The sequence below is a fragment of the Pseudomonas artemisiae genome (genome assembly GCF_057128685.1).
This window is the reverse complement of sequence record NZ_JBSKHS010000007.1, coordinates 55377-165921: the sequence shown is the minus strand read 5'-3', so window position 1 is coordinate 165921 and position 110545 is coordinate 55377. Positions and strand designations below refer to the sequence as shown.

The window sequence follows — 110545 nt, the reverse complement described above, 5'->3', positions numbered from 1 at the left end:
GACATGACCCGTATCGGAACCCCGCTGTCGCCGACGGCCACCCGTGTATTGCTCTGCGGCTCGGGAGAGCTGGGCAAAGAGGTGGCGATCGAGTTGCAGCGCCTGGGCGTGGAGGTGATCGCCGTGGATCGCTACCCCAATGCCCCGGCCATGCAGGTCGCGCACCGCAGCCATGTGATCAACATGCTGGACGGTGCCGCGCTGCGGGCGGTGATCGAAACTGAGAAGCCGCACTACATCGTGCCGGAAATCGAGGCCATCGCCACCGCTACCCTGGTAGAGCTGGAAAACGAAGGTTTCACGGTCATCCCCACCGCGCGTGCCGCCCAATTGACCATGAACCGCGAGGGCATTCGCCGCCTGGCCGCCGAAGAGCTGGGCCTGCCCACCTCGCCCTATCGCTTCGCCGACACCGAGCAGGACTACCGCGCGGCGGTGCAGGTGCTGGGCTTCCCTTGCGTGGTCAAGCCGGTGATGAGTTCGTCGGGTAAAGGCCAAAGCTTGCTCAAGAGCGAAGCCGATGTGCAACGGGCATGGGAGTACGCCCAGGAAGGCGGTCGGGCGGGCAAAGGCCGCGTGATCGTCGAAGGCTTTATTGATTTCGACTACGAAATCACCCTGCTTACCGTGCGCCACGCCGATGGCACCACCTTCTGTGAACCGGTCGGTCATCGTCAGGAAAAGGGCGATTACCAAGAATCCTGGCAACCTCAGGCCATGAGCCAGAAGGCGCTAGAGGCCTCCCAGGCCGTAGCCCACGCGGTAACCGAAGCCTTGGGTGGCCGTGGCATGTTCGGGGTTGAGCTGTTTATCAAGGGTGATCAGGTGTGGTTCAGCGAAGTGTCGCCGCGCCCCCATGACACTGGCCTGGTGACGCTGATCTCCCAGGACCTTTCCCAGTTCGCACTGCACGCCCGCGCCATCCTTGGCTTGCCAGTACCTGTTATTCGCCAGTTTGGCCCTTCGGCTTCGGCGGTGGTATTGGTAGAGGGTGCCTCCGAGCACACCGCGTTCGCCAACCTGGGCGCCGCGCTTAGCGAGACGGATACTGCCTTACGGCTATTTGGCAAGCCAGAGGTCAACGGTCAGCGGCGCATGGGCGTAGCCTTGGCGCGGAGTGAGTCCATCGAAGCCGCCCGTGCCAAGGCCACCCGCGCTGCCCAGGCGATCACGGTAGAGCTGTAGCTAAATACTTAGTAACTTCAGGCTTGGGCCGGGCACTGCTCGGCCCCACTGCGTGGTGATTTAAAGGGTGCTGTTGCGGGTTTCCTTCAGGCACAGCACCGCTGCCAGGCTGATCAGCGCAGCCCCCGACACATACCCCCCGACCCAGCTCAGCCCACCCATGGCAACCAGTTTCTGGGCGAAGAAGGGCGCCGCCGACGCGCCTACGATGCCGCCGATGTTGTACGCGGCAGATGCTCCGGTGTAGCGCACGCGGGTAGGGAACAGCTCAGGGAGCAGGGCACCCATGGGCGCGAAGGTCGCCCCCATCAGCAGTAGCTCCAGGCTCAGGAATACCACCACGCCCGTGGTGGAGCCCTGGGTAAGCAGTGGCTCCATGGCAAACCCGGAAAGCAGCGCCAATACCCCACTGGTCAACAGCACAGGCTTGCGCCCGTAGCGGTCACTGAGCCAGGCCGACACCGGGGTAGCCGCGGCCATGAACAACACTGCAAAGCACAGCATGGCCAAAAAGCCTTGGCGGCTGTAGCCCAGGGTGGATACCCCGTAGCTCAAGGAAAACACAGTGGAGATATAAAACAGTGCGTAGCACACCACCATGGCCGCCGCGCCCAGCAGCATCGGCCGCCAGTGGTGGCCGAACACCTCCACCACCGGTGCCCGGGCGGTCTCATGGCGCGCCAGGGCTGCGGCGAACACGGGCGTTTCCACCAGTTTCAGGCGCACGTACAGGCCGATCACCACCAAGCCTGCGCTGAGCAGGAAGGGCAGCCGCCACCCCCAGCTACGAAATTGCTGGTCGTCCAGGCCCAGGGCCAAGCCCAGGAACAGCCCGTTGGCGACTAGAAAGCCAATGGACGGGCCCAGTTGAGGGAACATGCCGAACCAGCCTCGCTTGCTGTTGGGGGCGTTTTCCGTCGCCAGCAAGGCCGCGCCACCCCACTCACCGCCCAGCCCCAGGCCCTGACCAAAGCGCAACAGGCACAGCAAGGCCGGTGCCCATAGGCCAATCTGGTCATGGCCCGGCAATACGCCGATCAGTGTGGTGCACACGCCCATCAGTAACAGCGAAGCGACCAAGGTGGCCTTACGCCCCACTCGATCGCCGAAGTGCCCGAACAGGGCCGACCCTAACGGCCGCGCTAAAAAGGCAATGCCGAAGGTCAGGAACGCCGACAGCATCTGCGCCGTGCCGGAGCTTTGGGGAAAGAACACCGGACCGATCACCAAGGCCGCAGCCGTGGCGTACACATAGAAGTCATAGAACTCGATCGCGGTGCCGATAAAGCTGGCCGTGGCTACGCGGGCGGGGGAGTTGGCCGGGGGCGCCAGCGGCGACACGTCGGCCGCGAGTGGAATAGAGGTCATGGTGGTCTCGACAGTCATGGGCCATGGGCGGCAGGGCCGCGCTGGCGGATTATTGTAGTACGTGCGAAAGACTGCCCTGGGTGGGGGCGGAGCCGGTGAACCGGGGGTGTGGATTCACAGGCTGGTGGCGGGCCGGGTAGGGCGGAGCGGGTGGCACCGGCTTCGGCAGGCTGGGTAAGCCAGCGTCAGTATAGGAAGCGTTGGCGGTGTTGGGCAATGCGCGGCTTAAGCGGCTGGCTCGACTGGCACATGCTGCCAAGCCAATAGGCGCTTCACACGGTTTTCCTCGGTTTCGAGAATTTCCAGGCGATAGCGGCCGATTTTCAAGCACACCGCCCGGGCCGGAATGGACTCTAGCGCTTCGGTTACCAGGCCGTTGAGGGTTTTGGGGCCGTCGCTGGGCAAGTGCCAGCCCAGCACTTTATTTAAGTCGCGCAGGCTGGCCGCGCCGTCGAGGATGTAGCGGCCATCGGCTTGAGGGAATACATGGGGGTGACTATGGGTGTTCTCGCTTTCGAACTCACCCACGATTTCTTCGAGGATGTCTTCGAGCGTAACCAGGCCAAGCACCTCGCCGTACTCGTCCACCACCATGCCCAAGCGGCGCTGCTGCTTATGAAAGTTCAGCAGTTGCGTGTGCAAAGGCGTGCTTTCTGGAATGAAATACGCCTCGTAACAGGCGGCCATAAGCGCGTCCAGGGTCAGGCCGCGGCTGGGCAGCAAATGGCTGATTTGCCGAGTGTTGACCACGTTGTCCACTTGGTTGATATCGCCACGGAACACCGGCAAGCGGGTATGGCGGCTGACCATGAGTTGGTCGATGATCATCTCGATAGGGTCGTTCAGGTCCAGCCCGTCCACTTCGTGGCGCGGAACCAGAATATCGTTCACGGTCATCCGTTCCAGCCCCAGGATGCCGGTGGCTACCCCTTGCTTGGCGGCTCGCGCATCGCCGCTTTCACCCTCGCGCTCAAGGTGGAGTGGCATCTGAGCCTGACGCCCTGCGGTGCTGGGGGCTGCTATGCCCAGGCTCGAAGGCCGATTGAACAGCTTTTGTTGTAGCCGGGCCGTAGGCGCCGCTAGCCGCGTGGGTAGCCATAGCAGGGCGCCGCTGTTCTGGAAGCGAGCAGGTTGGCGCTGGGCCAGTAGCTTTGGCAGGGCGCTCGTTAGCAGCCCAATTGCCAGCCCCGCTAGTACCGCCGCCATGGCTGCGCCTGCCGCGCCGTAGGCCTGCACGCCCAACAGCACTGCCAGGCTCACGATCACTACATGAAAGCCCAAACGAGCCTGGGCCAGGGCGGACTGTTGCGCATCGGTACCACGTCGGCCTCGGCCCTGCTGGGCCAGGCGAGCATGGTCGTAGGCGGTAAGCGCGCCGCACCATAACAGTGCCAAGCCGATGACGCCGACCGCGGGTGCCACGGAGATTGCCATGATGGCGCCTTAAATATGCAGGATGTATTCGCGGACCAGCTTACTGCCAAAGTAAGCCAGCATCAGCAGCACGAAGCCCGAAAGCGTCCAGCGTATGGCCACATGGCCGCGCCAGCCGAGGCGGTTACGCCCTATCAGCAACACGCTGAACACTATCCACGCCAGGCAACTGAGCAGCGTCTTGTGCACCAGGTGTTGGGCGAACATATTCTCTAGAAACACCCAGCCGGAGATCAACGACAGCGACAACAGCACCCAGCCCGCCCAGAGGAAGCCGAACAGAAGGCTTTCCATGGTTTGCAGGGGCGGGAAGGCGCGGATTGGCCCTAAAGGATGCTTGTGCTTGAGCTGGTAGTCTTGCAGCAGCACCAGCAGGGCCTGGAAAGCGGCAATGGTAAACACGCCGTAGGCCAGGATGGACAACAGAATGTGGATCAGTATGCCGGGCTCGTCATCGATGCGTGGCACGGTGCCAGAGGGTACGAACTGCGCCACCAGGGTGGTGATGACGCCCAAGGGGTAGAGCAGCACCAGCAAGTTCTCGACCGGCAGCGACGCGCAGGCCAATAGCGTAAGGGCAATGACCGCGGCGGCGACCAAGCTGGCGGCTGTAATGAAGTCCAGGTTAAGCCCGGTAAGCGCAAGCATCTGCGACGAAAGCGCCAGGGCATGCAGCAGCACGGCTGCCACGCCCCCGCCGCACAGGATGCGTTTGTCGGCGGTGGCCCCGCGTGCCAGCCGGGTGCCGTGGTACACCGTTACGCCTGCGTAGATCAGGGCCGAGGCGATGCTTGGAAGCAAACTGGAGGGCAAGGGGAACATAGGTCCTGATTAACGGCTATTAAAGGGGCGAGTGTGGCATAGAACGTTTGCCGGGATAAAGCAGCTACGCGTGGCCTGTGTCGGCGCGGCCAACTTCTCGCTATAATCGCCGGTCTTCCCTTGCCCGTGGCCAGAACACAGCGGCAGGCCGCACGCCACTTCGGTTCGAACGAGCCTGTAAGGAACGCCCATGTTTGAAAATCTTTCCGATCGTCTTTCCCAGACCCTACGCCATGTCACCGGCAAGGCCAAGCTGACCGAAGACAACATCAAAGACACCCTGCGCGAAGTGCGCATGGCCCTGCTCGAGGCCGACGTGGCCCTTCCAGTGGTCAAGGATTTCGTCAACGCCATCAAAGAGCGCGCGGTGGGCACCGAGGTGTCGCGCAGCCTTACCCCAGGCCAGGCGTTCGTGAAAATCGTGCGCGCCGAGCTCGAAAGTGTAATGGGCGCGGCCAACGAAGACCTGATGCTCAACGTGGCGCCCCCCGCCGTGGTGCTGATGGCCGGCCTGCAGGGCGCGGGCAAAACCACCACTGCCGCCAAGCTGGCGCGCTTTCTCAAGGAGCGTAAAAAGAAGTCGGTGATGGTGGTGTCCGCGGACGTGTACCGCCCCGCGGCCATCAAGCAACTTGAAACCCTGGCCCACGAAGTGGGCGTGACCTTCTTCCCCTCCGATATCAGCCAGAAGCCGGTCGCCATCGCCGAGGCCGCCATCCGTGAGGCCAAGCTCAAGTTCATTGATGTGGTCATCCTCGACACCGCCGGCCGCTTGCACATCGACGCCGACATGATGGGCGAGATCCAGGCGCTGCACGCGGCGGTCAAGCCAGTTGAAACCCTGTTCGTGGTCGACGCCATGACCGGCCAGGACGCGGCCAATACCGCCAAGGCCTTTGGCGACGCCCTACCGTTGACCGGTGTGGTGCTCACCAAGGTGGACGGTGACGCCCGTGGCGGTGCCGCGCTGTCGGTGCGCTCTATCACTGGCAAGCCGATCAAGTTCATCGGTATGGGGGAAAAGACCGAAGCGCTGGAGCCCTTCCACCCAGACCGCATCGCGTCTCGCATTCTGGGCATGGGCGACGTGCTCAGCCTGATCGAGCAGGCCGAGCAAAACCTGGACCGCGACAAGGCCGACAAGCTCGCCAAGAAGCTCAAAAAGGGCAAGGGCTTCGACCTGGAAGACTTCCGCGACCAGTTGCTGCAAATGAAAACCATGGGTGGCTTGGGCAGCCTGATGGAAAAGCTTCCCAATATCGGCGGGGTGAACCTGTCACAGATGGGCAATGCCCAAGGCGCGGCCGAGAAGCAGTTCAAGCAGATGGAGGCGATCATCAACTCCATGACCCCCGGCGAGCGCCGTGACCCTGACCTGATCAGCGGTTCGCGCAAGCGCCGTATCGCGCTGGGTTCCGGCACTCAGGTGCAAGACGTGGGGCGCTTGATCAAGCAGCACAAGCAAATGCAGAAAATGATGAAGAAATTCTCCGCCAAGGGCGGCATGGCCAAGATGATGCGCGGGCTGGGGGGGATGATGCCGGGTGGCATGCCTCGCCTGTAAAAGGCGTTGAAAACTACCTGCGTTGCCGATACTTCGTTAAAAACAGGCGAAAAATGCTCATTTACAACACGTAAACTGCGCTTTTTCGCCTGTTTTTGCCTCGCCTCGCCTGCCTCGCCTACGTTTTCAATCGCCTTTTATGCCCACTTAAAAAAAGCCAGACCTCGTGCTGAAATGACCTTCGTGGCGCTTGGGAAAAAGAGGTTTGCAAAAAACCCTGCATTCCTTGAGAATATGCGGCCTTTCGGGCACCCGTGCCCGCTGTGCCTTACAGATTTGCAGCACCGACAACAGGAACGATGTTCATATGGTAACCATCCGTCTTGCCCGTGGCGGCTCTAAAAAGCGCCCGTTTTACCACCTCACCGTGACCGACAGCCGCAATGCGCGCGACGGTCGTTTCAACGAGCGTGTTGGCTTCTTCAACCCGATCGCTAGCGGTGGCGAAGTTCGCCTGTCCGTCAACCAGGAGCGCGTAAGCTACTGGCTGTCCCAGGGCGCACAGCCGTCTGAGCGCGTTGCTCAGTTGCTGAAGGACGCTGCCAAGGCTGCGGTAGCCGCCTGAGCAGTATGAACGCAACGCCAAACTCCGCGGATGACCTCATTGTCATCGGCAAGATTGTTTCGGTACACGGCGTTCGTGGTGAAGTGAAGGTGTATTCCTTTACCGATCCGATTGAAAACCTGCTGCAGTACACAACCTGGTTGCTTCGGCACGACGGTAAAACCCGGCAGGTAGAGATGATCAGTGGCCGTTCTCAGAACAAGGTACTGGTCGCGAAGTTGAAAGGTCTTGATGATCGCGAAGAGGCTCGCCTCTTGGCCGGTTACGAGATTTGCATCGCGCGCAGCCTGCTGCCCGACCTTACCGACGGCGATTACTACTGGTATCAGCTGGAGGGTTTACAGGTCACCAATGGCGAAGGGCAACTGTTGGGCAAGGTTGATCACCTGCTCGAAACCGGCGCTAACGATGTGATGGTGGTAAAACCCTGCGCGGGTAGCCTGGATGATCGCGAGCGGCTGTTGCCCTATACGGACGACTGCGTGCAAGCCATCGACCTGGAAGCCGGCACCATGCAGGTTGAATGGGACGCGGACTTCTAGGCCATGGCGAGCCTGCGCATAGACGTCATCACGCTGTTCCCCGAGATGTTTTCGGCCATCAGTGAATACGGCATTACCAGCCGCGCGGTAAAGCAGGGGTTGCTTAGCCTCACCTGTTGGAACCCGCGGGCCTACACTTCGGACCGTCACCACACAGTGGATGATCGCCCGTTTGGCGGTGGGCCAGGAATGGTAATGAAGATCAAGCCACTGGAAGATGCCCTGGCTGATGCCAGGCAGGCAACCGGAGGCACGGCGAAGGTGATTTATCTTTCGCCACAAGGCCGACGCCTGGATCAGGCGGCGGTGAAAGTACTGGCGGAGGAAGAGTCCTTGATTCTCATCGCCGGGCGTTATGAAGGCATCGATGAGCGCTTTATTGAAGCGCATGTGGATGAAGAGTGGTCGGTTGGCGATTACGTGTTGTCCGGTGGCGAGTTGCCGGCCATGGTGCTGATCGATGCGGTTACCCGTTTGCTGCCTGGAGCTTTAGGGCATGCGGGCTCGGCGGAGGAAGATTCCTTCACCGATGGCTTGCTGGATTGCCCGCACTACACCCGACCTGAGGTGTATGCGGAACGGCGTGTACCCGACGTGTTGCTTAGCGGCAACCACGCACACATCCGGCGCTGGCGTTTGCAGCAGTCCCTTGGTCGGACCTACGAACGACGTGCCGATCTTCTGGAAAGTCGCTCACTTTCTGGAGAAGAGCAAAAGCTGCTGGCGGAATACCTCCGTGAGCGGAACGATAGTTAACGTATCGATGGCAAACCAACCCTTTGCCTTAGGAGCACAGCATGACCAACAAGATCATCCTTCAGCTCGAAGCCGAGCAGATGACCAAGGAAATCCCAACCTTCGCGCCTGGCGACACCGTTGTCGTTCAAGTGAAGGTAAAGGAAGGCGAGCGTACCCGCTTGCAGGCCTTCGAGGGTGTTGTCATCGGCAAGCGTAACCGTGGCATCAACAGCGCATTCACCGTTCGTAAAATCTCTAACGGTGTTGGCGTTGAGCGTACCTTCCAGACCTACAGCCCTCAGATCGACAGCCTGGCCGTGAAACGTCGTGGTGACGTGCGTAAAGCCAAGCTGTACTACCTGCGCGAGCTGTCCGGCAAGGCCGCCCGCATCAAGGAAAAACTGTCCTGATAGCGGCTTGAGCTTAAGCTCCCCGAAAACCCCGGCCCTCGTGCCGGGGTTTTCTGTTTCTGGGGCAGGATGATATTCGCACCGTAGATCCCGTCTTGATGCTCATCGAAGACGCGGAATTTGCTGTAGGTAGGCGCCAGCAAAGCGGCCGAACAGTAAGCCATTGGTTGCCTGTGTTGTAATCTTCGCGAGCTTGCACTCGCTCCCATCAAACAAAATCTAAGCCATTTATTTTAAAGGTTTAGAAATCACGCCGCTTTAACCTGCTCTATGCCCAGTTGCCGAGCCTTGCGAGCAAGGCGCGGACGTGTCGGACCTATTCGCCAGCTTCGCTGGCCACAGCCTGACCTGCGCGCTTGTCCAACCTTCGGGCGCGGTTCAGGGTGTAGGAGCGAGCGATAGCTCGCGAAGGCTGCACCGCGAGGGTAGCTATCAGGCGTCATACACCCCAGTTTGCTGTGTGATAGCGCAGCGTCTTAGCGGCGGGACGGCTTCTACAGGCCATAGGTGCCGCCATAGCGGCAGGCGCGCGCCACGGTGGCGTGACCAGACTCAATACGGTGGTGCGACCGGTCTCCAGCAAGCTAGGCTCCTACGAGAAAGAGTGGCACCTGTATATACCGTTTTGCCCGTCTCTCACGAAAGCCCCGTGTTTAAAGCTATACGTCTTGTAGCAGCCGGCCTTAGCCGCTACCACGCCTTGATCGACCAATTCCTCGACGCCCTTTGGCTTGAAAAAGGTCTGTCTAAAAATAGCCGCAGCGCCTACTGCAGCGACTTAGCGTATTTCAATGGGTGGCTGGAGGAGGTCGTAAGTCTTATTCACTGTAGGTCATCTGGCGTGTTTACCTGCTGTAGAACAGGTGCTCTAGGAGCGTGCCAGCTATGGAAGCATCCTGGACGAACTCAAGCTCATGCGCTAATTCCCTTGTCTAACGTTTGCCGCGTAAAACCCTGGACGCTTTTGATGAGTCGAGAATCAACAGTCTTATGGTTTTCGATGCATGGTGGCTTCAAAAAGCAAAATTGGTGAGCGACTGCCCAAGGAAATATTTCGGCCATAGAAAAATAATTAATTAAGTTAAATCAATAATCTGACTGATGAAAAATATCTGTGCACTTTCTTATGAGGAATGTATATGGACGAGTATACCGTGTTTGGTGGTTCAGGCGGCCCAATATTACCAGCTATGAACAGGATGTCTGTTGGGCAATATCTACAGTCACCATCCGGGCAATACCAGCTTTTGCTTCAAGAAGATTCAAATTTTGTCCTGCGGGATAATGGTAATGTGATATGGATAGCTAATGATAGTCAGCGCTATAGTCGCTATTATAAAATAAAAAGATATGACCACCCTGCAGTAATTATGCGAGAGTACTTAGAGGTGCATCAGCCTCATCAGAAGCGATACTGGAGCGCTGTTGGTTATAGTACGCACGGAAATAATCACAAGGCGGGCGCGCAGCGAGTTTTTGCTGTATTACAAGATGACGGAAATCTAGTCTTGGTTGATAGAATTCCTTTGTGGAGTTTTAATAAATCAATTTGGGAATTCTCTGCGGTGAAAGTAGGATATCGCTTCGATTCGGGGGAATTGCTTGAGATTGGTAAGGAATACGTCACAGATGGGGCAAAGCTAGTATTTCAGTCAGATGGAGAACTCGTAGCTTTCAGCTCGAGTGGAAATCGGCTTTGGGGAAGCGGAACTCAAGGAAAGGGAGCCAATGCAGCTGCAATGCAACCGGATGGTAATTTTGTGATTAGCGCCAATGGCAATGTCTTATGGACAACCAATACCGCAGGAAATCCTGGAGCTTATGCCCAGTTTCAAAGCAACGGAAATTTTTCAGTGGCTATTGAGCGGCCTGTCTGGGCCAGATTTGGGCTCCGACAAGCACCCAAGCGAAAAGTAAAAGTATGGGGTCCATGGAGTTATACCGTATTTAAGTTCAATTAATTTCTAGAAGGGCATCCTGGGAGGATGCCCCTTTTTTATTTTGACTTATCTAGTTCGTTAGCTCCAATATTGATTTGAAGGATTGCTGTGTAAGGAATTATAATGGTGTCTGCTATTGCGGAAAAAGCCATATCTAGTATCGTAGACTCTAGGGTTGGATTCCACCCGGCCAGATTGGTCGGGCTGGCATTAAGTACGCACCAGTTATAGGTGATGCCGCTATATATGCGAGGGATCCTATTGCATTTTGTTTTTCTAAGTGTCAGGGTGCTAGATATCTTTGCATCATCTTCGAAGTTAGTTTTAATTGTGCCGCAGCCTTGCAATATAAAAATCATAAGGGGTATTAGTATTTTTTTCATTTTAGCCTCCTATAAAGCAGGAGATTATCCTAAAATTATTCCGTCGTTAGTTGTCAGAAATTGCAACAAGCTGCTTCTGATGACGAAGGGGTTCCATGATTTCAAAGACGATGCTAAGGTTATTTTTTGTGTACTGTTGCCATGCCCGCTATCGACCACGCCTTGATCGACCAATTCCTCGACGCCCTTTGGCTTGAAAAAGGCCTGTCTGAAAACAGCCGCAGTGCGTACCGCAGCGACTTGGCGCATTTCAATGGCTGGTTGGTGGAGCGGGCGGTAGAGTTGCCAGCGGCGGGGCGGGACGTGTTGCTCGATTACCTGGCCTGGCGGGTGGATAACCAGTACAAGCCACGCTCCACGGCGCGTTTTCTGTCTGGCGCTCGCGGGTTTTACCGTTACCTGCTGCGTGAGGGGATTATCCCGGTAGACCCTACGCTGCTGGTAGAGCTGCCTAACCTGGGCAAACCCTTGCCCAAAAGTTTGTCTGAAACGGACGTGGACGCCTTGCTAGCCGCGCCCGACCTGAGCGAAGCCTTGGGCCAGCGAGACCGTGCCATGTTGGAGGTGCTGTACGCCTGCGGCCTGCGGGTCACCGAGTTGGTAAGCCTGACCCTGGACCAGCTCAACCTGCGCCAAGGGGTGGTGCGGGTGATGGGTAAAGGCAGCAAGGAGCGTTTGGTGCCCATGGGGGAGGTGGCGATCAACTGGCTGGAACGTTACCTGCGCGATGGCCGCGCCGAGCTATTGAATGGCCGCCCAAGTGATGTAGTGTTCCCTAGCCAACGGGGCGATATGATGACCCGGCAGACCTTCTGGCATCGGATCAAGCAACACGCACTGCGCGCCGGCATCAATAAGGCACTGTCGCCCCATACGCTACGCCATGCCTTCGCCACCCATCTGCTCAACCACGGCGCGGACCTGCGCTCCGTGCAATTACTGCTAGGCCACGCGGACCTGTCCACCACTCAGATCTACACCCATGTGGCCAAGGCGCGGCTACAGGAACTGCATGCTCGCCATCATCCAAGGGGTTGAGTGCTTTCGTACAGTTAGTGGCCGCTCGCGCAGTCGGCCCCGCGTGCCTTATGTGGTAGGCTTGCGCGTTAGTTGTGCCCAACCAGGGCGCCTGTAACCGTCAGGCGCCTGTGGGCCGTTCGTCCGTCGCCCCAGGAGTTTTCATGCGCGTGACACGCCTTTTTGCCGCCGCCGCGTTGGCGCTGGCCAGTACCTTCGCTATGGCCGATGACGCCGAGCAAGCCATTCGCAAAACCCTCGATAGCTTGCAGTTGGACGTGCCCATCGAGGCGGTGTCCAGCAGCCCCCTCAACGGCCTGTATGAAGTACGTCTCAAGGGTGGCCGCGTGCTGTACGCCAGCGCCGATGGTCAGTTCGTGATGCAGGGCTACCTGTACCAGATGCAAGGTGGCAAGCCGGTCAACCTTACGGAAAAAACCGAGCGCGCAGCCATCGCCAAAACCGTCAATGCCATCCCTGCTGGCGAGATGGTGGTGTTCCCGGCCCAAGGCCAGGCCAAGGCGCATATCACCGTCTTTACCGACACCACCTGCCCTTATTGCCAGAAGCTTCATGCCGAGGTGCCTGAGCTCAACCGCCAGGGCATCGAAGTGCGTTACCTGGCCTTCCCGCGTCAGGGCCTGGGCTCCGAAGGCGACCAGCAATTGCAGGCTGCCTGGTGTGCCTCTGATCGCCGCGCGGCGCTGAACAAGCTGATCGAGGGCAAGTCCGTGGACGCCGCCAAGTGCGCCAATCCGGTGAGCAAGCAATTCGCCTTGGGCCAGAGCATCGGCGTTAGCGGCACCCCTGCCATCGTGCTGCAAGACGGCCAGGTGATCCCCGGTTACCAGCCCGCGGCCCAGGTCGCCAAGGTAGCCCTGGCGGCGCAGTGACAGGTTGTAAAACACACAGGCCGCGGTAATCGCGGTGCTATTTGCGGCTGGCGGCAACGCCTGCCGTTTCATGGGGAGTCAAGAGTGAAACCGGTCAAAGTAGGCATCTGTGGGTTAGGTACCGTCGGTGGCGGCACCTTCAATGTACTTCAGCGCAACGCCGAGGAGATTGCCCGCCGTGCCGGGCGCGGAATCGAAGTTGCGCAGATTGCGATGCGTTCGCCAAACCCTCAGTGCCAGATTACCGGTACCTCCATTACCCAAGACGTGTTCGAGGTTGCCACCAACCCGGACATCGACATCGTTATCGAATTGATCGGTGGCTACACCGTGGCCCGCGAACTGGTGCTCAAGGCCATCGACAATGGCAAGCACGTGGTGACCGCCAACAAGGCGTTGATCGCCGTGCATGGCAACGAAATTTTTGCCAAGGCGCGAGAAAAGGGCGTGATCGTGGCCTTCGAGGCGGCGGTAGCCGGTGGCATTCCGGTGATCAAGGCCATTCGCGAAGGGCTGTCGGCCAACCGTATCAACTGGGTCGCCGGTATCATAAACGGCACCGGCAACTTCATTCTTACTGAAATGCGCGAGAAGGGCAGGGCGTTCCCCGATGTGCTGGCCGAGGCCCAGGCACTGGGGTATGCCGAGGCAGACCCAACCTTCGACGTGGAAGGCATAGACGCGGCCCATAAGCTGACCATCCTGGCGTCCATCGCCTTTGGCATCCCCTTGCAGTTCGACAAGGCCTATACCGAAGGGATCTCCAAGCTCACCACCGCTGACGTGAATTATGCCGAAGCCCTGGGCTACCGCATCAAGCACTTGGGCGTTGCGCGCAGTACCGCCAGTGGTATCGAGTTGCGGGTGCACCCCACCCTGATCCCGGCGGACCGTTTGATCGCCAATGTGAACGGCGTGATGAACGCGGTAATGGTCAACGGCGATGCGGTTGGGTCTACCCTGTTCTATGGCGCGGGCGCGGGCATGGAGCCCACGGCCTCTTCGGTGGTGGCAGATGTAGTGGACGTGGTCCGCGCCATGACCTCCGACCCGGAGAACCGCGTGCCTCATCTGGCGTTCCAGCCCGATTCGCTATCGGCGCACCCTATCTTGCCAATCGATGCCTGCGAAAGCGCCTACTACCTGCGCATCCAGGCCAAGGATCACCCAGGCGTATTGGCCCAGGTGGCAAGCATTCTGTCGGCCCGAGGTATCAACATCGAGTCGATCATGCAAAAAGAAGCCGAAGAACACGACGGCCTGGTGCCGATGATTCTGCTCACCCACAAGGTGGTGGAAAAACGCATCGATGATGCCATTACAGCCCTGGAAGCCCTTGAAGATGTAGTGGGTAGCGTGGTCCGTATCCGCGTTGAACACCTGGCTTGAAGCGACGCAGCTTCAAGCCACAAGCCTCAAACGGCAAGTAGAAGCAGCCTGTGCAGGCCCCTCGCTTGCCGTTCTGACATAAACCCAGCGGCATAGGCACGCCGCAAGTTACTAGACAGCGCCGACCGCTTTCTCTTATAGCTTGCCGCGTGCAGCCTGCCGCTCAAACCCAAAGGTTTGCCCAAATGCGCTACATCAGTACTCGCGGCCAGGCCCCCGCGCTCGATTTTGAAGACGTGTTGCTCACCGGCCTTGCCAGCGACGGCGGCCTGTACGTGCCCGAGAACCTGCCACGCTTTACCCAAGAAGAAATCGCTTCCTGGGTGGGGCTGCCGTATCACGAGTTGGCCTTCCGGGTGATGCGCCCATTCGTGGCGGGCTCGATCGCAGACGCGGACTTCAAGCAAATTTTGCAAGATACCTACGCCACCTTCGCCCATTCGGCAGTCGCGCCGCTGCGCCAATTGAAGGGTAATGAGTGGGTGCTGGAGCTGTTCCACGGCCCCACCCTGGCGTTCAAGGACTTCGCCCTGCAACTGCTCGGCCGTCTGCTTGATCACGTGCTAGCCAAGCGTGGCGAGCGTGTGGTGATCATGGGGGCAACCAGCGGCGACACCGGCTCGGCGGCCATCGAAGGCTGCAAGCATTGCGAGAACGTGGACATTTTCATTCTGCACCCCCACCAGCGGGTGTCAGAGGTGCAGCGCCGGCAGATGACCACGCTGTTCGGCGATAACATCCATAACCTGGCAGTGGAAGGCAACTTCGATGACTGTCAGGAAATGGTCAAAGAGAGCTTCGCTGACCAGGCGTTCCTCAAAGGCACTCGACTGGTTGCGGTGAACTCCATCAACTGGGCGCGGATCATGGCCCAGATCGTTTACTACTTCCATGCCTCGCTGCAGCTGGGCGGCCCGCTGCGCTCGGTTGCCTTCTCGGTGCCTACCGGCAACTTCGGCGATATTTTCGCGGGTTACCTGGCGCGCAACATGGGCTTGCCCATCAGCCAATTGATCGTGGCCACCAACCGTAACGACATTCTTCACCGCTTTATGAGCGGCAACCAATACGTGAAAGAAGCGCTGCACGCGACCTTGTCGCCGTCCATGGATATCATGGTGTCGTCCAATTTCGAGCGGCTGCTGTTCGACCTTCACGGCCGCAACGGCACCGCCATTGCGCAGTTGATGTCCAGCTTTAAGCTAGGTGGCGGCTTCAGCGTCGAAGAAGAACGTTGGACCGAGGCGCGCCGCTTGTTCGATTCCCTGGCGGTCAGTGACGAGCAAACCTGCGAAACCATCGCCGAGGTGTTCGCCAGCACCGGTGAAGTGCTGGACCCTCACACTGCCATTGGCGTGCGGGCCGCACGGGAATGTCGCCGCAGCCTAGACATTCCCATGGTGATCCTGGGAACCGCTCACCCGGTGAAGTTCCCTGACGCCGTGGAGAAGGCCGGCGTAGGCAAAGCCTTGTATTTGCCCATGCACCTGGAAAACCTCTTCCAGCGCGAAGAGCGTTGCACCGTATTGCCCAATGACATTGCCGCGGTGCAGGCCTTCGTTAGCGCTCATGGGAACCGTGGCAAACCTTTGTAATACGCGGCAGTTCTTGTTCGCGAGCTGATGCTCGCGCCTACAAAGGCGGGTTTGTAGGAAAATTCTCGTAAGCCCTTACGGAGTGCGGCGAATTTTCCTGCAGAACTTTCAGACTTATCTCATTCACCTTTGGGTATGCCTTCCTTAAGGTGGCGGTCCTTTTCTCTATAACCGGAGGCCGCCATGCGTTCGCTTAAGGTTCTTGTGGTCGAGCAGCATCCCGCCAGGCTCCTCCAGCTGCACCAGATGCTCAATGCCTGTGGTGTTTACGGTGTTCGAGTGGCCGAGGATTGTCAGGCGGCGCGTTTAAGTCTTGGGCAGCAGGGGCGTGCGGATATCGTCATCTTTGGCAGCCAATCCACATCCGCCCTGGTATTTCTCGACAGCCTGGCTGAAACCACCACCACGGCCCTTATCATCCAACAGTGCACCGAGTCCGCGGAAACTGCGGCAGCCCTGCGCCGCGCGCGCCAAGCAGGGCTTGTGGTGCTGGGCGTGCTGCCCTTGGGCGAGGCCACTTGCCCGTTGCACAGCATGCTAAAACGCTTCATCAGCTTGTGCGCCGAGCCGCTTATCGCCTGAAGCGCTTTGAAGCGTTCCGTTACGTTTGCCTGACCTATGTACTGCGAACTTTTGTCGCAGCACATAGGTCAGTTATTGGCACTGAACTGAATTATTGGGTCAATAAGGGTGATCGAGATGGAAAACATCAGCTTGTTGCTAAGTGATGCGCTGGCGCCGTACGACGTTAGCCTAGCTCCGTCGGATCTCCATGGGCGGTTGCGTTTGACAGTGACCAGCCAGGCGGGCGCGGTAATCCTGAAACGTGACGTGAACCCGTCGCAGTTGGCGGATAAGCGTGCGCTTACCGACGTGGTCGACGGCCTGCACCGCGATCTGCTGATCGCCGAAGGGCGCTTGGAGCCTAGCATGATCGCCGCCCTGCGCGTCGCCAGCGCCGGTAACCAATTTGCGATTGAGATGCGTTAAATCGGGAACCTTCCCTAGACCCTGTCCTCTTATTTTACAAGGACGCTTGAATGGCATTGTGCTCCGGTGCCATTCAGTCGTTCGGTGGCCCTGAGGGGTCATGTTTGCCCCGGCCGGCCTCCCCACCGGCCGGGGTTTCTTTTGCCTGCATGGTTACCAGCAGCGCGCATCGGGTAAACTGGCGCTCCCTCGTTACTTGAGCTCGTCATGGCCCAGCCGTCCACCACTTATAAGTTCGAACTCAACCTGACCGACCTGGATCGGGGTGTTTACGAAAACATCAAGCAAACCATTGCCCGTCACCCGTCCGAAACCGAAGAGCGCATGGCCGTGCGCCTGCTGGCCTATGCCCTTTGGTACAACGAACAGCTAAGTTTCGGCCGAGGGCTGTCCGATGTAGACGAGCCGGCCTTGTGGGAAAAAAGCCTGGATGACCGGGTACTGCACTGGATCGAAGTTGGCCAGCCTGACCTGGAGCGCCTGACCTGGTGCTCGCGCCGTACCGAACGCACCAGCCTACTGGCCTATGGCAGCCTGCGGGTGTGGCAGGGCAAGGTAGTGGATGCCGCTAAACCCCTGCGCAACGTAAATATTGCCGCGGTACCCCAGGAGGTATTGGATGTGATCGCCACCGACATGCCACGGGTGATCAAATGGGATGTGATGATCAGCGAAGGCACGCTGTTCGTAACCGATGATCGGGGCCAGCATGAAGTGCAACTGGAATGGTTGCTGGGTGACCGCGGGTAGGGCAAGGTGGCCCACCTGTAACCTGCCGTGCCCCGCCGACTGATGTGAGACTGCCGCCGTACATGCGTATCGAGCCCCGCCCGTTGCCCCCCGAACTTCCCTTTTTAGGGGACCTTCCACCCCTGTTGACGCGTCTGTATGCCGCCCGGGGCGTGCAAAGCCCTGCTGAGCTGGATAAAGGTCTGGCGCGGCTGATTCCGTACCAGCGGCTAAAGGGTATAGACGCGGCGGTGGGCCTGTTGGTAAGTGCCATCGACGGGGGGCAGCGTATTTTGGTGGTCGGGGACTTCGACGCCGATGGCGCCACTGCCAGTACGGTGGCGGTGCTGGGGTTGCGCTTGCTGGGCGCGGCCCATGTGGATTACTTGGTACCTAACCGGTTCACCTACGGTTACGGCCTGACGCCAGAGATCGTTGCCGTGGCGCTGGAACGCCAGCCCGACCTACTGGTAACGGTAGACAACGGTATTTCCAGCGTGGAAGGGGTAGAGGCGGCACGCCGCGCGGGGCTTAAGGTGTTGATCACCGACCACCACCTGCCCGGCGCGCAATTGCCCGAGGCCGAGGCTATCGTCAATCCCAACCAGCCGGGTTGCGAGTTCCCCAGCAAGGCCCTGGCGGGAGTAGGGGTGATTTTCTATGTGCTGATGGCCCTGCGTGCCCGGCTGCGCGCCCTTGGTCGTTACGCCCAGGTCCCTCAGCCTAATATTGGCGAACTGCTGGACCTGGTGGCGTTGGGCAGCGTTGCGGACGTAGTCCCGCTGGACGCCAATAACCGGATCCTCGTGCATCAAGGGCTGGAGCGTATCCGCGCTGGCCGCGCCAGGCCTGGCATCATGGCCTTGCTGGAGGTAGCTCGGCGGGACCATAAGCGCCTGACCTCCACCGATCTGGGGTTCATTCTCGGGCCACGGTTGAACGCGGCTGGGCGCATGGACGATATGAGCCTGGGCATCGAATGCCTGCTTAGCGATGACCTGGCACTGGCGCGGGATATCGCCGCCGAACTCGACGGCCTCAACCAGGACCGTAAATCGGTGGAGCAGGGTATGCAGCGCGAAGCCCTGGCCCAACTCAAGGACCTGCCTGCCGATGCCATGCCCTTTGGTCTATGTGTGTTCGAGCCTGACTGGCATCAAGGGGTGATTGGGATTCTCGCGTCGCGCCTCAAGGAACGTTATCACCGCCCCACCATTGCTTTTGCCGATGCGGGCGAGGGGCTGCTCAAAGGTTCGGCGCGCTCGGTGCCAGGCTTTCATATCCGCGATGCGCTGGACGCTGTCGCCGCGCGTCACCCACACTTGATCACCAAGTTTGGCGGTCATGCCATGGCCGCTGGGCTTTCACTACCGGCGGAGCACTTCCCGGCGTTCGCTGAAGCCTTCGATGCCCAAGTGCGTGAACAGCTATGCGAGGACGACCTGACCGGGCGTTTGCTGTCCGATGGCGGCCTTGCGGTAGAAGAGTTTCACCTGGAACTGGCCCGTGCCTTGCGCAACGCTGGCCCTTGGGGCCAGCATTTCCCCGAGCCGCTGTTCCATGGCGTGTTCGAGCTGGTGGAGCAGCGTGTGGTAGGTGAGCGGCATCTGAAGGTGGTGCTTAAAAGCGAATGCGGCAGCCTGCGGCTGGACGGTATTGCGTTCGGGATAGACCGGGAGCTATGGCCCAACCCCGAGGTTCGTTGGGTGGAGTTGGCTTATAAGCTGGATGTAAACGAATACCGGGGAATAGAAAGCGTTCAGCTGATGATTGCGCATATGAATCCGCGATAGGCGGAATCTGCCGCACCCTTGAGGGGTCTACCGCTTACTGTAAATGACTGTCCTTACTCAAGAGGTGCTGCATGAGCCTGCTGTTGGAACCCTACACCCTGCGGGAATTGACCCTGCGCAACCGCATCGTGGTGTCCCCCATGTGCCAGTATTCGTCCGAAGATGGCCTGGCCAACGATTGGCACTTGGTACACCTGGGCAGCCGTGCCTCAGGTGGCGCGGGGCTAGTGATCTTTGAAGCCACCGCGGTCACCGCTGACGGGCGCATCACCCCTGAAGACCTGGGCTTGTGGAAAGATGAGCATATTCCCCACCTGCAACGCATCACCCGCTTTATCAAATCACAAGGCGCGGTGTCCGGTGTTCAGTTATCCCATGCGGGGCGCAAGGCGAGCACTTGGCGGCCATGGCTGGGCAAGCATGGCAGTATCACCCTGGAGGAGGGCGGCTGGACGCCGGTCGCGCCTTCGCCTGTTCCTTTCGACCCTGAGCACACTCGCCCTACCGAACTCACCCTAGAGGCTATTGTCGAGATCCGCGAGGCGTTCGTTGCCGCCGCCAAGCGCGCGCTGACGGCCAATTTCGAGGTCGTAGAGCTGCACGCGGCCCATGGCTACCTGCTGCATCAATTTATGTCACCGGTGAGCAATAGGCGTACCGACCACTACGGTGGCAGCTTCGACAATCGCGTGCGCCTAGTGCTGGAAGTGACGCAGGCAATACGTGACCTATGGCCCGCGGACCGTCCGGTTTTCGTGCGGGTGTCTGCGACGGATTGGGTCGAGGGCGGTTGGAGCCCGGACGAAACCGTGGAACTGTCTCGGCGCTTGAAGGCCATAGGCGTGGACCTGGTAGACGTGTCTACGGGCGGCACCGCTGCCAAGGCGGACATCCCCACCGGCCCTGGTTATCAGACCCGCTTTGCCGAGCGCGTGCGTAAGGAGGCTGAGATTGCCACGGGTACCGTTGGTATGATCACCGACCCCGCCCAAGCCGAGCATATCCTGCGCACTGGCCAGGCAGATTTGATTCTGCTGGCCCGCGAGTTGCTGCGTGACCCTTACTGGCCACTGCGTGCCGACGAGGATTTAGGTGGCCGCCAAGCCGTATGGCCAGCCCAATACCAACGCGCGACCCACCGCGACCAGCCAATCCATGAGTCTGATTTGCGCGATTGATGGAGGGGTTTTTGCCAGCTCGTGTGGGAGCTGGCAAAGCCAGCGAACAGACCGCTGTAAAGCGGCGATCCGGGACTAGGATTACACGTACTTACGCAACTCAGGCGCAGGCGGGAAATACTGGTACAGCCAGGTTTCGCTTAGGGTGCGGTCGTTGGTACGGATGAACAGGCGCATGTCCACCGGCGTCACGCTGTCGCTAGTAGGGTACCAGTCGAAGATCACCCGGTAGCCTTTGTTATCGGGCAATACCAGCACATGGAAGTCCTGCACCTTGCCTTCGCTGACCGTCACCATCGGCTCGATGCCCGTGCCGGCGGGTAGGCGCTCCAGGCCGCCGCCGCTGAAATCCACAGCAAAACGCCGTGCCCACTTCTCTGGGTAGTGTTCCCCCGGTGCCCAGCCTTCCAGAAAACCGCCCATGCCTGAACGGGTCGCCGCCACCTGCGCCAATGGCGTACGCACCGGCGGGAGCGCGCTCCAATGCAGCTTGTAGCCGAAGCTCAGGGTATCGCCCGCGGCCACAGGCTTCTTGGGTGACCAGAAGGCTACGATGTTATCCAGGGTTTCACCGGTGGTAGGGATTTCCAGCAGGTCGATGCTGCCTTCGCCCCAAGGCGTGGTGGGCTCTACCCACAGGCTTGGGCGCTTGCTGTACCAGTCTACGGTGTCCTGATAGCTCTCGAAGTCATGGTCGGTCTGCACCATGCCAAAGCCTTTGGGATCGGTATCGGCGAACGCATTGAATTGCAGCTTGGCCGGGTTGTTCAGCGGGCGGCAAATCCACTCACCATTGCCACGCCACATCGCCAGGCGGTCGGAATCATGAATCTGGGGATGGATGGTGTCGCACATGCGACGTTCATGGGTGCCACAACTGAACATGGTGGTCATGGGCGCGATGCCCAGCTGTTCAATGGCGGTACGCGCGGTGACCTGCATGTCCACGGCCATGACCACGCGCTCGGCACGGCAGTCGATATCGAACCGGTAAGCGCCTGTAGCGCTGGGCGATTCCAGCAAGGCATAGACCACGAAGCGGGTGGCGTCCTTGCCCGGTGTTTCGAACCAGAACTTGGTGAAGTCCGGGAATTCTTCCTGGCGCTTGGCATAGGTATCCACCGCCAGGCCTCGGGCGGATAAACCGTATTGCTTGGTGGCGTCTACAGCGCGGAAATAGCTGGCACCCAGGAAGGACAGGATATCGTGGCTGGCGATCTCTGGTGCCTTGAACAGCTTGAAGCCCGAGAAGCCCAAATCCCCCTTAAGCTGCTTCTGGTCTACCTTGCTGTCGTTATAGTTGAACAGTTCCGGGCGGAAATGCACTTCCCGCGCTTGGTGGCTGGTCGGGTCTACGCTATACATGCGCACGGGCGTACGAAAGCCCATGCCCACATGGAAGAACTGCACGTCCAGCTGGCCCTTTACGTCTTTCCACAGTGAGTGATTGGCATCGTATTGAATGGCGTTGAACTGCTGAGGCGTCATGTTGGCCAGGGTAGGCGGCAGTTGCTGCTTGCGGTCGGTATAAGGCTTGGCCGCCAGCGCCTTGGCCTGGGCTTTGAGGCCTTCGAAGTCGAAATACTCTGCGTCGCCGTTGGCCGTAGCGGCCAGGGCAGTGGCGGAGAACAGCGTGCTGGAGGACAGGCCAGTGTAGGCCGCCAGGGCCATGGAGGCTTTCAACAGACTTCTGCGGTGCATAGGCAACCCTTATTGGAAATGACAAACGTTAGCCAAGGCAGGTACCGGACGCAATCGCAAAGGGTTCGAATGTGTCGCGGCGCTCCCTTGCTTCACGGCCTGAATAGAACAGCGAAACCGCCGATGGTTCACGGCCCGTCTATTTCTGAGGTGAACGAGGGGGTACTCCCCTTACACTGCGGCGCGTTTTTTCAGGAGGCCGGGCCAGTTGCCTCCCAAAGCCCCCACCACCCCATGCTATACTCCCCGGCTTTTGAACTGAGTGTGCCGTTGCCATGGAAATCAATCCGATCCTGAACACCATCAAGGACCTGAAAGAGCGCTCTGAAACCATTCGGGGGTATCTTTGACTACGATCAAAAGCATGAGCGTCTGACCGAAGTCAATCGTGAGCTTGAAGATCCGAACGTCTGGAACAACCCTGAGTACGCTCAGAACCTGGGGCGTGAGCGCTCCACCCTGGCAACCATCGTCGATACCCTGGACGAAATGGCCACCGGCCTGGCCGATGCCCGCGAATTGCTGGACATGGCGGTGGACGAAGACGACGAAGGCGCCGTGGGTGACATCGTCAGCGAGCTTGATCGCTTGCAAGGCATTCTGGAAAAGCTCGAATTCCGCCGTATGTTCAGCGGTGAAATGGACGCCAACAACGCGTACCTGGACATCCAGGCAGGCTCCGGGGGCACCGAAGCCCAGGACTGGGCCAACATGCTGCTACGCATGTACTTGCGCTGGGCGGACAAACGCGGTTTTGACACCACCATCATGGAGTTGTCCGAAGGCGAGGTAGCCGGTATCAAGGGCGCCACCCTGCATATCAAGGGCGAGTACGCCTTCGGTTGGTTGCGCACCGAGATCGGCGTGCACCGGTTGGTGCGCAAAAGCCCGTTCGACTCCGGCAACCGTCGGCACACGTCCTTCACCGCGGTGTTCGTGTCGCCGGAAATTGACGACAACATCGAAATCGACATCAACCCGGCGGACCTGCGCATCGACACCTACCGCTCCTCCGGCGCGGGCGGTCAGCACGTGAACACCACCGACTCAGCGGTGCGTATCACCCACGTGCCTACCAACACCGTGGTCAGCTGCCAGAACGAGCGTTCCCAGCACGCCAACAAGGATACCGCCATGAAAATGCTGCGGGCCCGGTTGTACGAGCAGGAAGTGCAAAAGCGCAATGCGGCGTCTCAGGCATTGGAAGACAGCAAGTCTGATATCGGTTGGGGTCACCAGATCCGGTCCTATGTACTGGATGCGTCCCGTATCAAAGACCTGCGTACCGGCGTAGAGCGTAGCGATTGCGACAAGGTGCTCGACGGCGACCTGGATGAATACCTTCAGGCCAGCCTAAAGCAGGGCCTTTAACAGGGCCCTGTGAGGCCCTGAGCGGCAAGCTTCAAGCGGCAAGCTGCAAGCCAGAAGCGACTGGCATTACGCCGGCTTCTGCCTTTCAGCCCTTGATCTTGCTTTTACTTGCAGCTTGAAGCTTGAAGCTTGAAGCCCCAGAAAGACTTTATGGATTTGACATGAGCGACCAACTACTCGACCCGCAAGACCTCCAACAGGAAGAAAACACCCTGATCGCCCTGCGCAAGGAGAAACTTGCCACGGTGCGGGCCAAGGGCCAGGCCTTCCCCAATGACTTCCGTCGGGACAGCTACGCAGGTGACCTGCAGAAGCAGTACGCCGACAGTACCAAGGAAGCCCTGGCGGCCGCCGCCATTCCGGTCAAGGTTGCCGGTCGCATCATGCTTAATCGTGGTTCGTTCATGGTCATTCAGGACATGTCCGGCCGCATCCAGGTGTATGTAAACCGTAAAACCTTGTCTGAAGACACGCTAGCCCAGGTTAAAACCTGGGACCTGGGCGATATCATCGCCGCCGAAGGGACCCTGGCGCGTTCAGGCAAGGGCGACCTGTATGTGGAAATGACCCAGGTACGGCTGCTAACCAAATCGCTGCGTCCGCTGCCGGACAAACACCACGGCTTGACCGATACCGAGCAGCGCTATCGCCAGCGCTATGTGGATTTGATGGTCAACGAAGAGGTGCGCGACACCTTCCGCGTACGTTCCCAGGTCATCGCCCATATTCGCCGTTTCCTGGGGGAGCGTAACTTCCTCGAAGTTGAAACGCCCATGTTGCAGACCATTCCAGGCGGCGCCGCGGCCAAGCCGTTCGAAACCCACCACAACGCCCTGGACCTGGACATGTACCTGCGCATCGCGCCGGAACTGTACCTCAAGCGTCTGGTGGTCGGTGGCTTCGAGCGTGTGTTCGAGATCAACCGCAACTTCCGTAACGAAGGTGTTTCCACCCGGCATAACCCTGAGTTCACCATGCTGGAGTTCTATCAGGCCTACGCGGACTACCGCGACAACATGGACCTGACCGAGGAGCTGTTCCGGGAACTGGCCGTGGCAGTGCTGGGCACTACCGACGTGCCTTATGGCGACAAGGTGTTCCACTTCGGTGAGCCCTTCGCCCGCCTGTCGGTGTTCGATTCGATCCTTAAGTACAACCCGCAGATCACCGCCGCTGACCTGCAGAACCTGGATACCGCCCGCGCCATCGCCAAGAAGGCCGGGGCTAAGGTGCTGGGCTTCGAAGGCCTGGGTAAGTTGCAGGTAATGATTTTCGAAGAGCTGGTGGAGCACAAGCTTGAGCAGCCACACTTCATTACCCAGTACCCCTTCGAGGTGTCGCCGCTTGCGCGCCGCAATGACGACAACCTGAACGTGACCGACCGCTTCGAGCTGTTCATCGGTGGTCGTGAACTGGCCAATGCCTACTCGGAACTTAACGACGCCGAAGACCAGGCCGAACGCTTCATGCGCCAAGTGGCGGATAAGGACGCCGGTGACGACGAGGCCATGCATTACGACGCAGACTTCGTGCGCGCGCTGGAATACGGCATGCCCCCCACCGCCGGCGAAGGCATCGGTATCGACCGCTTGGTGATGCTGCTGACCAACTCCCCGTCTATTCGCGACGTGATCCTCTTCCCACACATGCGCCCGCAGGCGTAACCGTTATCCGCCGTCCTTCGGGGCGGCTTTTTTTTACCTGGGCCCCACGGCCCGGGATAGGGCAGCCCAAGGGGCAGGTGCCGATAGGGCATCAATGGATGCGACAACCAAAAGGATCTGCAGTGGAATACGCAACTCTTACAGCAGGTGCGGCCGGCGTGGCCAGCGCCGTGGCCCGCAGCGTTCGCTATGAAGGCCGTAAACCCGCCCGCGAGGGCAGTGAGCAGCGCCGTCAGGCCATTCTCGATGCCGCCATGCGCATCGTTATACGCGATGGGGTAAGGGGTGTTCGCCATCGCGCCGTGGCGGCTGAAGCGGGGGTCCCGCTGTCAGCGACTACCTATTACTTCAAGGATATCGAAGACCTGCTTGCCGACAGCTTTGCTCGCTACGTAGAGCGCAGTGCCGCTCATATGGCCAAGTTGTGGGCCAATAGTGAAGAGATGCTTCGCCAATTGCTGGCCGCAACCAGCGATACACCTGAAGCCCGAGGCCGATTGGCCGATGCGATCGCGCGGATGACCGCCGATTACGTGTATCGGCAGCTCGATACCCGCCGGGACTACCTGATGGCCGAGCAAGCGTTCCGCCAGGAAGCGCTGCTCACGCCGCGCCTGGCCGGGCTGGTGCTGTCCCATCAACGCATTCTTCACCAGGGCGCCTGCCATATGTTGTGTGTGCTGGGCTCGCGCTGCCCTGAGCAAGATGCACAGATGTTGACGGCGCTGATTGGGCAGATGGAATATCAAGCGTTACTAGCCCCGGCACTGCCCGCCGAAGACAGCGGCATGCTCGAGATACTGACCCGCTATATGCACCTGGTGCTGGCAGCGGGCTGAAGGAGAACCCTAAATGAACGCCTGGCTCAAGTTACTGGCTGTGGCCCTGATCGGCGCTGTATTGGCAGGCTGCCTGGCCACCTTCGATGAGCCTTTTGCCCCTGGCGAAAAGGCGCCGGCGGCCTTGCTGGGGCGTTGGCAGGCCCGCGACGCCTGGGGTGAGCACCTGAAACTCACTATTGAGCCCGCCACAAATGGGCGTTATACCGCCACGAGTTATCAGAAAGGGGCGCTCGCGCCCCGAGACCAGCTTATCTTCACCGTCAGCCGCCACGGCGGCCGCTGGTACGCCAGCGCGCCCATGTCCAAAGCCTATGGTGGCCGCTTCGCCATCGTGGGGTTCGAACTGAGCGAAGCCGGCGAATTGGTGGTCTATAACCTGGACCTGGAGCAGCTACAGCAGGCCATCGCCCAAGGCGGGCTGGCAGGGGAGCGCTTCGACACCCAGGATGGCCAGGGCGTGGCCGTGCAGTCGACGCCAGCCCAGGTTTTCGCCTGGCTGGACAACCCGGCTAACTCAGACGTATTCGTGGAAATAGCCCGGTATAAGAAAGTCGCAAAACGTTAGTTTCCATTCATTGCAACGGAGGGCCGATGGACGATTATCAGCAGAGCGTGCGTAGGTTGTCCGACCGCATTGTCGCTGCGCAAACGCCTATTCGCATCCTGGATGCGGTGAAGTGGGACGACAGCATTCGCCAAGCCTTTCTCAAGGCCAAAGGCACCGAGCTGCCGCAGGTAGACCGCGCGTGGTACCAAGGTCGGCCCTTGGGGTTCGATGCCGCCTCGGTAAAACTGGAGTTTCAGAACATTGAGCGGGACGTCACCCGCCAGTTAGGGCAGTTCAACCCGGTGGGGCAGATCATGCGCCGCATGTGCCGGGAGTACCGCATGGTGGTGCGTATGCTCGAAGCCCGCGGCACCGAGGACTTTGGCCTGATCTCCCAAGAGCTGTATGGCGCTGCGTCAGATGCCTTCCACGCTGGGGACCCCACCCTGTCTGACCTGGGCCTGATGCTTTCGGGCTACCTCGATAAAATCGACAACCGGGGCGACCTAAAAGACGAAGCCAAGGACCTTAACGCCAAACAGGCGGTAGCCCTGCTTCAAGGCCGGCTGAACAAGGTGTTCGGTGAGGCCGAAGAAACCATCCGGGTATTTGAATCCGACGGGATCGTCGCCGATGCAGCCGCTGGCGCGGACTATATCAAGCTGCGCGCCGATGCCATGTTCAACGAGCGGGACGTGCGCGCGCTCGAAGTACACGAAGGCTTGGTGCATGTGGGAACAACCCTGAACGGCCAGAACCAGCCGATTTGCACGTTCCTGTCCAAAGGGCCGCCCTCATCCACCGTGACTCAGGAAGGCCTGGCCATTTTGATGGAAGTGATAGCCTTCGCGTCTTACCCCAGCCGCCTGCGCAAGTTGACCAATCGCACCCGGGCCATTCATATGGTGGAAGAGGGCGCGGATTTTCTTCAAGTGTTCACGTTCTTCCGCGAACAGGGCTTTAGCATGGAAGACAGCTACGGCAACGCCAGCCGTGTGTTCCGGGGCTCGACGCCTACGGGCCTGCCCTTTACCAAGGACCTGTCGTACCTGAAAGGTTTCATCATGGTCTACAACTACATTCAACTGGCCGTGCGAAAGGGCAAGCTGGAACAGGTGCCACTGCTATTTTGCGGCAAGACTACCCTGGAGGACATGCGTATCTTGCGCCAACTGGTGGACCAAGGGCTGGTGGAGCCGCCCAAATACCTGCCTGAGCAATTCCGTGACATGAACGCGCTATCGGCATGGATGTGTTTCTCTAACTTCCTCAATCACCTGAGCCTCGACCGCATTGAAGCGGATTACTCCAACATTCTATAAGCGCCTGGCACGCTGCCTGAGCCTGGTTGCCTGGCTCAGCCTTGGCGGTTGCGGTAGCCTGCTGTTTTACCCTGAACCTGGCGAACCCTTCACGCCCCAGGTAGCGGGCCTGGCCTATAAAGACGTTGCACTACAAACCGCTGACGGCATACGTTTGCATGGCTGGTGGCTGCCGGCCAGGCCGGGGGTAGAAGTCAAAGGCACAGTACTGCACCTGCATGGCAATGGCGGCAACCTCTCGCGCCACCTGGGGGGCAGTTGGTGGCTGCCGGCGGCAGGGTATCAGGTGCTGCTGCTCGACTACCGTGGTTATGGCCGTTCCCAAGGCCAGCCTGGCCTACCTGGGGTGTACCGGGATATTCAGGCTGCGCTGGATTGGCTCGCTGCCGCGCCTGAAGTTAAAGGCAAGCCGCTGGTATTGCTGGGGCAAAGCCTGGGTGGCGCCCTGGCTATCCGCTACCTGGCTGAGCACCCCGCCGAAGTCGCGAGGTTCTCGGCCATGGTATTCGATGGCGCACCGGCCAGTTACCGCAAAGTGGGGCAGTTCGCCTTGAGCATGTCTTGGCTGACCTGGCCGCTGCAAGTGCCGCTATCGTGGCTGGTGCCGGATGCCGACAGCGCCTTGAACGCCGCGCCACAACTGGCCAATGTACCCAAGCTGTTGTTCCAAAGCCTGGACGACAGCGTGGTCCCACTGGATAACGGCTTGAGCCTCTACAAAGCGCTGCCGCCGCCCCGCGTGCTGCAACTGACCCGTGGGCCCCACGTGCAAACCTTCGCCGACCCTACCTATCGTCAGGTGATGCTGAAATTCCTCGAAGACCCTGGCCATTTCAATGGCCTGCGGCGGTTAGGGGAAATTCCGAATTACCCGTGACGAGGACGAGCGCCTATCGATGGGTTGAAGCTCAGGCGCTCGCGTTCAATTATCTTGATTGATGCAGTAGCGCATCAAATTTGATGAGAAAAAGGCAATGAGGACTACGGTTACCATTGATGATGCGCTTTATAAACGCGCGCTTGAGGTTGCAGATCCGAATATGGACAAGGCTGATTTGTTTCGTGAAGCGGTACAGACCTTCATTCGGGTTCAAGCAGCGAAACGTCTTGCTTCGCTTGGTTCTGCCATGCCCTCCATTAAAGATATACCCCGCCGTCAAGGCGAAGCTGATTGATGGCTGTGCTTGTAGATACGTCGGTTTGGGTGACCCATTTCGCAGCCGTAATGACACCTCGGTTTGGTGTATCTCACGTCATTCATTGAGCTACCGGCAAGAGAGCGTAGGGTTCGATTTTGTAGGAGCCAGCGATAGCTGGCGAAGCCTTTAGAAGGCAATAAAAAACGCCAGCATTTGCTGGCGTTTCTCTACAACCGAAGCGCTTATTTCATGGAAGAGCGTGGCGCGACAGGCTGGTTGTCGTTGGAAATGGTCACTTCCACACGACGGTTCATGGCGCGACCCGAGCTGCTGCTGTTGTCAGCCACTGGGTACTGCTTGCCATAACCCTGGGCAACGATGCGCTTGGCATCCACGCCCTGGCGTACCAGCGCGGCCATCACGGAGGTGGCGCGAGCCTGGGACAGGTTTTGGTTGTAGGAATCTGAACCGGTAGCGTCGGTGTAACCCTCAATGATCACCTGGCGGTCCAGGTTGTCCCGCAGGAACTGGGCCAGCTGGATCACGTTGGTCATGCCGCTAGGCTTGAGGTCAGACTTGTTCAGGTCGAACAGCACGTCGCCGAAGGTCACCAGGGTGCCGCGGTCGGTCTGCTTGGCGTTTAGGCTGTTTTGCAGCTTTTTGATCTGAGCGTCACGAGCGTCGAGTTGGGCCTTGGCACGCAGGGCGGCGGCGTTCTTGATTTCATCTTCAGACGTACGCAGGGCAATAGTCTGCTTGGCGAACTCAACACGCTGGTTGGTCAGGTAGGCCAACTGGTCGACCTTCTTGTCGTCGTCGCCTTCGCGGAAGGCTTTGTCAGCCTTGTCCAGCCACTCGGAAGCGTCTTTGGTTTCCAGGGCTGCCAGGGTGGCCGACTTAGGGTTGGTCTGCAGCGACGAGAAGTTGGTGCGGGCACTTTCCAGGTTAGCGTTCGGGTCGTGGGAGCAGGCGCTCAAGCTCACGGCCACGGCCAACAGGGCAGGGATCATCAATTGTTTACGCATGGGGTTCTTCCTTATAAGTCCGAAATGCAAAGGCGATTACTGGGCGCTGCGCAGGCCTTCCTGACGCAGGTCTTCTACGCCCTGGTGCGCATCGTCCACAGCCTTCTGGGCTTTGGCGGCCTGAGCCTTACGCTCGGCAACGCGCGCGTCCCACTCAGCCTGTTCGGCCAGCATCTTGGCTTTGTCGTAATTCTCGTCGTGCATGGCGATTTCCGCCGCCTTGAATTTGTCCTGGGCCGACTTGGTTTCCACCGCGGCAAACTCAGTACCACCGGCGCTCACAGCGCTGTTCACCGCGGATTGGGCCAGGGCGTACTGTTCGGTCGGTGGGTTGCCTGCGCAACCGGCCAGGATGAAGCTGCTGCCCAGCGCCAGTGCGGCAAGCTTGAGCCCACGCAAAGCGTTGGACGAGGGTTTGGCAGTGCAAGTCTTCATGATCATCAACTCCATAGGAGGGCTCCTCTAAAACACTGTGTGCATGGCAGCGGCGTACGGCGACATGGCCAGTGAGCGCATCTACTGCAATGGCTAATGTTTGGGACTCAAGTGTTTTTTGAATAGTTCACAAATCCGACCGCTTGGTTTGTTTTTTACAAACTGAAGGCTCTGTTATAAGCCTCAGCGGGTAGGTGCCGTTTCGTCATCGCCAAGCGCTGCCAAGGCTTTTTCGCTCAAGGTTTTCAAGTGCTGGCGCGACAACGCCAGGTAGCGAGGGGTAGGGCCTTGGTCTTCATACATGGGATCGCCCTCTTCGTCGGTGGCGATCACCTTGCTGCCCGGCCTGTAGGGGAAGCTGGTTTCCAGTTCTTCGAGCGCCGCGCCGATCAGCTCGCCAAGCAGTTCTTCGGCATGGTGCTTGGGGTACATGTCCTGTAAGGCCGCCAGGCGCGCTGCTGCTTCGACGTCTAGGTGGATGCTGTAAGAGGTCTTGGTCAGACGGCCTTTGGCGTTCTGCTCCCAATGACGGGCAAGCTCACGGATTTTCATGGGTACCTCGAGGGTCGGATGGAACATTGCCAGCCCCATGGCAGCGGTCGACGTGCCTTGAGTGGTGGCGGCTACAGCAGTATTGAGCGGTTTTAGCCCCACGCGTTCAGTGCTGCCGCGCTATCCTGCTTCAGCCGCAGCCTTTGATGGAGATTAGGGAAATGAGCGAAATCGATGCGCGCTTGCGTGAACAGGTTCATGTGTTGGGCAAGTTGCTTGGTACCACCATCGCCCAACAATACGGCGATGCCTTTCTGGAGAAAATCGAGCGCATCCGTCAAGGCGCCAAGGCCGACCGCCGCAATGCCGAGGCCAGCACCGCCCAGTTGCGCGATAGCCTCGACAGCCTTAGCGAAGACGAGCTGCTGCCCGTGGCACGGGCCTTCAGCCACTTTCTCAATCTGGCCAACATTGCCGAGCAGTATCAGCTGATTCGCCGCCAGCCGGATGGCGAAGCGCCCACTATCACAGCCAGTGACCCGGCCACCGACGCGCTCTACGCCGCGCGCCTGCCGGAGCTGCTCGAACGACTGACGGCGACTGGCCACAGCCCCGAGCAACTGGCCCACCAAGTGAGCGAGCTGGACATCGAACTGGTGTTGACCGCGCACCCTACCGAGGTTGCACGGCGCACGCTGATCCAGAAATATGACGCTGTTGCCGCGCAATTGGCGGCCCTGGACCATAGCGACCTTACTCAAGCTGAGCGCCTCGCCATTCACCAGCGCTTGCAGCGGTTTATCGCCGAGGCCTGGCACACCGATGAAATTCGCCGCGCCCGCCCCACGCCTGTGGATGAAGCCAAATGGGGCTTTGCGGTCATCGAACACTCCCTGTGGCAGGCCATTCCCAGCCACCTGCGCAAGGTAGACGCCGCCTTGCAGGCCGCTACCGGGCAGCGCCTGCCCTTACGCGCCGCGCCTATTCGTTTCGCCTCCTGGATGGGGGGCGACCGCGATGGCAACCCTAACGTGACCGCCACCGTGACTCGGGAAGTGCTGCTATTGGCCCGTTGGATGGCCGCGGACCTTTTTCTGCGCGACGTGGACCAGTTGGCTGCTGAGCTGTCAATGCAGCAGGCCAGCGATGCCTTGCGTGAGTACAGCGCTAATGCCGACGAGCCTTATCGCGCGGTGCTCAAGCAGTTGCGCGAGCGCCTGCGGGCTACGCGCAACTGGGCCCAGGCGGCACTTAAAGGGCCCCAGGTGGCAGACGTGGCGGTACTGCACGATAACCAGGACCTGCTCGACCCGCTAATGCTGTGTTTCGAGTCCCTGCATGCCTGTGGCATGGGCGTGATCGCCGATGGACCATTGCTGGACTGCATTCGCCGCGCAGTGACCTTTGGCTTGTTCCTTGCGCGCCTTGATGTGCGCCAGGATGCGGCCCGCCATAGCGCGGCCTTGAGCGAAATCACTGAATACCTGGGCCTGGGGCGTTATGGCGACTGGAACGAGGAGGACCGCAAGGCTTTCCTACTGACTGAGTTGAGCAACCCGCGCCCCTTGCTGCCGGCGCATTTCAGCCCTTCGCAAGACACCGCCGAGGTACTGGCCACCTGCAAGGAGGTCGCGAGCGCGCCGGCGGCGTCCCTGGGTTCTTATGTGATCTCCATGGCCGGAGCTGCTTCGGACGTATTGGCCGTGCAATTGCTGCTTAAAGAAGCAGGCCTGTTGCGCCCCATGCGGGTGGTGCCTTTGTTCGAAACCCTGGCCGACCTGGACAATGCAGGCCCGGTGATTCAGCAATTGTTAAGCCTGCCAAGTTACCGAGCGCGCCTGGAAGGGCCCCAAGAAGTGATGATCGGTTACTCGGATTCGGCCAAGGATGCAGGCACCACGGCCGCTGCCTGGGCGCAATACCGAGCCCAGGAAACCTTGGTGAAGCTCTGCGCCGAGCAAGAGGTGGAATTGGTGCTGTTCCATGGTCGCGGCGGCACGGTAGGGCGGGGTGGTGGCCCGGCGCACGCGGCGATCTTGTCGCAACCGCCAGGCTCGGTCGCTGGGCGTTTCCGCACCACCGAGCAAGGGGAAATGATTCGTTTCAAATTTGGCCTACCAGATATCGCCGAGCAGAACCTTAACCTCTACCTTGCTGCCGTGCTGGAGGCGACCCTGCTGCCACCGCCCATGCCAGAGCCTGCATGGCGCGCGCAAATGGACCAGCTGGCCAGCGATGGCGTAAGCGCCTACCGCAAGGTGGTGCGAGAGCACCCGCAATTTGTGGAGTATTTCCGCCAATCCACCCCGGAGCAGGAGCTGGGGCGCTTGCCGCTGGGCAGCCGCCCGGCCAAGCGCCGCCAAGGCGGCATCGAAAGCCTGCGAGCCATTCCGTGGATCTTTGGCTGGACCCAAACCCGCCTGATGCTGCCCGCCTGGCTAGGGTGGGAAGCCGCGCTGGGCAATGCCCTGGCGCGCGGCGATGGCCCCCTGCTGCACGACATGCGTGAGCGGTGGCCGTTCTTCCGCACTCGAATCGACATGCTGGAGATGGTCCTGGCCAAGGCAGACGCCGAGATTGCTCGGCAATACGACGAGCGTCTGGTAGAGCCGCATTTGCTACCGCTGGGCGTCGAGCTGCGCGACCTATTGTCGCACTGCGCGCAACAGGTGCTGGTGCTGACCGGCCAGCCCAGGTTACTAGCCAGCAGCCCACAAACCCTGGAATTCATCGCCCTGCGTAATACCTACTTGGACCCGCTGCATCGGTTGCAAACTGAATTGCTGGCGCGCTCGCGCACCCGGGAAGGCGCCCCAGGCAGCGGCCTTGAGCAGGCCTTGTTGGTAACGGTAGCCGGTATCGCCGCAGGCCTGCGCAACACGGGTTAAAGGCCGGGCGGGGAGGGGCGGGCAGGCCGCCAACTCCAACGTCTTGGATTGAAGCGGCGCGGCGCCGTGCCGTGCCGGGGCTACTGACCTAGGCACCTGTGACTTTCGATGGCTTGTCTGGCTTGGGGCGGCTGTGTATCTTGGTCAGCCTTTTGGCCGATTGTCTGGCCAGCCCGATTTATATCGGTGGCCCGCCGGCAGTTAGGTTTTCTCCAGGGTCATCGGGGTTGTTATATAAAAAAACATTTGAGGAGCACATCGATGCGCGTGATTCTGCTGGGAGCTCCCGGAGCCGGGAAAGGTACGCAGGCCAAGTTCATCACCGAGAAGTTCGGTATTCCGCAAATCTCCACCGGCGACATGCTGCGCGCGGCGGTAAAGGCTGGGACCGAGCTAGGGCTTAAGGCCAAGAGCGTGATGGCCAGCGGTGGACTGGTGTCTGACGACTTGATCATCGCGTTGGTCAAGGAGCGTATCGCCCAGCCGGACTGCGCCAATGGCTTCCTGTTCGATGGCTTTCCGCGCACTATCCCCCAGGCTGAAGCCTTGGTGAAAGCCAATGTAGTACTGGACTACGTGGTGGAGATCAACGTCGAAGACGAAGAGATCGTCAAACGCATCGCCGGGCGGCGCGTGCACGAAGCCTCGGGCCGGGTCTACCACACCGTGTTCAACCCGCCGCGTGTCGCGGGCAAGGATGACGTGACCGGTGAGGACCTGATCCACCGCGCCGACGATACCGAGGCCACCGTGCGTCACCGCTTGAGCGTGTACCACGAGCAAACCAAGCCTCTGGTGGATTTCTACCAGAACCTCTCCGCTGAACAGGGCAAGCCCAAATACGCCCGGATCGAAGGCGTGGGCACGGTTGAGGCTATTACTGCGAAGGTCGTGGAGGCATTGAGCTAACCACCTGCTTTGACATCCGAAGGCCCGTTCGCGGGCTTTCGTCGTTTATACTGCCTGCCTTTTTTCTGCTCCGGATACCGCAATGCCCACCCTGTTGGCCCTGGATACCGCCACCGAAGCCTGTTCTGTCGCCCTGCTGCACGATGGCAAGGTGCTTAGCCATTACGAGGTGATCCCTCGGCTACATGCCAAAAAGCTCTTGCCGATGATCGAACTCATCATGGCTGAGGCGGGCGTGGGCCTGAGCGCTATCGACGCCATTGGCTTTGGCCGCGGCCCTGGGGCCTTTACCGGTGTACGCATTGCCATTGGCGTGGTGCAGGGTTTGGCCTTCGCTCTGGATCGCCCGGTGCTGGGTGTATCCAACCTGGCTGCGCTGGCTCAAGGCGCCTGGCGTCGGCAGGGCGAGGCCCAAGTGGCGGCCGCCATCGACGCGCGCATGGACGAGGTGTACTGGGGCTGTTATCAGGAAACCCACGGGGAAATGCGCTTGCTGGGCGCCGAAGCGGTATTACCGCCTCATGCGGTGACCCTGCCCGCCGATAACCTTCAAGGCTGGTACGGTGTGGGCACGGGTTGGGGTTATGCCGAGCGCTTGGCTGTACAACCCCAGGCCTTCGATGCTCAAGCGCTGCCCCATGCCGAGGACGTACTCGCCTTGGCACGCTTTGCCTGGGCCCGAGGGGAAGGCATAGGCCCAGAGCAGGCTCAGCCGGTGTACTTGCGCGATAACGTCGCTACGCCAAAGGGTGTACCCAAAGCCTAAACAGCGGGGCAGGGCGGCAGCACCACTAGGCGGTTTTGGTAGCGTTTTGTAAACCTTTTGTGCTTTATGTGGTCCAGTTATCACCAGCACTACGCGCGCTCAGGCTACAGTCCGGCCCGTTGCTATCATCCTAACGAGAACCTGTATGCGCATAGACGGCGTCGCATCGCGGTCATACCCCATCAAGCGTAAGCCACGCAGTGGCTTCACGCGGGTAGACGAAGCGGTCGACGAACAGGAAGCCGAAGTCGAAGTTATCGAAGCTCGCCAGCGCCCAGCCGCTGGCGCGGGCCGCGGTACCCTCGTAGCCACGCTGCCGTCACGCCATCATGAAGACCTGCTACGCGGCGTGAATGCCCGTGTTGCCAGCGCTTTGGCCAGCTACCTGACCACCGCAAGCTTTGTGGATTGGGACGGCGAAGTACTCGGCCTGGACGTACACATCTGAGTTCGCTGGCCCTGCCCTATCACCTGGGTTGCCCTTCGTGGAGCGAAGCGGCGTGGCGTGGCGATCTCTACCCCGATGACGCCTCGCCTTCCGAGTTGCTAGGGCTTTACGCCCACACGTTCAATGCCGTGGAAGGCAACACTACCTTCTATGCCTGGCCTGCGCCCACCACGGTAGCCCGTTGGGCGGTGGAGATGCCCGAGCACTTTCGCTTTACCGCCAAGTTTCCCAGGGACATCAGCCATGCGCCAGACTTGCTCGCCCACTTAGAAGCTGCTGAGCAGTTTCTACGCTTGATGGCGCCCTTGGGGCCGCGGGTAGCGCCGGTTTGGTTACAGCTGCCTGCCAGTTTCGGCCCCACACGCCTGCCTGAGCTGGCCGCCTTTATCGACACCATCGGTCATCCACTGGCCGTGGAGCTGCGCCACCCCGCATTTTTTGCCAAAGGCGAAGAAGAGCGCGGGGTAAATCGCCTGCTTCGCGACAGCGGCACGGAGCGCATCTGTCTGGACCCAAGGGCGCTGTTCAGTGTGGTCAGCAATGACCCGGCGGTACGCCATGCCCAAGCGCGCAAGCCTAAGGTGCCACCGCGCCCCGCGGCGTTCAGCCAGTGCCCGCAAGTGCGCTTCATTGGCCTGCCAGCGGTCATGGATAACGACAGCTTCCTTACGCCTTGGGTTGAGAAAGTGGCAGGGTGGATCGAAGAAGGCTTGCGGCCCTATGTGTTTCTGCACACTGCGGATAACCGACACGCGCCAACCCTGGCGCGGCATTTTCACACTCGCTTGACGGCCCGCTTGCCGGGCCTGGCGCCACTCACCCCGCTGCCTGAGTCGCCGTCAGCGGCGCAACTGGGGTTGCTTTAGGTTGAGGGCACTCGCACATGCGCTGGCTAATCGCAGGAGTAGGGGTTGGCGTGTTGTTGACGTTGGCCTGGTGGCAATGGCCGCCGCCGTCACGCTGGAACCCCTGGGCCCCATTGAATGTAAGTGACCCGCCCAATGCCCTTACCCCTTACAAAATGATGCGCCTACGCAGTGACCCTGCGCTGTGTGCTGCCGCGCTGGCCACTTCAGGGCTAAGCGTGCGTGCTCAAGCGGACTCACCAGCAGGCCAGCGTTGCCTTTTGCAGAATGTGTTGCGAGTCAGTGGTGGGCCGGTGAGCCTAAGCAGTAGTTTTCTCGCCACCTGCCCGCTGGCGGTGGCGTTTGCCCTGTTCGAGCGCCATGGCTTGCAGCCAGCGGCACTGGCGGCCTTCAACATGCGGGTGACCAAGGTCGAACACCTGGGCAGCTTTGCCTGCCGCAATGTCTATGGCCGAAGCCAAGGGCGGCTTAGCGAACATGCTAGCGCCAATGCCCTGGATATCGCAGGTTTTCGCTTGGCCGACGGCAGGCGCATCAGTGTGTTGAAAGACTGGAACAAGGGTGAAAACGGCGCCTTTTTACGCCAGGCACGAGCGGCTGCCTGTCAGGCTTTCAGTACGGTACTCAGCCCCGACTACAACGCGGCCCACCGTAATCACTTCCATCTGGATATGGGCGGCTGGGCGGTGTGTCGGTAAATATATTGCCAGGTATTTCAGAGCCGCACTGGAGCCTTCTGGCGGGGTCTGAGGTTCAGCAGATTACCCACCGCGGTCCTGGAGGCCGCTTATGTATCGCACATTATTGCTGATCGCTTCGATGGGTACGCTGCTTGGAGGCTGCGCGCCCTATGCCACCGAGGGCTATGTACGAACGGAGGTCTACAACGTACAAGCCCCTGTTTACGAGTACCCCACCTATGCGGCACCTTACGGCTATACCCAGGGCTATTACATAAGGCCCGCGCCTCGGTATTACGGCCCGCCGCCTGTGTATTACCGGCCAGCGCCGCTACCGGTATGGCGCTACGGCCCACCTGGCCAGTGGCAAGGCCGGCCTGGCCCGTATTGGCGCGATCACGGCGACCGTGGAGGTTGGCGCGGCGGGCCGGACAGGGGCCACGGCTGGCACGGGCGTGGGCGGCGTTGAGCCGGTATTATACCTTTAGAACGGTTCGCCAGCTTCGCTGGCTCCCACAGGCTGAACTGCTCACCTGTCCAACCTGTTCGCCAGCTTTGCTGGCGCCTACCGCTTGATTCGGCTGTAGGGGCCAGCGAAGCTGGCGAATCCGATGCCAAACCCTACAAATCCGCCAGCGGGTGTTCCCCTTCCCAAGCGCGACTGAAGTGAGCGTTGACCACGGCTTCTGGGATGGCTGCCACGTCGGGCCAATGCCAGTGGGGGGTATTGTCTTTATCTACCAGGCGCGCGCGTACGCCTTCGCTGAATTCCGGGTGGCGGCAGCAGTTCAGGCTCAGGCCGTATTCCATTCGCAGCACCTCGGCCAGCGACAGGCGGCGCGCGCGCTCGAGGTGGTGCCATACCAAGTGCGCGGTGAGTGGGCTGCCGTTGACCAGATTCTGCGCCGCTTGGGCGAGCGCAGGGTCGGCATGGTCGCGCCAGCGGGCAATGGCTTTCCATGCCTGTACAGGCCCAGGAACGTCCAGTAGCGCGTCAATCGCGCCGCGCCGCGCCAGCCAGGCTGGGGCGGGGCGGCTGGCCTGGGCTTCGTGTTCCAACGCGCGCAACAAACTGATCAACTGCAAATCGGCGTCTTCTTGCCAATTGAGCTGAACCAGGCCGTCAATCAGCGCATCCTGTTGATCATCGCGCAACAGGCGGTCGGCCAGGCCTAGTTCCAAGGCATCGGCGGCATTGACTTGGGCACCGGTCAGGGCCAAGAACAACCCCAACTTGCCCGGCAGACGGTTGTAGAACCAGCCAGCGGCGACGTCCGGGTACAAACCGATGCTCACCTCCGGCATGGCCAGGCGGCTGCTAGGGGTAACGATGCGGATGGCCGCGCTTTGCAACAGGCCCATGCCGCCGCCCAACACATAGCCGTGGCCCCAGCAAATCACCGGCCGCGGATAGGTGTGCAAACGGTAATCAAGTCGGTATTCCGCTTCGAAGAACCGCGCCGCCAGGGCTGGCACTTCCCCTGGGTGAGCCCGACAGGCTTCGACCAGGCTGCGCACATCACCACCGGCGCAGAACGCCTTGGAGCCGTTGCCCCGCAGCACCACGCAGGTGATGCGCGGATTACGTTCCCAGGCGTCGAGCTTGTCGTGCAAAGCCTCTATCATGGGCAGCGACAGCGCATTGAGCGAATTGGGCGCATCCAGCGTGGCAATGCCCACCATGGCACCATTGGCCCCGATCAGCTCTTCGAAACTCAAATTCATCGCAACCTCTGTGCAGTGCTTGTTGGAATTATCAGGCCCAGGCGGGCCAGTTCGATTGACAACAGAGAAGGGGTTTCCTAGTGTCCTGGGATTGTTCCATGGACTACCACATGACCACCACCGACACCGACACCGACCGTATCAAACTTGAGCCGAGCTGGAAGCAGGCACTCAAAGAAGAATTCGACCAACCCTACATGCAGCAGTTGCGCGAGTTCCTGCTACAGGAAAAAGCCCAGGGCAAGGCAATCTACCCCCCTGGGCCGTTGATCTTCAATGCACTGAACCTTACGCCCTTGGCTCAGGTAAAAGTGGTGATTCTTGGGCAAGACCCTTATCACGGGCCTGGTCAAGCCCACGGCCTATGCTTCTCAGTACAGCCGGGGGTGCCCGCGCCGCCTTCGCTGGTGAATATCTTCAAAGAGCTTAAACGCGACCTGAACCTGGATATCCCCAACACGGGGTGCCTGCAACCTTGGGCCGAGCAGGGCGTGCTGTTGCTTAATACTACCTTGACCGTAGAGCGCGGCGTGGCCGCGTCCCATGCCAAGAAAGGCTGGGAGCCGTTCACCGACCGGGTCATCGAGACGGTCAATGCCCAGTGCGAGCATGTAGTGTTCTTGTTATGGGGCAACCACGCTCAGAGCAAAGCCGCGCTCATCGACCCCACGCGGCATTTGATCCTCACCTCCGTACACCCTTCGCCGTTGTCCGCCCACCGGGGTTTTATTGGCAACGGCCACTTCAGCAAGGCCAATCGCTTTCTCGAAGATCACGGCGTCGCACCGGTGGATTGGCGGCTGTGATCAGCCTTGGGGCGGGCGGTTCCAGCGACGGAAGATAGGCTCGGCCAAAAACAGCACGAACATCAGCCGCATCACCTGTAGCGCGGTCACCAGCGGCACGGACAGCTGCAAGGTTTCCGCGGTCAGGCTCATCTCGGCGATACCCCCTGGCATCATCCCCAGGGTGAGTGAGCGCAGGTCCAGCTGCGTAGCGGTGCTCAGTAGCCAGGCCGCAAGGCCCGCTACCAGCATGGTGAGCAGGGTACCGATCAATGTTCGGCCCAGGAACGAGGGCGCGCGGCGGAAGAACGCGCGGTTAAAGTGGCAGCCCAAGCCGCTGCCGATCAGCCATTGGCCGATCTGGCTGGCACCGAAGGGCAGGCTGCCTTCCAAGTTAAAGCCAATGCTCAGCGCAGCGGTGATCAATAGTGGCCCGAACAGCCAAGGGTTGGGTTGCCCCAGGGCCTGCCAAGCCAAAGCCGCAGCCAGCCCTAGTGACCCCACTAGCAACAGCCAGCCCCACCCCAGGGCCTCGGCGTGATGGGCCACGGCGCCTTCGCCCAGTAGATACTTGAACAGTGCAGGCACCAACAGCACCACCAGCAGTACCCGCAGGCTTTGGCCCGCCGCTACACGGCCCAGGTTGGCGCCGTTGCGCGCGCCAAGGTTGACCATCTCGCCTGAACCTCCGGGCATGCTGGAGAAGAACGCCGTGGCTCGGTCTTCACCGGTGCGCAGCAGCAACCACACACTGGCCAGGCTAGACAGGCTCGTCACCAGCGCGCCTGACACAATCAGCCCCCAGTGATCGGCTACTTGTTCCAGCACCAGTGGCGTGAAGTGCAAACCGATGCCGATGCCGATGATCCATTGCCCACAACGGCGACCGTTGGGGATTTCCCGCAACTGCCAGGGAGTGGCGCAGCGCACCAGAATCACCCCTAGCAACGCGCCGGTCATCCACGGCAAGGGCCAACCAGCGAGGCTAGCCAGCCAACCGCCTGCCAGCCCCACCAGGGCGGTGAAATACCAGGCAGGGCTAAGCGGGTCAGGCGTTGGCGACATGACGAGCGCGGCTGCGTTTACGCCAGATGCGCACCAGAGGCAGGATCAACATGACTGCGGTCACGACCCAGGTACCGACGGTAATCGGGCTGGACACGAGAATGTGCAGGTCGCCATTGGAGATCGACAGCGCCCGGCGCAGGTTTTGCTCCATCAGCCCGCCCAGGATAAAGCCCAGCAGTAACGGCGACAGTGGGAAGTCCAGTTTGCGCAGGATATACCCGAAGATACCGATGCCGACCATCAAGAACAGGTCGAAGGTGGTCGCGTGCACTGCGTACACCCCGATGCCGGTAATGATGGCGATAATGGGCACCAGCGCCCAGTTCGGCACCGACAGAATGCGGGTGAAGATCCGGATCATCGGGATGTTGAGGATCACCAGCATCACGTTAGCGATGAACAGGGACGCGATCAGGCCCCAGACGATGTCTGGCTGCTGCTCGAACAACAATGGCCCGGGCGTGATGTTGTACAGGCTCAAGGCACCGATCATTACCGCTGTTGTACCAGACCCCGGTACGCCCAAGGTCAGCATGGGCACCAGCGCGCCGCAGGCCGCAGCGCCAATTGCCGTTTCCGGCGCAGCCAAGCCACGCAGGTCACCCTGCCCAAACTTGCTGGTGGTCCCAGCCATGCGTTTTTCCGTCATATAAGCTACGGCACTGGCCAGGGTTGCACCGGCCCCGGGCAGAACGCCCATGACGAAGCCCAGCAGCCCACAGCGCATGTTGACCCACCACACGCTTACCGCTTCCTTGAGGTTGAACATCATCCGGCCAGTGGCTTGAGCGGCTACATGGCCATGGTGAGTCTTCTCCAGCAGCAGCAGAATCTCCGATACCGAGAACAGGCCAAGTACCAACACCACGAACTGAATACCATCAGCCAAGTGCACGCTGTCGCCCGTGAAGCGGTACACACCGCTGTTGGCGTCGATACCAATGGTGGACAGAAACAGCCCGATCAGCGCCGCCATAAAGGTCTTCAGCGGGCGGTTGCCCGCCATGCCGCCCAGGCACACGATGGCAAAGACCATCAGGGCGAAATACTCCGCTGGCCCGAAGGCTACGGCCCATTTAGCCAGGATAGGGGCAAACAGCACCATGCCACAGGTCGCGATAAAGGCGCCGATGAACGAACTCCAGGCCGACAACGACAACGCCACCCCCGCCAAGCCCTGACGGGCCAATGGATAGCCGTCCAGGGTGGTCATCACGGTGGAGGCTTCGCCTGGGATGTTCAGCAAAATCGAGCTGATCCGCCCGCCGTATTCGCAGCCCAGGTACACCGCCGCGCACAAGATCAGCGCCGATTCCGGCGGCAGGCCCAGCGCGAAGGCGATAGGAATCAACAGGGCCACGCCGTTGATAGGCCCCAGCCCCGGCAACAGGCCCACTACCGTACCGATCAACGTGCCGCACAGCGCGGTGGTCAGGTTGTAAGGGGTCATGGCAACGCCGAAGCCTTGCGCTAGGTAACCAAGAGTGTCCATGGGTCAGTTCTCCAATACGCTAAGCAAGCCCAAGGGCAGCGGGACGTCCATCACGCGGTCGAACAGCAGGTACAGGCCCACCGCCGCCAGAGGAATCACCACCAAGGTGGGTAGCCAGCGGCCGCCGTAGAGCCGTGCCATAGGGATGCCCACCACCAGGGCGCTAAGGATGAAGCCCAGCGGCTCGAACAAGCCGGCGAACAGCAGCAGTAGCACGACGCAGGCACCGATCTTCAGCAGGCTGTGACGGTCCAGCGCGGGCTCGTCCTCGGTGTGTACCACCAGCGCCGGGCGCGCGATCATGTACACCAAGGCGATGCTCATCAAGGCCAGCAGCAGTAAGGGGTAGGCCCTGGGCCCGACGGGTTCATAGGAAAAAGCAGCCTGATAAGGCCAGGCCATGACCGCCAGCGCCACGCACACCGCCAGCAGCGCCGCGGCAAATAGCCGTTGCAATGTTTTCATGTTTTGCCTCCGGCGCGCCCCCCGTTGCCGTGGGCGCAGGGGATCACTGGATTAGCCCGAACTCTTTGGCCAACACTTTGTAGTCGGCTACCTGTTTCTTCACGTAGGCGTCCAGTTCCGGGCCGGTCATGGCGAAGGGGAACAGCTCTCGTTGGTCGCGCAGCTTGGCGAACTCTTCGTTGGTCAGCAGCTTGTCGAAGGTGTTTTTCCACCAGGCGTAGTCTTCGTCGCTAACCTTGGGCCCCAGGTAGAAGCCGCGTACCACGGGCCACTGAATGTCGTAGCCCTGTTCCTTGGCGGTGGGGATATCTTTCATTTCTGGTTCATTCAGGCGCTCGGGGGCGAAGACAGCCAGAATGCGCATGTCACCGGCTTGAATGTGCGGCATGGAGTCGGAGATGTCCGTGCTGCCGACCTGAATATGGCCACCCAGCAAGGCCGTGGCGATCTCACCACCCCCTTCAAGGGCGACATAACGCAGTTCTCGCGGGTTAATCCCGGCGGCCTTGGCAATCAACGCGGTTTGCATCCAGTCCTGGCTGCCCACGGTGCCGCCTGAGCCGATCACCACGCTGCCTGGGTCTTTTTTCAGAGCTTGAACCAAGTCGTCGAGGGTTTTGTAGGGGGAGTCACTTTTCACCGCGATGGCGCCATAACTGGTACCTACCGCTGCCAGCCAGCGCACGGCGTTTTCGTCGAAGCGGCCGAACTTGCCCTGGGCCAGGTTAAGCAGCGAACCGCTGGACCATGCCACCAGAGTACCGCCATCTGCTGGCCGTTGGGCGACCACTGCGTTATAGGCCACCGCGCCAACGCCGCCGGGCATATAGGTCACGCGCATCGGCTTTTCCAGCAGCTTCTGGTTCAGCAGGGCGCTTTGCACCAATTTGCAAGTCAGGTCGAAGCCGCCGCCAGGGGAGGCCGGGGCGATGCATTCGGGGCGCTTGGGTTCATCGGCGAAGGAGGGGGCGGCCAGCGCCAAGCAAGTGACGGCCAGCGCGAGGGGGCGCAGTATCGCGTTCATGGTGACTCCACTGTTGTTGTTTTTGTTTGACAGGTCGGTGCCTGCCTCGTCCAAGCCTATGGGCCGAAGCTTTCGCCAGCCTTTCAGTCAATCAGCGCAGGGATTAAAACCGCGCTGATGCCATGCACATATCGCCAACGCAAGCTAGATCGTAGACACTGCGCAACCGCGGTGGCGCGAACAGGAGGGCCGATGCGCATTCTGCTGGTGGAAGATCATGTGCAGCTGTCACAAAGCATCGCTCAGGCATTGAAGGCCGCTGGGCTAACCGTGGACGTGCTCCATGACGGCGTGGCAGCGGACCTGGCCTTGGCCAGCGAAGATTACGCCATGGCCATTCTAGACGTTGGCCTGCCCCGGCTGGACGGGTTCGAGGTACTGGCTCGGCTTCGAGACCGTGGTCGTAACTTGCCAGTGCTGATGCTCACGGCCAGGGCCGATGTCAAAGACCGGGTGCATGGGCTAAACCTGGGGGCGGATGATTACCTGGCCAAACCGTTCGAGCTAACTGAGCTTGAGGCACGGGTTAAGGCACTGCTGCGTCGCACCCTGCTCGGTGGCGAGCGGCAACAGCGCTGCGGCCCTCTGGTTTACGACCTTGAAGCCCGGCGATTCAGCGTTGGCGACGTGCCCTTGGTGCTCACTTCGCGGGAACAGGCGGTGCTCCAGGCGCTGATTGCCCGGCCGGGGCGGGTGATGAGCAAGGAGCAACTGGCCGCCCAGGTATTCGGTCTGGATGAAGAAGCCAGCGCCGAGGCTATCGAGATCTATATTCATCGCCTGCGCAAGAAGCTGGACGGCCAAGGCGTGGCTATTGTGACTTTCCGTGGCTTGGGCTACCTGCTGGAGGGCCGTGATGCCTAAGCCAGCGAGCCTGCGCTGGCGGCTATTGGGCAACCTGGCCTCGCTGCTGGTGCTGTTGATGCTGGCCAGCGGCCTGAGTGCCTATTGGAATGGGCGCCAAGCCGCGGACATCGCTTATGACCGTACCCTGCTGGCTTCGGCGCGTACCATCGCCGCCGGGCTGTTCGAGCAAGACGGTAAGCTGAGCTTGGATGTGCCTTATGTGGCCTTGGACACGTTCGCCTACGACAGCGCTGGACGTATTTATTACCAGGTCAACGGCATTGATCAAAAACTGATTTCCGGCTACGAAAACCTGCCGGCCCCACCGCCGGGTACGCCGCGCACCGATACTTATCCCGCCCTGGCCAAGTTTTACGATGGCAGTTATCGCGGCCAGGACGTGCGCGTGGTAAGCCTGCTGACCGCGGTGAGCGAGCCGAGCATGAACGGCATGGCCGAGATCCGCGTGGCGGAAACCGACGAAGCTCGGGTCAGCATGGCGCGGGACCTGATGACCGACACCTTGCTGCGCCTGGGAATGCTCGGGGGCGGGGCTTTGTTGCTGGTATGGATTACCGTCAGCGGTGCGCTGCGCCCGTTGGAGCGGCTGCGCCGCGCGGTGGAGGAACGGCGCTCCGATGACCTGCGGCCGTTACCTCGTGAAGAAGTGCAGCATGAGCTGCTGCCGCTGGTGGAATCCATCGATCACTTCACCGAACGGCTGCGCGTGCAGTTCGAGCGCCAGAGCCAGTTTATCGCTGACGCTGCCCATGAACTGCGCACGCCACTGGCAGCGCTCAAGGCCCGGGCCGAGCTTGGGTTGCGTACCGCCGAAGCCGCAGAGCTGCGGATTGCGCTGGAAGACAACCGGCACGGCATCGACCGGTTGACCCACCTGGCCAACCAGTTGCTTTCACTGGCGCGCATCGAAAATGGCGCCCAGGCCATTGCCGAGGGTGGAGCGCACGCTGTGGACCTGTCGCAGGTGGCGCGGGAGCTGGGCATGGCCATGGCGCCCCTGGCCCACGCGTCTGGAGTTGCCCTGGCCTTGGAGGCCGATGAGCCCATGCAGGTGGTAGGTGAACTCACGTTGCTCAGCGAATTGCTCAGTAACCTGGTGGATAACGCCCTGGCCCATACGCCCGCCGGCGGCACGGTGGTGATCCGAGTATTGGCAACAGGCGTGCTGGAGGTAGAAGACAACGGTCCAGGCATTCCTGAAGTGGCGCGGGCACGGGTATTCGAGCGTTTCTATCGAGGCAGCCAGCAAGGCACAGGCTTGGGCTTGGCTATCGTTGGGGAAATCTGCCGTGCTCACCGGGCCAGTATCTCGCTGCACGACGGCGCCCAAGGCGGGCTCAAGGTGCGGGTGGCGTTCGATGCCAATGCCAGTGGCAGCGCTCCTGGCTAGGTATCACGCTAACATCGCCCGTGCTTCGTCCAGTTCGCGGCTGAGCAACGGCGGGTTAAGGTGGTCCATGCCCAGCCGTGCATAGGACGGCAACGTACTGATCACCGGGCGTTTGGTGATAGGCATATTGAGCAGTGAGGCCATCTGCACCACATCGGCGTAATCGGCGGTGGCTTGTTCACGCTGGTAATCCAGGTAGAACAGCGGCACGTCCGAGAGCACCTTGGGGAAGTCCCAGGCTTTGAGTATCCGCGCGCCCAGTACGGGGTGAATGTTCTCGATCACATGGTTCAGGCACACCGGGTCGCTGAGCAGGTTGTGCTCTTCGGCGTAGGTCAGAATCGGCAACACCCCGATCAGGTGAACCATGCCGGCAAGCGCGGCCTGGTCGGGCTTGAGGTGAGGCTGTCGGCGGCACAGTTCGTAACCAATGCCCGCCACCTGAATGCTAGTGGCCCAGGCGGCTCTTAGCTTGGTTTCAATGATGGGAAGGCGGGTGCTGAAAATCTGCTCGATCACCAGGCCAACAGCCAGGTTGCAGGTGTAATTGACGCCCAGCCGGGTGATCGCTGTGTGCAGGTTGGTCACTTCCATCTGGCTGCGCAGCAACGGACTATTCACCACCTTGATCAGCCGCGCGGTCAGCGCCGGGTCGCGCCCCACCACACGGCCTAGCTCGCGGATACTGACGTTACTGTCTTCGGCGACCTGGCGGATCTCGAAGGCAACCTCGGGTAAGGTCGGCAACAAGAGTTCGTCCCGGTCGATGGCGACCAGCAAATCGTCTTGAACCGCTTGCGCCAGCTCGGTCATAAGGCCTCTCGGGCTTTCAACGTAATGCGCGATTCGCAAGGCGCTACCTTGGTACAGCGCCAGGGCATGGGTGAATCCAGCACCTGGGTGTGCAACGACTAGCGCTGGATTTCGCGGTCGCGGTCAAGCGTATAGGGTAGATCAAGCAAGGTTAAGCGAGGGCCGTCAACGGCACCCAGGTTAACCTCGCCGCGTTCCACGGCATCTCCCTGTAGCACCGCCAGCAATTCAAAGCCTGCTTCGGCTGGCGCTGCCATTACCACTTCGCCCACCGCTGTGGCATGGACTGGGGCGAACAGTGGAGTGCCAGGCGCGGGCAGTTCACCCTCCGCCAGGGCCAGCCGATACAACCGCCGCTTGAGCTTGCCCAGGTACTGCATGCGGGCGACGATTTCCTGACCGGTATAGCAGCCTTTTTTGAAACTTACGCCGCCCACCGCCTGCAGGTTGATCATCTGCGGAATGAACAGCTCGCGAGTAGGCCCGAAGACCTGGCCCAGGCCCGCCCGAACCTGCCCCAGCAACCATGCCTGTACGCTGGCCTGGGCCATGGCCGTAGCGAGCCGGGCCTGGAACGCCTCTGCCTGTTCGGCCCCAACCCATGCCTCGGCGCGTTGTGGGGAAACCCGAATGAACAGCGCGCCATCTAGGTTGGCCACGGCATTGGCCTCGGCGGGCAGCTCGATCCCTAGTTCAGTCAGGAAGCCTTCGCCCTGCACAATGCCGAAGCGCACCCAGTGGCTGGTGTCGTGGGTCAAGGTAGCCTTGGAAAACACCGCGTATTTTTTGAGGTCGGCCAGTTGCGCATCCAGCAACTCCGCGGCCATCGCCAAGAGGTAGCCATCCTGGTGCCGCACGATGCGAAAACTCGATTGCATACGCCCCTTGGGCGTACAACGCGCGCCAAGGCTGCTGGCATTTGGGCCAAGGTAGTTAAGGTTGCAGGTCAGCTGGCCTTGCAGAAATTTGCTGGCATCCGAGCCGCGAACCGCGAGCACGCCCTCATGGTCGAGAACGCAAAAAAAGGCAGAGTCGGACATGGGTCACTTTGCTGAGCGAGAAGGGGTTCATCATAGTGCGCTCAGCGAAAAATAAACAGGCACGGCATATTCGCTCACAGTGCGCGGGTGTCGACGCCCGTGCTGGGCTGTATACTGGCGGCCTTTTCGAGGAGGGGCCCATGGTCACGGATATTGAACTCAACCGCCTGTACTGGCACAGCCGCCGCGGCATGCTGGAGCTGGACGTGCTGCTGGTACCCTTCGTCAAAGAAGTGTATCCCAACCTCGACGAAACCGACCGTGCGGCCTATGTACGTTTGCTGACCTGCGAAGACCAGGACATGTTTGGCTGGTTCATGGAGCGCAACGAGTCGCCAGATCCTGAACTGCAGCGCATGGTGCGCATGATCCTGGACCGTGTACAGCCGAAATAACCGCTTCGAATGCCGCTGGCAGCCTTCGAAGGCGCTATTTATAGGCTATTGCGCGGCGCAACTGCTCGCTCAGTGCTCGGCGCTTACCTTGGCCTTGCCCTTTCCAGCGGTATTCGCATTGTCGCTGGCTTGCCTTGCACATGGTGCCTGGGTGCTGCCGCGGCATGTGCTTCTTGGCTCGGCGCATTCAATCACCGGCCTGCAGCGTAGCCCTCGAGGCTGGGCGGTGTTCAGCCGTGCCAAGGGTTGGCAGCCTGTTCAATTACGCCATGACAGCCTGGCCCTGCCGCTGATGGTAGTGCTGCGTTATCGTGTGGCTGGGCAGCGCTGGTCGCGATCGGTGTGTATTCCCGCCGACGCGCTGCCCACCGATACCCATCGCCGCCTGCGTTTACGGTTGCGGTTTAGCCGCGATCGGTTTAAGCCGCCTGCGGGTGATGCGCTTTAGATACCGCTTAAGCGCGATTGTTGTAGGCGTGAGCGAAGCTGGCGAAAGCTGCACCGCGAGGGTGGCTGTCAAGCGTCATACACCCCTGTTTGCTGCGCGACAGCGCGGCGCCTTGGCAGCGGGACGGCTCCTACAGGCGTTAGTCGGTAACCGGTATCAGCCTGCCGGCGCCAGAATGGTGTCGATGGCCTCCTCCAGCAACCCTGGGTAATCCAGGGTGTAATGCAATCCGCGAGACTCCTTCCGTAGCAACGCGCAGCGGATCATCAGGTCCGCTACCTGGGCCAGGTTGCGCAGCTCGATCAGGTCCCGGCTTACTTTGTAGTTGCTGTAGAACTCATCGATTTCGCTGAGCAGCAAGCGCACTCGATGCTGTGCCCGCTGCAGGCGTTTGCTGGTGCGCACAATGCCCACGTAGTCCCACATAAAGCGCCGCAGCTCGTCCCAGTTGTGGGCAATGACGACGTCTTCGTCCGAGTCGGTCACCTGGCTGGCGTCCCAGGCCGGTAGCGCTTGTGGCGTAGGTACTTGCTCCAGCTGGGATCGGATATGGTCCGCCGCCGATCGCCCATAGACGAAACATTCGAGTAGCGAATTACTGGCCATGCGGTTCGCCCCGTGCAGGCCGGTGAAGGTGGTTTCGCCAATGGCGTAGAGGCCAGGTACGTCGGTGCGCCCCGCATTGTCGATCATCACCCCGCCGCAGGTGTAATGGGCCGCGGGCACCACGGGAATGGCCTCTTTGGTGATGTCAATGCCAAAGGCCAGGCAGCGCTCGTACACCGTAGGGAAGTGCGCGCGTACGAAATCTTCGGATTTGTGGCTGATGTCCAAGTAAACGCAATCCGCACCCAAGCGCTTCATCTCATGGTCGATGGCGCGGGCCACGATATCCCGTGGGGCGAGTTCGGCCCGCGGGTCGAAGCGTGGCATGAAACGCTCGCCGTTGGGCAGCCTTAGTACCGCGCCCTCGCCACGCAGGGCTTCGGTGACCAGAAAGCTTTTGGCCTGAGGGTGATAGAGGCAGGTGGGGTGAAACTGATTGAATTCCAGGTTGGCTACCCGGCAGCCGGCCCGCCAGGCCATGGCGATGCCGTCGCCGCAGGCGCCGTCGGGGTTGCTGGTATAGAGGTACACCTTGGCGGCGCCGCCCGTGGCCAGCACGGTGAAACGCGCACCGAAGGTGTCCACTTCGCCCGTTTTACGGTCTAGCACATAGGCCCCGAGGCAGCGCTCGCCGTCGCGCCCCAGGCGCCGCTCGGTGATCAGATCTACCGCGACGCGCTGCTCCAGCAGTTCGATGTTTGATCGCAAGCGCGCTTGGCTCAGCAGCGTATTGAAGATGGCAGCGCCGGTGGCATCCGCGGCATGAATGATACGTCGATGGCTATGGCCGCCTTCGCGCGTCAGATGAAACTCGAACTGGCTTGGGTCGGCCAGGGCAGTATCGTCCCGGGTAAAGGGTACGCCCTGGTCGATCAGCCACTGGATGGCTTCACGGCTGTGCTCCACGGTAAAGCGCACGGCGGCCTCGTCACACAGCCCACCTCCGGCCACCAAGGTATCGCGCACGTGGGAGTCCACCGTGTCGGCATCATCGAGTACCGCCGCTACGCCGCCCTGGGCCCAGTAGGTGGAGCCATTGGAGAGCGGCCCCTTGCTGAGGACCGCGATGCGTAAGTGCGAGGGTAGATTCAGCGCCAGGCTCAAGCCGGCGGCGCCGCTGCCAATAACCAGAACGTCATGTTGCAGGTGCTGACTCATGTCTCTCCGGCGGCTCAGGCAACCGCGTGTGGCTCAAGGCAGTAGGCAAGGGCGGGCACCGGCTTCTTAAGCAGGTGCCTGCAGTTACCGGGCGCCGTTAATGAGCGCCTACAGCCGCCTGGCGGCTGCAGGGCAAAATGGAATCGTCCAATACAGCGGACGGTCGCCATTTATACCAGCGAGCGTTAATAGGGGCTACGGTATTGTCCCTTAATCGCGAACAGTGCTGGACGTCACAACGCCCTTTGTAGGAAATTGGCTATCCGGTACCGGGAACTTTCCTAAATGGGGCACAATCCATAGGTGGTTACCAAAAAAACGGCGCAACGAAGCGGACGCTTTAGGCGGCAAGCTTTTGTTAGCAGCTGGACATCCGGATTGTTGACACAGCAGGGCGGTACCTGGTGTGTTTTTTCCTGTACCCGCTTTTACGGGTGGGAAACTTGCGTAGAGGGGAGAACTTTTGCACAAAGCCCGAGTCTATGGTTGCAAGCCTGAACGATGGCTCTTGCAGCGCTCCTTGGGGCACAACGAGGAGTGTTCATGCTAACCCAGGAAGAAGATCAGCAACTGGTTGAACGCGTTCAGAAGGGTGACCGTCGTGCGTTCGACCTGCTGGTGCTGAAGTATCAGCACAAGATTCTCGGTTTGATCGTGCGTTTCGTCCACGACACCCATGAAGCACAGGATGTTGCCCAAGAAGCCTTTATCAAGGCGTATCGGGCATTGGGAAACTTCCGCGGTGACAGCGCCTTTTATACCTGGCTGTACCGTATCGCCATCAACACGGCGAAGAATTACCTGGTGTCCCGGGGACGACGGCCACCAGACAGCGACGTTAGCTCCGAGGACGCTGAGTTCTACGATGGCGACCATGGCCTGAAGGACCTCGAATCCCCAGAGCGGTCGCTGTTGCGAGATGAAATTGAGGGCACTGTTCACCGTACGATCCAGCAATTGCCTGAAGATCTGCGCACCGCTCTGACGTTGCGTGAGTTCGATGGCTTGAGCTACGAAGACATTGCCAGCGTCATGCAATGCCCGGTGGGTACCGTAAGGTCGCGTATATTCCGCGCCCGCGAAGCCATAGACAAAGCCCTGCAGCCACTGCTGCAGGAAACCTGAGACAGCGGCGACAGCCAAGAGAGGAACCGCAATGAGTCGTGAAGCCCTGCAGGAATCGCTGTCCGCGGTGATGGATAACGAAGCGGACGAATTGGAATTACGTCGCGTGCTTAGCGCTGTTGAAAGCAGCGAAGCACGTGCTACTTGGGCGCGCTACCAGATCGCCCGCGCAGCCATGCACAAAGAATTGCTCGAGCCTCGTTTGGATCTGGCCGCCGCGGTATCGGTTGCCTTGGCTGATGAAACCGCGCCGGTTCGCGCTGTTGCTCGGTCATGGCGTAGCCTGGGCCGTTTGGCTGTCGCCGCTTCGGTGACCGTGGCCGTGCTGGCGGGCGTGCGTTTGTACAACCAGAATGAACTCAGTGGAAATGAGTTGGCTCAGCAGGCGCCACAGCCAGTGCTGACGGCTCCTCAAGCCCAAGGCCCGGCCGTGTTGGCAGGCTACACTGAAAGTAACGATGTGCAGGCGCCAGCTGCCAAGAACCAGGCCGGTTGGCAGGATGATCAGATTCTGCGTCAGCAGCCTCAGGAGTCCGCCAACAAGGGCGCACACTCCAGCATGGAAAACCGCTAAGGCGAAACATGCACTTGCCCTGTCCGCCGCACGCTAGTGCGGCGGTAGGCGTTCCCTCCCAGTGTTGGCGGCCGCTAACACCTCGTGTAGGCCCGATCAAATCGATCAAAGGGTTCTCGCAACCTCTATTGAAATCTACCGCTCATGCCCCTATACCCTGGCCTGGCCACTCTGGTAGCAGGCTAGTTCGTGCCTGCCCGCAAAACGCCTTCGAGGCAAAACGTGATCAGGCTGTAGTGAATTCAGGTTCATGTTTCAATCTGCAACATGAAAAATGGGCCCGGATTGTTGCAAAGCCCATCGGTTTTTCTTATAGGTCTTTGCCACCAAGGGCACATCCTTTAACACTGTGCTGTTCGTCAGTCATTGGCCTTTTGCCGATGCCTGGCCTTAACTGAAGCCAAGGTTACCCCTTCGCTTAACCATGCTCGCAATGTACGGGAGCCGTATGTCGATACCACGCTTGAAATCCTGCCTCTCGCTGTTCGCGGCGGTGCTGATGCTAGGGCAGGTCGTTACTGCCCAGGCTGAGGCCTTGCCAGACTTCACCACCCTGGTGGAGCAAGCCTCGCCAGCGGTAGTGAACATCAGTACCACGCAAAAGCTGCCGGATCGCGGTGTGGCCAATAGCCAAATGCCGGATCTGCAAGGCTTGCCCCCGATGTTCAGGGAGTTTTTCGAGCGCAACATGCCTCGCAATAATCCGCGGGCCCCCCGAGGGGATCGTCAGCGCGAGGCTCAGTCCCTTGGCTCCGGCTTCATCATTTCGCCAGATGGCTATGTGATGACCAACAACCATGTGATCGCCGATGCCGATGAAATCATCGTGCGCCTGTCTGATCGCAGCGAGCTCAAAGCCAAGCTGGTGGGTACCGATACCCGTACCGACGTAGCCTTGCTGAAAATCGACGGCAAGGACCTGCCCACGGTGAAGCTGGGCGACTCCGATAAGCTCAAGGTAGGGGAGTGGGTGCTGGCCATCGGTTCGCCGTTTGGCTTCGACCATTCGGTCACTAAAGGCATCGTCAGTGCCAAGGGCCGCACGCTGCCCAATGACTCCTACGTACCCTTTATCCAAACCGATGTGGCCATCAACCCAGGCAATTCCGGTGGCCCGCTGTTCAACATGAGCGGTGAAGTAGTAGGGATCAACTCTCAGATATTCACTCGCTCCGGTGGCTTCATGGGCCTGTCGTTCGCCATCCCGATCGACGTTGCCCTGGACGTTTCCAACCAGTTGAAGAAAGACGGGAAGGTCAGCCGTGGGTGGTTGGGCGTGGTCATCCAGGAAGTGAACAAAGACCTGGCTGAATCCTTTGGCCTGGACAAGCCCGCCGGTGCCTTGGTGGCACAGGTGATGCAAGATGGCCCCGCGGCCAAGGGCGGGCTGCAAGTGGGCGACGTAATCCTCACCATGAATGGCCAGCCTATCATCATGTCGGCTGACCTGCCCCACCTGGTGGGCGGGCTGAAAGCAGGGGCCAAGGCTAGCCTGGAAATCATTCGTGACGGCAAGCGTCGTACACTGGACCTTACCGTAGGCGCATTGCCAGAAGACGACGACGCCGAGGCTGTGGCGGGCGCGGACGGCCAACCCGAGCGCAGTAGCAACCGCCTGGGTGTTGCCGTGGCAGACCTGACCGATGAGCAGAAAAAAGCCGCGGACCTCAAGGGCGGCGTGCTGATCAAGGACGTACAGGATGGCCCCGCTGCCCTGATCGGGCTGCAACCAGGTGATGTGATCACGCACTTGAACAACCAGGCCATTACATCGGCCAAGCAGTTCACCGACGTGGCCAAGGCCCTGCCGAAAAACCGTTCGGTGTCGATGCGCGTGCTGCGCCAAGGCCGCGCCAGTTTCATCACCTTCAAGTTGGCTGAGTAACTCGCCCCGTAGCAGCCAGCTGGCGTAGGCTTAACCGCGACCGGCTTCCCTCCAGGGATCGCCGGTCGCATCCTATAGTGGGCCTATCAAGCGCGGCTGGGGACGTCGGTTCCAGCAACGAACTTGCCTCAAGCCCTACGGCATCAGGTACAATGCCCGGCTATTTTTGTCGGGCGCCCGCCCGAGGCCTTTTTGAGTGTTGATCCGTGAGTGATTTGAGTCATATCCGCAATTTCTCCATCATCGCCCACATCGACCACGGCAAGTCGACCCTGGCCGATCGGTTCATCCAGATGTGCGGCGGCCTGGCCGACCGTGAAATGGAAGCCCAAGTACTGGACTCCATGGACCTGGAACGCGAACGCGGCATCACCATCAAGGCCCATAGCGTTACCCTCTATTACAAAGCCAAAGACGGCAAAACCTACCAGCTGAACTTCATCGATACGCCCGGGCACGTGGACTTCACCTATGAAGTCAGCCGCTCGCTGGCCGCGTGTGAGGGCGCGCTTCTGGTAGTGGACGCCGGCCAAGGGGTAGAGGCGCAGTCGGTCGCCAACTGCTATACCGCCATCGAGCAGGGCCTGGAAGTAATGCCCGTGTTGAACAAGATGGACCTTCCCCAGGCCGACCCGGACCGGGTGAAGGACGAAATCGAGAAAATCATCGGCATTGACGCCATGGACGCGGTGGCCTGTAGCGCCAAGAGCGGCATGGGCGTGGATGAAGTGCTCGAGCGCCTGGTGCAGACCATCCCCGCGCCCCAGGGTGAAATCGATGCGCCGCTCCAGGCACTGATCATCGATTCCTGGTTCGACAACTACCTGGGCGTTGTGTCGCTCGTTCGAGTGCGCCAGGGCCGGGTAAAGAAGGGCGACAAGATTCTGGTCAAATCCACGGGCAAAACCCACCTGGTGGACAGCGTGGGTGTCTTCACGCCCAAGCACACCCCAACCGTGGACCTCAAGGCCGGCGAGGTGGGCTTTATCATCGGCAGCATCAAAGACATTCACGGCGCCCCGGTGGGGGATACCCTTACGCTGTCCACCACGCCGGACGTCGAAGTACTGCCAGGCTTCAAACGCATCCAGCCCCAAGTGTACGCAGGGCTGTTTCCTACCAGTTCGGAAGACTTCGAAGATTTCCGTGAGGCGCTGCAAAAGCTGACCCTGAACGACTCATCGTTGCAGTATCAGCCAGAAAGCTCCGACGCGCTGGGGTTCGGCTTCCGCTGTGGCTTCCTGGGCATGTTGCACATGGAAATCATCCAGGAGCGCCTGGAGCGCGAGTATGACCTGGACCTGATCACCACAGCGCCCAGCGTGATCTACGAAGTGCAGATGAAAACCGGCGAAACCTTGTACGTGGATAACCCGTCCAAGTTGCCGGATGTGTCCTCGGTGGAAGACTTCCGCGAGCCGATCGTCGAAGCCACTATCCTGGTTCCCCAGGAACACTTGGGCAATGTGATTACCCTGTGCATCGAAAAGCGTGGGGTGCAGCGTGACATGCAGTTCCTGGGTACCCAGGTGCAAGTGCGCTATGACTTGCCCATGAACGAAGTAGTCCTGGACTTCTTCGACCGCCTCAAATCCACCAGCCGCGGCTATGCCTCGCTGGACTACCATTTCGATCGTTACCAGTCCGCGAACCTGGTAAAGCTCGACGTGTTGATCAATGGCGACAAGGTCGACGCCTTGGCCTTGATCGTTCACCGCGACAATGCCCACTACAAGGGCCGCGCGCTGACCGAAAAAATGAAGGAGCTGATTCCTCGACAGATGTTCGATGTAGCGATCCAGGCAGCCATTGGCGGCCAGATCATTGCCCGGACCACGGTCAAGGCGCTCAGGAAAAACGTTCTGGCCAAATGCTACGGTGGTGACGTAAGCCGTAAGCGTAAGCTGCTTGAAAAGCAGAAAGCCGGTAAAAAACGTATGAAACAGGTCGGCAATGTGGAAATCCCACAAGAAGCCTTCCTCGCCGTGCTCAGGTTGGAATGATCAGGTCCTATGTCTCTTAATTTCCCGCTGTTGTTGGTTATCCTCGTGGCCGTGTGTGGCCTGCTGGGTTTACTTGACCTGCTGTATTACGCCCCACGGCGGCGTGCGGCCATCGCCCATTACCAGGGCAGCGTGGCCCAGCCCGAGCCCGCGGTACTGGACCAGCTAAACAAAGAACCGCTGCTGGTGGAGTACGGCAAGTCGTTCTTCCCAGTGCTGTTCATCGTGCTGGTGCTGCGTTCGTTTTTGGTTGAGCCCTTCCAGATCCCTTCAGGGTCGATGAAGCCAACCCTGGAGGTAGGCGACTTCATCCTGGTGAACAAGTTTTCCTACGGCATTCGCTTACCGGTATTGGATACCAAGGTGATCAAGGTAGGGGACCCTCAACGGGGCGACGTGATGGTGTTCCGTTACCCTAGCGACCCTTCGGTGAATTACATCAAGCGCGTTATCGGTTTGCCGGGTGACAGCATCCGCTATACCTCCGATAAGCACCTTTATGTGAACGGTGCCTTGGTGGAAGAGCAGATGGTAGGCACCACCTTCGATCCGCACTTGGGCGAAGTGGGCGTTTACAAAGAGCACATTGGCGAGGCGGAACACCTCATTCACCAGCAGATGGCGACTTACCGCATGTTGCCGGGTGGCCAGTGGACCGTGCCCGATGGGCACTACTTCATGATGGGCGACAACCGGGACAACTCCAACGATAGTCGTTACTGGGATGACCCCAATATTCCCAAGGACCTCTTGGGCATGGTTCCTGACCACAATATCGTTGGCAAGGCGTTCGCGGTGTGGATGAGCTGGCCAGAACCTAAAACGCGCCACCTGCCTACGCTAAACCGGGTAGGGCTGATCAAGTAAAGCGAGTGCCTAGGTTCCTACCTGGGCGCACGTGCTGAAGGTTTTCGGCAAGAATCAGGCGAGGGCTAGCATGAAAGCAATGAGTTCCCAGCGCGGTGCTTCCCTGATTGGCGGGCTTATTCTGCTGGTCGCCATCGGCTTGCTAGGCATTGCAGGTATGCGCATGGTGCCGCACTACATGGATTTCTGGGCCGTGAAAAAGGCCATGGACAAAGCATCCAGCGACCCTTCCACCAAGGTAGAGGGGAGCGATGAATATTTTGATTACGTCAACCGCAGTCTGCAGGTCAATAACATCCGGGATCTGGATTTGAAAAACGCGTTGAAGATAACCGAGCAATCCGGTGGCTTGCTCGCCCACCTGGCCTATGAAAAGCGTGAGCATTTCGTAGGTAACATCGACCTGGTGGTGAGTTTCGATCACCAAAGCAGCGTGCGCCAGCCGTGAGCCAGTCGCCCCTGAACCGCCTGGAGCGCCAGCTCGGCTATACCTTCAAGAACAAGGACCTGATGCTGTTGGCGCTCACGCACCGCAGCTTCGCCGGGCGCAACAACGAGCGCCTGGAATTCCTCGGCGATGCCATCCTCAACTTCGTGGCCGGTGAAGCGCTTTACGATCGCTTTCCTCAGGCACGGGAAGGCCAGCTGTCACGCCTGCGCGCGCGCCTGGTCAAGGGTGAAACCCTGGCGCTGCTGGCGCGCGGGTTCGACCTGGGCGAGTACCTGCGCCTGGGTTCGGGTGAACTCAAGAGCGGTGGTTTTCGTCGGGAGTCCATTCTGGCAGATGCCCTGGAAGCCCTGATCGGCGCTATCTACCTGGACGCGGACATGGACACCGCGCGTGAGCGGGTGCTGGCCTGGCTGGCTGGGGAGTTCGAAACCCTGACACTGGTGGACACCAACAAAGACCCGAAAACCCGACTGCAAGAGTTCCTGCAGTCCCGTGCCTGTGAATTGCCCCGTTATGAGGTGGTAGATATTCAGGGTGAACCGCATTGCCGCACGTTCTTCGTCGAATGCGAAGTGGCTTTGCTCAATGAAAAAAGCCGAGGCCAGGGCGTGAGCCGGCGCATCGCCGAGCAGGTCGCTGCCGCGGCTGCCCTGATCGCCCTGGGCGTGGAGAATGGCAATGACTGATACACCGACAACCCGTTGCGGCTATGTGGCCATCGTTGGCCGGCCCAATGTCGGCAAGTCCACGCTGATCAATCACATTCTGGGGCAAAAGCTGGCGATTACCTCTCGCAAGCCGCAAACCACCCGCCACACCATGCTTGGCATCAAAACCGAAGGCGCGGTGCAGGCGGTGTATGTGGACACGCCCGGCATGCACAAGGACAACGACAAGGCCCTCAACCGCTACATGAACAAGACCGCCTCGGCCGCCCTTAAAGACGTGGACGTGGTGATCTTCGTAGTAGACCGTACCCGCTGGACCGACGAGGATCAGATGGTGCTGGAGCGGGTGCAGTACGTTGAAGGCCCGGTGATCCTCGCGATCAACAAGACCGATCGGCTTGAGGACAAAGCCGCGCTGATCCCTCACCTGGAGTGGCTGCAACAACAGTTGCCCAAGGCTGAAGTGGTGCCCATTTCCGCGCAGCAGGGGCACAACCTGGATACGCTGGAATCCTTGATCGGCAACTATTTGCCCGAGAATGAGCACTTCTTCCCGGAAGACCAGATCACCGATCGCAGCAGCCGCTTCTTGGCCGCCGAACTGGTGCGGGAAAAGATCATGCGTCAGCTCGGTGCAGAGTTGCCTTACCAGATCACCGTGGAAATCGAAGAATTCAAGCAGCAGGGTGCCACGCTGCACATCCATGCATTGATTCTGGTTGAGCGCGACGGCCAGAAGAAAATCATCATCGGTGACAAGGGTGAGCGTATCAAACGCATCGGCATGGAGGCGCGCAAGGACATGGAGCAGATGTTCGACGCCAAGGTAATGCTGAACCTATGGGTCAAGGTGAAGGGCGGCTGGTCGGATGACGAACGCGCGCTACGCTCCCTAGGCTATGGCGACGTTTAAGCGGCACGCCCGCAAAGGCCGCCCATGAGTGGCACGCAACCGCAGTCGCAGCCGGCCTATGTGCTGCACACCCGGCCCTATCGAGAAACCAGCGCGCTGGTGGATTTCTTTACCCCCGCTGGGCGGGTCAGCGGGGTACTGCGAGGGGCTAGGGGCAAGGCTGGCAGTTCAGCCCGGCCCTTCGTACCCTTGACGGTAGAGTTTCGCGGCAAGAGCGAGCTGCGTACGGTGGTCCGACTGGAGCCCTCGGGCGCCAGCCCTTGGTTGATGGGGGAGGCCCTGTTCAGTGGCCTTTACCTGAACGAGCTGCTAGTACGCCTGTTGCCCTTCCAAGATGCCCACCCCGCGCTTTACGAGCACTACAGCCTTACCTTGCAAGCCCTTGCCTTGGGGCGGCCTTTGGAACCGCTGCTGCGGGCTTTTGAGTGGCGCCTGCTAGACGAGTTGGGCTATGCCTTTGCCTTGGACCAAGACAGCAACGCTGAGCCGGTGGCCGCCGATGGCCTGTACCGGCTTAGCGCAGACGAAGGCCTGGAGCGCGTTGAGGGCTTCGCGCCAGGGCTTTTCCATGGGGCCGACTTGCTGGCCATGGCCGCTACCCAATGGGAGGCCCCGGGTGCCTTGCTGGCGGCTAAACGGCTGATGCGCCAGGCCCTGGCCGCGCACTTGGGCGGTAAGCCGCTGATGAGCCGCGAGTTATTCCGTAGGCCCTGATACCCAATTGCCACGGTGGCACCTGTGGCCTGAACACTGTTCGCCAGCTCTGCTGGCTCCTACAGGCCTACACACACCTGCCTGTGCCACGTATCCTGTGCGTCATTGACTACCAGGAGACTTTCTGTGACCACGAGTAACCGTATCCAGCTGGGCGTGAACATCGATCACGTGGCAACCTTGCGCCAAGCCCGTGGCACGCGCTACCCCGATCCGGTCAAAGCCGCCCTGGACGCCGAGCAGGCCGGGGCGGATGGTATTACCGTGCATCTGCGCGAAGACCGCCGTCATATCCAGGAGCGGGACGTGCTATTGCTCAAGCAGGTCATGCAAACTCGCATGAATTTCGAAATGGGTGTTACCGAGGCCATGCTAACGTTCGCTGAACAGCTTCGTCCCGAACACGTATGCCTAGTACCGGAAACCCGTCAGGAACTTACCACCGAGGGCGGTTTGGACGTTGCGGGTCAGGAATCACGCATTACTGCAGCGGTTAAGCGCCTGAGCGCGGTAGGTAGCGAGGTGTCATTGTTTATCGATGCCGACCCCGCGCAGATCGGAGCCTCCGCTCGAGTGGGCGCGCCAGCGATTGAACTGCACACAGGCCGTTATGCCGATGCCCATACCCCCGAAGAGGCGGCTGCCGAATTACAGCGTATCACCGAGGGTGTGGCACTGGGCCTGCGCTTGGGGCTGGTAGTAAATGCAGGGCACGGATTGCATTACCACAATGTAGAGCCCATTGCCGCCATTGCGGGAATCAACGAACTGAATATCGGCCATGCCCTGGTTGCCCACGCGTTATTCGTAGGCTTCCCGGCCGCGGTGGCGGAAATGAAAGCACTGATCATTGCCGCCGCCGACCGCGCCCGGGGTTGACCCAGGCGCTGGCTGTCACTCAGGCGCGTAAGGCTGGCGACGTTTATGGGCAGTTTTATCGAAGGTACGCACGATAATTTCGTAAGCGGCTTCGTTAACCGCTTTGCCTTGCAAGAATGCATCGATCTGCGCGTAGCTTACCCCGTGGGCGTCTTCATCCGGCTTGCCTGGGGTAAGTTCTTCCAGGTCCGCCGTAGGTACTTTCGAGTACAGCTTCTCAGCCGCGCCCAGGTATTTGGCGATTTCACGGACTTGGCCTTTGACCAGGCCTTCCAGCGGGGTAAGGTCGCAGGCACCATCACCGAATTTGGTGAAGAATCCCATTACCGCCTCAGCGGCATGGTCGGTGCCGATTACCAACGCGTTGTTGGCGTTAGCGATGGCGTATTGGGCAACCATGCGCATACGTGCCTTGGTGTTGCCCCGCACGAAGTCCCGGCGTTCCTTGGTCAGGCCCGTAGCGCTGGGTAGCACATCCAATTGGCTATCCAAGCCCTGGACCGCGTCGGCGATGTTCACCGTCACTTCTTGATCGGCATTAACAAATGTCATCGCAGCCGCTGCGTCGTCTTCATCAAGCTGATTGCCATAGGGCAAGCGCACGGCGATGAATGTATAGGTCGAGTCTTTGGTTTCTTCGCGTAGCTCTTCCACGGCCAATTGAGCCAAGCGGCCGGCAGTGCTGGAATCCACCCCCCCACTAATGCCCAATACCAAGGCCTTAAGCCCGGCATTGCGTAGGGTTTGCTTGATGAACGCCTTGCGCCGCTCAACCTCGGCAACCAACGCGGCTTCATCAGCAAAGGGCGGGATAACGTTCAGCGAGGCGGCGATTTCGGCCTGGCGGTTACTCATGGGTTCGACCTCCTGTAGAGCCAGCCGTGCTGGCGATCAATAGTACGACACCAGCGAAGCTTACCTTGATCCACTGAGGTTGGCTGGGAGACGAGCAGCACTCGCTGCGGCGTTACCTAGCAGTTTGTCAGGTAGGCAGGGTGCCGGCTTGGGCCTAACCTGAAGCGGCCCTAATTAATGGAGTATGTACGATGACGCTTAAGCTCAGCAGTACCGATAAAAACCTTCAGGCACTACTGGAGGAGATTTGGAAAGATAACCACGTGAACGCTGCGGAGAATTTGAAATTGCGCAAGCAAAGCGATGCCGTTGCGGATGCGTTCAAAGATTCTCCTGCTGTAGTTAAACAGTTGGGGCATGTCCAGATGCTCGTGGACTTGTTGGCCGACAAGCTTAAAGATCTATCCGTGGCGGTCTATCAGCAGAACATCCGCAGTAAAAAGGCAGAAGGAGATGCGTCGCGTCATGAAAGCAGTGACCTACAAATGCAGGCGCTTCGTGATACCGCTGCCAGCGGTGATACGGATCGACTAATCGCCGCCGATGATCACGAAAAACACGCTTTGATGGAACAACGCGAAACGCTGATCCGGGCCGTCGAGTATCAAATTGCGTACATGGTTGTCGCTGCCGAGTCGACGGTTGGGAGGCTGCAAATTTGAAGATATTCTTTTGAATATCTGCAAGCCCAACGCTTGGAGAGTCGAACACGACATTCACTTTAAACGGTTGTAGTTGCCGGAGAATCGCTGCAGCGGGTACCACTGGCTTGACTAACCGGCCTTGCGGGCTGTAATCACCGCGCGCATGGGCGCGGGCAGGCCTTCAACGGTTTTACTGTGGTCTTCCGGGTCGAGGAAGTGCTCCAAGGACTGGTAACGCATCCACTCGGTGCTGCGCTGTTCGTCTGGGGTGGTGTAGCTCACGTCCACGCATTTTACGTCGGTAAAGCCCGCGCGACGTACCCATAGCTCCAGGGCGGCCACTGATGGGAGGAACCATACGTTACGCATTTGCGCGTAACGGTCCTCAGGTACCAGCACCTGTTGCTCGTCGCCTCGCACCACCAGGGTTTCCAGCACCAATTCGCCGCCCTTGACCAGGCAGTCCTTGAGCGCGAACAGATGGTCGATGGGGGAGCGTCGGTGGTACAACACCCCCATGGAGAAGACCGTGTCGAAGCCTTGCAGGTTAGGCGGCAGGTCTTCCAGTGCCAGCGGCAGATGCCAGGCGGGCAGGTCGGGTAGGTAGTGGCGCAGCGCCTGGAACTGGCAAAAGAACAGCCAGCTGGGGTCTATGCCGATCACGCTGTGCGCCCCAGCACCGAGCATGCGCCACTGGTAATAGCCATTACCGCAGCCCACATCCAATACGCGCTTGCCTTGTAAATCCAGGTGGGGCGCGACGCGGGCCCATTTCCAATCCGAACGCCATTCGGTGTCTACGTGCACACCAAACAGGTGGAACGGCCCTTTGCGCCAGGGCGACAGGCCCATCAGGGCTTCACGCAGGCGCTGGTAGGCACTGTTATCACAGCCTCCGGCGAGGGTCACGCTGCTGGCCAGGTCTATCGTACTGGGGGTCAACGCAGGCAAGGCCGCCAGGGCCGCTTGCCAACGCTGCAGGTCGCCATGGCCCTTTTCCAGGCGCTGGTTCAGGTCGGCCTGCAGGCCATTGGCCCAGGCTGCCAAGGGCGAGCCCACCAAGTGTTGGACGAGAGGCGTAAGGTCGATCATGGCAGCGCGATCATCGAAGCGAAATTAAGGCACTGGAACCAGGGCACCACCTTGCTGAAGCCTGCGGCCAACAACCGCGCTTGGTGGGCTTCGAAGCTGTCGGGTTTCATCACGTGTTCGATGGCACTGCGCTTCTGGGCGATTTCCAAATCGCTGTAACCGTTGGCTCGTTTGAAATCAACATGCAGCTCGGTGAGCAGCGCATGGGCCTCGGCGTCTTCGAAGCGAAGCTTTTCAGAGAGCAGCAGCGCGCCGCCGGGCACCAATGCTTGGCGGATGCGCGTTAGCAGGGCCAGCCGGTGCTCGGGGGCAATGAACTGTAAGGTGAAGTTCAAGGCCACCACCGAAGCAGGCTCGAATTCAAAGCCCAGGATGTCTGCTTCCAAGACCTGCACTGGTAGCAACGCTTGAAACATCGAATCCTGCCCTCTGAGGTATTCCTGGCAGCGCTGAATCATGGCTGGGGAGTTGTCCACGGCCACTACCCGGCAGCCCTCTCGGCGCACATGCCGACGCAACGCCTGGGTGACCGCTCCGAGGGATGCGCCCAAGTCATAGAGGTGAGTACCCTCTTGGGCAAAGCGCGCCGCCAATACACCCAGGTTTTCGACGATGGCCAGGTAGCCAGGCACCGAACGCTTGATCATGTCCGGGAACACCCGCGCCACGTCCTCGTTGAATACGAAATCCGGCACCTGGGGCAAGGGCTGGGCGAAAAGATGATCAGAATGGTCAGGCACGGGCATCTACAGAGGAGGCGAGAAAGGCGGCGATTTTAAGAGGTACAGGCCGCGCGCTACAAGCCGTAGGCAGTCAAACGCTATTCGGCAGCTGTCGCTGGCTCTACAGGAAATAAATTTGGCGCCTCTTGCGTGTAGGAGCGAGCAAAGCTCGCGAACAAGGTTCAGCTCATAACTTACCGAACGGTGATATCACAATCAAAGCTTTGCACCGGTTTGACCTCCGGCGCCCAGGGTTGCTGGAGCACCATCAGCAGGTGGCTTTGGCTCGGGCCTTGAGCGCGGTAGCGCCAGACCGATTGCCCGGCAGCGCCCACGATACCGGCGTCTTCGGAGTTGGTGTACACCTCCGGGCCGAGGCTGCGCAGTGAGGCTTGGGCGGGGTTTTGCACCAGCCAGCGGTAGCCCGTGGTGGGGTTGCTGGGCAGGGTGATGATCAACAGTTGGCCGTTGGCCAAAGTGATGGGGCACTGGTGTTGCTTGCTGAGGTTGAAGGCGACGGAAGGGTCTGGCGAATTTCCCGCGCAAGCGGCGAGCAGGGCGAAGCCAGCGAGGGCAAAGGGGCGGACCAAGGACATCGACGGGCATCCAAGCAAGGGCGACGCTTGCCAGCATAGCGCAGGCAAGCGTCGCAGTCAGCGCCAGGGTTAGAACAAGACCTTGGCCACGTCGGCGAAGCGTTTCGCGAAGTGTACCGTCAGCCCTTCTTTGAGGTAGTCCGGCAGCTCCTGGAAGTTGCCCCGGTTCGCTTCCGGCAGAATCAACTCGGTGAGCTTCTGCCGCCGCGCCGCGATCACTTTCTCCCGCACCCCGCCAATGGGCAGCACATGCCCGGTCAGGGTCAGCTCGCCGGTCATGGCCACGCCTTTCTTGGGCGCTTGCCCGCGGGCCAGAGACAGCAGCGCGCTGGCCATGGTCACGCCCGCGCTTGGGCCATCCTTGGGGGTTGCCCCTTCAGGCACATGCAGGTGAACGAAGGCCTCGTTGAAGAAGGAGGCCTTGCCGCCAAACTGGTCCAGGTTAGAGGTCACGTAGCTATAGGCGATTTCGGCGGACTCTTTCATGACATCGCCCAATTGCCCAGTCAGCTTGAAGCCGCGGGTCAGGCTGTGCACATGGGTCGCCTCGATTGGCAGGGTAGCGCCGCCCATGCTGGTCCAGGCCAGGCCCGTGATCACACCAACGCCGCTGAGCACCTGCTCGCTGCGGAACACCGGCATGCCCAGGTAGGCTTCCAACTCTTTCGGGCCCACCTTGATGACCGCAGTGGGGTCTTCCAATAGCTTGACCACCGCCTTACGCACCACCTTGCCCAGTTGCTTCTCTAGCTGGCGCACGCCGGCCTCGCGGGCATAGCCCTCGATCACCGCCCGCAAGGCAGCGTCGTTGATGGTCAGGTTGGCCTTGCTCACACCGGCTTTTTCAAGCTGCTTGGGCCACAGGTGCTTCTTGGCGATGGCCAGTTTTTCTTCGGTGATATAGCCGGACAGCCGAATGACTTCCATCCGGTCCAGCAGCGGGCCGGGAATGGAATCAAGGGTGTTGGCGGTACAGACGAACAGCACCTTGGACAGGTCCAGACGCAGGTCCAGGTAGTGGTCGAGGAAGTCGACGTTCTGTTCCGGGTCCAGGGTTTCAAGCAATGCCGAAGCAGGGTCGCCCTGGTAGCTTTGGCCCATCTTGTCGATTTCATCGAGCATGATGACCGGGTTCATCACTTCTACATCCTTGAGCGCCTGTACCAGCTTGCCAGGCTGGGCGCCGATGTAGGTACGGCGGTGGCCCTTGATCTCGGCCTCATCACGCATACCACCCACGCTGAAGCGGTAGAATGGCCGCCCCAGGGATTCTGCGATGGACTTGCCGATACTGGTTTTACCTACCCCGGGCGGGCCCACCAGCAGGACGATGGAGCCGCTGATTTCGCCCTTGTAAGCACCTACGGCCAGGAATTCCAGAATGCGGCTTTTGATATCCCCCAGGCCTGCGTGGTGAGCGTCCAGCACCTTGCGCGCATGCTTGAGCTCTAGCCGGTCCTTGCCGTACACGCCCCAAGGCAAGGCCGTGGCCCAGTCCAGGTAGTTGCGGGTGACCGCGTACTCAGGCGAGCCGGTTTCGAGGATGGCCAGCTTGCCCATTTCCTCGTCGATACGCTTACGCGCCGCCTCAGGCAGGGTTTTGCCCTCAAGGCGTTGCTCGAACTGTTCCAGGTCCGCGCTACGGTCGTCCTTGGTCAGCCCCAGCTCTTGCTGGATGACCTTCAATTGTTCCTTGAGGAAGAACTGCCGCTGATGCTCGCCGATCTGGCGGTTCACCTCAGCGGAAATCTCCTTCTGCAGGCGCGCTACTTCTACTTCCTTGCGCAGCATGGGCAGTACTTTTTCCATGCGCTTGAGCATGGGCACGCAATCGAGCACCTGTTGCAGCTCGGCGCCGGTGGCAGACGTAAGCGCGGCGGCAAAGTCGGTCAGCGGCGACGGGTCGTTAGGGCTGAAGCGGTTTAAATAGTTTTTCAGCTCTTCGCTGTACAGCGGGTTAAGGGGCAGCAACTCTTTGATGGCGTTGATCAGCGCCATGCCGTAAGCCTTGATTTCATCGGTAGGCTCAACGGGCTGCAGAGGGTACTCCACTTCCACCAGATAGGGCGGGCGATGGTGCTTGAGCCAGGTACGGATGCGTACCCGCGACAGGCCTTGGGCCACGAACTGCAGCTTGCCGTCTTCTCGGCTGGCGTGGTGAATCTTCACCAAGGTGCCGTACAAGGGCAGGGTGGAGGTATCGAGGTGGCGCGGGTCTTCGGCCGGGCTTTCCATATAGAAAAGCGCCAGGGCGTGGTGCGGGGTTTTCGCTACCAGGTCCAGGGTTTCCGCCCAAGGCTCTTCGTTGACGATCACCGGCAGCACCTGCGCGGGGAAGAACGGCCGGTTATGGATCGGGATCACATAGACTTTGTCTGGCAGGTTCTGCCCTGGCAATACCAGCTCGGTACTGGAGGTAGTGGAATGTTCCACGTTTTCCTGGTCAGCCGAAGACTGGTTGGCAGCGTTTGGGTGATCAGCAACAGAATCCTGGTCGCTCATGAGGCACCTGCGAAAATGGCTATGAACGCTTAGATGGGGGGCAAGGGAGCGGGTTTCAATGGGTGACTGAAGGATTGCCGCCGCTTGCCGATAACCCAGGCACACCCCTTAGGCACGGCGCGGGTACTTGCCTTGTGCTTAAGTTTTTATGCACAGGCCTTGCGCTGGCGCCCGGCAGCCTGCGTTAGCACAGCGGGGCGGGCATTTTTTTTACCTGAGCGAGTTTATGTAATGAGCCTATTCTTAAGCCGTGTAGCCGTATTACTAGCCTGCGTGCTAGGCCCTGCGGCCCAGGCGGGAGAATTGGTTCTGAACGTTACCGATCAGCAAGGCGTGCCCTTGGAGAACGCTGTGGTCAGCCTGGCAGGCCCGCCAGCGGGCGCGAAGGGGCCAACAACGGCGAATATGGACCAGCGTGACAAAATGTTCTTCCCCCATGTGCTGGCCGTGCGCACCGGCACTGCGGTGGCCTTTCCCAACCGGGACAACATCCGCCACCAAGTGTATTCCTTCTCCCCGGTCAAACGCTTTGAGCTGCGCCTGTACGAAGGGACGCCCAGCGCGCCGGTGATCTTCGACCAGCCCGGTGTGGTGGTGCTGGGCTGCAATATCCACGATTGGATGCTGGGGTATATCTACGTCACGCCTGATCCTTGGTTCGCGGTCACCGATGCCCAGGGCCGGGCCGTATTCAAGCCCCTGCCAAGCGGCACCTACACCCCGACACTCTGGCACCCCAGGCGTGCAGACCTGCGCCCACAGCCGAGTGAGCCCCTGACGGTCACCGTCGCGCCCCTGAATAAAACCCTGGCGCTGACCGTGGAGCCAGCGTCCGATGACGCCCCTACACCGCCTGCCAGCGCATTTGGCGATGCGTTCGGCAAGGCTCTGCGTGAAGACGCTAAATAGCGTTCAATGGCGCATCAGCAGCGTACTGGTACTTTCGCTGCTGGTGGTGATCGCCGCCGTGACCTTGGCGGTCAAGCTGGCGACCGCCGACGCGGTACGAGCCCAGGCCCACCAGCAGCTGGAGGTCGGCGGCCGGGTATTCGAGCGCCTGCTGGACATGCGCGGCCGCCGTTTGCGCGATGGCGTGCAATTGCTGGCGGCAGATTTCGGTTTGCGCGATGCCATTTCCAGCGCCGATGCCGCGACCATTCGTTCTGCCCTGCTCAATCATGGGGGGCGCATTGGCGCCAGCGATGCGGTGCTGCTGAACATGGACGGCACGGTAATGGCCAGCACCCACAGCACCTTTATCAACGGTGAGCCCTTCCCCTATGACCCAGCGTTGCGAGAGGCGCGCAAGCGCAACCAGGGCGTGGTGATCGTGGCCTGGGAAGGGGCGCCGGTGTTGTTGGTCGATGCGGTGGTCTCGGCGCCACTGCCCATCGCCCGGGTGGTAATGGGCTTTACCATGGACGAAGGCTTCGCCCAAGAGCTGCATGCGCTAAGCAACTTGCAGGTGTCGTTCCTGACCATCGATAGCCAGCAGGCTGGTGAGCTGGTTACCACTCAGCCCCAGGCCATGCGCGCGGACTTGGTTCAGTGGCTGCTCAACGAGCATCCACCGGATTTGGTCAGCGTAGGCGAGCACGGCGGGCATCGCTTTCTGGAGCAGCGGCTGGAACTCAATGGTGCTGGCCAGGCGCAGGGGCGGGTGATCGCGCTGCTGCAAAGCCCACTGGACGAAGCCATGCGAGCCTTTGCCCCGCTGGACCACGACATTGTGGTGATCGCGCTGGTGGCGCTACTGGCTTCGTTGCTCGGTTCGCTGTTGCTGGCCCGGAGCATTTCCCGCCCGGTGCGCACCCTGGCAAATGCCGCTCAGCGCATTGGCCAAGGTGACTATCAAGTCCGCGTGCAACTGCGCCGCAGTGATGAATTCGGGGCCTTGGCCGGGGCCATCAACCTGATGCAAGCGGGTATCTCCGAGCGCGAACAGCGCTTGGCCCACAACGCCCTGCACGATCACCTGACCGGGCTGCCCAACCGTGCCCTGGCCATAGAACGCCTGGGCAGTGCCATCGCCGCCGAGCGGTCAGTGGCCGTGCTCAGCCTGGCCTTGGATAACCTGGCCGCCATTACCCGCAATGGCGGCATAGGCCCGGCCGAGGGCGTGTTGCGTGGCCTAGGCCCGGTTCTTGAACCGGTGCTACGCCCCGGCGATACCTTGGCGCACCTGATCGGGGGCGAGTATCTGCTGTTGATCGAAGGTGTTGACGCCCAGCAGGCGGTGGCCAGGGCCGACCGGGTACAGCAGGCGCTGCTCAAGCCCCAACGGGTGGAAAACCATGACGTTTCCCTGGATGCCAGCATCGGCATTGCCATGTACCCCGATGACGGCCAGAGCGCCGATGTACTGGTTTCGCGCGCCACCATCGCCCGTAACGATGCCCGAGCGTTGCCTGGCCGCCTGCAGCTGTATCAGCAAGGCCGCGATCTGGTGCACCAGCGTGAAGTGAGCCTGATCCGTGACCTGCGTAGCGCTCCTGAAAACGGGGAGCTGCTGCTGCATTACCAGCCCAAGCTGGACCTTCGCACCGGCCAGGTACACCAAGCCGAGGCCCTGCTACGCTGGCAGCACCCGCAGTTCGGTATGGTCTCCCCAGGGGAGTTCATTGCCCTGGCTGAACGCACGGGCAGTATCCAGGGGCTCACTCGCTGGGTGATCGCTGAAAGCATTCGCCAGCTTGGGGCCTGGAACCGGTGTGGCCTGGCGCTTGAAGTGTCCGTGAACGTGTCTGCCGATGACCTGCTGGGCACGGACTTGGCCGAGCGGGTGCCTCGGCTGTTGGCCAGCCATGGGGTACCAGCCCATCAATTGACCTTCGAGATTACCGAAAGCGCAATCATGCGTGAGCCGGAGGCCGCGTTGGCGGTGCTGGAGCGGTTGCGCGGCTGCGGCATCAGTTTATCGGTGGATGATTTCGGCACCGGCTATTCATCCTTGGCCCACCTCAAGCGCCTGCCGGTGCAGGAGCTGAAGATCGACCAATCGTTCGTGCGCGACCTGGACGAAACCAGCGAGGACGCGGTGATCGTGCGCTCTACCATCGAGATGAGCCATAACCTGGGGCTGCGGGTAGTGGCTGAAGGTGTAGAACAGGAGCGCAGTTTGCGCCTGCTGGAGCGCTGGCGCTGTGATACGGCTCAGGGCTACCTGATCAGCCGCCCACTGCCGGCCGAGCCTTTCGAAGCCTGGGTGCGCCGGGCTGACCATTCTGCCTATAAGGAGGCGCAGGTCTGATGACCTGGTTGAAACTACTGCTGAGCCTGGCCTTGGCTGCCACCCTGCCAGCCTTCGCTGATGAGGCCAGTCGCCAGGGCCGCTTGCTGGCTACCGGTGGCGCCAGCAGCATCGACGGCGCCGCGGGCGGTGGTATCACGCCTTGGGCGATGATCGCAGGCTATGGCGAGGCCGATCAGGTTGGCGGCACGGTATTCGCCACCCGGGTGCAACTGCCGGATTACCGCCTAGACGTGATAGGCGCGGCCGTGGGCTATGGCAACCGTGTTGAGTTGTCTATGGCGCGCAACCGCTTCGACCTGGGTAGCCTGGTGCATAAACTCGGCTTGCCAGAGAACAGCCTCAGCCAGGACGTACTTGGGGCCAAGGTGCGTGTGCTGGGTGACCTTATCTATGACCGCCTGCCCCAGGTATCCCTAGGGCTGGAATATAAACATCAGAAGGATTTTCTGATTCCCAGCCTGGTGGGTGCCCGCCGCAGCGAGGATGTTGAGGGTTACCTGGCGGCCAGCCGTTTATTCATGGGTGGCGCCTTTGGCTACAACCTGCTCGTGAACGCAGGCTTACGCTACAGCCGCGCCAACGAACTTGGCTTGCTGGGCTTTGGGGGGGACCGCCGTGATCGCCGCAGCGTGCTCAAGGAAGGCTCGGTAGCAGTATTGTTCAACCCGAGCTGGGCGGTGGGGGTAGAGTACCGAGAAAAGCCGGATAACCTCTCGTTCGCCGGCGAAAGCGACTGGGCGGACCTGTTCGTGGGCTGGTTCCCCAGCAAGCAGGTGTCGGTGGTGCTGGCCTATGCTCGCCTCGGGGAGATCGCCACGCTGGATAACCAAAACGGCACCTACCTGTCCCTGCAAGGAGCCTTCTGATGCGCCGCGCGTTTTATGGGCTGTCGCTGTTGGCCGCGCTTACGGCGTGTGCCCAACAGCCTGCCCGTGACGACAGCCTGTACCAGGAACTGGATGGCAAGCCAGGCATTACCCGCATCGTCGAGGGCATGTTGCTAAACGTCGCGCGGGACCCTCGTATCGTTGAGCACTTTCGCAACGTGGACCCCGTACGGCTACGGGACAAGCTGATCGAGAAGTTCTGCATGGACGCCGGCGGCCCCTGTACCTACACCGGCGACAGCATGGCCGAGGCCCACAAAGGCCAGCACATCAACCCGGCTGAATTCAACGCCTTGGTGGAGGACCTGATCGCCGCCATGACCGCCCAAGGGCTACCCGTGACCGCGCAGAATTGCTTGCTGGCCCGGCTCGCCGCGCAGCGGAGCGAGGTCATTCGCAAGTAGGCGCCGTCGCGCCGCCAAGGCGTGAACTGCGCCCGAAGGTTGGATAGGCGCGTAGGCCAGCCTGCGGGAGCCAGCGAAGCTGGCGAATAGGTCCGACACGTCCGCGCCTTGTTTCGCAAGGCTCGGCAACTGGGCATAGAGCAGGTTCATCCCGACAACCTGTTCGACCGCTACCTTCGCTCTTACAATGCAGCGGTATTCCAACGCCCTCAGGGGCATCTTATGAGTATCAATACCGCGGCCATCGACGACGCCGTACTCGCGCTGCTTTATCTGACCTTGCATGACAAATACTGCGCCTGGAAGAACTTCGACTGGGACGCCATGGACCGGCTGCATGAACGCGGGTTGATCGATAATCCGGTCAGTAAGGCCAAATCCGTATGGCTGACCCACGAAGGTTTGAAAGAGTCCGAACGGCTGTTCAAGCAGCTATTTACCGATAACGGTGAGATCTAAACGAAAACGGCGCCCCGAAGGGCGCCGTTTCTTTACCTCATTAACGCATCACTTCGGCAAAGCAAAGGCCATTACATAATCGCCCTGCTTGGTACCCAGCGAGCCATGGCCGCCGGCAACCACCAGTACGTACTGGCGGCCATCCTTGCCGGTGTAGGTCATGGGCGTGGTCTGTGCGCCGGCGGGCAGGCGGCCTTCCCACAACTGCTTGCCGTTGTTTATGTCATAGGCGCGCAGGTACTGGTCCAGGGTGCCGCTGAGGAAGCCTACGCCACTGGCGGTCACGAAGGTACCACCCAGGCTTGGCACGCCCATGGTCAGCGGGATCGGAACCGGCGAGCTGTCGCGCACGGTGCCGTTCTTATGCTTCCAGATCACCTTGTGGGTCGTCAGGTCCACGGCAGCCACGTAGCCCCAGGCGGGTGCCTGGCACGGCAGGCCAGCTGGCGACAGCATCGCTTCGAGGATCACGCCGTAAGGCGCGCCCTTGTTGGGCTGTACGCCCTCGGTTTCACTCTTGCGGGCAGGGCCGCCTTCTACGTCGGCGCGGGGCACCAGGCGGGACTTGAACGCCATGTAGTCCGGGTTCACGAATGCAATCTGGCGAACCGGGTCCACCGAGATGCCACCCCAGTCGAACACCCCGAAGTTACCTGGGTACACGATGGAGCCTTGCAGCGAGGGCGGGGTGTAGATGCCTTCATAACGCAGCGAACGGAAGTCCATGCGGCACAGCATCTGGTCGAACGGCGTCACGCCCCACATGTCTTTTTCGCGCAGCGTCGGCGGCATGAAGTTCAGCTCAGACATCGGCTGAGTCGGCGACGTATGGTCGCCCTCCACGGCCCCTTGTGGCACCGGGGTTTCGTTCACAGGCACGATCGGCTGGCCGTTGCTGCGGTCCAGCACGTAGATGCTGCCCTGTTTGGTAGACGCCATGACCGCAGGCTTGAGGCCATCGGCGGTCTTGATGTCGATCAGGCTAGGCTGGCCGCCTACGTCCATGTCCCACAGGTCGTGATGAGTGAACTGGAACGTCCAGCGCACCTGGCCGGTGGCGATGTCCAGCGCGGTAACGCCAGCGCTGTACTTTTCGCTTTCCGGCGTGCGATTGCCGCCCCACTGGTCAGGCATTTGGTTACCCATGGGCAGGTAGAGCATGCCCAGTTTTTCGTCCACCGACATCAACGACCACATGTTCGGCGAGTTACGGGTGTAGTGCTCACCCGGTGCGATCGGGGTGGTGTTTTCGGGGTTGCCGCTATCCCAGTTCCATACCAGGTGGCCGTCATGCACGTCGAACGCACGCACCACGCCCGAAGGCTCGTCGGTGGACACGTTATCGGTCACGTGGCCGCCAATCACTACCAAGTCCTTGGTAACGGCTGGCGGTGAAGTGGAATAATAGCCACCGGGCGCGAAGGTCCCGATGTTGGCGCTTAGGTCGATAGCACCTTTGTTGCCAAAGTCCTCGCACATCTTGCCGGTATCGGCGTTCAAGGCGATCAGGCGGGTATCGGCGGTAGGCACGAACAGCCGCTTGGGGCAGGCCGTAGCGACCGCTGGGCTGGCCTGGGATGCATCGGCGGCGGCATAGGCCGCGTCGTCATGATAGGACACGCCACGGCAGGTCATGTGAGCCCAGCCCTTGAAGGTGTCAGCACCCTGGGAGCTGATCTTAGGGTCGAACCGCCAGATTTCCTTGCCCGTGTCCGGGTCCAGCGCGATCACTTGGCTGTGCGGCGTGCACACGTACAGCATGCCGTTGACCTTGAGCGGGGTGTTTTCCGCGGTGGTTTCGCCTGGGTCATTGGCACCCGGGATGTCGCCGGTGCGGAAGGTCCAAACCGGTTCAAGCTTGGCAACGTTCTTGGGGGTGATCTGGTTCAGCGGCGAGTAACGGTCACCGAAGGCAGTACGCCCGTAGGATGCCCAGTCGCCATCTGCCATGGTAGGCGCGGTGCTAGTAGTGCCTGCGGTGTCACGGCCTAGCTCGCCCTTGATTTCACCGGGGTTAGTGAACTGGCTAGCCAGCGCGGTAAGGCCCGCCAGCACCACGGCAACGGTCAGGCCATTGGTGCCCAGCGGGTAACGCTGGCCACGGGTCAGCGGCCGGCGGAACCAAGGTAGCAACAGCACGATGCCGAGCACGAACCACAACGCCAGGCGCGGTACCAATTGCCACCAGTCCAGGCCCACTTCCCACAAGGCCCATAGCGTACTGGCGAACAGCACCAGGGCGTAGAGGCTCAGGGCGGCACGTTTGTGAGCGATCAACAACGCGCCGGTCAAGGCAATACCGACCCCCGCACACAGGTAATACAACGACCCATGGTTAGCCGCCAGCTTAATGCCGCCGACCACCAAGGCCAGCCCCATCAGCAGGAACAGCAGGCCGAGCAGGGTGGGCAGGATGCGCCTTCCGCTCTTGGCACCGTCAGTGCTCATACTTAGAAATCTCCAGTGAGTAGAAAATGTATCGAGAAATTTCCCACAGCCAGTAGGCTGGGTTTCTCAATGTTAGTTCGCTAAATCGAATGCTGGTAACGATGCCTGCGCCCACCCAATGGCTTTAGTACGCAGCCGGCTCCTGTAGCGCGCAGGCGTGACCGCTATGCCGTTGGATCAAGCCCATTTGGGCCGCAGGTTGTGCGTTGCACAAACCGCTGCCATTACCGAACGTCCAGCCCAAACGCGCGTCGAACAGCGGCGTGTCGGAGGCCAAATTAGCGCTGAGGGTTAGGGCAACGGGGAAGGCTAAAGCGACCCAAGACGAAGCGTCGCCAAGGGGGCGGGCGGGGGTAGCAGGCATGGCAAGCATTGAAGGCAATCTATCTAATGGTCTTATCTAGCAAGCTGAACAGTTTCAGCAAGAGGCGGCGGGAGGATATAGCTATCTGGCCCTGCGGCAAAGCGTCGCTGGAAAGACACAGTATTGTGCAGCCCGTAATAATGGCGATTTCCCACCAATGAGTAGGCGACGAACAGCAGCGTTTTTGGCCTGGTTAGCTTGGCTGGCCTTGGTGTTACAGCTTTGCCTGATCCTGGATGTACGATGGCGCATGGGAGCCAGCGTGGTAGGCGGGCTGGTGCATTTCTTCAGTTACTTCACGGTGCTGAGTAACACGCTGGCAGCCGGTGTACTGACCGCATGGGTATGGCCTGCCCCTACAGGGCTGGGCCGCTGGCTGCGCTCCCCGCCGCTGGCAGGCTGTGCGTTGGTGAGCATCGTGTTGGTGGGGCTGGGCTATAACCTGTTACTTAGCCATTACTGGGCGCCTCAAGGCGCGCAATGGTTGGCCAATGCTGTGCTGCACCAACTGATGCCGTTGGCGTTCGTGGCCTTTTGGTGGTGGTGCGTGCCCAAGGGGGCGTTGCAGTGGCGTCACCTTGGCCTATGGGCCCTGTACCCGCTGGTTTGGTACGGTTTTACCTTGCTGCGTGGGTGGTCCGTGGGGGTATGGCCTTACCCCTTCATAGACGCCTTCGCGCTGGGCTTTACCCAGGCACTGCTCAATGCACTCGGGTTGTTCGGGGTATTCTGCCTAGGCGGGTGTGGGCTGATCTTACTGGACCGGCGCCTGGGCCTTGGCCTTGGCCACGCCGCTAGCGGCCTAAGTAAGCGCCACAGCCTGTCAATTACTCCAGTAACCGGCAAAACCGAGCAAAGCCACTTAAACTGCAAGCACCGGCATGAAAAACGAGCCCAGCCAATGACCGATACCCCTCAAACACCAAGCCAACCGCAACCCGTGCCACCTGCCAACCCTTTCAACCCGGGGTACTTCGAATCCGACGAGCTGCGAACCTTTGGTTTCAAGCAGGTGGGTGAAAACGTAAAGATTGCCAGGAATTGCACCATCATTGGCCTGCATAACATCGCGCTGGGCAATCACATCCGCATCGACGGCAATGTGGTACTGGCGGCGTATTCCGGCGCCCTTACTCTGGGCAGTTATATCCATATCGGTGAAGGGTGTTACCTGGGCTGCGGTGGCGGGGTGACCTTGGAGGACTTCGCTGGCCTGTCTCAAGGGGTGAAAATCTACTCGGGCACCGACGACTATTCCGGTAAAACCCTGACCAACCCTACGGTGCCTCACGCCCTCAAAGAGGTAAAGCTGGCGCCTGTGCGGCTGGGCCGGCATGTGATCGTGGGCTCCGGCAGCGTGATACTACCTGGTGTAAGCATTGGCGAAGGCTCGTCGGTGGGCGCGTTGTCACTGGTGTCTAAATCGCTAGAACCTTGGGGCGTGTATTTCGGCGCGCCAGCGAAAAAGCTCAAGGAGCGGCGTAAAGACCTCTTGAAACTTGAGCAAGCGCTTCGGCTAGGCACCCCCCTTAATCAGCCTCAGTGATAAAGAGAAATATTGATTTCAAAGAGAATTAAAGGTCAGGTTCCAGGGGCCGATAGTGAGCATTATCGCCACTTTTACAGGAAATTTCCCGGTCACCCCTGGTGATTGCAGGAAAACGCCTGATCGGGAAATCTCTTTATGAAACTTGCTAGCCGTTTGATGCTGATCGTCCTGTGCGCGCTGTTAGGCCTCGCGGTGATTTCAGTTGTTGCCTTGACCACGCTGCGCACTACGATGCTGGAAGACAAGCGCTCGGAAATTCATTCGGTATTGAACCTGGCTGCTCAGCAAGTGGCTTACTTCAAGGGGCTGGAAACCAGCGGCAAACTTACGAAGGCCGAAGCCCAGGCCAGGGCTATCGAAGCCCTGAGTAGCCTGCGCGATGGTAATACTGCTTACGTGTGGGCCCGTACGGTCGATGCCTTGAGCCTGGTACACCCGAACCCTAATGTGCTTGGAAAAGTGGACACTGGCGCGGTTCTGCCTAATGGTAAAACCACCTGGCAAAACTACCTCGATCATTTACAAGACACCCACTTTGCCTATTTCGATGATTTGGTCAAGCGCCCGGGTTCGGACGCGGTAGTGCCCAAAATAAACGGGCTTACGAAAATCGATGGCTGGAACTGGTATGTGGGCTATGGCATTTACGTGGACGACATCAATGCCGCGTATTGGAGCTTGGCGTTCAAGTTTGGCGCTATTGATTTGCTGATTCTCGCGGGGGTGACCCTACTGGCTTACCACATGTCGCGCAGTATCTACCAAAGCCTGGGCGGTGAGCCCCGTTATGCCGCTGAGGTTGCCCGTGCCATCGCCGACGGCGACCTGAGTCGGCCGCTGGAGGGTCAATACCGGCCAGAAAGCCTGTTGGGCGCGGTTGCGCGCATGCAGGCCAGCTTGCGCAAGATGATCGTTGGCATTCAGCACGGCGCCGATCAGTTGGGCAACGCGACGGCGGGCTTGACTGAACAAATGCACCATATCGACAGTGCGTCGCAACATACCTCTGACGCCACCACCCTTACTGCCGCAGCCATTGAAGAGATGTCGGTCACGATTGACCATATTTCCAATAACGCGCAGGAAACCGAGCGTAACTCTGAGCGTTCCGTGCAACTTGCTGCCCGAGGCGAAAGCCTGGTCAACGAAATGACCGGTGCCATCCAGAAGGTGTCGATGCAAATCTCCGAGGCTTCGGTGTTGATTACCGGTTTGGTCAGGCGAACGGACGAGATCGATAGCATCACCAGTACCATCAAAAACATTGCCAGCCAAACCAATTTGCTCGCCTTGAACGCAGCCATCGAGGCCGCTCGGGCGGGCGAGCAGGGCAGGGGGTTCGCAGTGGTGGCCGATGAAGTCCGTAACCTGGCACAGCGCACCGCGCTGGCCACTGAAGACATCACGAAAATGATCGCCGCTATCCAAGCCGATACCGGGCGAGTGGTGGAGGGCATGACTGAGGTGACGCCTCAGGTTGCAAGCAGTGTTGCACTGGCTGACCAAGCCGCTTCTGCGTTGCGTGAGATCAATACCGAAGCCTCGGCTACCCTGTTGCAGGTCAAGGAAGTGGCGGGCTCAACCTCCGAGCAAAGCCAGGCCAGTGCCAGCGTTGCGCAGAACGTCGAGCGTATCGCCAATATGGTTGAAGACTGCGCAGCGTCCACCAAGGCGGCAAATGGCAACGTGCAGTCGTTGGAAAGCCTTACCCGCGAGTTGCGTGGTTCAGTGGCGCAGTTTCGTTTGCAGTAGAGCCTTGGGTCAATCTTGGGCCACACAGGCATCATGGCCGTGCGGGCGGTGGTCGAGCGTGCCATTGCTGTGTTCTTCTTGTTCGAGCACTACGTGCTCGCAATAGCAATCCGAACGTGGGCAGGGTTGTTTGTCTGGGTGGCGGCCAGCGCACGCCTGGCTACAAAAGAAGTGCCCGTCACGGCTGAATGACGGCAGGGCCAAGGCCTTGCATTGGGGGCAGGCGCAGGTGTCCGGCATGGTTTGCTCTCCTGATACCTTACGGGCAGGCGATGGGAGGTGGGCCTGCATGGTGTTGGAATCGTGCAGGGCGAGGAGAGTTCAGGGTATCTGAAGCCTGCTGTCTCGTAGCAGGCTAGCCTGACCACGCTGCTCGCCTGTGGGAGCGAGCGCAAGCTCGCGAAGAGACGGCGCACACCCTATGACGCCCTGTTCGCCAGCTCTACTGGCACCTACAGCGATGAAGGTGACGGGGTATCTACGGGCCGGACCGGCCCCAGTGGGCCAGGGCGAATTCTACGAAACTGCGGATTTTCGGCAGGCGGTAGCGGTCGCTGGCGTACAGCAGGTTCATCGGCCGCCGGGGCAGGCGGTAACTCTGCAACAGCGCCACAAGCCGACCTTCGGCCAGGTCTGTGGCGACCAAGGCGTCGGGCATCATCACCACGCCCAGGCCGGCGAGGGCGGCTTGGTGAAGGCCGGATGAGCTGTTGATGGTCAGGGGGCCGCTCACTTGCACCACCACTTCACCTTCGGGGCCTTGCAGGCGCCATTCCTTCTGCACCGATCGCCAATCGTCCCCGGCCGGGTAGGCGAACGCCAGGCAGCTGTGGTGCTCAAGGTCCATGGGCGCCGTTGGCACGCCTCGCTGGCTCAGATAACCGGGCGCCGCGCAGATGGTCAGCGTGTAGTCCTCCAACGGGCGCGCGATCACGCCATTGGAGGGGTCTGGGTTACCTAGGCGGATGGCCAGGTCCAGGCCGCTTTCAAGCAGGTCCAACCGTTGGTTGGTGAGCACCACATCCAGGGTTACTTTGGGGTAACGCTGGTTGTAAGCCGCCAGCGCAGGGGCCAGCCGCTCCACGCCAAAGGTTTGAGGGGCAGTAATGCGCAGCCTGCCGGCCGGTTCGGCCTGAGCTTGTTCGGCCAGGCGCTCGGCGGCGTCTACCAGCCCCAGTACCTCCACGCAGCGCTGGTAGTACAGTCCGCCAAATTCCGTGAGCCGCTGCCTACGGGTGGTGCGCTGCAACAGGCTTACCCCCAGCCGCTGCTCCAGCGCCCGCAAGTGATTGCCCACCATTGTGGTGGACAAGCCACAGGCTTGAGCGGCTGCGGTCAGGCTGCCGCTTTCCACTACCCGCACATAGACCGACATTGCCAACAGCACATCCATTATCAAGCCCAGGTTTTAAATGATTGAAGATTGCCGATGTTTATCCAGTTCAAGTGGCTAACCATACTGCACTCCTCAACCGGAAAGGAGCCCGTGCCATGACGATCACTCACCTGATGAACACCTACACACCTCTTCCTCTCAGCTTTGTGCGCGGTGAGGGCGCGATCCTTTGGGACAACAATGGCAAGCAGTACCTTGATGCCATGGGCGGGGTCGCGGTAACCAGTGTGGGCCATTGCCACCCCAGCGTAGTAGAGGCCATTCGTGATCAGGCGGGCAAGCTGCTGCACACCTCGAACCATTTTGCGATCGACTGGCAAAGGCGCCTGGCCGCCCGACTCACAGCCCTAAGCGGCCTGGATGCGGTGTTTTTCAATAATTCCGGCGCTGAAGCCAATGAAACCGCGTTGAAGCTGGCTCGGCTTGCGGGCTGGTACCGGGGTATCGAGCGCCCGCGCATTGTGGTGATGGAACAGGGGTTCCACGGGCGCACCCTAGCCACCCTGGCGGCCAGTGACTGTTCAGGCGCGCGCCTGGGGTTCGGGGCTTATACCGAAGATTTCATTCGGGTGCCCTTCGGCGATCTCGATGCCCTGGCCGCGGTGGCTCAACAGCAGGGTGGGCAGGTGGTGGCTGTACTGCTGGAGCCTGTGCAAGGCGAGGCGGGCGTGCGGGTAGCGCCCCCAGGTTACCTGCAAGGGGTGCGGGCCCTGTGTGACCGGCAAAACTGGTTGATGATGCTCGATGAAATACAGAGTGGCCTGGGGCGCACGGGGTATTGGTTCGCTTATGCAGAGGCGGGGATAGTTCCCGATGTGCTTACCTTGGCCAAGGGCCTGGCCAGCGGTATTCCCATTGGCGCTTGCCTGGCCAGGGGGCGTACCGCCGAACTGCTTACGCCCGGCAGCCATGGCAGTACCTTCGGCGGCAATCCCTTTGCCTGCCGCGTAGGCTGTACAGTACTGGATATCATCGAAGATCAAGGCCTGCTGGCCAATGCCCGGCGGCAAGGGGATTGGCTACTGCACACCTTGAGCGCGGGCCTGGCCGGGCATCCCGCTGTTCGCGAGGTACGAGGCAAGGGCCTGATGATCGGCATCGAACTGACCCAAAACGTTAGTGGCCTGACGCAACGCGCCGCTGACCATGGCCTGCTGTTGAACGTAACACGGGGCAACGTGGTGCGCTTGCTGCCCTCGCTCACCTTGACCTGCGAGGAGGCGGCGAGGGTGGCCGACCAATTGATAACAACCCTTGATGCCCTTCGCTAACCCTAGGGTCAGTCATCCAGCCCGGCTGGGGCCTTGGACGGGGCTGCCTTGCCCGGCTTACCCTTGGCGTTAGGGGTTTCGGCGGCGGGCTGAGCCGGCGCGGCCGCCGCGGCGGCTTCTTTTTCGGCCATGGGCATCTGGTCGATGGTGGCGAAAATCTCTTCGAGCTTGATAGGCCCGGCGCTCTCCAGCTTACGCTCGCCGTCCTTGCCCACCAGTATTACCTTGGCCTGGGTACCAGCGTTCAGGCCCAGTTCGCGGATCAATGCCATGGTGGCCTGGGTATCCAGCGGCTTGCCGTCCCGCTCCCCCGACAGGCCCTGCAAGCGGTACACCACCACATCGCGCTGCTTGAGGCCTGGGTCCTGCATGGCTTTGTCTTCGTCCACCAGCGCGTGGTCCCCACTGCCTTTGGCATAGACCAGCAACGGCCTGGCCTTACCGCGGTCCTGAGCCAGCGGCGAGTCGCTGTCGGCTGCGTACAGCGGGCTGGCGGCGAACAGGGCGGTGAGCGCGAGGGTGCGGATTAGCATTAGGTACCTCCTTTGAACATGATCAACTAATGATCGCTCACGTGGGCAAAAGTACCACCCCATCGTGGAAAAAAGCCGAAACGGCCCTCAGCGCATCATTTCTTTTACTTTTCGTTCCTGGTCGGACAGCTCTTGCTGACGGGCGTTGATCCGCGACGCCAGCGGGAAGTTGTCGCCAGCGCGACGCTTGGCGAAGTCTAGCTGTTGAATGGCCTGGGTGAAGTCGCCTACCAGGGCGAAGTATTCCGCACGGGCCTGATGCAGGCCAATGATGTTGCCATTCTGCCCACGGGTTTCGGCCACCATGTACCACACGTCCGGGTCCTCTGGCCGGGACTTGAGCAAGGCATCCAGGCCTTTTTCGGCTTCGGCGGTGCGGCCTTGTTTGAGCAGCAGGTCGATCCGTGCCTGGTTCAAGGGGTAGTTGGCGGGGTACAGGGTCATCAGCCGGTCGACCCGCTGCTGGGCATCGGCCAGGCGATTGTTGGTGATGTCCAGATCTACCTGGGCCAGGTTGTAAGTCAGGTCATTGGGCGCCTTGGCCAGCAGCGGCTTGAGGTTCTCCCTGGCTTCGTTGAGCTGCCCGGCTTTGATCTGGGCAATGGACAGGCCATAGCGGGCCTCGTCGTGGCCGGGGTTCTCGTCCAGCTGGGCGCGGAAGCGTTTGGCGGCCACGCCTGGGGTTTCTTCGTACATCAGTTGCACCCGGGCACGCATCAGTTGGTACAGGGTACTGTCTTGCTTGCCGCCTTTCGGGGCCTGTTCGGCACGGTTGCGAGTATCGGCGATACGGGATTCGGTCACCGGGTGAGTGAGCAAGAACTCCGGCGGCTTGCCATCGAACTGATACTGCCGGGCCAGGCGCTCGAACATGTTGGGCATGTTGCGCGGGTCGTAACCGGCCTTTTGCAGGTTGAGCAGGCCAATACGGTCTGCCTCGGCTTCGTTTTGACGAGAAAACCCGCGCTGGCCCTGAATGGCCGCCGCCTGGCTGCCGAAGATCGTGGCCATGCCTGCGTCCCCCGCGCCCGCGGCGGCCATCACCACACCGGCCAGGAGCGCGGCCATCATGGGCAATTGCATGCGCTGTTGTTCTTCCAGGCCTCGGGCGAAGTGCCGTTGGGACAGGTGAGCCAGTTCGTGGGCCAGCACACCGGCATATTCGCCTTCGGTTTGCGCGCCCAGGAACAGCCCCCCGTTCACCCCCACAATGCCACCGGGGGCGGCGAAGGCGTTGAGTTCCTTGCTGTCGATGATGATGAATTCCAGACGCCGGTCTTGCACCTGGCTGCTTTCGGCCAGCCGGTACACGCTGGTTTCAACGAAGTCCTTGAGCTGTGCGTCCGACAGCTGTTTGACCTCAGAGCGCAACATGCTCAACCAGGCGCGGCCCAAATCGTGTTCCTGTTCGGGGGAAACGATGGCTGAGCTGGCATCGCCCAGAGAAGGCAGGTCATCGCCATGGGCGGGAACGGCAAGCAGGCAGGCCAGGGCCAACAGCGTAGGGCGCAGAAGGGTCATGCACGAAACTCTGGGCGGCAAAAGGGTACTGTAGCCATGGCAGGGGGTGAGCCACAAGGGCGCGGCGCAGGGCGAGGGCCAAAAGTGTTGCCTGAAGCCTGGCGGGTAGTTCTGTACCCTTGGTGGTAGCCGGTGCTCACCAGCCCTGCGTGACGTTGCCCGTCAATGACGGCTGGCACATCCATTTTTTATGCAACAGGTTGTGAGGGATTCAATGCTCGAAGAAATAAAGTGTGACGCCGAGGTGGATGCCAGCGGTCTGAATTGTCCACTCCCCTTGCTCAAGGCCAAGTTGGCGCTCAATACCCTGACCGCCGGCAGTGTGTTGAAGGTAGTGGCCACGGATGCGGGCTCGCAGCGGGACTTTCGCACCTTCGCCAAACTCTCGGGTAACGAATTGCTGAACGAGACGGCGCGGGCGGGGACCTACACTTACTGGTTACGCAAACACTGACCTTCGGCCAAGGACTTTGCATGTACAAGCTGTTCAGGGATTGGACCCAGCGCTATTTCTCCGACGAGGAGGCCGTGGTACTGGTATTGCTACTGGTACTGGCCTTCACCGTGGTGCTAACGGTAGGCGGCATGCTTGCGCCCGTGCTAGCGGCCATGGTGTTGTCGTTCCTGATGCACGGGCTGGTAGCCCGGTTGGAACGCTGGAAGATGCCCCCGGCCATGGCGGTAGGGCTGGTGTTCACCTTGTTCATGGGCGTGCTGGCCGTGATCGCCCTGGTGCTGGTGCCTTTGTTGTGGCATCAACTGATCGCCCTGTTCAACGAAGCCCCCGGCATGCTCGGCAAATGGCAATCTCTATTGCTATTGCTGCCTGAGCGCTACCCGCATTTGGTCACCGACGAGCAGGTGCTGGCGGCCATGGAGGCGGCCCGTGGAGAAATTGGCAAGTTCGGCCAGTGGGCGCTTACGCTGTCACTATCGAGCCTGCCGTTTCTGGTCAACCTGATGATTTACTGCGTACTGGTGCCGATCCTGGTGTTTTTTTTCCTGAAGGACCGGGAGCTGATTGGCCATTGGATCAAAGGCTACCTGCCCAGGGAGCGGGTGCTGCTTACGCGAGTAGCCAACGAGATGAACCGGCAGATTGCCAATTACATCCGCGGCAAGGTGATCGAAATCGTTATTTGCGGGGTAGCGACCTATATCGCGTTCGTGGCCCTGGGGCTTAACTATTCCGCATTGCTCGCGCTGCTGGTGGGTATTTCCGTGGTGGTGCCCTATGTGGGCGCGGTGGTGGTCACGGTGCCGGTGGCGATGATCGCGCTTTTCCAATGGGGCTGGGGCGACCAGTTCATCTACCTGATGGTGGTATACGGCATCATCCAGGCCTTGGATGGCAACGTGCTGGTGCCGTTGTTGTTCTCCGAAGCAGTTAACCTGCACCCGGTAGCGATCATCTGCGCGGTGCTGCTGTTTGGCGGGCTGTGGGGCTTTTGGGGGATCTTCTTTGCCATCCCCTTGGCCACGCTAGTGAAGGCGGTGCTCGAAGCCTGGCCGCGCAATCAGGGTGGCGTGGCGCCCTTGCTCTAGAGGGCCTGTAGGAGCCGTCCCGCCACCAAGGCGCCGCGCCGTCGCGCAGCAAACAGGGTGCATGACGCCTGACAACACCCCTCTCGGTGCAGTTTTCGCGAGCTTCGCTCGCTCCTACACCCTGAACTGCGCCTCAAAGGTTGAGCAGGTGCGCAGGTCATCGTGTAGGCGCCAGCGAAGCTGGCGAATGGGGCCGGCAAGGCTCGTAACTGGGCGCAGGTTATAACCCCCGCGCAGCCTCGAGCACCTCAGCCACATGCCCAGGCACTTTCACCCCACGCCACTCTCGGCGCAACACACCTTGCTCGTCGATCAAAAAAGTACTGCGGTCTACGCCGAGGTATTCCTTGCCATAGAGCTTTTTAAGCTTGATCACATCGAACAGTAGACAGAGGGTTTCGTTCGGGTCGCTGATCAGTTCGAAGGTAAACCCCTGCTTGGCCTTGAAGTTCTCGTGGGACTTGAGCCCATCCCGGGAAACACCCAGTACCTGGGTATTGGCCGCTTCGAACTGCTCGTGCAGGTCGCGGAAGCCCTGGCCCTGGGTAGTGCAGCCGGGGGTGCTGTCCTTGGGGTAGAAATACAGCACCAGCTTGCGGCCCCGCAGGGCCGACAGGCTGATCGCCTGACCGGCCGTCGCCTGGGCAGTGAAATCCGGCACGGGTTGGTCGATGGCAACGGCCATGGGAGGCTCCTTATACCGGGTTCTGCGGGCGCCAGGGTTCGATCAGCGCATCCAGGTTCAGGGCGTCGGCGAAGTCCAGGAACTGATCGCGCAGCCAACTGATTTGCACGCCGGCCGGCAGCGTGACGGTGAAAGTGGCATTGAGCATCATGCCGCCGGTCTGAGGGGCCTGGTAGGTGTCGCAGGTCAGGTTCTCCAGCTCCACATTGTTGTCGATGAAGAACTGGCACAGCTCGTTGATGATGTCCGAGCGGTAGACCGAGCTCACATAAGCGACATACGGCAGCGCTTGCGGGCGGTTTTCCAGGGTAGAACTGCGGACCACGTCGACCTGCAGGTCATGGCGCTTGGCCAAGCCAGGCAATACGCCTTCGAAACGGGCCAGGGCGTCCCAGTTGCCGGCTACCTGCAACACCAGCGCGCTGTACTCGCCGTGGCGGGTAAGGCGTGAGGTGACCACCGAGCAGCGACTGTCGTGGCTGGCACGGCAGAGGACATTGGTCAGCTCCATGGGGTTGCGGCCCATGGCGCTGAGGACGAGAAATTGTTCGCGAACGGGTGGGGTGGACATGCAGCCTTCCTAAAGCGATGAGCGGTCGACACAGGCCCGCGGCGGGCGTGGCGTTCGCGGCGGGCGCGCCCTGAGGCACCCCTGGCCAGCGAGCGATTGCACCGGTGGCGCTCGCCCATGTCGATCAAAGGGTCAAGGGTAGCGAAAAGCGCCGCCTGTGGGAATGCTCGAAACCATGGCGTCGCTTGTGCAAGGTCGGTGGCGCCAGTACCATTACCGCTCTCTTTTTCCGGCAGGAGCGGTTGCATGTACGCGGGCAGCATGGTGGCTTTGGCCACCCCGATGGATGCCAAGGGTGATCTCGACTGGGACGCCCTGAGCAAGCTGGTGGATTTCCACCTTCAAAACGGCACCGATGCCATCGTTGCCGTGGGCACCACCGGTGAATCGGCTACCCTCGACGTCAACGAGCACATCGAGGTCATCCGCCGGGTCGTTGGGCAGGTCGACAAACGCATTCCGGTCATCGCCGGTACCGGGGCCAATTCCACCCGTGAAGCGGTAGAACTCACCACCAACGCCAAGAACGCTGGCGCCGATGCCTGCCTGCTGGTTACCCCTTACTACAACAAGCCGACCCAGGAAGGCCTGTACCAGCACTTCAAGCACATCGCCGAGGCGGTCAGCATTCCGCAGATCCTCTACAACGTGCCTGGGCGTACCGCCTGCGACATGCAGCCCGAAACCGTGGCGCGCTTGTCGAAGGTAGGCAACATCATCGGTATCAAGGAAGCTACCGGCGACCTCCGGCGGGCCAAGGATATCCTTGAGCGCGTAAGCGGGGACTTCATGCTGCTCTCTGGCGACGATCCCACTGCCGTGGAGCTGATTCTGCTGGGCGGCAAGGGCAATATTTCGGTCACCGCCAACGTGGCGCCCCGGCAAATGGCCGATGTGTGCGCCGCCGCCCTCAAGGGTGACGCTGCCACCGCCCGTGCCCTGAACGATCAACTGATGCCGCTGCACAAGAATCTCTTCCTCGAGGCCAACCCGATCCCGGTGAAGTTCGCGCTACAAGAAATGGGCCTGATGGCTCAAGGCATCCGCCTGCCGCTCACCTGGTTGAGTGAACCCTGTCAAGAGCCGCTGCGGCAGGCCCTGCGCCAGTCCGGCGTTCTGGTTTGAGTGAGGAAGTACAACGCATGAAGCGCTTGGCTGGTCTTTCTGCCCTTGCTGTGATTATTTCGAGTACCAGTGGCTGTGGTTGGCTCTGGGGTGAGCACGGCTATTTCCGTGACCGTGGCAACGACTACCTGGAGGCCCGGCAAACCGCGCCGATGAACCTGCCCGAGGACGTGGCTACCAGCAAGCGCCTCGACCCACTGCTGCCTATCCCGCGCAACGTGGCCGACGACACCGCGCTGAGCGACTATGAAGTGCCGCGCCCGCAGCCGTTGACCGTGGCCGCCGACAGCGGTACGGATTTCACCCTGCAAAAAAGCGCCGCCAGCCGCTGGATTCTGGCCCAGCGCCCTCCCGCCGAGGCCTGGCCACTGGCCCGCCAGTTCTTCGAGGACAACGGCTTCCGTATCGACCATGAAAGCCTGCAAACCGGCGAGTTCACCACCGCTTGGCAGCCGTTCGACAGCTTGTCCAGCGACCTGGGCCAGCGCCTGCGTGGCGGCTCGGACGCCAACGGTGACATCCGCCTGCAAGTGCGGGTAGAGCCCGGCGTGCAGCGCAATACCAGCGAAATCTACATCGTCAGTGCCCAGCGCCCCGCTGGCAGCACCGAGAACGTAGGCTTCCCAGGCCGTACCACTAGCGGGGTGGACGCCACCCTGGTGGATGAAATGCTCTCCAGCCTGACCCGTGGCGCCGAGAAAGGCGGCACGGTGTCCCTGCTAGCCGCCCGGGACTTCGACGCCCCAGGTCAGGTGGCCATGACCGAAGACGGCAGCGGCAACCCCATCCTCTCCGTGGGCGCCGACCTGGATCGTGCCTGGTCCAGCGTAGGCCGTGCCTTGGAGCAGGGCGGCCAGTGGCGGGTCGAAGACATCAACCGCAGCCTGGGCCTGTACTACATCAACCTGGCTGAAAAAGGCCGCGCTGAAGACAACAAGCCTGGGTTCTTCGGCCGCCTGTTCGGCCATGAGCCCACCAAGGAAGAACTCGAAGCCCGCGCCGAGCGTTATCAGGTACGCCTGAGCAAGGTTGGCGACGCCGTGCAGGTTACCGTTGAGAAGAACATCAACACCGTGGCTCCCGCTGATGTGGCGCGGCGGGTGTTGAGTGTGATTCAGGACAACCTGGGCTAACGTGCGCTTCGCCCTCTTGGGAAGCGGCAGCCAAGGGAATGGCACGCTCGTTTCCAGCGGTAGCACGCTGGTACTGGTGGACTGTGGCTTCTCGCTGCGCGAAACCGAACGGCGCATGGCCTTGCTGGGCGTTCACCCTGCCCAGCTCAAGGCCGTGTTGATCACCCATGAGCACGCCGACCATGTGCATGGCATAGAGCTGATGGCCCGGCGCTACAACGTGCCGGTGTACATGAGCGAAGGCACGCGTAGCGGCCTGCGCAAGCCCGTGGTAGCAGCGCGGGTGGTGAAGTGTGGGGACACCTTCGACATCGGCGCGCTACAAGTGCGGGTGGTGCAAGTCGCTCATGATGCCCGGGAGCCCACGCATTTCGTGTTCAGCGACGGCAAGCGCAGCTTCGGCCAGCTCACGGACTTAGGCTCCTGGTGCCCGCGCATCATGAACCACTACAGTGGCCTGGATGCACTGGTGATCGAGTCCAACCACTGCCGTGACCTGCTGGCGTATGGGCCATACCCCTACTACCTCAAGCAACGAGTAGGCGGGGATCACGGCCATTTGAACAACCATCAGGCCGCCGGCCTGGTGGCGGAGCTAGGGTGGCAAGGCCTGCAGCATTTGGTGCTGGCCCACCTCAGCCAAAAGAACAACTTGCCCGAGCGTGCCCGGCAGTGCTTCGTCGATACCCTGGGGTGCGACCCGGCCTGGCTGCAACTGGCGGACCAAGCCTCCGGCTTGGATTGGCGCGAGATTGCCTAGGCTTTGTACGACATACCCCTTACATACACAGCCCTAGCGTATTTATTTTTTAGCGGAGCCCCTCATGGAAAAGCGCGAAGAACTCTACCGTGGCAAGGCCAAGTCGGTGTACACAACCGATGACGCCGACCGCCTGGTCCTGCTGTTTCGCAATGACACCTCGGCGTTCGACGGCAAGCGGATCGAGCAGCTCGATCGCAAAGGCATGGTGAACAACAAGTTCAACGCCTTCATCATGCAAAAGCTCGAAGAAGCCGGTGCGCCCACCCAGTTCGACCGCCTGCTGGGCGACAACGAATGCCTGGTGAAGAAGCTGGACATGATCCCGGTCGAGTGCGTGGTGCGTAACTACGCCGCTGGCAGCCTGGTCAAGCGCCTGGGCGTGGAGGAGGGCATCAAGCTGGAACCCTACACCTTCGAGTTGTTCCTCAAGAATGACGCCATGGGTGACCCCTTTATCAACGAATCCCACGTCGTGGCCTTCGGGTGGGGCACCGCCGAGCAACTGGCGCAGATGAAAACGCTGTCGCTGAAGGTCAATGACGTATTGACCAAGCTGTTCGACGACGCCGGCTTGCTGCTGGTGGACTTCAAGCTGGAATTTGGCGTATTTCATGGCCAGATCGTGCTGGGCGACGAGTTTAGCCCCGATGGCTGCCGCCTGTGGGACAAAGCCACCCGCAAGAAAATGGACAAGGACCGCTTCCGCCAGGGCCTGGGCGACGTGATCGAAGCCTACGAAGAAGTCGCCCAACGCTTGGGCGTACCGCTCTAAGCGAAGCGCGCACGCAAACGCCTGATAGCACGCGGTTTTTTTCACCCAAGGGCTTCGCCTGAGGCCAAACTGCTGCTATCATGCGCGCCATTGGAGAGATGCCGGAGTGGCCGAACGGGACGGATTCGAAATCCGTTGTACTGGCAACAGTACCTAGGGTTCAAATCCCTATCTCTCCGCCATACATCGAGAAGCCCCGCAGATTAAGGTCTGCGGGGCTTTTTCGTTTTTGGATTGTACGTAGACATCAACTGCCTATTGAGAGGTGGTTGTATGCTGAGATGTTGAAGTCCCAGGCTTGCAACGCCACCTCAAGGTGAGGGGTGGCATACTTATTCACGCTTAGGCGAAACGTTCACCATACTCTCGGCTGATTGGTGGCATAAGGACATCTTTTTATTTGCATATCCGTTCGGTACCGGTTATAAATGGGTTGTTGGGTGTACCGCCCAAGTGCTCTTTAAACATGGTCATATTCTCTGGGCTTGCAGTTGGTGGTCGGGTAACCGACTAGCTTTGATGTTCGTCAAGGCTTAACTCCCCACAACGACCCGTTCCTCACGTCGTATCTATGCGCGGACGTGAAGTCCCGCTGTCCTAAGGTTTCGCATATCGTTCGCTCTGAGCACTGCGGACTTAAGGGCTAGCTGGGTGCTTCACTATTCGTTGATGGTGCAACATGAGGTGACGTGGAGCAGTACGTGGCGGCGGCTTATCGATCTTGATAAATCAATATCGACAAGCAGAACTGTGGTTTGTAGTGGTGTCTTGGTAGTTCCATTCGGCCCGGAATGCTTTGGCGGCGGTAATTCCCACCACCAGGAGCTAAAACCATGTTGCGTTTAAAGAAAGCGGCTCGTCGTATGACTGAGCTGAAACAGCACAATAACCAAGACACTCGCGTTACAGTCAGCAATCAGGACTCAAAGACTGAAGGAGGGAAGGGCAAGAGTACCAAACGCTTCCGCGAAATAATCGAGGCTTTTGTTATTCGCCAAGCCCTTATGGATGTCTGGGAGAACAGGGTAGAGTACTGGGAGCTTGCCTGCGATAAAGCGGTCAAACTCTTTGAGGTGTTAACCTCATGACGCAGCAAACCACATCATTCGAATTCTAAAGGGGCTGATATTTGCTATCGGCCTTTCGTCGTTCAGGGATGAAAGATGGAAGCTCCTGTTTATCCGTATAAGCCAATCCACAGCATCAGAGCGTTGTCGTTGGCGCTTGGTGAAAGTAAGCAGTTGCTCGAAAGGCTTGCAATTCGTGCGGACCGCATGTATCGCTACGTGCCCCAAGAAAAGAAGGTCAAGCCTGGCCAGCCTCGGGAAACGCGTGATACTTACGACGCCCATGAGCCGCTTAAGCGGGTTCAGCGAAAAATCGTTGATAAAGTGCTGTCGAAAGCGAAATTTCCAGCGTATCTGCATGGGGGAATAAAAGACAAAAATTCTCCAAGAAGTATACACAGTAATGCTGCTGTACATGCTGGTGCAAGATTCGTCATTCTCCAAGACATTAAGAATTTCTACCCTTCTATCTCAAAGAGCCATGTGGACGCCATGTTCCAAGGGCTATTCGGATTTGGAGCAAATGTAGGGGCATTATTGTCGTCGCTGTGTACTCGAGATGGAAGTACGCCTCAAGGGGCCAGCACCAGCGGCTACATCGCAAACTTAGTATTTTGGGATGTAGAGCCGAAGATAGTGAAAGATCTTTTGGAGGCAGGATTTAATTACTCTCGGTTTGCCGACGACATTACCATCTCCTGTGCTCGTGAGCCTACGTCGGACAAGCTTTCAAGTATTATTTCAACTATTACTGGGATGCTAGCTACCAAAGGGTGTCATCAGAAGCGGAGCAAGCTTCACATGCGCGTACGTGGACAGGGTCTTCAGGCAGAAGGCCATACCTTCCAGCCGGTCACAGTCACAGGATTGAGCGTCTTCAACAGCTCTCCTAGACTCACCAAATTGGAGAGGAAGCGAATACGATCTGCGGTTAGGGAGCTTGAGCTTTGTAGCAAGGAGATGCCTAATTGGGCTGAACTTGAGCCGATGTATCACCGCGCAATGGGCCGTGTGGGAAGGTTGTTGGCCTGCGGTCGTCCAGATGGTGACCTATTAAAGGTACGGCTCAATGTGGTTATGCGGTCTTATCAGAAGCCTCTACTGGAGCGTTATCAGCAAGGGTTTGCAGATTGCTCCACGGATATCGCTGATGCTGTCCGCAGCGCTCTATCACAGCCTATTGATTCATCTGAGGCGGTCGGCCCCTTGCTCTGGGAGTAATATCGGGACGGTTATGCTAACTACCAGAAGTGAATCGCTCCCAGTTTACTAGACACTTCCAAGCCTCATAATAAGGCCCAAAATGGGAGGTACCATGAATCGTCAGCGTTCCCCGAAGAATTCAAGATCGAAGCGGTCAAGCAAGTGACCGAGAAAGGCAAACCTGTCACCGATGTTGGTCGCTCCGCAGGCTTCATGCCGCTGTGGAACGCTCTGAAGTACATCGTCCGGTTGGCCTCGGTCGATGAGAAGGCTGCGCTGTTCCACGGCACGGCCGCGAAGGTTTATCGATTGCACGTGCCGATGGCGCAGCCTGGAAAGGCTCCAAGCACCTAGGCCCAAGGGCGAGGCTCCAGGGAGCAGCTGCACACGCGGTATGCCCCTAGCACTGTTCCAACCCGGCCTCAATCCCTCAACCAGTCTGAGAGGCATGATCCGCAAAACATGCCAGACATGCCAGACATGCCATCTTACTCTGATCCGATTTTCACTCGGTAACGAGCGGGCCGCTCAAGTATTGGTCGTCAGTCACCGGCTCCATCCAATCAGTGTTCTTGCCATCGAGTGTTTCAGTGACAGCGAAATGTGACATCGCGGTCGTCTCGGCAGCACCATGCCAGTGCCGCTTGCCACATGCGCAGGACACGACGTCACCGGCACGTATTTCAGTTCGTGGGCCCCCTTCGCACTGGGTCCAGCCTACACCGGTCAGCACGACCAGCGTTTGACCCAGAGGGTGGGCGTGCCAGTGAGTCCGCGCGGATGGCTCGAACGTCACGATCGCGCCAGTAGCTCGCCCAGGCGCTGCTGCTTGAAACATGTAATCGATACGTACGGAGCCGGTGAACCAGTTTTCAGGTCCTTGGATAGATGGCTTGCTACCGCTACGGATGATCGTTTGATCTGAACTACTCATGGAAAACACTCTAATTCATTAGGGCCTGACCCAGCTGCGGGCCATTTGAACGCCGTAGGAAACAACGTTAGAGCTTCCATGATCTAAGTACTAGGCGGCAGAATGTGCATACACTCATGCGCTGGTGGATAAATGACCGCTCCCGATCTCAATCACCTTGTTGCGCTTCTTACGGTAGCGCGCGAGCGAAGCTTTACAAAAGCAGCCGCTCAGCTGGGGGTTTCGCAGTCCTCGCTGAGCAGAACCGTGAACGCGTTAGAGACAAACCTTGGAATGTTACTGCTCACGCGTACGACAAGGAGCGTGTCTACCACCGAGGCTGGGCAGCGGCTGCTGGATTCGGTCGCACCCAAGCTGGAGGAGATAGAAGCGGAATTATTGGCTGTAGCCGAGCTACGGGAGAAGCCAGTAGGAACCGTGCGTATCTCCGCTACTGATTACGCAGCCAACCAGTATGTATGGCCAAAACTCCAAGGCCTTCTCAGTGAGCATCCTGAGCTTCATATCGAGCTCATCAATAACTACGGCTTGTTGAACATCGTGGCAGAGCGCTTCGATATCGGCGTTCGTTTGGGGGATCAGGTAGAGAAAGACATGATTGCAGTGCGCATCGCGCCAGATGAGACCTTGGCGGTTGTTGGCTCACCTGCATATCTCCATAGAAGACCTGCTCCAAAAAAGCCCTCAGACCTCACCCAGCACAACTGTATCAATCTGAGATTGCCCACCAAGGACGTGCTTATGCCTTGGGAGCTGACCAAGGGTAATGAGCACATTGATGTTAAGGTCAGCGGCCAGCTGGTGTTCAACAACTCTTATCAAATGCTGGATGCGGCTTTGAAAGGGTTTGGTCTGGCGTACCTCCCGAAATTGCTGGCTGAATCAGAAGTGCAAGCAGGTCGGTTGAGCTGGGTTCTTGAGGACTGGTATCCGACCTTTACAGGACACCACGCCTACTACGCGACCCGGCGCCAGTCTTCGCTCGCCGTCAGGCTGGTCATTGCAGCCCTACGCGCCAATTAGCGCCAATGTGAGCCGCGGATCCGGTTTGAATTACGGGTGCCTACAGCCCAATCCTTTCAATACAGTCCACTCCAACGATGTCTGAAGTTGTTGCATTCCGTACTGATCGCCGATCGCTTTCAAGCCAGCTTGCTTTGAGTTATGCAGTCGGTAAACGGATGTCCTTCAATCTGACGAAGATTAATGAAATGGCTGCAAATAAGAAGTGAATAATACTCATCAATTCGCTGGCCTGCGATTAGTAAACTGCGCTTTGCAACCCGGCTTCAATGGCAGATCAGCAGGTGTAGAAATTCTCATGAGTGTCAGTCGCGCAAACCTTGCAGATTTCGTTTATTTCCTGGCCATTGCCCGGCATCAAAGTTTCAACCGGGCAGGCAAGGAAGTTGGCATCAGTGCTTCAGCGCTAAGCCACGCCATCAAAGGGCTGGAAGCGCGGATTGGGGTTCGACTACTGAACCGTACTACCCGAAGCGTCACACTGACCGCTGCAGGGGAGAAGCTGCATCAGGTGATCTGCAACCCGATGAGGGAAATTGATGAAGCGATGGAGATCCTGAACAAGTTCAGAGATGAACCCACAGGCCATATCCGTCTCAACCTTCTCAGCGATGCAGCCGACCTTCTGCTGGGGCCCGTGCTGCCAATCTTCAACGAGCGATATCCGGAGATACAGGTGGATCTCACGGTGACAAATCTCATCGTCGATGTCATCGGCGGAGGCCATGATGCGGGTATTCGTTATGGCGGGACAGTTCCGCAGGACATGATCGCCCAGCGCCTGTCGCCTGACATTCGCTGGGTAGTTGCCGGCACTCCGGAATACCTGAAGCGGTTCGGTACGCCGCAACATCCCAATGATCTACACGACCATCGTTGCCTGCGTATTCGCTTGGGTACCGGCGCTATCTACGAATGGGAATTTGAGAAAGGCCTTGAACGACTTTCGGTTGCGGTGCCGGGCCCGATCACAATCGATGAGACTCGTGTGGGGTTGTCCCTTGTGCGCAATGGTGCAGGATTGATGTATGCACCTGAGCCTACCATACGTTCCCTCATAGAGCGCGGTGAGGTTGTCACCGTCCTCGATGACTGGGCTAGCGTGGCACCGGGTTTTCACATGTACTTTGCCAGTCACCGGCAACTGCCGACAGGCCTTCGCTTGCTGATCGATCTCATCCGAGAAATTCATCCGATGGGCGAGTAACGCTCGTTCATCTTCATCGAAGGCCAGCCATGTGAACACTGTTACCGGTTCCCTCCAGCCTTCTGTCGACTGATGAATACTTCACTCACCACCGGCACCGCTGTAAACACGTTGGGCCAGCCGGTGTAGAACGCCAGTTGTGTCAGTATTTCTGAGGCTTGGTCCTGGGTTAGGCCGTTGTCCATGGCTCGATTAAGGTGCGCCGCAAGTTGCGCAACCTGTCCGGTGGCGATGAGCGCGCTGACCGTGATCATGCTGCGGTCACGGGGTGCCAAGTCCGGGCGAAGCCACAAGTCATGGAACAGTGAGGCGCTGGTGTAATGGACGAGGCCTGGCGAAACAGGGCCGACGTTCTTGTCAACGAACGCAGTACGAACCTTCTCGGAAACTTGATCGATCGGGAGTAGTGAGGGTGAGGTAGGCGGTAATTGATTGGCGGTGATACCGCGCTTGGCAAAGACATCCTTGGTGATCAGGATGCTTGCAGTGGCGTTACCCCAACCTGTGTAGAACGCCAAGTGGTTAATGGCTTCTGAAATCTCCGAAGGCTTGACGCCATTGTCCAGCGCCAGATTCAGATGATGGACGAGCTCCACCGTTTGCTGCTTGGAAATCAGTACTGCCAACGTAACGAGACTGCGGTCGCGTGGGGACAGGCCCGGACGTTTCCACACCTCACCCACCAGAGTGAACTCGGTATTGTGAGCCAACGCCGGAGATACCGCTCGGATGTCGTCCAGCGTTGGCACAACAGGAACAGTTGCAGTGGTAATTCGGTCCGGAGTCGAGCAGGCCGCTATCAAGAGGGTCAGGCAAGCGAGACCAGCTTTGCGCAGGCTCATCGCAATGCTCCATATTGCGCTTCGGTCACCGGCTCCATCCATTCGACATTTTTCCCGTCTACAGCTTCCTGTACGGCGATGTGAGTCATGCCGGTTGTAGCCGTAGCGCCATGCCAATGCTTGACGCCAGGCGGCGTCCAGATGACGTCACCCGGCTTGATCGCAATCTTTTCGCCGCCTACTTGCTGCACCCAACCGGTACCTGAAGTAACTATCAGAGTCTGGCCGTTTGGATGAGTGTGCCAGGCTGATCTGGCACCTGGCTGAAAAGTAACGGCACCCGCTGAAACTGTTGAGGGCGCGCGGGCTGCGAAGAGCGGATCGATGCGCGCGTTCCCGATAAAGTTGGCAGGTGCTCCCATGATCGAAGCCTGCTCGCCATTTCTGGCAATCTCCATGGCCTGATCTTTCGGTATTTCCGCGCTATGTGCAGAGAGGGCGGTGCACATCATAACGGCCAGTGAAGAGGCCTTGATCAGTACTCTCATAGCGAGTTCCTGCTCCATAGTCAGTCGAAGCGACACGCTAAATGAGTATGTTTACCGGGACTACCGGCAAAAGCCACAATGATCCGATGAGCACGGCTCATTAATCTTCTTTCCCCAATGTTTCCCTACGGGCCGTGTTGATCCTGTATCCAGAGCAATTGATGAGCGTTGCTCAGCAGAACATCCCGCTTTTTGCCGGTATTCAGAGCCTTCCCTTATGTTTAGCTTGACCGGACATAAACCTCCTGCAGGTATCACTTGCAGGGCGGCCCTCATTCTCGAAACTGAGGAATCGTTCGATGAGCTTTTCGTTTGAGAACAAAGTTGCGCTGGTCACCGGCGCAGCTTCCGGGATTGGCTTGGCGACTGCCAAGGCATTCGCCCGAGCCGGCGCGGCGGTCGCCCTTGTAGACATCAATGGCGACGCCGCACATAGCCATGCCGAGGCGCTTGTTGCCACAGGTCACCAGGCCATCGCCATTCGCTGCAACGTTGCCAATAACGATGAAGTCGAGCCCATGGTGAAAGAAACGGTCGCCCACTTCGGCCGCCTGGGCATCGCCTTCAACAATGCGGGTATTCAAAACATCCTGGCTGAGACAGCAGACGCGACTGTCGAGGATTATGACCGGGTGATGTCCGTCAACCTTCGGGGTGTCTGGGCGTACATGAAATTCGAACTGGAGTACATGCGCGGGCAGGGCAGTGGAGCCATCGTGAATTGTTCCTCACTGGGCGGCCTGGTCGGCGGTGCCGAGCGAGCGACCTACCATGCTGCCAAACACGGCGTCATCGGCCTGACCAAAAGCGCAGCGTTGGAATATGCCTCGCGCGGCATTCGCGTCAATGCGGTTTGCCCAGGGCTGATCTGGACGCCAATGGTCGATCAGATGGTTGCCTTGGGCCAGGGGGAGGCCATGGAGGGCATGACTAAAGCTGTGCCCATGGGCCGCCATGGCCGACCTGAAGAAATTGCAGACGCGGTCCGCTGGTTGAGCAGCACCTCTTCCAGCTACGTCACTGGCCAGTCCATCTCTGTCGATGGTGGTTTCATCATGCGGTGACACCTTCTGCCCGCATCCCCGCACGCACCCAGTCAGTCGCGAACTGCCGCCCCTGTAAAGCATCAAGGAAGTAACCCATGCCGGAAACGAATCAATCCAGGACAACCCATGCGCTGCTGATTGCACTAGGTGTCATTACGCTGTTGCCTGGGCTGTTCATGCTCACCGCGGGCGGTTACCTCATTACTCTGGGCGGCTCCTGGTACTTTGCCTTGGCAGGCTTGGGCATGACGGTTGCGGGGCTGCTTCTCATCCGTCGCCGCTTACCCGGTGCACTGCTCTATCTGGCTGTGTTCGTTGCGTCTGTAGCATGGGCGTTATGGGAAGTTGGTTTCGCCTTCTGGCCATTGTTTTCCCGACTATTCGCACTGGCAACGCTGGCTCTGCTGGTTTTGCTCGCAATACCAAAACTGCCTTCCGGCATCAAACCTTCAGCTGTCAGTTTCTCCTACATCGGAGCTTTGGTCGTTGCGGTGGCGCTGGCAGGTACGTTTTACACAGCACTGCAACCGCAGCCGATTCAGACAGCCGAGGGCGTACCCAGTCCAGTGCCAGGAAAGGCAGTTGGCACCCTGGAGCCTGCTACCGATTGGCGTCATTTCGGACGTACCCCGTCAGGCACCCGGCATGCCGCGCTCGACAAGATCACCCCGCAGAACGTTTCTGACCTGGAGATCGCCTGGACGTATCGGACGGGAGAAATACCCAAAGCCAGCAATGAGGGGCATGTAGTGACACCGCTCCATGTCAACGGCGTGCTGTATGGCTGCACCCAGTCCAGCCAGTTGTTCGCTCTGGATGACGACAGTGGGAAAGAGATCTGGCGTCATAATCCGCAGGTGCAAACCAACAATGTTTATCCACGCTGCCGTGGCGTGGGGTATCACGACGCAACAGCGCAGACGACGGCTGCAAGTACCAATGCACCGGCAACCGCGTGCGCACGTCGCATAATCGCAACCACCGTCGATGCTCGCCTGATCGCCGTAGACGCCCAAACAGGCGAAACGTGCACTGACTTTGGAGATCACGGCAGCGTAAGCCTGCGCACCGGTATTGGGAGTCCTGATCAGGAGCTCTATTTCCCGACAGCAGCGCCTACCGTCGTACGGGACCTGGTCGTTGTCGGTGGACTGGTGTGGGACAACCAGAAAACCGGAGAGCCGTCCGGTGTCGTACGCGCGTTCAACGTCAGCACAGGTGCGCTGGTATGGGCCTGGGATCTCGGCAACCCAGCGATAACCCGCGAGCCCCCTGAGGGCCAGAGTTATACGCCGGGAACGCCTAACGTGTGGTCGACACCCGCTTTTGACGACGCTCTGGGCCTGATCTATCTGCCCACGGGCAATGCGACGCCTGATTTCTGGGGCGGTCAGAGAACTGCGGCCGACGACCGTTATTCCTCGTCCATTGTCGCGCTGGACCTCGCTACAGGGCGGGAGCGCTGGCACTTCCAGACGGTGCATCACGACCGTTGGGACTACGATGTGCCTTCTCAGCCCGCTTTATACGATGTGCCGGACGGAAACGGCGGGTTCTTGCCCGCGTTGATCCAGACGACCAAGCGTGGACAGATCTTCATGCTCGATCGTCGAACCGGCACCCCTATAGCCGACGTGGACGAGCGCCCAGTGCCACAAGGCGGCGTCACTGATGATCGCAGTTCACCCACCCAGCCGTATTCTGTAGGAATGCCGGCGATCGGAACCGAGCCGCTTAGCGAAAAACGCATGTGGGGGCTGACACCTATCGATCAGTTGATCTGTCGCATCGATTTTCGCAAGGCCCGCTATGAGGGCGAATTCACACCTCCCAGCGAACGCCTGACGCTCCAGTATCCGAGCTGGCTGGGCGGAATGAATTGGGGATCGGTTTCCATTGCCGAAAACCTGGGCTATCTGATCGTGAACGATACACGAGTGGCCACCTGGAGCCGCATGATCCCCCGCAAGACCTACGATGAAACGGGCGTAGCAGGTGGCGGGCATGAGGGGAACGCTCCACAGGCGGGTACCCCCTGGGGTATTGCGATGGGGCGCTTCATGTCACCACTGGGCGTTCCTTGTCAGGAGCCGCCCTACGGAACGATCAGCGCGATCGACCTGGCAACGCGCAAGGTTGCCTGGTCAATGCCGCTTGGGACAACCGAAGATACCGGGCCGCTGGGGATAGCCACCCGCTTGCCGATGCCTGTTGGTATGCCTACTCGTGGTGGACCGCTGACCACTTCGACCGGAGTGGTGTTTATCGCAGCTTCGCAAGACTTCTATATTCGGGCGTTTGACGTACGCACCGGCAAGGAGCTGTGGAAAGGTCGGCTGCCAGTAGGCGCGGAAGCCAATCCGATGACGTACATCTCCCAAAAGAACGGCAGACAGTTTGTAGTCATCAGCGCAGGTGGCACCTCTGCTTCCAAGGAAAAGGGGGATTACGTGATCGCGTTCTCTGTTCCACGGTAAAAACACTTCAAGTCCTACCGGCGCTACAACGTGTTGCTCTCAGTGCCGCTGGCATTAAGAGCAATCTCAATTGTTGGATGAAAGGCCCGTAATGGACTGCCATGCGGCGCTCGCGAGCAGGTCTCTATAGTGCCTTGGGCTTTTCTGAACACGCTTGGAGAGCCAGGCTCTGGAATAGCTCTCGGCTTGTCCGATAATGAGCGAAGGCAGAAGCTCTGTCGGAATATGGGTGAAATGCTCTGCCTTGTCTTTGGCCGTCATCCACTCAAGCAGGCTTTTATTGCGCTGTTTATTGCGGGTCGCCAGTTCGTCCTTGAACGGACCGCTCGACACAGCAGATCTGCCATGCAGGACGAAGCGCGCCCATTCCGGTTGTGCGTCTACCCAGTCCACATAGCTGTGCACCAGCGCATATACGCCTGCTTCTGCAGTGTTTGCCTTTTCCAGATATTCGCTGCGCAACCTGGCCTGGTCATCGAGGGCCGCGAAAAAAAGCGCTGCTACCAGGCCTTCCTTGTTTCCAAAGTGGTGGTAGATCGCACCAACACTGGTTTCGCATCGAGCCCGGATCGATTCAATGGTCGTAGCTTCAATGCCGACATCGTTAAAAAACGTGAGCGCCTGTCCAAGGATGGCGCGTTTCAGGTCGGTTCGCCTTCCAGGGTATACGCGTTCGAGCAAGTCAGAGGGTTGCATGGGAGAGCGCCAAAAAAACGGATTCTAAAGTTTGCTGGTAGAGAGAGGAAGGCGGAGCTTGACAACATTTCGAGCAAAAGAATATTGTTCTGTAACAGAGCAATATTCTGTTTTCCTAACAAGAGAGCCACCCCATGAGCCAGGCACTGAGCATGTTCAACAGCGTGGGCCCTGCCGCTTTTAGCAGCATGGCCTGCCAGTTCGCCCCCTACTTCAGCACCATCAATCCCGAGATATCTGAGCTATCCCCCGGACACGCGGTAGTCAACGTGCCGTTTCGTAAAGAAATCACGAACCATCTCGCATCCGTGCACGCGATTGCGCTATGCAATGCTGCTGAGTTGGCTGGAGGCATCATGACAGACGCCTCTATCCCGGCTGGCGGCAAATGGATTCCCAAGGGCATGACGGTTGAGTATCTGGCGAAAGCGAAGACTGCTATCAAGGCTGTGGCTGATGGCAGCGCAATCGACTGGGAAAGTGCTGGCGACAAGACTGTTCCGGTGGACATCTTCGACGAGGGCGGAGTGAAGGTGTTTACCGCCAGGATCACCATGAACGTCAAGTTGGCCTGATATCCCACATTAGGTTTGCTTGCGTAAGTCCATGCTTGGCGGCAAACCGATCACACTAAATTCTGGAGCGACTGTGCAGATTTCAAACATGTCCGGCCTAGAGTTGCTTCGAGCTATGTTGAATGGGGATATCCCGTCTCCGCCAATATCCCAAACGATACCGATGCGAGGTGTCGCCGTCGAGCTTGGGTATGTAAAGCAAATAGCCAGAGCCGATACCCGGCATACAAACCCGCTCGGTGGGGTGCACGGTGGGTTTGCGGCCACCGTTTTGGATTCGGTTTTGGGCTGCGCCGTGCATTCGATGCTGGAAGCAGGACTGACCTACGGCACCATCGACCTGAACGTTAAAATGCTGCGGCCCATTCCGTTTAACGAGGATGTAATTGCTGAGGCAACCGTAATTAATATCTCACGCAGTTTGGGGGTCGCGGAGGGAACGATTAAAAACGCTGACGGAAAGATACTTGCCTACGGCTCCACAACCTGCCTGATTCGCTCACTGACTTAGCGGTAAGCAAGGATTCGTCGACGCTACGAGCGAATCCTCGCGGGCTACATGGCCGGTTGTCTATCAGGCGTGGTATTTGAGCGCCTGCACTACAAGCCTCATGGCTAACGAAGGCTGGTGCCTACTTGCGTAATACAGGTGCAAACCTGGGAAAGTAGGTGCCCAGTCTTTCATCACAATTTCCAGCTTCCCCGTCTCGATATAGGAGGCAACGGTCTCTTCAGGCATGAAGGCAAGCCCGTAGCCGGCCACCGCCGCATTGGCAATCTGGCCAACGCCATTGAAGATAAGCTGACCTGTAACCCTTACGTTTACCTGCTCCTTTCCTTTACACAACTGCCAGGCGTAACAGCCCCCACGGGTAGGTAAGCGCAGATTGATACAGCTGTGATTGGCAAGGTCTTGGGGCGTCAGCGGCACAGGCTTGTGCCTTAGGTAGGACGGAGCTGCGACGATCACAAAGCGTATGTCTGGAGATATCCTCACGGCGATCATGCCTGCTGCCACATCATCCCCCATTCGTACGCCCATGTCGTAGCGCTGATCTACGATGTCGGCCAATCCATAATCACTGATCATTTCGACGGTGACATCGGGATGCTCGGTGAGGAAGCCTTGCAGTCTTGGCCACAACACCTGGTCAATGGCGAAGTCAGTGGCGGTAATCCGAATGGTCCCACTGGGCTTGTCTCGCAGATCCCTGATAGCGGAAAGCTGCGCTTCGATTTCTTCGAAGCGCGGTGCCACGTTTTCAAGCAGCCGCTCCCCCGCTTCGGTAGGGGACACGCTGCGTGTTGTACGCATCAATAAACGAATCCCCAAGCGCTTTTCAAGCGAGCTAATGCTATGGCTAAGGGCTGATTGAGTGATGCCCAACTGATCCGCCGCCCTTGTGAAGCTGCGTTCCCTAGCAACGGCAATGAAGCCGATGACATCGCTGTAATTCTCACGGCGCATCTACGTTCTTCCGATAGTTGTTCCCCTGAAGAGGAACGATCGAGGCTCACCGCAACCTACCACTCTAACGTGCAGAGCCAACAATAGTGATCAGCACAGTCTGAATGCAGCTATGAATTGAATACATGAATAATCCACGATTCTATCTCTCTAATGTGTGAGTAGATCGGATGATCTGAATTTTCTTCGAGGCATAGCGATGAATGGCGACCAGCCTGCTGACACAGCCGTACTTACACCCGGGCGTCGAAAGCTGCTAAAGGCGGGAGCAGCATTACTAAGCGTTCCTCTGCTGAGTGGCATGAGCAGGAGTGCCCGAGCCGCGCCGGAAACCAGTTCCAATAATTTCCATCCGGGCGGAGCAGGCATTGGTCATCTAGCTGCTGATTTTGAGGTCAACCTTCAGGACGTGCAGATTCTGTTTGTCGACATGCAGCATGAACTGACCAAAGCCAGCAAATCCAATGCGCCTGCAGCGTTGGCGGCGAACGCCGCGGTTCTTGCTGAGGTTGCCCGCCTCTTGGGTCTTCCGATGACCTATTCGCTCGTGCCCGTTGCTGGGAACGCCGGCAAATTGCTCAGCGAGTTACAGCCTTATTCGAACGAGAAGAATACGTTTCGCCGGATATTGGCAGGGAGTTTCACCGACCATTCGATGGTCTCGGCACTGGCCCAGCACCGGCGCAAGACGCTGGTTGTTTCTGGTTATGCGACTGAAGTTGCCGTTCTCCAAACGGCACTTGCGGCACTCAAGGCGGGTTATAGGGTTTTCATCCCTGTTGACGCGGTGGGCAGCTCCTCGGCCCGAACCGAGTCTGCTGTGCTGCGCCAGATGGAGCTTGCGGGGGCTGTCCCGACTTCTGTGATGAGCCTTGCGGCGCAGCTCGCACCAGATTTTTCAAAAGAGCCTGGCCGCTCTGTCCTTGCCACGTTCAACCGTCTGCAGGCCACCAATTGAACCTCAATAAAGAACACCGTAAACGAGCTACCGCCTGGTGCTTTCTGCCCTTGGTGATGTTCGGTTTACTCGGTACGGGTACGAATCTTATGGCGCAAGACATCAAAAACATTCAGACCCCTGATACGCCGCTGACGCTGCAGTCACGCGGTAGCTTCTTTATCGGCGGTGAAACGGCTGAACAAAGCTACGTCGAGTTGGGTAGCCGCCGTCCTGCCGATCGGGTGACGATCAACCAGATGTTCGTGGAATTCATGTCGCCTTCGGGAGAGAAAAAAGCGCCGGTTATCATGGTTCACGGCGCAGCCCTTAGTGGCGCCAGTTTCGATACGACCCCCGATGGACGAATGGGCTGGTACGAATACTTTGTACGAAACGCTCACCCCACATACGTGATCGACCAGGTAGGCCGCGCGCGCTCAGGATTCAATCAAGCGGTCTTCAACAATGTCGGCGCCGGTCTGGAAGGTCGAGAGAAACAGCCACCGATGGTGCGGATGGGGGATCGCTTCGCGGCATGGGCAAATTTCAGGTTCGGCCCAGAGGACGGAGTACCATTTCCTGACTCACAGTTTCCGGTGCAAGCGGCGTCCGAGCTCTCACGACAGGGTATTCCGGATCTGGGCGCAGCCCTGCCCACGCCCAATCCCAACTATCGGGCTCTTTCGAGCCTGGCTGAACAGGTCGATGGAGCGGTACTGATCAGCCATTCCCAGTCGGGTACTTATCCAATCGAAACCGCGCTGCTAAACCCCTCAGCGGTTAAAGCCATGGTCCTGGTCGAACCGGGAAGTTGTGCTGCTGACTCCTGGACGCAGGACCAGATCAAAACGTTGGCCAAGGTGCCTCTGCTAATTGTCTACGGCGATCACCTGGAGGCTCCCACCTACCTGCCGGGACCTGGCTGGCAAGATCGTTTTGACGAGTGTGAACGTTTGATCGGCCGGATCCGTGACGCCAACGGGCAGGCTGAAATGCTGCACCCTCCCAAGCATGGGATCCGGGGCAACAGTCACATGATCATGCAGGATAAAAACAATCTTCAGATTGCCGATCTGATCCTGGCCTGGCTCGACCGCTCACTAGCAGTTTCTCGCGACGAGTGAAAGCGCCGGTAGAGCGTTCGACCCGTTTTGCTCAACCGCCTTTTCACGTTTCATCAATAGGCTAATGGAGATCTTGTAATGAAATACCGCACCCTGGGCAATACCGGCATGGCCGTGTCCACATTAGGTCTAGGCACCATGTACTTCGGTGACATCGTTGCCGAAGCCGTATCCTTCGAGATCCTGGATGCTTTTCTGGAGGAAGGTGGCAACCTGATCGATACGTCTGACGTGTACGCCGGAAGTGCATCGGAACAGATCGTAGGACGGTGGCTAAAAAGCCGACCGGCTGAAATGACCGATCGCGTAGTACTGGCCACAAAAGGTCGATTCGGAACCGGCCCTGACGTTAACGACGTCGGTCTTTCCCGTCGCCATCTGCAACGCGCTCTGGATGCCTCGCTTGGCAGACTGGGTGTTGAGCGAGTGGACCTGTACCAGTTGCATGGCTGGGACCCGATAACGCCAGTCGAGGAAACCCTCAGATTTCTGGACGACGCAGTTCGAGCCGGCAAGATCAGCTACGTAGGCCTTTCAAACTTCACGGGCTGGCAGCTTCAGCTGGTCCTGTCTACCGCCAAGGCAATGGGCGTGAATCTGCCCGTTACGTTGCAGGAACAATACAGCCTGTTATCTCGAGAGATCGAGTGGGAGGTCGTTCCGGCCGCGTTGCATAACGGGATTGGACTCCTTCCGTGGTCACCGCTAGCAGGCGGGTTCTTGTCTGGCAAGTACCGCCGCGGTACCAAGCCAGCACCTGATACGCGTGCTGGCTCGGACAATGCCCTTTATCAGTGGGTCGCCGCTGAGTACGCAGAGTCTGACCGTAACTGGGCGACCATCAACCTGGTAGTGAATACTGCAGAGAATATCGGAGCTACTCCCTCGCAGGTGGCATTGAGCTGGCTGACCAATCGTCCTGGGGTGACCGCCCCGATCATGGGCGCTCGGACACTGGCGCATCTTAAGGACAATCTCGGCGCGGTCGAGCTAGAGCTGAGCCCTGACGATACGGCTGCACTTGAGGCCATTAGCGCACCTGTTTCCGGCAGCTATCCGTACGGAGCCTTCGGAACCAAACAGCGCGAGCGTTCGGTACAAACCTCGACTCAGGCACTGGTTGGCCTAGTCGGAGAAGGTTCTGATCACCCGCTCGGACGAGCCTGATCCAATAAGCCGTCTTCCGCCCGCGACTTGGGCGGGACGGTGGTGGCTCGTGCCTTTTCTCCTTGACACTTGATCCATGGCCCCTGTAGCAGGGTACCCCACCCATACTGCCTTGGAAACAATCGGTGTCTTGCCAGGTCCGGTCTAAATACCCTTTCAACCGATGCATAAAACGAATCTGCTTTGCGGAGCGCAAACACCGGCTCAGGCGTAGGTATGATCGCGCATCTGTACCGCACTACGCCCCAATGCTCATTTCATCGCTTTCCGGAATGAAGTGTTGCCGTAGGCCGGTTTTCAGACTGAAGAATCACGTCGCGGCCCTTGTGGTGCAGTTTTTTCACACGGGCTCGCCATTGAGCGCGGCAATCACAATATCCCCATCCCGAGCCTCACGGCCTTGATCCAAAATCACCAGGTCGCCGATAAACAGCCCTGCACTTGTTATGCTGTCGCCGTCGATCTTCACCAGGCAGATGTACGGGGCTTGGATATCGAGCAGCTCATCCAATGAGTTGTGATCGTCCATTGCGGAGGAAGGTAAGCCTGCAGGCACGCGGCAGGCAAAAAGCGGTAGGGTGAGGGTTGAAGGGGCCTATCGGGCCGAGGTTTAGAATCAACCAATCAAGTAGTCATTGACTAGATTCATGTTGAAGGGTGATCTAAAATAACAGCCGTCACTAATAAATCTCAGGTCATAGTGTTATTTTATAGGAATACCTAGGGTAAGAGCATAAATAAAAAATATTTAGAAATATATAAGCTATAACCGTCAATGATTGCTGTTGATGGTAATTATCCATTACTAATTTGAACAAACACCCGCCCACACAGCCAAATTCAGAACACACCACAGCAGCTCCGCTGTGCAAGTTTCAAGCTTCGCCCTATGATAGCCGGCTGTTTAGGCACAAATGAGGCATACATGAGCAGCCGGCAAGACATAGGTCAGCAGCTGTCCTTTGCGCTTTACAGTGCGGCGAATCGAGTGGCGCGGCTGCATAAGCCCCATCTCGAGCCTCTTGGGCTGACCTTCCCGCAGTACTTGGTGATGATGGAGCTGATGACCCACGCCCCTCGAACCGTGGGTGAGCTGGGTGGAAAATTGGGTATGGAAACGGGCACCATCACACCGCTGCTTAAGCGTTTGGAAGCCTCGGGTTTCGTTACCCGTACCCGTGACCTGGCAGATGAACGACGCGTATCCATTGGGCTGACCCAGCAAAGCGAAGGGCTTCGCCCGCAAATCTGCGGGGTAACGAAAAAAATCGAGTCGGCCTGTCAACTGCCCCATGAGGGGCTTGCAGAGCTTCGCGACACTCTCAACGCGCTGGCGCACCCTGCTCGAACCTGACCCGCCTACCTAACTACCTTCCTCTATAGTACGCACCTGGCCGCCAAGGCGGTGCGGCGGGGAGGGTAATTGCGCTAAGCGCCGCCCTACCACCGAATTACCGACCCCAGGGTAAACCCAGGGCAGGTACAGGATTGCCTGCTACCCTTTTCCACAGGCACCTGTAAGGGCGGTTAACCCCTGGGGTAGGGCTGTATAGCCAAACACTCGATGGGATAAAACGCCTTGGTCGAGCCCAAACAGCCAAGCAGTGCCTATAATAGTAGTGCGTTACTATATCGCGCGCTAGAATTATCCCTGATGCGGCGTTTGTTAAAACAGCTCGTCATGGTTGACGTTACGGGGAGGGTGGTGGGCTGCCAGTGGCTATAGGCTCAGGGCACACACCTCAATAGCCAACGTTGCACTGATCAATCAATCCAGCCTGGTTAAACATATGAAAAAAACACTCGCAGCGATTGCGCTACTGTACTCGGTTTCTTTTGGAGCGACCGCGGCAGACCTCACTGGCGCATTGGGCGCTACCAGTCAGGGCGGTGTTACCGCTCGGGCGGCCATAGGCTTCAACTGGGACAAGTCATGGTGGGCAACCCAGACTGGCCGGCTGACGGGCTATTGGGACTTGGGGTATACGTACTGGGAGGCTGGCGATGAAGCCGGTGGCCGGCATTCTGTGTCGTTCTCGCCAGTGTTCGTTTACGAGTTTGGAAGTGGCGAAATCAAGCCGTTCGTCGAGGCTGGCATCGGTGTAGCAATGTTCACCGGTACCACAGCCGGTGACCAAAAGTTTGGCTCATCCTTTAACTTCGAAGATCGCATTGGTGCGGGCTTAAAGATTGGCGCCGATCAGAAAGTCGGGATCCGGGCGATCCATTATTCGAATGCCGGTATCAAAGAGCCGAATGACGGGATCGAGTCCTTCTCGCTGTTTTACAGCCACTCGATCTAACGTTGTGCCCCTATCAGCCTTAGCGGCTTGATAGGGGTAAAGCCCCATGGGCTAGCTAAGTAATGGCTGGAAATGCGCAGAGAATGGTGTGCGTTGAATGCAGCTTATCGCGCAGCTGTGAGCAGGGCTATCGCCACCCGCTCAAGGCCCTGTCTAACGCTGTGTTGCTCGGGATACTCATGCCTGATTTTCCCAGCGCCGGAACAGCGCGCTGGCGTTAACGCCTCCGAAGCCAAATCCGTTCGACAGTGCGTAGGTTATTGGGGCCTTGCGCGCCCTTAACCCAACCAGATCAAGGCCTTCGGCGGCTTCATCCGGCGCAATCAAATTCAGCGTGGGCGGTACCACCTGATCTCGTAAGGCCAAAACGGTAAAGATTGCCTCCAGCCCGCCCGCCGCCCCCAGAAGATGACCCGTCGCTGATTTGGTCGACGTGATTGCAAGCCCCGCCCGGGTGCCGAACAAGGAACGAATAGCCGCCAGCTCGCCCTTGTCACCCACTTGAGTGGACGTCGCATGCGCGTTGATATGCTGAACCTGCTCGGCGGTGATGCCGCCTTGGCGTAGCGCCTGCTCCATTGCCCGGCGAGCACCGTTTCCATCTTCAGGCCCGGCCGTCAGATGGTAGGCATCGGCGCTCGTCCCATACCCGATCAATTCCGCCAGTGGGGTTGCGCCCCGCGCCAGCGCATGCTCAAGCGATTCGATCACCACCAGGCCTGCGCCCTCTGCCATTACGAATCCGTCGCGGCCTTGATCGAATGGCCTGGAGGCCTCGCTGGGTTTGTCGTTAAAAGCAGTGGAAAGCGCCCGCGCTGCCGCAAAGCACCCCAGCGTGACTCGGTCTATGGCCGCCTCTGTCCCGCCACAGATGGCGATGTCCGCCTCGCCACTTTTGATCAGCCGTGCGGCATCTCCAATCGCTTGAACGCCGGCAGCACAGGCAGTCACCGGGGCGCCCAAGGGGCCACTGAAGCCGTTCGCGATGGAGACGTGACCTGCCGCCATGTTGGCCAGGAAGGATGGCGCCGTGAAGGGCGACAGCCTGCGTGGGCCGCGTGCATCGGTCACCCGAATAGCCTCCGCGAGCGCTCCAAAGCCGCCTACGCCTGAGCCGATAACGGTTGCGGTGCGTTGCTGTCGCGCTTCATCGGTGGGGTGCCATTTCGCTTGGGCAAGGGCTTGGTGAGCAGCCACCAGCGCAAACTCGATAAAGCGGTCCATCTTCTTGCGTTCCTTAGGAGGTATCAGCGCCTCGGGGTTGTAGCCTGCCACCGGGTCCATGTCGGGTGTGCGAACCTGCCCAGCCACTGCAACGCCGGTGCCCTCACCGATGTGAGGCGGGAGAGCGCTGATACCTGACACGCCCTCCAGCAGCCTGCGCCACACTTGCTCGACGCTACAGCCTAGCGGCGTGACCAGCCCGGTGCCTGTTACCACAATGCGTTTCTGACCTTCTCGATGTCTCATGGCTTATCTCCACGTTGTCAGTTGTAGGCGTGCCTCGGGGCTTTCATCCCGCGCACCCTGGCCCCCGCATGGCTAGTAGCTGGGGTTCGATGAATGTTCGGGTAGGGTTGGTTGCGCGGACGGCTTGGTATCCGGGCGAATCCGAAACCAGATCGAATACATGGCTGGGAGGAATATCAGGGTCATCGCCGTGCCCCCGAACGTACCGCCTATAAGGGTGTAGGCGAGGGTGCCCCAGAACACCGAATGGGTAAGCGGGATAAAGGCAAGGATCGCCGCCAATGCTGTCAGTAGCACCGGGCGGGCGCGCTGTACGGTTGCCTCGACCACAGCGTGGAAGGGGGCCAGCCCTTGCTTTTCGTTGTGGTCGATCTGCCCGATCAAGATCAGCGTATTGCGCATCAGGATCCCGGACAGGGCGATCAGGCCCACCAGCGCGTTGATACCGAAAGGTTGGTCAAATAGGAGCAGCGTAGGCACTACGCCTATCAGCCCCAATGGCGCGGTCAGGAACACCATGGTCATGGCGGACATCGACCGCACCTGCATGATGATGATCAACAGGGTGATAGCGATCATGATGGGGAAAAGAGGCGCCAGCGCGGCGGTAGCTTTGGCGGACTCTTCGATCGACCCGGCTTGCTCGATGCGGTAGCCATCGGGAAGCTGGGCGATGATCGGTTCCAGC

At 59.6% G+C, this 110545-nt stretch carries 112 protein-coding genes and 1 tRNA gene (1 of these 113 running past the window's edge); 76 read left to right on the top strand and 37 right to left on the bottom strand.

Features of this window, described 5'->3' with window-relative positions; all coding sequences use genetic code 11:
- Positions 1–3: 3 nt before the first annotated feature.
- A complete protein-coding gene (purT, locus tag ACWKV4_RS10885) occupies positions 4–1185 on the top strand; it encodes a formate-dependent phosphoribosylglycinamide formyltransferase (protein ID WP_483832084.1) in 1182 nt (393 codons plus the stop codon).
- A gap of 60 nt (positions 1186–1245) precedes the next feature.
- On the opposite strand, the gene ACWKV4_RS10880 is transcribed toward purT, so the two are convergent.
- The 3 genes from ACWKV4_RS10880 to ACWKV4_RS10870 all read right to left on the bottom strand — a co-directional run bounded on the left by ACWKV4_RS10880 (position 1246) and on the right by ACWKV4_RS10870 (position 4809).
- Entirely contained in the window at positions 1246–2553 is a 1308-nt protein-coding gene (locus ACWKV4_RS10880) for an MFS transporter (protein WP_483832083.1), read from the bottom strand.
- Between the two features lie 225 nt (positions 2554–2778).
- Positions 2779–3990 carry a transporter associated domain-containing protein gene (locus ACWKV4_RS10875; RefSeq protein ID WP_483832127.1) on the bottom strand — a complete coding sequence of 404 codons (1212 nt, stop codon included), beginning with the start codon at positions 3988–3990 and terminating at the stop codon, positions 2779–2781.
- Between the two features lie 6 nt (positions 3991–3996).
- On the bottom strand, positions 3997–4809 hold the full coding sequence (locus ACWKV4_RS10870) for a cytochrome C assembly family protein (RefSeq protein ID WP_483832082.1): 813 nt from the start codon (positions 4807–4809) through the stop codon (positions 3997–3999).
- A 190-nt stretch (positions 4810–4999) separates the two neighbouring features.
- On the opposite strand from ACWKV4_RS10870, the gene ffh reads away from it, so the two are divergent.
- The 7 genes from ffh to ACWKV4_RS10835 all read left to right on the top strand — a co-directional run bounded on the left by ffh (position 5000) and on the right by ACWKV4_RS10835 (position 10589).
- Positions 5000–6373, top strand: a complete 1374-nt coding sequence (ffh, locus tag ACWKV4_RS10865) for a signal recognition particle protein (RefSeq protein ID WP_483832081.1) — start codon at positions 5000–5002, stop codon at positions 6371–6373.
- A 307-nt stretch (positions 6374–6680) separates the two neighbouring features.
- Positions 6681–6938, top strand: a complete 258-nt coding sequence (rpsP, locus tag ACWKV4_RS10860; protein WP_483832080.1) for a 30S ribosomal protein S16 — start codon at positions 6681–6683, stop codon at positions 6936–6938.
- Between the two features lie 5 nt (positions 6939–6943).
- Positions 6944–7480, top strand: coding sequence for a ribosome maturation factor RimM (rimM, locus tag ACWKV4_RS10855; protein ID WP_483832079.1), 537 nt, complete (start codon positions 6944–6946; stop codon positions 7478–7480).
- Between the two features lie 3 nt (positions 7481–7483).
- The gene (gene trmD, locus ACWKV4_RS10850; RefSeq protein WP_483832078.1) at positions 7484–8236 is read left to right on the top strand and encodes a tRNA (guanosine(37)-N1)-methyltransferase TrmD; all 753 of its coding nucleotides are present in this window, start codon (positions 7484–7486) and stop codon (positions 8234–8236) included.
- A 41-nt stretch (positions 8237–8277) separates the two neighbouring features.
- Positions 8278–8628, top strand: coding sequence for a 50S ribosomal protein L19 (gene rplS / locus ACWKV4_RS10845; protein WP_483832077.1), 351 nt, complete (start codon positions 8278–8280; stop codon positions 8626–8628).
- Between the two features lie 661 nt (positions 8629–9289).
- Positions 9290–9661, top strand: coding sequence for a site-specific integrase (locus ACWKV4_RS10840; RefSeq protein WP_483832126.1), 372 nt, complete (start codon positions 9290–9292; stop codon positions 9659–9661).
- A gap of 106 nt (positions 9662–9767) precedes the next feature.
- Positions 9768–10589, top strand: coding sequence for a putidacin L1 family lectin-like bacteriocin (locus ACWKV4_RS10835; protein ID WP_483832076.1), 822 nt, complete (start codon positions 9768–9770; stop codon positions 10587–10589).
- Between the two features lie 35 nt (positions 10590–10624).
- Here the strand turns inward: ACWKV4_RS10835 and ACWKV4_RS10830 are convergent, their stop codons facing one another.
- Entirely contained in the window at positions 10625–10951 is a 327-nt protein-coding gene (locus tag ACWKV4_RS10830) for a YceK/YidQ family lipoprotein (protein ID WP_483832075.1), read from the bottom strand.
- Positions 10952–11092: 141 nt separating this feature from the next.
- Here ACWKV4_RS10830 and xerD point away from each other — a divergent pair, with 141 nt between their 5' ends.
- The 9 genes from xerD (at position 11093) to ACWKV4_RS10785 (ending at position 20535) form a co-directional block, all read left to right on the top strand.
- The gene (gene xerD, locus ACWKV4_RS10825; RefSeq protein ID WP_483832074.1) at positions 11093–11989 is read left to right on the top strand and encodes a site-specific tyrosine recombinase XerD; all 897 of its coding nucleotides are present in this window, start codon (positions 11093–11095) and stop codon (positions 11987–11989) included.
- A gap of 143 nt (positions 11990–12132) precedes the next feature.
- A complete protein-coding gene (gene dsbC / locus ACWKV4_RS10820; protein ID WP_483832073.1) occupies positions 12133–12861 on the top strand; it encodes a bifunctional protein-disulfide isomerase/oxidoreductase DsbC in 729 nt (242 codons plus the stop codon).
- Between the two features lie 84 nt (positions 12862–12945).
- Positions 12946–14250 (top strand): homoserine dehydrogenase, encoded by a 1305-nt coding sequence (locus tag ACWKV4_RS10815; RefSeq protein WP_483832072.1) that lies wholly within the window; start codon positions 12946–12948, stop codon positions 14248–14250.
- Positions 14251–14435: 185 nt separating this feature from the next.
- Positions 14436–15845, top strand: coding sequence for a threonine synthase (thrC, locus tag ACWKV4_RS10810; protein WP_483832071.1), 1410 nt, complete (start codon positions 14436–14438; stop codon positions 15843–15845).
- Positions 15846–16028: 183 nt separating this feature from the next.
- Complete coding sequence (locus ACWKV4_RS10805) at positions 16029–16427, top strand: response regulator (protein WP_483832070.1); 399 nt, start codon at positions 16029–16031, stop codon at positions 16425–16427.
- 117 nt (positions 16428–16544) lie between these two features.
- Positions 16545–16835 carry a DUF3509 domain-containing protein gene (locus ACWKV4_RS10800; RefSeq protein ID WP_483832069.1) on the top strand — a complete coding sequence of 97 codons (291 nt, stop codon included), beginning with the start codon at positions 16545–16547 and terminating at the stop codon, positions 16833–16835.
- 207 nt (positions 16836–17042) lie between these two features.
- On the top strand, positions 17043–17585 hold the full coding sequence (locus ACWKV4_RS10795) for a YaeQ family protein (protein WP_483832068.1): 543 nt from the start codon (positions 17043–17045) through the stop codon (positions 17583–17585).
- 62 nt (positions 17586–17647) lie between these two features.
- Positions 17648–19357, top strand: coding sequence for a single-stranded-DNA-specific exonuclease RecJ (gene recJ, locus ACWKV4_RS10790; RefSeq protein WP_483832067.1), 1710 nt, complete (start codon positions 17648–17650; stop codon positions 19355–19357).
- 71 nt (positions 19358–19428) lie between these two features.
- Positions 19429–20535: an NADH:flavin oxidoreductase/NADH oxidase gene (locus ACWKV4_RS10785; RefSeq protein ID WP_483832066.1), complete on the top strand. Its 1107-nt coding sequence runs from the start codon at positions 19429–19431 to the stop codon at positions 20533–20535.
- A gap of 81 nt (positions 20536–20616) precedes the next feature.
- Here ACWKV4_RS10785 and ACWKV4_RS10780 read toward each other — a convergent pair whose 3' ends face one another.
- A complete protein-coding gene (locus ACWKV4_RS10780) occupies positions 20617–22236 on the bottom strand; it encodes a glucan biosynthesis protein D (protein ID WP_483832065.1) in 1620 nt (539 codons plus the stop codon).
- A 275-nt stretch (positions 22237–22511) separates the two neighbouring features.
- On the opposite strand from ACWKV4_RS10780, the gene prfB reads away from it, so the two are divergent.
- The 7 genes from prfB (at position 22512) to ACWKV4_RS10745 (ending at position 29157) form a co-directional block, all read left to right on the top strand.
- A protein-coding gene (gene prfB, locus ACWKV4_RS10775; protein ID WP_483832064.1) for a peptide chain release factor 2 occupies positions 22512–23607 on the top strand; the annotation gives its coding sequence in 2 pieces (ribosomal slippage) (positions 22512–22583 and positions 22585–23607; 1095 coding nt in all).
- 161 nt (positions 23608–23768) lie between these two features.
- Entirely contained in the window at positions 23769–25271 is a 1503-nt protein-coding gene (gene lysS, locus ACWKV4_RS10770) for a lysine--tRNA ligase (protein WP_483832063.1), read from the top strand.
- Positions 25272–25393: 122 nt separating this feature from the next.
- Complete coding sequence (locus ACWKV4_RS10765) at positions 25394–26110, top strand: TetR/AcrR family transcriptional regulator (protein WP_483832062.1); 717 nt, start codon at positions 25394–25396, stop codon at positions 26108–26110.
- Positions 26111–26123: 13 nt separating this feature from the next.
- A complete protein-coding gene (locus ACWKV4_RS10760) occupies positions 26124–26678 on the top strand; it encodes a hypothetical protein (RefSeq protein ID WP_483832061.1) in 555 nt (184 codons plus the stop codon).
- Between the two features lie 26 nt (positions 26679–26704).
- A complete protein-coding gene (locus ACWKV4_RS10755; RefSeq protein WP_483832060.1) occupies positions 26705–27982 on the top strand; it encodes a flavohemoglobin expression-modulating QEGLA motif protein in 1278 nt (425 codons plus the stop codon).
- Positions 27954–28859 (top strand): alpha/beta hydrolase, encoded by a 906-nt coding sequence (locus ACWKV4_RS10750; protein WP_483832059.1) that lies wholly within the window; start codon positions 27954–27956, stop codon positions 28857–28859. The genes ACWKV4_RS10755 and ACWKV4_RS10750 overlap by 29 nt, the downstream gene beginning before the upstream one ends.
- Before the next feature lie 97 nt (positions 28860–28956).
- Positions 28957–29157, top strand: a complete 201-nt coding sequence (locus tag ACWKV4_RS10745; protein WP_483832058.1) for a type II toxin-antitoxin system VapB family antitoxin — start codon at positions 28957–28959, stop codon at positions 29155–29157.
- Positions 29158–29363: 206 nt separating this feature from the next.
- On the opposite strand, the gene lptF is transcribed toward ACWKV4_RS10745, so the two are convergent.
- From lptF to ACWKV4_RS10730, 3 genes are all read right to left on the bottom strand, one after another.
- Positions 29364–30146 carry a lipotoxin F family OmpA-related lipoprotein LptF gene (gene lptF, locus ACWKV4_RS10740; RefSeq protein WP_483832057.1) on the bottom strand — a complete coding sequence of 261 codons (783 nt, stop codon included), beginning with the start codon at positions 30144–30146 and terminating at the stop codon, positions 29364–29366.
- Positions 30147–30182: 36 nt separating this feature from the next.
- Positions 30183–30596 (bottom strand): DUF4398 domain-containing protein, encoded by a 414-nt coding sequence (locus tag ACWKV4_RS10735; RefSeq protein ID WP_483832056.1) that lies wholly within the window; start codon positions 30594–30596, stop codon positions 30183–30185.
- 168 nt (positions 30597–30764) lie between these two features.
- Positions 30765–31133 carry a pilin assembly protein gene (locus tag ACWKV4_RS10730; RefSeq protein WP_483832125.1) on the bottom strand — a complete coding sequence of 123 codons (369 nt, stop codon included), beginning with the start codon at positions 31131–31133 and terminating at the stop codon, positions 30765–30767.
- 161 nt (positions 31134–31294) lie between these two features.
- Here ACWKV4_RS10730 and ppc point away from each other — a divergent pair, with 161 nt between their 5' ends.
- The 7 genes from ppc to ACWKV4_RS10695 all read left to right on the top strand — a co-directional run bounded on the left by ppc (position 31295) and on the right by ACWKV4_RS10695 (position 38099).
- Positions 31295–33961, top strand: a complete 2667-nt coding sequence (ppc, locus tag ACWKV4_RS10725; protein WP_483832055.1) for a phosphoenolpyruvate carboxylase — start codon at positions 31295–31297, stop codon at positions 33959–33961.
- A 261-nt stretch (positions 33962–34222) separates the two neighbouring features.
- On the top strand, positions 34223–34870 hold the full coding sequence (gene adk / locus ACWKV4_RS10720) for an adenylate kinase (protein WP_483832054.1): 648 nt from the start codon (positions 34223–34225) through the stop codon (positions 34868–34870).
- A gap of 82 nt (positions 34871–34952) precedes the next feature.
- The gene (gene tsaB, locus ACWKV4_RS10715) at positions 34953–35636 is read left to right on the top strand and encodes a tRNA (adenosine(37)-N6)-threonylcarbamoyltransferase complex dimerization subunit type 1 TsaB (RefSeq protein WP_483832053.1); all 684 of its coding nucleotides are present in this window, start codon (positions 34953–34955) and stop codon (positions 35634–35636) included.
- 145 nt (positions 35637–35781) lie between these two features.
- A complete protein-coding gene (locus tag ACWKV4_RS10710; protein WP_483832052.1) occupies positions 35782–36084 on the top strand; it encodes a hypothetical protein in 303 nt (100 codons plus the stop codon).
- Entirely contained in the window at positions 36081–36950 is an 870-nt protein-coding gene (locus ACWKV4_RS10705; protein WP_483832124.1) for a DUF72 domain-containing protein, read from the top strand. The genes ACWKV4_RS10710 and ACWKV4_RS10705 overlap by 4 nt, the downstream gene beginning before the upstream one ends.
- Before the next feature lie 17 nt (positions 36951–36967).
- Complete coding sequence (locus ACWKV4_RS10700; RefSeq protein WP_483832051.1) at positions 36968–37648, top strand: extensin-like domain-containing protein; 681 nt, start codon at positions 36968–36970, stop codon at positions 37646–37648.
- A 91-nt stretch (positions 37649–37739) separates the two neighbouring features.
- Positions 37740–38099 carry a hypothetical protein gene (locus ACWKV4_RS10695; RefSeq protein WP_483832050.1) on the top strand — a complete coding sequence of 120 codons (360 nt, stop codon included), beginning with the start codon at positions 37740–37742 and terminating at the stop codon, positions 38097–38099.
- A gap of 152 nt (positions 38100–38251) precedes the next feature.
- Here the strand turns inward: ACWKV4_RS10695 and ACWKV4_RS10690 are convergent, their stop codons facing one another.
- Positions 38252–39355, bottom strand: coding sequence for an enoyl-CoA hydratase/isomerase family protein (locus ACWKV4_RS10690; protein WP_483832049.1), 1104 nt, complete (start codon positions 39353–39355; stop codon positions 38252–38254).
- A 110-nt stretch (positions 39356–39465) separates the two neighbouring features.
- Between ACWKV4_RS10690 and ung the strand changes: the two genes are divergently transcribed.
- Positions 39466–40161, top strand: a complete 696-nt coding sequence (ung, locus tag ACWKV4_RS10685; protein ID WP_483832048.1) for a uracil-DNA glycosylase — start codon at positions 39466–39468, stop codon at positions 40159–40161.
- Here the strand turns inward: ung and ACWKV4_RS10680 are convergent, their stop codons facing one another.
- From ACWKV4_RS10680 to ACWKV4_RS10665, 4 genes are read right to left on the bottom strand one after another with little or no spacing between them, the layout of a single operon-like run.
- Positions 40162–41205: an AbrB family transcriptional regulator gene (locus tag ACWKV4_RS10680; RefSeq protein WP_483832047.1), complete on the bottom strand. Its 1044-nt coding sequence runs from the start codon at positions 41203–41205 to the stop codon at positions 40162–40164.
- Positions 41189–42700 carry a tripartite tricarboxylate transporter permease gene (locus ACWKV4_RS10675; protein WP_483832046.1) on the bottom strand — a complete coding sequence of 504 codons (1512 nt, stop codon included), beginning with the start codon at positions 42698–42700 and terminating at the stop codon, positions 41189–41191. The genes ACWKV4_RS10680 and ACWKV4_RS10675 overlap by 17 nt, the downstream gene beginning before the upstream one ends.
- 3 nt (positions 42701–42703) lie before the next feature.
- On the bottom strand, positions 42704–43165 hold the full coding sequence (locus ACWKV4_RS10670; RefSeq protein WP_483832045.1) for a tripartite tricarboxylate transporter TctB family protein: 462 nt from the start codon (positions 43163–43165) through the stop codon (positions 42704–42706).
- Between the two features lie 43 nt (positions 43166–43208).
- Positions 43209–44189, bottom strand: a complete 981-nt coding sequence (locus ACWKV4_RS10665; protein WP_483832044.1) for a Bug family tripartite tricarboxylate transporter substrate binding protein — start codon at positions 44187–44189, stop codon at positions 43209–43211.
- A 192-nt stretch (positions 44190–44381) separates the two neighbouring features.
- On the opposite strand from ACWKV4_RS10665, the gene ACWKV4_RS10660 reads away from it, so the two are divergent.
- Together ACWKV4_RS10660 and ACWKV4_RS10655 are read left to right on the top strand one after the other, a co-directional pair.
- The gene (locus tag ACWKV4_RS10660) at positions 44382–45053 is read left to right on the top strand and encodes a response regulator (protein ID WP_483832043.1); all 672 of its coding nucleotides are present in this window, start codon (positions 44382–44384) and stop codon (positions 45051–45053) included.
- Complete coding sequence (locus ACWKV4_RS10655) at positions 45046–46446, top strand: sensor histidine kinase (RefSeq protein ID WP_483832042.1); 1401 nt, start codon at positions 45046–45048, stop codon at positions 46444–46446. Before ACWKV4_RS10660 ends, ACWKV4_RS10655 begins: the two co-directional genes overlap by 8 nt.
- Positions 46447–46449: 3 nt before the next feature.
- Here the strand turns inward: ACWKV4_RS10655 and ACWKV4_RS10650 are convergent, their stop codons facing one another.
- Positions 46450–47259, bottom strand: a complete 810-nt coding sequence (locus ACWKV4_RS10650) for an HDOD domain-containing protein (RefSeq protein ID WP_483832041.1) — start codon at positions 47257–47259, stop codon at positions 46450–46452.
- Between the two features lie 98 nt (positions 47260–47357).
- Positions 47358–48299, bottom strand: a complete 942-nt coding sequence (ygfZ, locus tag ACWKV4_RS10645; protein ID WP_483832040.1) for a CAF17-like 4Fe-4S cluster assembly/insertion protein YgfZ — start codon at positions 48297–48299, stop codon at positions 47358–47360.
- 140 nt (positions 48300–48439) lie between these two features.
- On the opposite strand from ygfZ, the gene ACWKV4_RS10640 reads away from it, so the two are divergent.
- Together ACWKV4_RS10640 and ACWKV4_RS10635 are read left to right on the top strand one after the other, a co-directional pair.
- Entirely contained in the window at positions 48440–48694 is a 255-nt protein-coding gene (locus tag ACWKV4_RS10640) for an FAD assembly factor SdhE (protein ID WP_483832039.1), read from the top strand.
- Entirely contained in the window at positions 48678–49142 is a 465-nt protein-coding gene (locus ACWKV4_RS10635) for a protein YgfX (RefSeq protein WP_483832038.1), read from the top strand. The genes ACWKV4_RS10640 and ACWKV4_RS10635 overlap by 17 nt, the downstream gene beginning before the upstream one ends.
- A 156-nt stretch (positions 49143–49298) precedes the next feature.
- Here the strand turns inward: ACWKV4_RS10635 and nadB are convergent, their stop codons facing one another.
- A complete protein-coding gene (gene nadB / locus ACWKV4_RS10630) occupies positions 49299–50906 on the bottom strand; it encodes an L-aspartate oxidase (RefSeq protein WP_483832037.1) in 1608 nt (535 codons plus the stop codon).
- A 543-nt stretch (positions 50907–51449) separates the two neighbouring features.
- Here nadB and rpoE point away from each other — a divergent pair.
- The 10 genes from rpoE to pdxJ all read left to right on the top strand — a co-directional run bounded on the left by rpoE (position 51450) and on the right by pdxJ (position 60985).
- A complete protein-coding gene (gene rpoE, locus ACWKV4_RS10625; RefSeq protein ID WP_483832036.1) occupies positions 51450–52031 on the top strand; it encodes an RNA polymerase sigma factor RpoE/AlgU in 582 nt (193 codons plus the stop codon).
- Positions 52032–52062: 31 nt separating this feature from the next.
- Positions 52063–52605 carry a sigma-E factor negative regulatory protein gene (locus ACWKV4_RS10620; protein ID WP_483832035.1) on the top strand — a complete coding sequence of 181 codons (543 nt, stop codon included), beginning with the start codon at positions 52063–52065 and terminating at the stop codon, positions 52603–52605.
- Positions 52606–53059: 454 nt separating this feature from the next.
- Complete coding sequence (locus tag ACWKV4_RS10615; RefSeq protein WP_483832123.1) at positions 53060–54490, top strand: DegQ family serine endoprotease; 1431 nt, start codon at positions 53060–53062, stop codon at positions 54488–54490.
- 206 nt (positions 54491–54696) lie between these two features.
- On the top strand, positions 54697–56493 hold the full coding sequence (gene lepA / locus ACWKV4_RS10610; protein ID WP_483832034.1) for a translation elongation factor 4: 1797 nt from the start codon (positions 54697–54699) through the stop codon (positions 56491–56493).
- Positions 56494–56502: 9 nt separating this feature from the next.
- A complete protein-coding gene (gene lepB / locus ACWKV4_RS10605; protein WP_483832033.1) occupies positions 56503–57360 on the top strand; it encodes a signal peptidase I in 858 nt (285 codons plus the stop codon).
- Positions 57361–57430: 70 nt separating this feature from the next.
- Positions 57431–57808, top strand: coding sequence for a DUF4845 domain-containing protein (locus tag ACWKV4_RS10600; RefSeq protein ID WP_483832032.1), 378 nt, complete (start codon positions 57431–57433; stop codon positions 57806–57808).
- 11 nt (positions 57809–57819) lie between these two features.
- A complete protein-coding gene (rnc, locus tag ACWKV4_RS10595; protein ID WP_483832122.1) occupies positions 57820–58497 on the top strand; it encodes a ribonuclease III in 678 nt (225 codons plus the stop codon).
- The gene (era, locus tag ACWKV4_RS10590; RefSeq protein WP_483832031.1) at positions 58490–59392 is read left to right on the top strand and encodes a GTPase Era; all 903 of its coding nucleotides are present in this window, start codon (positions 58490–58492) and stop codon (positions 59390–59392) included. Before rnc ends, era begins: the two co-directional genes overlap by 8 nt.
- A gap of 24 nt (positions 59393–59416) precedes the next feature.
- The gene (recO, locus tag ACWKV4_RS10585) at positions 59417–60106 is read left to right on the top strand and encodes a DNA repair protein RecO (RefSeq protein WP_483832030.1); all 690 of its coding nucleotides are present in this window, start codon (positions 59417–59419) and stop codon (positions 60104–60106) included.
- A gap of 126 nt (positions 60107–60232) precedes the next feature.
- A complete protein-coding gene (gene pdxJ / locus ACWKV4_RS10580; protein WP_483832029.1) occupies positions 60233–60985 on the top strand; it encodes a pyridoxine 5'-phosphate synthase in 753 nt (250 codons plus the stop codon).
- A gap of 15 nt (positions 60986–61000) precedes the next feature.
- Here the strand turns inward: pdxJ and nadE are convergent, their stop codons facing one another.
- Positions 61001–61840, bottom strand: a complete 840-nt coding sequence (gene nadE, locus ACWKV4_RS10575; RefSeq protein WP_483832028.1) for an NAD(+) synthase — start codon at positions 61838–61840, stop codon at positions 61001–61003.
- Positions 61841–62031: 191 nt separating this feature from the next.
- Between nadE and ACWKV4_RS10570 the strand changes: the two genes are divergently transcribed.
- The gene (locus ACWKV4_RS10570; protein ID WP_483832027.1) at positions 62032–62502 is read left to right on the top strand and encodes a hypothetical protein; all 471 of its coding nucleotides are present in this window, start codon (positions 62032–62034) and stop codon (positions 62500–62502) included.
- A 111-nt stretch (positions 62503–62613) separates the two neighbouring features.
- Here the strand turns inward: ACWKV4_RS10570 and cmoB are convergent, their stop codons facing one another.
- From cmoB to lon, 4 genes are all read right to left on the bottom strand, one after another.
- Positions 62614–63576, bottom strand: a complete 963-nt coding sequence (cmoB, locus tag ACWKV4_RS10565) for a tRNA 5-methoxyuridine(34)/uridine 5-oxyacetic acid(34) synthase CmoB (protein WP_483832026.1) — start codon at positions 63574–63576, stop codon at positions 62614–62616.
- Positions 63573–64322: a carboxy-S-adenosyl-L-methionine synthase CmoA gene (cmoA, locus tag ACWKV4_RS10560; protein ID WP_483832025.1), complete on the bottom strand. Its 750-nt coding sequence runs from the start codon at positions 64320–64322 to the stop codon at positions 63573–63575. Before cmoA ends, cmoB begins: the two co-directional genes overlap by 4 nt.
- Before the next feature lie 170 nt (positions 64323–64492).
- On the bottom strand, positions 64493–64894 hold the full coding sequence (locus ACWKV4_RS10555) for a protease inhibitor I42 family protein (protein ID WP_483832024.1): 402 nt from the start codon (positions 64892–64894) through the stop codon (positions 64493–64495).
- A gap of 69 nt (positions 64895–64963) precedes the next feature.
- Complete coding sequence (gene lon, locus ACWKV4_RS10550; RefSeq protein WP_483832023.1) at positions 64964–67396, bottom strand: endopeptidase La; 2433 nt, start codon at positions 67394–67396, stop codon at positions 64964–64966.
- 231 nt (positions 67397–67627) lie between these two features.
- Between lon and ACWKV4_RS10545 the strand changes: the two genes are divergently transcribed.
- The 5 genes from ACWKV4_RS10545 to ACWKV4_RS10525 all read left to right on the top strand — a co-directional run bounded on the left by ACWKV4_RS10545 (position 67628) and on the right by ACWKV4_RS10525 (position 72399).
- Complete coding sequence (locus tag ACWKV4_RS10545) at positions 67628–68305, top strand: methylamine utilization protein (protein ID WP_483832022.1); 678 nt, start codon at positions 67628–67630, stop codon at positions 68303–68305.
- The gene (locus ACWKV4_RS10540) at positions 68289–70646 is read left to right on the top strand and encodes a putative bifunctional diguanylate cyclase/phosphodiesterase (RefSeq protein ID WP_483832021.1); all 2358 of its coding nucleotides are present in this window, start codon (positions 68289–68291) and stop codon (positions 70644–70646) included. Before ACWKV4_RS10545 ends, ACWKV4_RS10540 begins: the two co-directional genes overlap by 17 nt.
- The gene (locus tag ACWKV4_RS10535) at positions 70646–71515 is read left to right on the top strand and encodes a DUF3034 family protein (protein ID WP_483832020.1); all 870 of its coding nucleotides are present in this window, start codon (positions 70646–70648) and stop codon (positions 71513–71515) included. The genes ACWKV4_RS10540 and ACWKV4_RS10535 overlap by 1 nt, the downstream gene beginning before the upstream one ends.
- Positions 71515–71940 carry a group I truncated hemoglobin gene (locus ACWKV4_RS10530; RefSeq protein ID WP_483832019.1) on the top strand — a complete coding sequence of 142 codons (426 nt, stop codon included), beginning with the start codon at positions 71515–71517 and terminating at the stop codon, positions 71938–71940. The genes ACWKV4_RS10535 and ACWKV4_RS10530 overlap by 1 nt, the downstream gene beginning before the upstream one ends.
- A 222-nt stretch (positions 71941–72162) precedes the next feature.
- A complete protein-coding gene (locus tag ACWKV4_RS10525) occupies positions 72163–72399 on the top strand; it encodes a DUF6429 family protein (RefSeq protein ID WP_483832018.1) in 237 nt (78 codons plus the stop codon).
- Positions 72400–72447: 48 nt separating this feature from the next.
- Here the strand turns inward: ACWKV4_RS10525 and ACWKV4_RS10520 are convergent, their stop codons facing one another.
- Together ACWKV4_RS10520 and ACWKV4_RS10515 are read right to left on the bottom strand one after the other, a co-directional pair.
- A complete protein-coding gene (locus ACWKV4_RS10520; protein ID WP_483832017.1) occupies positions 72448–74847 on the bottom strand; it encodes a glucose/quinate/shikimate family membrane-bound PQQ-dependent dehydrogenase in 2400 nt (799 codons plus the stop codon).
- 124 nt (positions 74848–74971) lie between these two features.
- Positions 74972–75220 carry a hypothetical protein gene (locus ACWKV4_RS10515; RefSeq protein WP_483839548.1) on the bottom strand — a complete coding sequence of 83 codons (249 nt, stop codon included), beginning with the start codon at positions 75218–75220 and terminating at the stop codon, positions 74972–74974.
- Positions 75221–75395: 175 nt separating this feature from the next.
- Between ACWKV4_RS10515 and ACWKV4_RS10510 the strand changes: the two genes are divergently transcribed.
- Together ACWKV4_RS10510 and ACWKV4_RS10505 are read left to right on the top strand one after the other, a co-directional pair.
- Positions 75396–76757, top strand: a complete 1362-nt coding sequence (locus tag ACWKV4_RS10510) for a Pr6Pr family membrane protein (RefSeq protein WP_483832016.1) — start codon at positions 75396–75398, stop codon at positions 76755–76757.
- Positions 76758–76895: 138 nt separating this feature from the next.
- Entirely contained in the window at positions 76896–78512 is a 1617-nt protein-coding gene (locus ACWKV4_RS10505; RefSeq protein WP_483832015.1) for a methyl-accepting chemotaxis protein, read from the top strand.
- Positions 78513–78521: 9 nt separating this feature from the next.
- On the opposite strand, the gene ACWKV4_RS10500 is transcribed toward ACWKV4_RS10505, so the two are convergent.
- Both ACWKV4_RS10500 and ACWKV4_RS10495 read right to left on the bottom strand, forming a co-directional pair.
- On the bottom strand, positions 78522–78752 hold the full coding sequence (locus ACWKV4_RS10500; RefSeq protein WP_483832014.1) for a metallothionein family protein: 231 nt from the start codon (positions 78750–78752) through the stop codon (positions 78522–78524).
- A gap of 238 nt (positions 78753–78990) precedes the next feature.
- On the bottom strand, positions 78991–79905 hold the full coding sequence (locus tag ACWKV4_RS10495) for a LysR family transcriptional regulator (RefSeq protein WP_483832013.1): 915 nt from the start codon (positions 79903–79905) through the stop codon (positions 78991–78993).
- 98 nt (positions 79906–80003) lie between these two features.
- On the opposite strand from ACWKV4_RS10495, the gene ACWKV4_RS10490 reads away from it, so the two are divergent.
- Entirely contained in the window at positions 80004–81179 is a 1176-nt protein-coding gene (locus ACWKV4_RS10490; RefSeq protein WP_483832012.1) for an acetylornithine/succinylornithine family transaminase, read from the top strand.
- A gap of 8 nt (positions 81180–81187) precedes the next feature.
- Here ACWKV4_RS10490 and ACWKV4_RS10485 read toward each other — a convergent pair whose 3' ends face one another.
- Together ACWKV4_RS10485 and ACWKV4_RS10480 are read right to left on the bottom strand one after the other, a co-directional pair.
- Positions 81188–81712: a DUF4174 domain-containing protein gene (locus ACWKV4_RS10485; protein ID WP_483832011.1), complete on the bottom strand. Its 525-nt coding sequence runs from the start codon at positions 81710–81712 to the stop codon at positions 81188–81190.
- An 87-nt stretch (positions 81713–81799) separates the two neighbouring features.
- Complete coding sequence (locus ACWKV4_RS10480; protein WP_483832010.1) at positions 81800–83233, bottom strand: M48 family metalloprotease; 1434 nt, start codon at positions 83231–83233, stop codon at positions 81800–81802.
- A 214-nt stretch (positions 83234–83447) separates the two neighbouring features.
- Here ACWKV4_RS10480 and ACWKV4_RS10475 point away from each other — a divergent pair, with 214 nt between their 5' ends.
- On the top strand, positions 83448–83687 hold the full coding sequence (locus ACWKV4_RS10475; protein WP_483832009.1) for a sulfurtransferase TusA family protein: 240 nt from the start codon (positions 83448–83450) through the stop codon (positions 83685–83687).
- Between the two features lie 20 nt (positions 83688–83707).
- Positions 83708–84778, top strand: a complete 1071-nt coding sequence (locus ACWKV4_RS10470; protein WP_483832008.1) for an AI-2E family transporter — start codon at positions 83708–83710, stop codon at positions 84776–84778.
- 220 nt (positions 84779–84998) lie between these two features.
- Here the strand turns inward: ACWKV4_RS10470 and ACWKV4_RS10465 are convergent, their stop codons facing one another.
- Positions 84999–85463, bottom strand: coding sequence for a peroxiredoxin (locus ACWKV4_RS10465; RefSeq protein ID WP_483832007.1), 465 nt, complete (start codon positions 85461–85463; stop codon positions 84999–85001).
- A 10-nt stretch (positions 85464–85473) separates the two neighbouring features.
- Entirely contained in the window at positions 85474–86034 is a 561-nt protein-coding gene (locus tag ACWKV4_RS10460) for a glycine cleavage system transcriptional repressor (protein WP_483832006.1), read from the bottom strand.
- Positions 86035–86280: 246 nt separating this feature from the next.
- Here ACWKV4_RS10460 and dapA point away from each other — a divergent pair, with 246 nt between their 5' ends.
- The 8 genes from dapA (at position 86281) to ACWKV4_RS10420 (ending at position 92451) form a co-directional block, all read left to right on the top strand.
- Entirely contained in the window at positions 86281–87159 is an 879-nt protein-coding gene (gene dapA, locus ACWKV4_RS10455) for a 4-hydroxy-tetrahydrodipicolinate synthase (protein ID WP_483832005.1), read from the top strand.
- A gap of 17 nt (positions 87160–87176) precedes the next feature.
- Positions 87177–88292 carry an NlpB/DapX family lipoprotein gene (locus ACWKV4_RS10450; RefSeq protein ID WP_483832004.1) on the top strand — a complete coding sequence of 372 codons (1116 nt, stop codon included), beginning with the start codon at positions 87177–87179 and terminating at the stop codon, positions 88290–88292.
- A 1-nt stretch (position 88293) separates the two neighbouring features.
- Positions 88294–89052: an MBL fold metallo-hydrolase gene (locus ACWKV4_RS10445; protein WP_483832003.1), complete on the top strand. Its 759-nt coding sequence runs from the start codon at positions 88294–88296 to the stop codon at positions 89050–89052.
- 64 nt (positions 89053–89116) lie between these two features.
- Positions 89117–89827: a phosphoribosylaminoimidazolesuccinocarboxamide synthase gene (purC, locus tag ACWKV4_RS10440; RefSeq protein ID WP_483832002.1), complete on the top strand. Its 711-nt coding sequence runs from the start codon at positions 89117–89119 to the stop codon at positions 89825–89827.
- 92 nt (positions 89828–89919) lie between these two features.
- Positions 89920–90009 (top strand) — tRNA-Ser (locus ACWKV4_RS10435).
- 651 nt (positions 90010–90660) lie between these two features.
- Positions 90661–90915, top strand: coding sequence for a hypothetical protein (locus tag ACWKV4_RS10430; protein WP_483832001.1), 255 nt, complete (start codon positions 90661–90663; stop codon positions 90913–90915).
- Between the two features lie 75 nt (positions 90916–90990).
- The gene (locus tag ACWKV4_RS10425; RefSeq protein WP_483832000.1) at positions 90991–92115 is read left to right on the top strand and encodes a reverse transcriptase family protein; all 1125 of its coding nucleotides are present in this window, start codon (positions 90991–90993) and stop codon (positions 92113–92115) included.
- A 144-nt stretch (positions 92116–92259) separates the two neighbouring features.
- The gene (locus ACWKV4_RS10420) at positions 92260–92451 is read left to right on the top strand and encodes a hypothetical protein (protein WP_483831999.1); all 192 of its coding nucleotides are present in this window, start codon (positions 92260–92262) and stop codon (positions 92449–92451) included.
- Positions 92452–92602: 151 nt separating this feature from the next.
- Here ACWKV4_RS10420 and ACWKV4_RS10415 read toward each other — a convergent pair whose 3' ends face one another.
- Positions 92603–93031, bottom strand: a complete 429-nt coding sequence (locus ACWKV4_RS10415; protein ID WP_483831998.1) for a (R)-mandelonitrile lyase — start codon at positions 93029–93031, stop codon at positions 92603–92605.
- 132 nt (positions 93032–93163) lie between these two features.
- Here ACWKV4_RS10415 and ACWKV4_RS10410 point away from each other — a divergent pair, with 132 nt between their 5' ends.
- On the top strand, positions 93164–94054 hold the full coding sequence (locus ACWKV4_RS10410) for a LysR family transcriptional regulator (RefSeq protein WP_483831997.1): 891 nt from the start codon (positions 93164–93166) through the stop codon (positions 94052–94054).
- Positions 94055–94352: 298 nt separating this feature from the next.
- Positions 94353–95261 carry a LysR family transcriptional regulator gene (locus ACWKV4_RS10405; protein ID WP_483831996.1) on the top strand — a complete coding sequence of 303 codons (909 nt, stop codon included), beginning with the start codon at positions 94353–94355 and terminating at the stop codon, positions 95259–95261.
- 41 nt (positions 95262–95302) lie between these two features.
- Here ACWKV4_RS10405 and ACWKV4_RS10400 read toward each other — a convergent pair whose 3' ends face one another.
- Together ACWKV4_RS10400 and ACWKV4_RS10395 are read right to left on the bottom strand one after the other, a co-directional pair.
- Positions 95303–96103, bottom strand: coding sequence for a carboxymuconolactone decarboxylase family protein (locus ACWKV4_RS10400; protein ID WP_483831995.1), 801 nt, complete (start codon positions 96101–96103; stop codon positions 95303–95305).
- Positions 96100–96555 (bottom strand): (R)-mandelonitrile lyase, encoded by a 456-nt coding sequence (locus tag ACWKV4_RS10395; protein WP_483832121.1) that lies wholly within the window; start codon positions 96553–96555, stop codon positions 96100–96102. Before ACWKV4_RS10395 ends, ACWKV4_RS10400 begins: the two co-directional genes overlap by 4 nt.
- Positions 96556–96890: 335 nt before the next feature.
- Between ACWKV4_RS10395 and ACWKV4_RS10390 the strand changes: the two genes are divergently transcribed.
- Both ACWKV4_RS10390 and ACWKV4_RS10385 read left to right on the top strand, forming a co-directional pair.
- Positions 96891–97655 carry an SDR family NAD(P)-dependent oxidoreductase gene (locus tag ACWKV4_RS10390; protein ID WP_483831994.1) on the top strand — a complete coding sequence of 255 codons (765 nt, stop codon included), beginning with the start codon at positions 96891–96893 and terminating at the stop codon, positions 97653–97655.
- Between the two features lie 77 nt (positions 97656–97732).
- Positions 97733–100114 carry a membrane-bound PQQ-dependent dehydrogenase, glucose/quinate/shikimate family gene (locus ACWKV4_RS10385; protein WP_483831993.1) on the top strand — a complete coding sequence of 794 codons (2382 nt, stop codon included), beginning with the start codon at positions 97733–97735 and terminating at the stop codon, positions 100112–100114.
- A gap of 66 nt (positions 100115–100180) precedes the next feature.
- Here ACWKV4_RS10385 and ACWKV4_RS10380 read toward each other — a convergent pair whose 3' ends face one another.
- Entirely contained in the window at positions 100181–100810 is a 630-nt protein-coding gene (locus ACWKV4_RS10380; protein WP_483831992.1) for a TetR/AcrR family transcriptional regulator, read from the bottom strand.
- A gap of 134 nt (positions 100811–100944) precedes the next feature.
- Between ACWKV4_RS10380 and ACWKV4_RS10375 the strand changes: the two genes are divergently transcribed.
- A complete protein-coding gene (locus ACWKV4_RS10375; protein WP_483831991.1) occupies positions 100945–101385 on the top strand; it encodes a hotdog fold domain-containing protein in 441 nt (146 codons plus the stop codon).
- A gap of 73 nt (positions 101386–101458) precedes the next feature.
- Complete coding sequence (locus tag ACWKV4_RS10370; protein ID WP_483831990.1) at positions 101459–101896, top strand: PaaI family thioesterase; 438 nt, start codon at positions 101459–101461, stop codon at positions 101894–101896.
- Between the two features lie 63 nt (positions 101897–101959).
- Here the strand turns inward: ACWKV4_RS10370 and ACWKV4_RS10365 are convergent, their stop codons facing one another.
- The gene (locus tag ACWKV4_RS10365) at positions 101960–102853 is read right to left on the bottom strand and encodes a LysR family transcriptional regulator (RefSeq protein ID WP_483831989.1); all 894 of its coding nucleotides are present in this window, start codon (positions 102851–102853) and stop codon (positions 101960–101962) included.
- Positions 102854–103154: 301 nt separating this feature from the next.
- On the opposite strand from ACWKV4_RS10365, the gene ACWKV4_RS10360 reads away from it, so the two are divergent.
- The 3 genes from ACWKV4_RS10360 (at position 103155) to ACWKV4_RS10350 (ending at position 106084) form a co-directional block, all read left to right on the top strand.
- Positions 103155–103811: a cysteine hydrolase family protein gene (locus ACWKV4_RS10360; RefSeq protein ID WP_483831988.1), complete on the top strand. Its 657-nt coding sequence runs from the start codon at positions 103155–103157 to the stop codon at positions 103809–103811.
- Positions 103808–104917: an alpha/beta hydrolase family protein gene (locus ACWKV4_RS10355; RefSeq protein WP_483831987.1), complete on the top strand. Its 1110-nt coding sequence runs from the start codon at positions 103808–103810 to the stop codon at positions 104915–104917. The genes ACWKV4_RS10360 and ACWKV4_RS10355 overlap by 4 nt, the downstream gene beginning before the upstream one ends.
- A gap of 78 nt (positions 104918–104995) precedes the next feature.
- Positions 104996–106084 carry an aldo/keto reductase gene (locus ACWKV4_RS10350; RefSeq protein WP_483831986.1) on the top strand — a complete coding sequence of 363 codons (1089 nt, stop codon included), beginning with the start codon at positions 104996–104998 and terminating at the stop codon, positions 106082–106084.
- Between the two features lie 340 nt (positions 106085–106424).
- On the opposite strand, the gene ACWKV4_RS10345 is transcribed toward ACWKV4_RS10350, so the two are convergent.
- Entirely contained in the window at positions 106425–106613 is a 189-nt protein-coding gene (locus ACWKV4_RS10345; RefSeq protein WP_483831985.1) for a LexA family protein, read from the bottom strand.
- A gap of 396 nt (positions 106614–107009) precedes the next feature.
- On the opposite strand from ACWKV4_RS10345, the gene ACWKV4_RS10340 reads away from it, so the two are divergent.
- Together ACWKV4_RS10340 and ACWKV4_RS10335 are read left to right on the top strand one after the other, a co-directional pair.
- Positions 107010–107438 carry a MarR family winged helix-turn-helix transcriptional regulator gene (locus ACWKV4_RS10340; protein ID WP_483831984.1) on the top strand — a complete coding sequence of 143 codons (429 nt, stop codon included), beginning with the start codon at positions 107010–107012 and terminating at the stop codon, positions 107436–107438.
- 436 nt (positions 107439–107874) lie between these two features.
- Positions 107875–108387, top strand: a complete 513-nt coding sequence (locus ACWKV4_RS10335) for an acyloxyacyl hydrolase (protein WP_483831983.1) — start codon at positions 107875–107877, stop codon at positions 108385–108387.
- A gap of 177 nt (positions 108388–108564) precedes the next feature.
- Here ACWKV4_RS10335 and fabF read toward each other — a convergent pair whose 3' ends face one another.
- Both fabF and ACWKV4_RS10325 read right to left on the bottom strand, forming a co-directional pair.
- Positions 108565–109857 (bottom strand): beta-ketoacyl-ACP synthase II, encoded by a 1293-nt coding sequence (gene fabF / locus ACWKV4_RS10330; RefSeq protein WP_483831982.1) that lies wholly within the window; start codon positions 109855–109857, stop codon positions 108565–108567.
- A 72-nt stretch (positions 109858–109929) separates the two neighbouring features.
- Positions 109930–110545 carry the final stretch of an efflux RND transporter permease subunit gene (locus ACWKV4_RS10325; RefSeq protein ID WP_483831981.1) on the bottom strand. It continues 2495 nt past the right edge of the window, so 616 of the gene's 3111 nt are visible here — the last part of the coding sequence; its start codon lies beyond the right edge, outside the window; the stop codon is at positions 109930–109932.

Bases quoted from the DNA above. Each gene is read 5' to 3' on its own strand.
- xerD (WP_483832074.1), top strand. From the start codon at position 11,093: ATGCCCGCTATCGACCACGCCTTGATCGACCAATTCCTCGACGCCCTT.
- ACWKV4_RS10760 (WP_483832061.1), top strand. From the start codon at position 26,124: ATGAACGCCTGGCTCAAGTTACTGGCTGTGGCCCTGATCGGCGCTGTA.
- ACWKV4_RS10795 (WP_483832068.1), top strand. From the start codon at position 17,043: ATGGCCCAGCCGTCCACCACTTATAAGTTCGAACTCAACCTGACCGAC.
- purC (WP_483832002.1), top strand. From the start codon at position 89,117: ATGGAAAAGCGCGAAGAACTCTACCGTGGCAAGGCCAAGTCGGTGTAC.
- ACWKV4_RS10405 (WP_483831996.1), top strand. From the start codon at position 94,353: ATGAGTGTCAGTCGCGCAAACCTTGCAGATTTCGTTTATTTCCTGGCC.
- ACWKV4_RS10670 (WP_483832045.1), bottom strand. From the start codon at position 43,165: ATGAAAACATTGCAACGGCTATTTGCCGCGGCGCTGCTGGCGGTGTGC.
- ACWKV4_RS10535 (WP_483832020.1), top strand. From the start codon at position 70,646: ATGACCTGGTTGAAACTACTGCTGAGCCTGGCCTTGGCTGCCACCCTG.
- era (WP_483832031.1), top strand. From the start codon at position 58,490: ATGACTGATACACCGACAACCCGTTGCGGCTATGTGGCCATCGTTGGC.
- rimM (WP_483832079.1), top strand. From the start codon at position 6,944: ATGAACGCAACGCCAAACTCCGCGGATGACCTCATTGTCATCGGCAAG.
- cmoB (WP_483832026.1), bottom strand. From the start codon at position 63,576: ATGATCGACCTTACGCCTCTCGTCCAACACTTGGTGGGCTCGCCCTTG.
- ACWKV4_RS10480 (WP_483832010.1), bottom strand. From the start codon at position 83,233: ATGACCCTTCTGCGCCCTACGCTGTTGGCCCTGGCCTGCCTGCTTGCC.
- recO (WP_483832030.1), top strand. From the start codon at position 59,417: ATGAGTGGCACGCAACCGCAGTCGCAGCCGGCCTATGTGCTGCACACC.
- rplS (WP_483832077.1), top strand. From the start codon at position 8,278: ATGACCAACAAGATCATCCTTCAGCTCGAAGCCGAGCAGATGACCAAG.
- ACWKV4_RS10620 (WP_483832035.1), top strand. From the start codon at position 52,063: ATGAGTCGTGAAGCCCTGCAGGAATCGCTGTCCGCGGTGATGGATAAC.
- ACWKV4_RS10755 (WP_483832060.1), top strand. From the start codon at position 26,705: ATGGACGATTATCAGCAGAGCGTGCGTAGGTTGTCCGACCGCATTGTC.
- ACWKV4_RS10350 (WP_483831986.1), top strand. From the start codon at position 104,996: ATGAAATACCGCACCCTGGGCAATACCGGCATGGCCGTGTCCACATTA.
- ygfZ (WP_483832040.1), bottom strand. From the start codon at position 48,299: ATGTCCGACTCTGCCTTTTTTTGCGTTCTCGACCATGAGGGCGTGCTC.
- dapA (WP_483832005.1), top strand. From the start codon at position 86,281: ATGTACGCGGGCAGCATGGTGGCTTTGGCCACCCCGATGGATGCCAAG.
- ACWKV4_RS10390 (WP_483831994.1), top strand. From the start codon at position 96,891: ATGAGCTTTTCGTTTGAGAACAAAGTTGCGCTGGTCACCGGCGCAGCT.
- tsaB (WP_483832053.1), top strand. From the start codon at position 34,953: ATGCCCACCCTGTTGGCCCTGGATACCGCCACCGAAGCCTGTTCTGTC.
- cmoA (WP_483832025.1), bottom strand. From the start codon at position 64,322: ATGCCCGTGCCTGACCATTCTGATCATCTTTTCGCCCAGCCCTTGCCC.
- ung (WP_483832048.1), top strand. From the start codon at position 39,466: ATGACCACCACCGACACCGACACCGACCGTATCAAACTTGAGCCGAGC.
- thrC (WP_483832071.1), top strand. From the start codon at position 14,436: ATGCGCTACATCAGTACTCGCGGCCAGGCCCCCGCGCTCGATTTTGAA.
- ACWKV4_RS10785 (WP_483832066.1), top strand. From the start codon at position 19,429: ATGAGCCTGCTGTTGGAACCCTACACCCTGCGGGAATTGACCCTGCGC.
- rpsP (WP_483832080.1), top strand. From the start codon at position 6,681: ATGGTAACCATCCGTCTTGCCCGTGGCGGCTCTAAAAAGCGCCCGTTT.
- purT (WP_483832084.1), top strand. From the start codon at position 4: ATGACCCGTATCGGAACCCCGCTGTCGCCGACGGCCACCCGTGTATTG.
- ACWKV4_RS10880 (WP_483832083.1), bottom strand. From the start codon at position 2,553: ATGACCTCTATTCCACTCGCGGCCGACGTGTCGCCGCTGGCGCCCCCG.
- ACWKV4_RS10520 (WP_483832017.1), bottom strand. From the start codon at position 74,847: ATGAGCACTGACGGTGCCAAGAGCGGAAGGCGCATCCTGCCCACCCTG.
- ACWKV4_RS10365 (WP_483831989.1), bottom strand. From the start codon at position 102,853: ATGCGCCGTGAGAATTACAGCGATGTCATCGGCTTCATTGCCGTTGCT.
- nadB (WP_483832037.1), bottom strand. From the start codon at position 50,906: ATGAGTCAGCACCTGCAACATGACGTTCTGGTTATTGGCAGCGGCGCC.
- ACWKV4_RS10395 (WP_483832121.1), bottom strand. From the start codon at position 96,555: ATGATGTGCACCGCCCTCTCTGCACATAGCGCGGAAATACCGAAAGAT.
- ACWKV4_RS10800 (WP_483832069.1), top strand. From the start codon at position 16,545: ATGGAAAACATCAGCTTGTTGCTAAGTGATGCGCTGGCGCCGTACGAC.
- ACWKV4_RS10430 (WP_483832001.1), top strand. From the start codon at position 90,661: ATGTTGCGTTTAAAGAAAGCGGCTCGTCGTATGACTGAGCTGAAACAG.
- rpoE (WP_483832036.1), top strand. From the start codon at position 51,450: ATGCTAACCCAGGAAGAAGATCAGCAACTGGTTGAACGCGTTCAGAAG.
- ACWKV4_RS10780 (WP_483832065.1), bottom strand. From the start codon at position 22,236: ATGCACCGCAGAAGTCTGTTGAAAGCCTCCATGGCCCTGGCGGCCTAC.
- adk (WP_483832054.1), top strand. From the start codon at position 34,223: ATGCGCGTGATTCTGCTGGGAGCTCCCGGAGCCGGGAAAGGTACGCAG.
- ACWKV4_RS10410 (WP_483831997.1), top strand. From the start codon at position 93,164: ATGACCGCTCCCGATCTCAATCACCTTGTTGCGCTTCTTACGGTAGCG.
- ACWKV4_RS10360 (WP_483831988.1), top strand. From the start codon at position 103,155: ATGAGCAGGAGTGCCCGAGCCGCGCCGGAAACCAGTTCCAATAATTTC.
- ACWKV4_RS10600 (WP_483832032.1), top strand. From the start codon at position 57,431: ATGAAAGCAATGAGTTCCCAGCGCGGTGCTTCCCTGATTGGCGGGCTT.
- ACWKV4_RS10470 (WP_483832008.1), top strand. From the start codon at position 83,708: ATGTACAAGCTGTTCAGGGATTGGACCCAGCGCTATTTCTCCGACGAG.
- ACWKV4_RS10745 (WP_483832058.1), top strand. From the start codon at position 28,957: ATGAGGACTACGGTTACCATTGATGATGCGCTTTATAAACGCGCGCTT.
- ACWKV4_RS10870 (WP_483832082.1), bottom strand. From the start codon at position 4,809: ATGTTCCCCTTGCCCTCCAGTTTGCTTCCAAGCATCGCCTCGGCCCTG.
- ACWKV4_RS10700 (WP_483832051.1), top strand. From the start codon at position 36,968: ATGCGCTGGCTAATCGCAGGAGTAGGGGTTGGCGTGTTGTTGACGTTG.
- trmD (WP_483832078.1), top strand. From the start codon at position 7,484: ATGGCGAGCCTGCGCATAGACGTCATCACGCTGTTCCCCGAGATGTTT.
- ACWKV4_RS10490 (WP_483832012.1), top strand. From the start codon at position 80,004: ATGACGATCACTCACCTGATGAACACCTACACACCTCTTCCTCTCAGC.
- ACWKV4_RS10640 (WP_483832039.1), top strand. From the start codon at position 48,440: ATGGTCACGGATATTGAACTCAACCGCCTGTACTGGCACAGCCGCCGC.
- ACWKV4_RS10690 (WP_483832049.1), bottom strand. From the start codon at position 39,355: ATGAATTTGAGTTTCGAAGAGCTGATCGGGGCCAATGGTGCCATGGTG.
- ACWKV4_RS10830 (WP_483832075.1), bottom strand. From the start codon at position 10,951: ATGAAAAAAATACTAATACCCCTTATGATTTTTATATTGCAAGGCTGC.
- lepB (WP_483832033.1), top strand. From the start codon at position 56,503: ATGTCTCTTAATTTCCCGCTGTTGTTGGTTATCCTCGTGGCCGTGTGT.
- ACWKV4_RS10525 (WP_483832018.1), top strand. From the start codon at position 72,163: ATGAGTATCAATACCGCGGCCATCGACGACGCCGTACTCGCGCTGCTT.
- ACWKV4_RS10460 (WP_483832006.1), bottom strand. From the start codon at position 86,034: ATGTCCACCCCACCCGTTCGCGAACAATTTCTCGTCCTCAGCGCCATG.
- ACWKV4_RS10570 (WP_483832027.1), top strand. From the start codon at position 62,032: ATGACGCTTAAGCTCAGCAGTACCGATAAAAACCTTCAGGCACTACTG.
- ACWKV4_RS10695 (WP_483832050.1), top strand. From the start codon at position 37,740: ATGTATCGCACATTATTGCTGATCGCTTCGATGGGTACGCTGCTTGGA.
- ACWKV4_RS10465 (WP_483832007.1), bottom strand. From the start codon at position 85,463: ATGGCCGTTGCCATCGACCAACCCGTGCCGGATTTCACTGCCCAGGCG.
- ACWKV4_RS10450 (WP_483832004.1), top strand. From the start codon at position 87,177: ATGAAGCGCTTGGCTGGTCTTTCTGCCCTTGCTGTGATTATTTCGAGT.
- ACWKV4_RS10400 (WP_483831995.1), bottom strand. From the start codon at position 96,103: ATGAGCCTGCGCAAAGCTGGTCTCGCTTGCCTGACCCTCTTGATAGCG.
- ACWKV4_RS10475 (WP_483832009.1), top strand. From the start codon at position 83,448: ATGCTCGAAGAAATAAAGTGTGACGCCGAGGTGGATGCCAGCGGTCTG.
- ACWKV4_RS10500 (WP_483832014.1), bottom strand. From the start codon at position 78,752: ATGCCGGACACCTGCGCCTGCCCCCAATGCAAGGCCTTGGCCCTGCCG.
- ACWKV4_RS10530 (WP_483832019.1), top strand. From the start codon at position 71,515: ATGCGCCGCGCGTTTTATGGGCTGTCGCTGTTGGCCGCGCTTACGGCG.
- ACWKV4_RS10505 (WP_483832015.1), top strand. From the start codon at position 76,896: ATGAAACTTGCTAGCCGTTTGATGCTGATCGTCCTGTGCGCGCTGTTA.
- ACWKV4_RS10680 (WP_483832047.1), bottom strand. From the start codon at position 41,205: ATGTCGCCAACGCCTGACCCGCTTAGCCCTGCCTGGTATTTCACCGCC.
- ACWKV4_RS10485 (WP_483832011.1), bottom strand. From the start codon at position 81,712: ATGCTAATCCGCACCCTCGCGCTCACCGCCCTGTTCGCCGCCAGCCCG.
- ffh (WP_483832081.1), top strand. From the start codon at position 5,000: ATGTTTGAAAATCTTTCCGATCGTCTTTCCCAGACCCTACGCCATGTC.
- lon (WP_483832023.1), bottom strand. From the start codon at position 67,396: ATGAGCGACCAGGATTCTGTTGCTGATCACCCAAACGCTGCCAACCAG.
- ACWKV4_RS10335 (WP_483831983.1), top strand. From the start codon at position 107,875: ATGAAAAAAACACTCGCAGCGATTGCGCTACTGTACTCGGTTTCTTTT.
- ACWKV4_RS10730 (WP_483832125.1), bottom strand. From the start codon at position 31,133: ATGAAAATCCGTGAGCTTGCCCGTCATTGGGAGCAGAACGCCAAAGGC.
- ACWKV4_RS10515 (WP_483839548.1), bottom strand. From the start codon at position 75,220: ATGCTTGCCATGCCTGCTACCCCCGCCCGCCCCCTTGGCGACGCTTCG.
- ACWKV4_RS10545 (WP_483832022.1), top strand. From the start codon at position 67,628: ATGAGCCTATTCTTAAGCCGTGTAGCCGTATTACTAGCCTGCGTGCTA.
- ACWKV4_RS10650 (WP_483832041.1), bottom strand. From the start codon at position 47,259: ATGACCGAGCTGGCGCAAGCGGTTCAAGACGATTTGCTGGTCGCCATC.
- recJ (WP_483832067.1), top strand. From the start codon at position 17,648: ATGCGTATCGAGCCCCGCCCGTTGCCCCCCGAACTTCCCTTTTTAGGG.
- ACWKV4_RS10385 (WP_483831993.1), top strand. From the start codon at position 97,733: ATGCCGGAAACGAATCAATCCAGGACAACCCATGCGCTGCTGATTGCA.
- fabF (WP_483831982.1), bottom strand. From the start codon at position 109,857: ATGAGACATCGAGAAGGTCAGAAACGCATTGTGGTAACAGGCACCGGG.
- ACWKV4_RS10675 (WP_483832046.1), bottom strand. From the start codon at position 42,700: ATGGACACTCTTGGTTACCTAGCGCAAGGCTTCGGCGTTGCCATGACC.
- ACWKV4_RS10835 (WP_483832076.1), top strand. From the start codon at position 9,768: ATGGACGAGTATACCGTGTTTGGTGGTTCAGGCGGCCCAATATTACCA.
- lysS (WP_483832063.1), top strand. From the start codon at position 23,769: ATGAGCGACCAACTACTCGACCCGCAAGACCTCCAACAGGAAGAAAAC.
- ACWKV4_RS10415 (WP_483831998.1), bottom strand. From the start codon at position 93,031: ATGAGTAGTTCAGATCAAACGATCATCCGTAGCGGTAGCAAGCCATCT.
- ACWKV4_RS10375 (WP_483831991.1), top strand. From the start codon at position 100,945: ATGAGCCAGGCACTGAGCATGTTCAACAGCGTGGGCCCTGCCGCTTTT.
- ACWKV4_RS10660 (WP_483832043.1), top strand. From the start codon at position 44,382: ATGCGCATTCTGCTGGTGGAAGATCATGTGCAGCTGTCACAAAGCATC.
- ACWKV4_RS10340 (WP_483831984.1), top strand. From the start codon at position 107,010: ATGAGCAGCCGGCAAGACATAGGTCAGCAGCTGTCCTTTGCGCTTTAC.
- ppc (WP_483832055.1), top strand. From the start codon at position 31,295: ATGAGCGAAATCGATGCGCGCTTGCGTGAACAGGTTCATGTGTTGGGC.
- ACWKV4_RS10345 (WP_483831985.1), bottom strand. From the start codon at position 106,613: ATGGACGATCACAACTCATTGGATGAGCTGCTCGATATCCAAGCCCCG.
- nadE (WP_483832028.1), bottom strand. From the start codon at position 61,840: ATGAGTAACCGCCAGGCCGAAATCGCCGCCTCGCTGAACGTTATCCCG.
- ACWKV4_RS10655 (WP_483832042.1), top strand. From the start codon at position 45,046: ATGCCTAAGCCAGCGAGCCTGCGCTGGCGGCTATTGGGCAACCTGGCC.
- ACWKV4_RS10380 (WP_483831992.1), bottom strand. From the start codon at position 100,810: ATGCAACCCTCTGACTTGCTCGAACGCGTATACCCTGGAAGGCGAACC.
- ACWKV4_RS10805 (WP_483832070.1), top strand. From the start codon at position 16,029: ATGCGTTCGCTTAAGGTTCTTGTGGTCGAGCAGCATCCCGCCAGGCTC.
- ACWKV4_RS10425 (WP_483832000.1), top strand. From the start codon at position 90,991: ATGGAAGCTCCTGTTTATCCGTATAAGCCAATCCACAGCATCAGAGCG.
- dsbC (WP_483832073.1), top strand. From the start codon at position 12,133: ATGCGCGTGACACGCCTTTTTGCCGCCGCCGCGTTGGCGCTGGCCAGT.
- ACWKV4_RS10665 (WP_483832044.1), bottom strand. From the start codon at position 44,189: ATGAACGCGATACTGCGCCCCCTCGCGCTGGCCGTCACTTGCTTGGCG.
- ACWKV4_RS10735 (WP_483832056.1), bottom strand. From the start codon at position 30,596: ATGGAGTTGATGATCATGAAGACTTGCACTGCCAAACCCTCGTCCAAC.
- lptF (WP_483832057.1), bottom strand. From the start codon at position 30,146: ATGCGTAAACAATTGATGATCCCTGCCCTGTTGGCCGTGGCCGTGAGC.
- ACWKV4_RS10555 (WP_483832024.1), bottom strand. From the start codon at position 64,894: ATGTCCTTGGTCCGCCCCTTTGCCCTCGCTGGCTTCGCCCTGCTCGCC.
- ACWKV4_RS10710 (WP_483832052.1), top strand. From the start codon at position 35,782: ATGCGCATAGACGGCGTCGCATCGCGGTCATACCCCATCAAGCGTAAG.
- ACWKV4_RS10495 (WP_483832013.1), bottom strand. From the start codon at position 79,905: ATGGATGTGCTGTTGGCAATGTCGGTCTATGTGCGGGTAGTGGAAAGC.